Source organism: Acinetobacter sp. Li1LvA2, assembly GCF_056156705.1.
In genome coordinates this window covers 403,700-519,042 of the sequence record NZ_JBSICF010000002.1, presented here as the reverse complement: position 1 = coordinate 519,042, position 115,343 = coordinate 403,700, and the positions used below count along the sequence as shown (strand labels likewise).

Below are 115,343 nucleotides of genomic sequence, written 5' to 3'. Positions count from 1 at the left end.
GCGTGATGTAGAATATGTGTTTGTTGCTGTAGGTGGTGGTGGCCTAATTTCAGGCGTAGCCGCTTACCTTGGTGAAGTAGCACCCCATGTGAAAATTATTGGCGTTGAATATGAAGAGTCTGCATGTTTAAAAGCAGCTTTAGAAGCCAATGAGCGCGTAATCTTGCCGCATGTAGGCTTGTTTGCAGATGGTACAGCTGTTGCACAAATTGGTGCTTTACCATTTGACATTATTCGTCTGCGCAAATCTGATAACTCAGGCCCAATTGTTGATCCAGATATTGTGACGGTAAATACAGATGAAATCTGTGCTGCCATTAAAGATACGTTTGATGAAAACCGCAGCATTGTTGAGCCATCTGGTGCAATGGCCCTTGCTGGGATCAAGAAATATATTACCGAACATAAAATCAGCAATAAAAATATTGTATCGATTGTATGCGGCGCCAATATGAATTTTGACCGCCTACGTTATATTGCTGAGCGTACCGAGCTAGGTGAACAACGTGAAGCCATTTATGCAGTGACCCTACCTGAAGAAAAAGGTGCATTCTTAGGCTTCTGCCGTGCTTTACATGGACGCAATATTACTGAGTTTAACTACCGCGCAAACAATACAGATGAAGCGCAAGTATTCGTCGGTATTAGCCTAAAAGGTGGTGATGCAGAACGTCATGAAATTTTAGAACAATTAAAGCAACAAAATTATGTAGTAGATGACCTCTCTGATGATGAGGTTGCCAAACTACATATTCGTTATTTAATTGGTGGTCATGCAAATATAGATGATGAAAGATTGTTTCGTGTTGAGTTCCCAGAACGTCCAGGCGCCCTTTTAACCTTCTTAACTCGTTTAGGCCCAACCCATAATATTACGTTGTTCCACTACCGTAATCATGGCGCAGCAGAAGGACGTGTTTTAGTAGGTTTACAAGCAACCGATGCGAAACAGAACCCTGATGGTCTAATTGAAACTCTTGAGCAGATTAGTTATCCGTATGCAGAAATTACGAATAATATCGGCTACAAACGTTTCTTGAAATAATTTTCAATTTTGATGAATAAGCCGACAAATTTGTCGGCTTATTCATATAATTCTTTTAATATTCCTCTCATATTTACATTGCCTCTCTTTATCTCAAAGAAAATTTCCTTAAAAATAAACGTCTAATCAGGAAACAAGGATCAATATGGCACAGTTTGCAGTCATTGGCTTAGGAAGTTTCGGAGCAACTGTTGCTCAAGAGCTCACAAAATTAAATCATGATGTTATTGGCATTGATACGGTAAAAAAGAATGTTGAAAATCTTGCCGACGTTTTAACTCATGCCGTCATTGCCGATGCGACTGACGAACACGTGCTTGACGAACTTAACATTCAAAATTGTGATGCAGTTGTGGTCGCAATTGGTGAAGATATTGAAGCAAGTATTTTGTGTGTACTGAATTTAAAAAATTTAGGTATGGATAAGATTTGGGTAAAGGCAAAAACCAAAGCACATCACACCATTTTGTCTCACCTCAATATCAATAAAATTATTCACCCTGAAGAAGATATGGGTGTACGAGTTGCTCAAGCACTGAACTATCCAATGGTTAGTCGCTATATGTCTTTAGAAGACGATCACTACATTATAAAAATTGAAATACCTGAGAAACTTAATGGCATTAACTTATATGGCATTATGCAGCAAGCATCACAAGTTAAAACATTGCTCGTAAAAAGACAGCAGCAAATTTTGTTTGAGACCGAAGAAAATTTCACCTTGCAAACGAATGATATTCTTATTTTAGAAGGTCATTTACCGCAGTTAAAGAAACTTTCTAATTGCTTCATATAAGAGGCGAAATCTAGAATATGTCTATATATCCCAAGCCCCATAAAACATTAAATTTAAGCCCTCCTTCACTCTTGGCCCTGGGGTTTCTAGGCTTTATTATTTTTGGTACTTTACTGCTTAAATTGCCATTTGCGAATACAGGCAATGTCAGCTGGATGGATGCACTTTTTACAGCCACCTCAGCAGTTACAATTACTGGCCTATCTGTTTTAAATATTCATGAGTCTTTTACCCTCTTTGGGCAAACCATTATTTTATTGTTGATCCAGTCTGGCGGTTTGGGTTTTATGACCTTTGCCATCTTAGCTGCATTAAGTTTGTCACCCAAAGTTGGTCTTAAACAACAAATGATGGCTCAAGATAGTCTAGGTCAAACGAGCCTATCAAAAGTTACTTTTGTTGCTAAAGGAGTTGTCACTTACACCCTTATTTTTGAGCTTATTGGTGCAATTATTCTCACTACTGCTTTTACACCAACATATGGGTTTGCACGTGGTCTTTACTATGCAGTTTTCTATAGTATATCCTCGTTCAATAATGCTGGTTTTTCACTATTTTCCAATAGTTTAATAAGTTTCCAAAGCAATTATATGATTTGTATAACTGTTAGTGTACTTTACACTTTGGGTGGTCTTGGCTTTTTAGTTCTCATGGACATTAAGCAAAATAAAAAATGGAAAAAACTCACCCCGAATAGCAAGCTGATTCTTACAACCATTACAGTGATTAATCTAGTTGCCTTTATTTTAATATGGGCTTTAGAGGCTCAAAATCCTCATACACTAGGAATGCTCAGTGTAGGTGATCAAGCATTAAATGCTTGGTTTCAAGCCACTGTTCCGCGCTCATCAGGGTTTAATACTATTGATACAGGTGCAATGACCAATAGCAGTTCTTTACTCATGATGTTACTGATGTTTATTGGTGGCGGTTCACTGAGTACAGCAGGTGGAATCAAAGTTGGAACCTTTGTCATTTTAGTGCTGAGTGTAATTTCATTTTTACGCCGTACAGATGAAATTAGAATATTTAATTATTCAGTCGCACACGAAACGACTTACAAAGCATTAGCAGTGACTGCTATTACGAGCATACTCATCTTCATGGGCTTCTTTATTCTTTTACTTTTAGAGCCTAAAGCAGATTTTATGAATTTGCTTTTTGAAGTTGTTTCAGCAGCATGTACCGTGGGTCTCTCGCGCGGAATAACACCAGATTTACATAATGGTAGTTTATTTATTTTAAGCCTCCTCATGTTTGCTGGACGGCTTGGTCCTTTAACACTGGCTTATTTAATCGCTACTCCTAAAAAAAGTCGACTCAAACACCCTCAAGCCAACATTCAAATTGGATAATAAAAAAGCCGCTTCAAAAGCGGCTTTTTTATAGCTGTTTAGTACCAATTCAATAGTGATACACCCAAACCAGCATAAGTTGCTCGATGGTTATAATCAATTAAGCTTTCCCCATAACCATTAAACAATTGGAAGTGTCCACGTAGTTTGCCACTGATTGGAAAAGCCCAATCAAATTGAACAGCACCATGAGAGTCATCACCACCTTTCAATGAATGACGCAGCATTAAAGAGAAGTCATTTTCCTTCCACTTATAAAATGCTGTTAAATCACCACGTCCGATGTAATTTTCCATATCTGGATTATTATCATCTTTGCTGTCTTCTTCGAGACGAATCCATGGACGTAACATTAAAGCAAAGTTACCGCGCTCTAATCCGACATTAAAAATTACCCGGTTCCAGCTACGCGATAAAGGATCTGAACGCCCATTTGACTGGTGGTTTAAAGTAACCCCAAGCAAACGACCATCTAAACCAAACAATTCATAGTTCGTTCTAAACATTAAACTTGCTTCAGGCTCATAATTCGTTTCACGGAAAGGACGAGACTCTTCTGCATTGAATGTTTGCCAACGTGAAGATTGTGTATACCCTAGCCACAAATCGCCATTATTGCCAAAAATATTTTCCCAAGCTTTGGTTTTCAAAGAAATCTGAAATTTACTTTCTGTTGATTTCAGATTTTGATCTTCTGTCACCGTATTATTTGGGTTAGGACTATGTGGAAATTCATTTTTGTCACTGGTCCAGAATACAGGGAGCAAATAGACTGGCTGATAAGCACGAATGTTCCATACACCTAGTTTACTTTTTTCAGACAACTCCCAACGTTGATCTAACAAAGAAGTAGTAGGTTCAATTTTTGGTGCTTTACCAATGATTTTGATATTACTCACCGTATCTACCACCTTTTCTTTAAAGGTTTCAGGTGGCACAGCAGGTGTATCAATTTTTTTAGCAGGCTCAGTTACAGCCGCAGCTTGAATAACTGGTAAAGCTGACGGTTTAAATACAGAGTCATAACAAGCCAGACGATCGGCATTCGAAGCAAGAGCAACACATGCATCTACTGTCGCGGGGGTTACAGGTGCCAAGGTGTCAGCATATGTCACAGACGCACACAAACAGCTAAGCACGATTCCCATGCTTAGCTGTAAAGATGTGCGTTCAAATTGTCTGAACGCCATGTTCATCTCCAATTTTTATTTTAATTAACTTGTTGAATGGTAAAACCTAAATGCTGCAATTCATCACGTTTGGCAAAAGGTGCAACTACAGCTTTTACAGGAGTTTGCTCAACCAAATATTGACGAGCAACACGTTGTAAATCATCTAAAGTTACATGCAACAATCTCTCACGCAAGAGACGGCGGAAAGCTGGTGTTCTTGCATGCAACAAGGCATAACACGCAGTAATCGCCTCGCCCGCTGGTGAACCTGGCTTATCCATACTTGCAACTAACCCAAGAATCGCTTCTTCAAGCTGATGAGGCTGTTGTTCCACATTTAATAGCCATTGCACACTTGCTTCAAAGTCTTTAAAAGTTTCTGCTAAACGTGGGTCACGGTAACTATAGAAACGGAATGAACATGCATTCCCATCATAACTTGCTCCACCACCGTACGCACCGCCTTTCTCACGAATGGCGCTGTGTAAGAAGCCATTACGTAAATAAGCTGCCAATACCATTAACGGAGCTGCATCTGGATGGGACACATCCACCGCCTGATAGGCAGAAGCACAGAACTGAACATTTGCCTGAATTAACCATGCTTCATGATTATTATCATTTGTCTGTTCTACGTGAGTTAACTCTGTTGCGGTTGCATCAACGTTTAGTTTATCCCAAACATTCTGCACTTCTTCAACCAAACGTTCAGACTGATGTTCTTCACATACAAGCAAGAACTGTTTAGGTGCTTGCAATAATTTACGATGAATACGTTTTAATTCTGCAATCAAATCATCATATGCAGCAGAGTCTTGAGTAATCTTAGTAACAAGCTCGCTTAACCAGTTTAATGCACCTAAACCAGTGTTTTGATAGTCGCGTTGAGCCAATGCACTCATATTACGTGATGCGATTTGCATTGCGTAACTATGGCCCGCTCCAGATAAGCGAGATTGCCAACGTGTTTTACGTTGTTGCAATAACTCAATAATTCGCTCTTTCTCATCAAATCGAAGCTGTTCAAATGCTAATTTTAATAAATGAATTGCATCAAACTTCTGAGTTAACGATTTAGTCGTTAAGGTTAACCAAGCACTAATTTTATCTTTGTCGTCAACTTTACTACGCAATGAAGCGCCCATTCCTAAACCACCACTTACAGCTGTTTGTAAGTTTTGTAGTTCAAGATAGTCATATTCACCTGCACCTACTTCACCCATTAAGATAGAAAGCAAATTGAAATAAGGTGACTTCACAATATCATCAGGAATCTGAATGAGTACTTGTTGATAGTAAATACCGTTCGTACCAGCATGGTACAGATTCAACGGCGTATCCATACGATTACAAAGAATTTCACGTAACTGCCCCTGCACAATATGCAAGTCAGCAGGTACATCTTCCAAACCTACTTTTGGTAATAGTTCAAGGTTATCAGGCGTATCCTGACGTTCCTCTAGCGCCTTGGTATTAGCAACAATTTCAGCCTTATCAGCATCTGTTAACTTTTCACCAATAGCAGCTAAACGTGCTTTTTCTGCTTCTTGTTCCTTTACAGACTTAGTTGGGTCTGGAACTAGAGTCATTTGCACACGATGTGGGTTGTCAAGCAAATGTGTTTGAATCAGATTTGATAACCACATTGGGTCTTTCAACTCTTCTTTAACTTGTGCAATTGCGCTGTCAACATCCCAAATTTGAATTGGGTCGTTGTGGTGAATCGCACCACTTAAGCCATTTAAAATTAAACTTAAGCCATAAGGTGTACCGTCACCATTAATTTCACGCTGATGCAACTCGATCTGATGCAAGATTGCATCGACTAAATTACTATCAATTGGCTTTGCAGCAACATCACGCAGAATATTTAAGACACCCTCTCTAAAGCTTTGTGCATGTTCAGGATTTGAACCTTGAACACCACAGTAGAAAGTCATTTCAAAATTACTGTCGTCTACGCCCATTAATGGACCTGTTGATTGAGCATAACCACAAGTTTCTAAGTAATGACGCAGTGGTGAAGCTGAATTTTCTAACAAAATTCCTTCAACCAAACGCATTCCCAAACGCAATTTCACATCATTTGCTTCTGGTAATAACCAAGATAGAACATGATAAGTTTTATCTTTTAAATCATCACTATCAACACCATAGTTTTCTGTTACTTCAATTGGTGCTGCTAAACGTTTTTCCGGCTTAGAATATAGAGTTGTTCCAGCAGAAAATTTATGCAGAGCTAGTTTTTCAAATTGCTCTTGTAATTCATATGCTGTTTGATTACCAAAGGTCATGAAAACAGCATTACTTGGGTGGTAATGTACCTTATAAAAATCGACTAACTGCTCATACGTTAAATCAGGAATATCTTTCGGGTCGCCGCCTGAGTTGTAATGATAGGTCGTTTCAGGAAATAAATGATGAGCCAACTGATGATAAAGTTGGTCAGACGGTGCACTCATCGCACCTTTCATTTCATTAAAAACCACACCTTTATAAACAGGTTGTCCATTTTCTAGTTCAATACGAATACCTTCTTGAGCAAAATCAAGCGGATTCAAATTAGCAGCAAATGCCGCATCAAGATAAACAGAGAGTAAGTTTTGGAAATCTTTTTTGTTTTGAGTAGCAAATGGATACGCAGTCCAATCTGCTGCTGTAAAAGCGTTCATGAACGTATTTAAAGAACGGCGAATCATCAAAAAGAACGGATCACGTACCGGAAACTTTTCAGATCCACACAAAGCGGTATGTTCTAAAATATGTGCCGTGCCTTTAGAATCCATAGGCTGTGTTCTAAAAGCAACAAGAAATACATTTTCATCATAGTCAGTTGCCAAGTGATAATGCACCGCGCCTGTGACTTTATGCTTATATTCAGACACTAAAATATCTAATGCTTCTACATGGTGCTGACGTAGCAACTGAAACGCAGGGTGAACAGTTTGAGAAATGGTTTCAGTGACATCTACAGTCATGTGATCTCCTAACATATCGGATAAGTGAATAAGTCTCATTATAGCCTGAGTCAGCTTGAGATTGGCGAACAAAAGCCAAGTAAAATACTATGTTTTTGTTGAGTATTAGTTTTCATTGCCACGGCTTTGATATCAAGCACATAGCCATGAACGTTTTATCCTACCAGAACAAAAGGTTTTAATTCTATTTATACGATAGATATTAAATAAAAAGCTTATCAATTTTATATCAAGGACCTATCCTTTAATCCCACGAATATTCAAACAACAATATTTCTCCATTATTTTTTGAATTAACTGAATTTTATTCAACAAACTACAGCAAAACCAAGCAATGGTGTAAACTTAGCAACCTGATTTTTTTATTTGTGACAACACATATGGCAACTGTAGATCTTTTTGCAATTGGTAATGCATTAATCGACCAAGAATTTAAAGTGTCTGATGATTTTCTGAATCAACAAGGCTTGCAAAAAGGCACAATGCAGTTGTCCGATGGTGACACTCAAGCTGCTCTTTATGCAGAGTTAAAACAGCACCAAGACTACAAAGGTCAAGCAAGTGGTGGTTCTGCTGCGAATACTACTGTAGCCTTTAGTGCATTAGGTGGAACTGCTTTTTATGGTTGCCGTGTTGGTAACGATGATTTAGGTTCAATCTATCTGCAAGGTCTAAATGAAGCTGGCATTAAGACTACTCCAAAATCTATCAGTGAAGGTGTGACAGGTACTTGCATGGTACTCATTAGCCCTGACTCTGAACGTACAATGCACACCTATTTAGGTATCACTGCTGAACTCTCTCAAGATCAAATCGATTTTGAACCATTAAAAACAGCAAAATGGCTTTATATTGAAGGCTATCTTTCTACAAGTGAAACAGCGCGTAAAGCTGTAAAACAAGCAAGAGAAATTGCAAAAGCAAATGGTGTTAAAATTGCCCTATCTCTTTCAGATCCTGCAATGGTGCAATACGCTCGCGAAGGCTTGGAAGAACTTATGGATGATGGCGTAGATTTACTATTTTGTAATGAACAAGAAGCCTTAATGTATACAAATACAACATCTGTAGAAGATGCTCTTGCCCAATTACGTTTTAAAAATCATACAGTAGTCATTACACAAAGTGCTAAAGGTGCTTTAGTTTCTAACCCTACCCAACATTTCCATGTGGCAGGCCGTCATGTAGAAGCCGTTGATACAAATGGTGCAGGCGATGCATTTGCAGGCGCATTCCTTTATGCCCTCAACCATCATCAAGATTTAAATGCTGCTGCACAGTTAGCTGTCTTAATTTCGAGTGAAGTTGTTTCTCAATTTGGTCCACGTTTAGCAATTAATGATTATGCTAAACTTCTTGAAAATTTTCAGAAGGAATGTGCTTGAAATGGAAAGGATCTGTATGACGGAAGAAGTTCCTGAGCGTGAAGCTAGAGCTTTTGACACTTTACAAGGAACAACTATTTTCGTTACGCAACGTGACGGCGCATTCTATGCTTATCAGAATTTATGCCCTCATTTGCAAACTGAGCTTGAATATTTAGAAAATCAATTTCTTGATCAAGATCAAGAATACATCCAATGCTCTACTCATGGTGCTTTATTTACCGTGGAAACAGGTGAATGTATTTCTGGACCATGTTTAGGCGATTTTTTAAATAAAGTTGAGCTTAAAGTACATTCAGATGGCGGTATCTATATCGTAGACTGAAGCTATAAACATTAGAGTTTCTGCCATGGCTGATTTCTTTTTCAATTATTATCTTATGCCATTTCACTTAAGTGTAGTGGCTTTGATATTGCTCAGCGTGGTAGAAACCATTGGTATGTATATTGGACTCCGTCCAAGTCAATTACTCAAAAAAATTGCGCCCGATTGGCTTTCTAATTCGCCGCTACTTAATGTTAAATTTTCTAAAGCTCTAATTTTCGTTTTTTTACTCATCAATTTCAGTTATGCAGGCTACTTTTTACAACTCTCTTTCTTCGCAATACAGCATTATTTTATTTCCCCATTTTATTTAATCGTCCCAGCTCTTGTAATCGCAATATTTTTTACTGTGTTCATGATCCACTGCCTTGACCAAGTAATTAAGCCCAAGCTCACTCATACCAACTATAACCTTTTAGGGCGATTAGCGACGATTTCCAGTGGTAATGCCAGACCTGGATTTTCTGCCCAAGCCCGCGTGCGTGATGAATTTGGTCAACTCCACTACGTTCAAGTAGAACCAGAATACGGCGAACTCGAATTATACTCCCAAGTTATTCTTGTCAGAGTACATAAAAGCCATTATGTAGCTAAGAAAATTTCTGTATCCAACGATCTTTTTGCACCCGATTAACTCTTAATTATTCTCGTAGTTTCCTATCACTTTTTGCGGGCTTCATTACGCCCTGATTTTATTATTCTCTTTTTAATTAATCATTTATTATTCCGACTAATTTAATTAGTGATAAGATTACTAAATATTATACTCAACCATTTTAGTTGGTATTTAATTAAAACAAACTATTTTAATAAACTTTACAATTTTATTTACAAGTGTTTTAGTAGGAATTAATAATCAATTCAAACTATTTTAGTATGTTATTTATTTTAAATTAATAAGTACTTGTTTTATAAGGGTTAATAATTTAAATATTCATTTTAAATATATTTAATGTTTATTTTTATTATATTTTGATTAATAATAAAATTAATATCAAATGAGGTTTAATTAATGAGCCTTAATTTTCAAAATCTTAATAGTCGCTTAATTAAAGAAATCACTATTATTCTAATAATAAAAATAGTGCTTCTTTTAACGATTAAACATATTTGGTTTGATGCTCCCACCATCCCCAAAAATTTCGACAATCAGGTCGCCGAGCATATTGCTGGCGATAACATTTCCAACATTAAGGAGACACGTTGATGATTTCTGAAAGCGTGGTTGATCTTTCGCGGTTTCAATTTGCAATGACCGCAATGTATCACTTTCTTTTCGTCCCTTTAACTTTAGGTTTGGCATTTATCCTTGCCATCATGGAAACCACCTATGTCATTTCTGGTAAAGAAATTTATAAAGATATGACTAAATTTTGGGGAAAATTATTTGGTATTAACTTTGCTTTAGGGGTTACGACTGGCTTAACAATGGAGTTCCAGTTTGGAACAAACTGGGCTTATTACTCACACTATGTAGGTGATATTTTCGGTGCACCATTAGCAATTGAAGGCCTTATGGCGTTCTTCCTTGAGTCGACATTTATTGGTCTATTTTTCTTTGGATGGGACCGGTTAACTAAAGTTCAGCATCTAGGCGTAACATGGTTAGTCGCTCTAGGTTCCAACATGTCAGCGCTCTGGATTTTAGTGGCGAATGGTTGGATGCAAAACCCAGTAGGTGCCGCATTTAACTTTGAAACGATGCGTATGGAATTAGTTGATTTCGGCGCGCTTATCTTTAACCCTGTAGCTCAGGTTAAATTCGTCCACACTGTATCTGCGGGTTATGTAACTGGTGCAATTTTTGTACTTGCTATCTCAAGTTACTACTTGCTTAAAAAACGTGATCTACCTTTCGCACGTCGTTCATTTGCAATAGCTGCGATTTTTGGTCTTGCATCTACACTTTCAGTAATTTTGTTAGGCGATGAATCTGGTTATGAGTTAGGGGATGTTCAAAAAACTAAACTCGCTGCGATAGAAGCCGAATGGGATACTCACCCTGCTCCTGCTCCGTTTACCTTGTTTGGCGTACCAAATCATGAAGAGATGCGGACAGATTATGCAGTTAAAATTCCATATGCCTTAGGTTTAATTGCAACTCGCTCAACAACTAAAGAAGTTACTGGTCTTAAAGACCTTATGCAACAGCATGAAGTTCGTATTCGTAACGGTATGCTTGCCTATGCTGAACTTGAAAAATTACGTGCAGGCAATCGCTCACCTGAGTTATTAGCGTCATTTGAGAAAAATCAAAAAGATCTAGGTTATGGCCTACTTCTTAAGAAATATGCACCAAATGTAGTTGATGCAAGCGAGCAAAATATTAAAGCTGCTGTAAAAGATACTGTTCCAAATGTTACAGCGCTATTTTTCTCTTTCCGCGCAATGGTTGCCTCTGGCTTCTTAATGCTATTACTTTTCATTTTAGCGACTTGGGCTGTAGCAAAAAGAAATGCTGAAAATAAACCTTGGTTACTTAAATACGCATTGTTTGCGCTGCCGCTTCCTTGGATTGCTGCACAAACTGGTTGGTATGTAGCTGAAGGCGGTCGTCAACCATGGTCTATTGGTGAAATCTTACCAACCCATCTGTCTACTTCTAGTTTAAGTACTGGTGATGTATGGGGTTCAATTCTTGCGTTAGCAGCGTTCTATACAGCTCTTTTAATTATTGAAATGTATTTAATGATCAAGTTTGCTCGTTTAGGGCCAAGTTCTCTGCACACTGGCAAATATCATTTTGAAAAGCAAGAACCAAAAGCAGCTGTTAATGGGGAGGCCTTATCATGATTGAATATGAATTATTAAAAATCATTTGGTGGGTGTTAGTTGGCGTACTTCTGATCGGCTTCGCTCTGACTGATGGCTTTGATATGGGTTCTATGGCTCTCATGCCTTTCGTTGGAAAAACCGATAGCGAACGCCGTGCTGCAATCAACACGATTGCGCCACACTGGGATGGGAACCAGGTCTGGTTTATTACGGCGGGCGGTGCACTATTTGCTGCTTGGCCAATGGTCTATTCAGTTGCCTTTTCTGGCATGTACTGGGCACTATTGTTAGTTTTATTCGCACTCTTCCTAAGACCGGTCGGTTTCGATTATCGCTCTAAACTAGATAATACAAAATGGCGTAATTCTTGGGATTGGGGCCTTTGCATTGGCGGTGCCGTTCCAGCACTTGTATTTGGTGTGGCATTTGGCAATTTATTCTTAGGCATTCCTTTTAGTTTAGATGACACATTACGCTCTGAATATTCAGGTAGCTTTTTTGCCCTTCTCAATCCATTTGCTCTAGTTTGCGGTGTTGTGAGTCTATCTATGCTTTGTGCGCATGGTGGTGCATGGCTCATGTTGCGCACAGATGAAGCTTTAAAACAACGCTCTGCCAAAGCTACTCAAATTATGGCAATTGTATTTTTAATTTGCTTCCTTGTGATTGGAGCATGGCTCTATTTCGGACAAGTGCCAGGTTATAGCTATGCTGTTGCCATAGATCCAAATGCTGCACTTAATCCTTTAGCTAAAGAAGTGGTGACTAATAGCAATCCAGGTTGGATGAATAATTACCGCACTTATCCAATTACTAAAGTTGCCCCAGTTCTGGCAATCTTAGGTGCAATCATTGCAATTTTCTCATCTTCAAAAGCAAAAGCGGGCTTAAGTTTTACTGGCACAAGTTTAATGATTGTAGGGGCAATTTTAACTGCTGGTTTTGCCCTATTCCCGTTCTTACTTCCATCTAGTATCAATCCTAACTCTAGTTTGACGATGTGGGATGCTGTATCAAGTCACCTTACTTTAGGCGTTATGACTGTCGCAGCCTGCATATTTGTTCCTCTTATTTTGATCTATACCAGTTGGTCTTATTACAAAATGTGGGGAGTCATCACTAACAAACATATCGAGTCAAACTCGCATAGCTTGTATTAAGGAGAAGTCAATGTGGTATTTCGCATGGATCCTAGGCATTTTGATGGCATGTTTTGCGGGCGTACTCAGCGCGCTTTATATTGAACATCATCAAGATTTAGATGAGGAATAAATGATGGCAAAAGCAATGACAGCATCAAATCATCGAAAAGCTCAAGCACTTGCAATGGCCCTTTCTTTTCTGTTGGCATTGCCTCTTGCTGCAATTTTGTTGGTTTACCCTTCACTCATGCTAGATGCTAACGGACACTACAATCATAGCCAACTTATGCTGGTAATGATTGGTATTTCTGGTGGCTTCATTTATGGAGTGGGTTTCGTACCCAACTTCTGGTTATGGAAATGGCTATTTAGCCCATGGGTGGCTTGGCCTCTCATGCTTTTAGGCTATTACATCTGGTTTCTAACCTAAATCAAAAAGACCTCAAATGAGGTCTTTTTTCATTTCAACCAGCTTAATAGGCACCCTTGGCACGCCTACATTTGCCTCAACTGGATATGGCTGTTCATTACCCGTTTTCACATATCCACGTCTTTCATAATAAGCGATCAATTCAGAACGGACATCTAGTACATGCATTACGGCGTTAGTCAGATGTGGATCTTCTTTCAATGCATATTGCTCTGCATATTCTAAAACAGACCGACCCATTCTCCTATTTTGAACGTGAGGATCCGTACAGAATGTTCCAATCTCAACCTGACTATTTTCAAATGTAAGCCCTACACACGCAATAATTTTAGAAAATTCAGTTTCCGCTACCAATAATTTTGAATTCCTAAGTTGCAGTTGTTCTTCTAATTGATGCTCTGTAATACGTAGTCCTTTTACCCACTCGAGCTCTGTTGTCCAACTTCGACCCAGCTGTTCCCGATAAGACTTATTAATTAAATCTACAAGTTGTGGAATATCGGCAAATGAAGATAAACGAAATTTTAAATTATTCATAAAATATACTTAGGCTATTTATAAAAATTCTAAAAATAAAGCCGATATTAAATCGGCTTTATTTTAAATAGCGACTAATTAATTTGATTGTTCAGCTAACCATGCCATGAATTTTTGACGCTCAGCTTTAGAAGCCTTCTGCCAAGTTTCCACTAGACGTTGATCATTCGTTTGTGCTCCACCTGTTACTGCCATAGATGTTGCAGTTGGCACAACAACTTGAGCGGAAGTAGGTTTAGCCGATGCATACACTGCTTCAGGCTGTGGTTTAGTTGATTTAGTTGTAAAGTCGGTTACTTTACCCAACAAGCCACTTGCAAACCATGGTTTTGCTTCATTGTTTGCACCAGTTTGTTTTACGATTAATTCATTATTTGTACTATACAAAGCCACTGTTGGCTGCTCCGCATATTTCTTAGCTTGTTCAAATTGTTTTGGTGCATCTACCATTGCGAGCTTATAAGTTTGCCCATCTTGGAGTGCTGGAGTTTGAATCGTAACTACTCCAGATTTAATAATGTCATGTTCACCATTTAAATGCTCAAAGTATTCTTGATAGCGCACACTTAAGCTCGTTTCCCCTGCATCAACTTTATAATTATTTTTAGATGAACGAAATAACCCAGAATTGACTTCTTGACCATTCACCGCAAGGATTACAATTTCCTCTGGCGCTGTAATTGTAACTGCTGAAAATACCGAACTACTGAGTAATAAACTTATTGCAGCAACACCTAATCTTAAAGTCATCTGTCTCTTTCTCTATATTTGATAAGCTATGAAATCATGAGCAATATGCAATATGATTGTGACTATTTTATGACAGTGCAGTGACTCGCTAATTTTTCGATTTATTATTATTAAATATACATTTGAATTTTATCAATTTCCGTTGGTTTAACCTTTTTATTAATTCAAAAAACACATAAAAAAAAGAGTACCTAAGTAGGTACTCTTTTTTAACTTTCAATTAGTTGAAAGTTTTGAAACGATCAGCATCATTAATAAATGCTTTTTCGCCTGCTGGCGCTTCCACTGAACCAAATACCAATTGAGCACGTAATTTCCAATTTGCTGGCACATCAAATGCTTCAGCAGCATCAGCATCAACAATCGGGTTATAGTGCTGTAAAGAAGCACCTAAACCAAGCTCTGAAAGTGCTGTCCAAGTCGCAAACTGTGCAATTGCAGTTGAATGCTCAGACCAAACTGGGAAGTTGTCTGCATATAATTCAAATTGCTCTTGTAAGCTTTTAATAACAGCTTGGTCTTCATAAAATAAAACCGTACCAACGCCAGCAACAAAGCTATCAATTTTTGCATTTGTACCAGCAAAAGAGTCTGCAGGAACAATTTTACGTAATGCTTCACGAACTAAATTCCAGAATTTAGCATGTGATTCACCGTATAGTGTCACCACACGTGAAGATTGTGAGTTGAATGATGATGGACTATGTTTAACCGCTTCACGAATTGTTTCTTCAATTTTAGTGCGATCTAATGCAACATTTTTACCAATTGCATAAATAGTACGACGATTTTTAATTTTATCTAAAAAAGTAGACATTTTGTTATTTCCTACCTATTGATTGACCAAGGACCGTTGTTTGGGAATGAATACAGTGTATTAAAGTCATTTTTCATAATCAGCATTAAAAATATGACAGTTCGTTTTATTTTCGCAACAATAAAAAAAGATATAGATATAAAAAAAGCTTCACGTTTTAGTGAAGCTTTTGAATGCTAACAACCGTTTTACTTATCAGTTTCAAACAGTGCAGCAACAAATGATTTCGCCGAGAATGGTCTTAAATCATCAATTTTTTCACCTACACCAATAAAACGAATTGGCACATGAGTACGACTTGCAATATTAAAGAGCACGCCACCTTTCGCAGTCCCATCCAGCTTGGTAATTGTGATACCAGTTAAACCCACAGCTTGGTCAAACTCTTGCACTTGGTTAATCGCGTTTTGCCCTGTGCCAGCATCTACTACCAACATAATTTCATGAGGTGCAGTTGCATCAATTTTTTGCATCACACGTTTAACTTTTTTGAGTTCTTCCATCAAGTTACTCTTATTATGTAAACGACCTGCCGTATCTGCGATTAATACGTCAATTCCTTTAGCACGAGCACTTTCAAAAGCATCAAAAATAACAGAAGCACTATCAGCTCCGTGACCTTGAGCTACCACAGAGATATCGTTACGTTCACCCCAGATCTGTAATTGTTCCGTCGCTGCAGCACGGAACGTATCCCCAGCAGCCAACATCACTTTTTTACCTTCACCTTGCAAACGTTTCGCTAATTTACCAATAGTTGTGGTTTTACCAACACCATTTACCCCAACTATTAAAATCACATAAGGCGATTTGTTAGGATCAATATGCAAAGGTTTAACACGCGGGGCCAACAAAGCAACCAACTCTTCTTGCAACGCTTTATATAGAGAGTGCGAATAGATCAAATCACCACGAGCTGTACGCTCTGTTAAATTGGTAATGATCGTTTTAGTCGCTTCAACACCAATATCTGCAACTAATAATTGCTCTTCGACTTCTTCGAGTAACTCATCGTCAATTTCTTTTCCGCCAATCAAGATATTGACCATACCATCAGCGAAATTACGACGAGTTTTGGTTAACCCCTCTTTCATTCGGCCAAAAAAACCAGTTTTTGGTTGTTCAACCGCAGTTTCTGTAGAAGCTAATTCAACTTTGGCTGCTTCAATATTTTCTTGCGATTTAACAGGAGATTCAACGATGGGAACATCGATAGCAGGTAAATTAGGTAATGTGACATCGTCATCACCGATCTCAGCATCTATCAAGAATTTATTTTGCATATTCGATTGTTGCTCCATGCGGATTCCTTGAAAAGCAGCGCGTTTAAAAAGATAAAGTTTAGCATAAATTCAAAATTTTGCCTGCCACAATAGTGCTCAAAAAGCTTTGGAAACCAAGATTTAGCCTGATTAATCCAATTACTGGGTATCTTCCTGAGCGAGTGCTGGATATTGCTTAATATGAGCACCCTCAAATTGGTAAGCATGCATTAACTTTAAATAATCTGCCCGATGAATTTCTGACTGAGCTATAAGCAACTCAGCCATGTCTTGAGTTCTTGGATAAGTAGCCTGATGAGAAAGTTGTATAATTCGTTGATATTGATCCGGACTAATAGGCCGAAGTAATGCTAAATATGACAGCACAAAAATACAGCCAATGACAATAACCACAAACAGGTTAAAACATTGATCAACTTTTAACTCAGACTTTAATTTAAGAAAATTTTGTTTGAATATGAGCATGACCTACCTCGAATTAGTGTAGTGTAGGGTTCAATACTCATAAGTACAAGATCAAACATCCAGTAAGGTTAATAATCATACCTTACTGGATAGTATGAGTATGCTTAACTTATTAGTGAACGAATGACGGAAAAGTATAAAATTGCCGCAATAATCACCAAGACTAAAAACATAGCAAAAATACTTAACCCTTCTTCTGCATCTGCTGGATGCAATTCGTCTTCATCAGCAATTTTTCGAAGCTCCCCATCATAAACTTGATAAAACCAGTTTTTTTGGGCGGGTTCCAAATGACCAGCAAAATCAAACACCCTTTTACGCTGTGCTAGACAGTAATCCCCTAAATGGATTTCCTCATGAAAGATAGCTTCATCTAATAATTTACGGTGATAATGGGCCAGTTCTATGATTTGTTCCTCTTTAGGAGGCGTGTCAAAAACAAAGCCGTCGATTGTATTTGTCATATTTTATTCTCCTTGTCTTTTATTCTCATATTGATTTTAATCAAAATTATTTGTGAATAATGTTTAATCATGTATCCTAATAGTGAACTAAGCAAGATAGACAATAGTTGACAAATCCATCAATTTGTAATATTAGTTTAATAATTCTAAGTTAAATTAATTTAAAGGCATCCGCCTTTAGAAAAAAGTAATCATAATTACAATAAGGAGTTTTCTATGATTCAACGTATCTCTCATCATGATTTAGAACATGTATATGCAACTGCAGTAAACACAATTCACTCTCAAATGAATTTCCAAGATGCAGTTGCACAGTTAGAAGAAGTTGCTCGCGCTGGGCACGGTAAAGCCGCTCTATTCTTAGCAGAATTGTATTATCAAGGTTTCCGTGTTGAACGTGACTCACTTAAAGCACAATATTGGCAAAAGTTAGCCACAATGCAAGCATAAAGAGACGTCACTTAGGTGGCGTTTTTTGTACCCGTAAAAACATTTTATAAATATAATTTGCTAGGCACTTCGTTTGTTTAACGCTAATGTCAACGCCTTAATCATATTGACGTACTCAAGTGGCATTTTTATAGCTGGGAATATTTGTTTACGATTTGATACCTGTTTAAACTGAAATGTCATCTGATTTTTCTATAATAAGCAAGATAAGTTAAGAACCATTAAATTGACAATGAATAGTTTAAGCAATCTGCAACCGGTTTCAAAAGACTTGATGATTAAAATTTATATTTTAAGAACGATGATGTATTGCGGAGTTCTCTGGGGATTATTTCATCAGGGCTGGGCAATTAAATCAGATCAAGAAGACTTTATTTTTCCCTTCTGGCTCAATGGATTGCAAGCTCATCGCTACGCTAAAGAACATTGGCCACATTACAAACCAAGAAGAATTACTCCTAAAGATTTTCACGAGTCTTTATTACCAACCTTAACTCGACTCAACGTTACACCAGCTTTGTTTAATTCTTCTCATCGCAAGTTGAAATTATCTACCCAACAAATGCAACATTTCTTTTTTAAACATCCGCACTGGCAAGGAGCCTAAAGTTTCTTTAGGTTCTTAACCTCTATTAGAATGCTTTTTGAACGCTTGAGTGTAAAACTTGTATTTGAATGACTACCAAGTCTTTGCATTTTTATAAAATCAGGCTAATTTAAAACAAAATGATAAAACACAGGACAGAAGAAATGACAATCGTTGCACAAGTAATCAAAAACAAATCAGAGCAAGATATTTTTACAATTTCTCCTGAAGCTACTGTCCTTGAAGCGATTAAGATCATGGCTGATAAAGGAATTGGTGCGTTAGTGGTAGCCGAAGGTGAAAAAGTTGTCGGAATTTTATCTGAACGTGACTACACGCGAAAAGTGACACTGATGGAACGTTCTTCATATAGCACTACAGTTGCTGAAATTATGACATCTAAGGTACTTACAGTAAGTCTAAACAACACAGTTGAAGAGTGTTTACAGCTTATGACAGATCGCCACTTACGTCACTTACCTGTATTGGACAATGAAAAATTAGTTGGTTTTATCTCTATTGGTGACTTGGTAAAAGCAGCAATGGAAGACCAGAAAAATTTAATTGAACAGTTAAAGCAGTATATTTCTGGTTAATCATTTGAAATAAAAAATGGGCATATAGATGCCCATTTTTAATACTGAAACTTAAAGATAATTATTAATCAAAGCGACTAAACGCTCTAATAAGTCATCAGCCTGTGCCTGAGTCATATTAATAGGCGGTAAAAGACGAACCACCGAACCTGCTGTAACGTTGATAATAAGCTTGTGCTGATCACGAGCAATGGCAACGAGTTCAGCACAGTCTTTAGGTAATTGAATACCAATCATCATACCAAAACCACGCACCTGAACATTTTTGTCAGCTAACTGTGTGCGAAGTTGATCAACAATATAACGTCCTACTACTGCCGCATTTTCTACAGCATTTTCTTTTTGAATTGTGTCAATTACTGTATAAACCACACGAGAACCTAATACAGTACCGCCATAGGTAGAACCATGACTACCAGGTCCTAATAAACCAACAGCTTTGCCTTGTGTCATTACTGCTCCAACTGGAAAACCATTTCCAAGTCCTTTCGCAGTCGTCAAAACATCAGGCACGATATTGGTATGCTGATATGCAAAATATTTACCAGTACGGCCATTACCTGTTTGAATTTCATCTAACATCATTAGCCAGTTGTGCTGATTACAAATATTACGGACTTCTTCAAGATAGCTAAAGCCTTGAGGAGCAGTATTAATACCACCCTCACCTTGAATTGGTTCGATCAAAATTGCAACAATATCTGGGTGCTGCAATGCAGCTTCTTGAATTGCCTCTACATCACCAAATGGCACACGAATAAAATCATTGGTTAAAGGAGCAAAACCATCTTGTACTTTCTTATTACCAGTTGCTGAAAGTGTTGCTAAAGTACGACCATGAAAAGATTGTTCTGCCACAATAATCTTTGGTAAACGCACGCCTTGTTGAGTACCAAATTTACGAGCAATCTTAATCGCACCTTCATTTGACTCAGCACCACTATTTGAAAAGAAGATTTCTTCCATACCAGAAACCTCTGCAAGCTTCTGAGCAGCAGCAGTTTGCCAAGGAATTTCAAATAGATTACTTGTGTGCACAAGTGTTGCTGCTTGTTCTGCAATTGCTTCTGCAATAACTGGGTGAGCATGACCTAAACCACATACAGCAATACCCGTTAAAGCATCTAGATATTCTGTACCATCTTCAGTATATAGATATGCCCCTCGGCCTCGTACAAAACTGATCGCTTGGCGACCATAAGTAGCCATTAAGTGTGACGGTTGATCAGGTTGTATTGGAGCTAGGGTAATATCAGTCATAACGAACTCTGTCTGTATGAGGTTTTTAGAAGGGTTTATATAAACAAAAACTGGCTCTGATGGAAAGTATCATCAATCATTTATCTAAAATTTCGTCCGCTTTTCGCTATCACTTCGGTTTATACAATAAAATATTGAATATTCAATGCAACTTTAAGCATTAAGGTGGTTTGCAAAGCAACATAAACACCCCCTATAATGCTGCTAGATTAGTTGAGGATCTATTTATGACTGAACAAGCACGTGATACTGAAGCGTTAATCCGCGATCAAATTGCGAAGCATCCCGTTTTACTTTACATGAAAGGCACTCCACAGTTTCCACAATGTGGTTTCTCTGCACGTGCTGTAGAAGCGCTCAGTCAAATTGGTCGTCCATTTGCATATGTAAATATTCTGGAAAATCCTGATATTCGTGCAATGTTACCAGCAATTGCGAATTGGCCTACATTCCCGCAACTTTGGGTAAATGGCGAACTTATTGGCGGTAGCGATATTATGCTAGAAATGTTCCAAAATGGTGAATTAAAACCATTAGTTGAACAATATAGCGCTGCACCAGAAGCGTAAATAATAAAAAAGCCAATCAATAGATTGGCTTTTTTATGCTCTTAATTTTAAAGATCGCTTAACCCAACATAGCGGAATAAACCTTCTACACCTAAATCAGATTTTAAAACAATCAAATTTTCATAAGATGTTGTAGTCAAAGCTTCAAAAATATTCATATTTGGATCTTCGTGTAAGTCATCCACGCTCTGGTTCATGCACTCTTCAAATCGATCTGCAACAAATTCAAAGCCCAAATCCATGGCAATAAATAAAGTATGTTCACATGGTTGAACATATTGCTCTTGTGCCCAGTCAATTATCGCTTGTTTGCAAAATGGACATTCAATATTTGTAGAGGCATCGTTAAGTTCTATCAATTGATAAGGCATTAGATTTGAAAAGTAGAAAAAAATATAGTGTAGAAGAGATTGATAAATAGTTCTATAGATAACCTATAAATCCTTTTTTATACACATATTAAACACACAACGTAATTACAATATAATTTCAAAAAATATTTCTATGAATTAGCAATGAATTTCCCCCCACTTACAAAAAATTTAGTATAAGAATTATCGTTGCAAAAATAATAATGTAAAATCATGGTTGTTGCAGAAATAGGATATTTTAATGCTCACCGATCTTGATGATTTTTATTGTTTTGCTCTTGTTGTTGAGCATGGTGGCTTTAGTGCTGCTGAGCGTGTAACGGATATTCCAAAATCAAAATTAAGTCGTCGCGTTTACAGCTTAGAAGAAAACTTAGGGGTTCGCTTAATCCAGCGCAGTTCTCGTCATTTTGCTGTTACAGATATTGGGATGGATATTTACAGACATGCTCAAGTCATGATGAATGCTGCTCAAGCTGCCCATGACTTAGTTGATCACTTAAGTATTCAACCTAGAGGTGTTGTTAAAGTTAGTGTTCCTGTTGATGTTGCTCAAAATCAACTTCCAAAAATCCTACCTGCTTTCTTAAAAAAATATCCAGAAATTCGTTTGCAACTGATGGTTAGTAACCGTCGAGTAGATGTGATTAATGAAGGGATTGATATCGCATTACGAGTTCGCTCAAAACTAGATGATGACCCGAGTTTAGTACTTAGACAATTTGCTGTTATAGAACAGAGCCTATTTGCAAGTCAGGCTTATTTAAATGAGTTTGGTGATATAAAAACTCCTGAACAGCTAAGCGAACATCGTATTTTAAGCCTTTCTGAAGAGCACCTTGATCAGCAATTCCTTTTGCATGGACCAGACAATGAGCAGAAGAAAATCAAAGTTAGCCCTATTGTGATGGGTACGAACATACATATGTTGGCGCAATTGGCGAGTCAAAATTGTGGTATCGCTTTACTACCAGAGAGTGCAGCAGAAGATTTTCTGAAGTCTGGACAACTTTTACAAATCTTACCTGAATGGAAAGCTCCTCATGGAATATTACATGCCGTATATCCATCACGCCGAGGTTTGCTACCCGCTGTTCGAGTATTCATTGATTACTTAGTTGAACATCTTTCTGAGCGTTAAAATAAAAAAGTTCGATAATTTATCGAACTTTTTTTATATTTTTCAAATTGCAGGATAGTGCCCCACACCTTCAGGCCATGGGGTCAATAGTTCAAAACCAGTATCTGTTACTGCAACCATATGTTCCCATTGAGCAGATAATGAATGATCTTGAGTAATGACGGTCCACCCATCATTTAACTCTTTCACTTGCGGTCTACCTGCATTTACCATTGGCTCAATGGTAAAAACCATTCCTTTCTTTAAGACCAAACCTTGCCCGCGCTGCCCATAGTGCAAAACATTAGGTTGTTCATGATAGATCTTACCAATCCCATGTCCACAATATTCTCGAACAATACTATAGCCTTCTCGATGAGCAACCGACTGAATAGCATAACCAATATCACCTAATGTAGCTCCTGGCTTAACAGTGTGAATACCAGCAACCATCGCTTCATAAGTTGTATCAACTAATTTTTTTGCTTGTGGATTTACATTACCCACAAAATACATGCGGCTCGTATCACCAAAATAACCATCTTTAATAATTGCAACATCAATATTAATAATATCGCCATCTTTTAAAATTTTATTCGGCGATGGTATGCCATGGCAAACAACTTCATTGACTGAAGTACATATCGTTTTTGTAAAACCGTGATATCCCACATTAGCAGGAATAACTTTTAAATTATTTACAATATAGTCATTACAGAGGTTATCTAAATACTCAGTAGATACGCCTGGTTTAATATAGGCCTCTATCATTTCTAAAACTTGTGCAGCCAAGCGTCCAGAAACTCTTAACTTTTCCAGATCTTGTTCAGTTTTAATGGTAACAGTAGAAGCTCTCATTCAATTCTATCCTCGCAGACAAGAAACATGCCCTTCCCTACAAAAACCTAAGGTAATTCAAAATATTTTAGGATGAATATAAGTCAGACCAAAAGCCTAAAATGCTTAAATATTCGGCATTCACAATAAAAATTTATGTTTTTATTCTTACATATTTTTTATAAAAAGTCAGAATTTAAAAAGAAGTTCTTTTCTCCTTTTTATGGGTTTTCAAGTACATACTTTAACCAAACAAACGCTTATAACACTATATATAGTTTTAACCACCTGAAAAAAAGCTTTTTCACATAAATTAGCGCTTGATCATGATTACTTTTGCTCTAAAATTCCTTCTTTTTTTATTATCTTTAATTTATGCAACATCTTCGTACTGGAGATATTATTGCCTTAGGTTTTATGACCTTTGCCCTTTTTATTGGGGCTGGCAATATTATCTTTCCTCCCATCGTTGCTCAACAAGCTGGTGAGCACGTATGGTTAGCTGCTCTAGGCTTTTTAATTACGGCTGTCGGCTTACCTGTAATTACCATCATGGCACTCTCTCGTATGCAGGGTTCCATTGAAATTATTAGCTCTCCCTTAGGTCGAGTAGCAAGTCTGATTTTAACTGTTGTTTGTTATTTATCAGTCGGCCCTCTATTTGCTACCCCACGTACAGCTACTGTTTCTTATGAAATTGGTTTTTCCTCTTATTTTGGAACCTCAAGTAGTAGTCTTTTAATCTATAGCGCAATTTATTTTTCATTTGTAACTGTAGTTTCACTTTATCCAAACAAGTTATTGGATACTGTAGGACATGTACTTGCCCCACTAAAAATTATTGCTTTAGCAATTTTAGGTATTGCAGCAGTGATGATTCCTGCGGGTTACGTACCAGCTCCGATCAACCATTACGTCACATCTCCGGTTTCAGAGGGCTTCGTAAACGGTTATCTCACTATGGATACGTTAGGTGCACTAGTATTTGGTATCGTTATTATTCAAGCGATTTACTCACGCGGCGTTACTGATAAAAAGTTAGTCACCAAATATGCAATTATTGCCAGTCTCATTTCAGGTGTTGGCCTTACTTTAGTTTATTTAAGCTTATTCAAATTAGGTTTAGGTAGCCATGAAGTAGCACCAAATGCAGCAAATGGCGCAGTAATTTTACATGCATATGTACAACATGCTTTTGGAAATATGGGTTCATTATTCTTAACTGGACTAATCTTTTTAGCATGTATGGTTACAGCAATTGGCTTAACTTGTGCGTGTGGTGAGTACTTTGCTCAGTTAACGAAATTACCATATAAGCTTTTAGTATTTATTTTAGTTGGTTTCTCTTTCGTTATTTCGAATCTTGGTCTAACTAAACTGATTGCTATTTCAGTACCTGTCTTAAGTGCAATCTACCCACCAGCAATTGTGGTGATTATGCTGAGCTTCTTCTGGAAATTTTGGCATAAACCTTCTTTCATTGTCGGTTCAGTAACAAGTATTGCTTTAATTTTCGGTATTATCGATGGCCTTAAAGTTGCAGGCTTCAGCAATTATTTACCTGAATTCCTTCAGCATTTACCATTAAATGAACAAAACTTAGCTTGGTTGATCCCATCTTTAGTTGTTCTTGCAGTTACCGTAATTATCGACAAAGTTAAATTCAAAAGCATTTAATCTAGTGACTTTTTTGAAATCGAGTTTTATCCAAACATGATTTTATATATTGAATAAAATGCTGTGTTTACCCAACCAGCATTTTATTTCCCCACTAGTTTTTAATGACAAATCAACTATAGATATAATTAATTTTTACTGTAAAATTACACTAAAATAATTTTTAGCTACTCAGGAAAGAAGAGCAACAATGAAAACTAAATATTACCTAACATTAGCAGATGCAGAGTTTTTAATGGAAGAAGCTCAAAAATATGCAATTGAACACAACTTTAAAGTCAGCATTGCAATTGTTGACGAAACAAGCTCTCTATTATTCATGAAACGATTAGATGGTGCTTCTCCTCTAACTACACATCTATGCCTAGAAAAAGCAAAATGCGCTTCAATATCAGGTAGACCGTCAAAATTTTACGAAGAACTTCTAAAAAGTGGGCGTCTTGGTTTCTTAAGTATGCCTAGTGCTCAAGGGATGTTAGAAGGTGGAATACCGATTATTTATGAAGGTGAAATTTTAGGTGCTATTGGTGTATCGGGTGTTCAATCTTTTGAAGATGCAGAAATTGCTCAACATGCGATCGATAGTTTTTTTAAAAAAATATAATAGCTAAAGCAAAATCCCAGGAAAGAGAAATTAATGCACTTTTCATTTAAATAATTTCTCTTTTCTAAAAGAATAAGTATTTCATACAAAAATATTAAACATTTACTTTTTTGATACGTTAAACCTTTATAAATATAGAGGTTTTTATAAAACTGCTCAAAAAATTTTCTATTTGCTATTGAACTGAATCAAAAATAGCAGTACAACATTAAACTTAAAACTTATTCTTGACTAAAACATTAGGTTTTAGCGCAACCACAAGGAGGGATGGAGATGTTATCATTACATTTCAACAAACAAGTCTTCATTAACACTCTGAACAGCAAAGATTCAGTTGTTTATGGAGTAACACCGCTTGCTCTTATGCTGACTTTACTGTTTCAAGGTATGATTAAAGGAAATCTGAAACCCGAATACTTTATGTATGCGATGGTCGTTTCTTTCATATTTTGTGTGTGGGCCTTTGTCGATCATAAGATGCGAAAACTAGCTAAAAGACGTCTTAGTCAACAAAATTTGAATTCTTAAAAAATGGATGAGCAATCATCCATTTTTATACACCTACAAATAAAAAAATTGTTCCAATAACTAAAATAGCTGTAGCCAATAGTTCAGTCACAATTAATCCCACCATCATAAAAGACATCATCCACGAAGGTAAATTAAATCTGCCCAAACGATGGGGAGTTTTAAATTGATTTGTCGTGTCCTGTAAACATCCATGTATGATATAAACCAATATTGAAAAGCTAAAAAAGAAAATATTAGCTAACACACACCACAAAGCAACATTTTCATTTAAAACAGTAAAATAGCTCAATACAGCAAGAATGAGACTAGCAGCCGCATACAGCAAACTACTTCGATGAGCAATATCAACATAATAGTGGGCACGATGTAACTCTGAACGCCGTATTTGCCAATACTTCCACACCCCAGTGAACATTCCTACCCATAAAAATATGCCACTAAACACAATTGCTAACTGTACAGCTTTCGGTAAATCCATCTTTTTTCCAATTATTCGTTTTATTAAAATTTAATGAGCTGTATAGCACAAATCTTGACTTTATAGTCACATTTTAATCAAGTATCGTTTTGGAACTCATGTAAATTAAAGTCATTAATAAGCTAATCATTACGTAATATTATGGATAACACTTTTGAATCATTTTGGATGACCTGCGAAGATGGTTATCAACTTGCTGCACAATTTTATCCAACTCAATCAAAGAAATCGGTACATCCTGTTTTGATTTGTCCGGCAACAGGTATTACAAAAAACTTTTACCATTCTTTTGCTACATGGTTAAGTCAGCAAGGCTATGATGTATTAAGCTTTGATTTCCGTGGAATTGGAGATTCATTGCATGGGCCATTAAAGCAAAGTACAGCGAGTATTAATGATTGGGGAACGCTTGATATCCCTTGTGCAATTGAAACTTTATTAGAAAAAACTCAAGCAGAAAAAGTTACTCTTCTTGGCCATAGTGCGGGTGGGCAACTGCTAGGGATTGTGCCAAATTTTCATAAAGTAGCAAAAGTTGTTGCAGTAGCAGGTTCTACAGGCCATGTAAAAGGACTAAAAGGTAAAACAAAATTTCTAGCCCCTGTCATGTTTAACGTTATCTTTCCAATTTCAAGTAGTTTAAAAGGCTATGGTGCTACTCAATTTATTGGAATGGGTGAAAACTTGCCTAAAAAAGTCGCACAACAGTGGCGAGAGTTTTGTAGTCACCCGGGCTATGTGAAAAATGCTATTGGTAAAACTATCTTTCATGACTTTCATACTGAAATTATTTGCCCTATTACTTCAATTTGGGCAAGTGATGATGAAATTGCTACTCAACACAACGTTGCAGATTTATTAAGTTTATATCCGAATGCGTCTACTAAAATGCTAGAACTGAACCCAACAAAACTCGGCTATAAATCAATTGGGCACATGTTAATGTTTAAAAAATCACATCAAAAGCTATGGTCAGTCTTAGAGCAAGAAATTCAATAGTAATTTAAATTCTATCATTTAGTTTTTGCCTCTATGCCCGTAATCCGGTGTAGAGGTTTTTTTATTATTAGCAGTCCCCCATTTTATAAAATAACTTTATTAAATTTATAGTTACCATAAAAAACTAAAATATATTAAGTCATGATTCCTTTGTATTTTTAATAAGCATTATTTACGTAAATACGTCGATATAAACTTAAAGTTCTGCTATGGTAATTTGTCTGAAGCTGTTGTTTAAAAACAGGTAAACCAACCTATTTTAATACAAACAGCTTCTTTTTTTCTGTTTTAGTTAAAACCTAAGAAATTGTTCAAGGATAAGTATGCTAGCACTCGAGCCTCGACATATTCATATGAATCAACATGCTGTTGATAAAAAGCATGCATTACAGTGTCTAGTAGATATATTAGTAAAAGATGGGTTAGTTACACCTGAATATATAACAGGACTCATCAATCGTGAACAACAAAGCGCTACCTATTTAGGCCAAGGTATTGCTATTCCACATGGTACGCCACAATCTCGTGAATTTATTTTAGAAACAGGTATTCGATTAGCTCACTTCCCTGAAGGAATAATATGGGATGGGGAAAACACGATTTATCTGGCTGTAGTTATTGCGGCAAAATCTGATGAACATTTACAAGTACTACAAATATTAACTAGAGCATTAATGCAGGATGTAAGTGAACAAGTAAAAAATGCGACGCAACCTGAGCAAATTATTGAACTATTACAAGCTCAACCCCTATCCTTAACTCTGCACGAAAATTTAATTCAAACTGAAATTGAATCTCAAGATATCGAAGACTTATTGTGGTCAGCCTCTCAAATTCTCAAAAAACATAATTTCGTAAAATGTGGTTTTTTAAGCTCACTTGAGCCAGATCAAGTTATCCAGTTACAAGACCAGATCTGGTCTATTTCAAGTAGTAAGTTTGTTCAACAGCCAGCAATCAGTATTGTAAAGTCACGCCATGCTTTAGATGTAAATGGACAAAAACTGAATACACTCGTATGTATTGCTGCCAATGAGCAGTTAGATAGCCAAAGATTCAACCGACTGATTGATATTTTATTTAATCCAGAACAAGTCGCACAGCTAGATCAAACACAAGCACCAAATGAGATTGCTAAAATTATTGGTGCTGATGTTATTCCAGATTGGCCTCATCGTTCAGTTGTATTAGCCAATGCCCATGGCTTACATGCTCGACCAGCGACTCATTTGGTGAACTTAACTAAAAGTTTTCAAGGTGATATTCAAGTCGCAGTAGACGATGGTAATTTTGTTTCGGCCAAAAGTTTGACGCGCCTCTTAGCTTTAGGGTGTAAACGTGGCCAGACTTTACGTTTTATTGCTGAACCGGAAACAGATGCTGTAGACGCTTTAGATAAAGTTATTCAGGCCGTGCAACAAGGCTTAGGAGAAGAGGTTGAACCAATTCAATCTTCAGATAGCCAAGAAGCTCAATCGCCTCAAACAGTAAAATCATTGCCGAAAACATTGAGTACAAATACAGGTATTCCAGCTTCTAGTGGTCTAGCTTTTGGCCCCGTACATGTCATCAAACCTAACGTTTATCAATATGAACGTATGGGTTTAAGCGTTAAAGCAGAAAAAGAGAAACTTGATATTGCTCTTCATGCAGTTAAAAACAATATTCACCAAGTTATTGCAAAATCTGAAGTAGCTGAAATTAAGCAAATTTTCCAAGCACATTTGGAAATGCTAGACGACCCAGATCTTATTAATGGTGTTTATCAAAAGATTAACTTAAACCTTTCTGCTCCTGCTGCTTGGCACGAACATATTGAAGCAGCAGCTAAAGAGCAAGCAGCTTTACCAGACCGCTTATTGGCTGAGCGTGCTACAGACTTACGTGATATTGGCGATCGGGTTTTAGCACAGCTCTGTGGTGAAGTTATTATCGAGGAACCTAAAGAGCCTTATATTTTGATCATGTATGATGTGGGCCCTAGTGATGTGGCTCGCCTTAATAAAGATCGAGTAGCAGGTATTTTGACAGCTGTAGGCGGTGCAAGTGCACATAGCGCTATTGTTGCTCGTGCTTTAGGTATTCCTGCAATTGTTGGTGCTGGTGATCAAGTACTAGATATTGAACAAAAAAGTTCTCTTTTAATTAATGGAGATACAGGGACTTTTGTATTAAACCCGAACACTCAGCAAATCGAACAAGCAAAACAAGAACGAGAGCTTCAACAAAAAATTCGTGAAGAGGCTGAACGTCACAGCCAAGAACCTGCGATTACCCAAGATCAACATCAAATCGAAGTTGCTGCTAATTTAGGAAAAGTTCAAGCTACAGCACACGCAGTTGAATGTGGCGCAGAAGCAATTGGCTTACTTAGAACAGAGCTTGTTTTTATGGCTCATAGCAGTGCTCCAAGTGAAGCTACTCAAGAAGCAGATTACCGTGTTGTGCTAGATGCTCTGGCTGGTCGCCCACTTGTAGTACGTACTCTTGATGTAGGTGGTGACAAACCACTTCCTTACCTTCCAATTGCTGAAGAAGAAAATCCATTTTTAGGCCTAAGAGGTATCCGTTTGACATTAAGACAGCCAGAGCTGTTACGTCAACAACTTATCGCTTTGCTTAAAGCCGCAGATGATCGTCCTTTACGAATCATGTTTCCAATGATTGGCCGTGTGGAAGAATGGCGTGCTGCCAAAGCTATTCTTGATGAAGTTAAAACTGTACATCCATGCGCCAACTTACAAGTTGGTATTATGATAGAAGTTCCTTCTGCTGCCTTACTTGCGCCTATTCTTGCTCAAGAAGTGGACTTTTTCAGTATAGGAACAAATGACTTAACCCAATATACTTTAGCTATTGACCGTGGTCACCCTATCCTCTCGGCTGAAGCAGATGGCCTTCACCCAAGTATTTTGCAATTGATTGATCACACTGTAAAAGCTGCGCACAAACATGGCAAATGGGTGGGTATATGCGGAGAACTCGCAGCTGATCCAAAAGCTGTACCGATTCTTATGGGATTAGGCGTAGATGAGCTCAGCATGTCTCCAAATAGTATTCCTTTAGTAAAAGCCCAAATTCGTACACTTAACTACAGCCAAGCTCAAGCGCTTGCAAAAAGCGCACTAGAATGTGAGAGCGCTACTGCTGTACGTCAGTTATCCGAACAAGAAATCTAAAGATTAGGAACAGTAATGGCTAAAGTTTTAACAATTACTTTAAATCCTGCAATTGATGTAACGATACAACTCAATGAGTTACAGATTGGCATGGTAAATCGCCAAGAATCTGTAGAAATACATGCAGCAGGCAAAGGATTAAATATTGCACAAGTTTTAAAAGATTTGGGGCATGAAGTTATTGTTTCTGGCTTTCTAGGAACAACGAACAGACAAATTTTTGATGACCATTTTAAAGAAGCTCAATTCCAATCTGAGTTTATTTATATTGAAGGTGAGACTCGTCAAAATATAAAAATTGCTGAACATTCTGGGCGTATGACCGATTTAAATGGAAAAGGTTTCTTGGTTTCTGAAATAGATAAAAAGAACCTCTTTCAAAAAATCGAAATGATTTTGCCACAAGTAGATGTAGTTGCCATTGCCGGGAGCCTTCCACAAGGTTTTAGTATTGATGAATTACAGCAACTTATTAAGCTCATTCAACAGCAAGGGAAAAAAGTTGCACTTGATACAAGTGGTAAAGCATTGGTCGCTGCAATTGAATGTCAACCATGGATGATTAAACCAAATACAGATGAGTTAGTAGAAAGTTATCAGCTTCCTGCTAGGACTTATTCTGAACAAAAAAAGCTTTTTGAAAACTTAGCTAAAATTGAGCATGTCGTTATTTCGATGGGCGAAGACGGTGTAAACTGGCTACACGACACTCACCCACTTCATGCAAAAGCCCCTAAAGTGATCGTTAAAAGTACCGTTGGTGCAGGTGACTCTCTTTTAGCAGGCATGATTCATGGCTTAATAAATGGCTTCTCTGATGAAGAAACATTAAAAACTGCTACCGCAATCGCAAGCCATGCCGTCACACAAATTGGCTTTCGAATTCCCAATGCCGAAACGCTAAACCAGTTAAAAGCCCAAACTACAATCAATTCATTGAGTGAATCTGATGCTAACTGCTAAACATTTATTATTTGTCATTAATAGTCCGCAACAGCAAGTCAATGCTTTGATTTTAGCTCGGAAACTTGCACAAGTCGCATCCCAACAGGGTTATTCAAATAATATTATTTCGCTTGATGAATTCGAAATAAGTGAAAATTTTGATCAAGTCATTGTTGTTGGACAACGCCCGAAAAATCTTAATAGTTTTGGTACACATCCATTATCTTTTATTAGCATTGAAGAGATAAAAAATGATGCTCACACAGCTTTCCAAACTGCCTTAGATCATTTTAAGCCAGCTCAAGATTGGCTAAGTGATAATAGCTTAGCAGTAACTACTACTAAAAAGTTTGTAGCAATCACTGCGTGTCCTACGGGTGTTGCTCACACTTTTATGGCTGCCGAAGCTTTACAACAAGGTGCAGAAAAGCTTGGGTATGAGATTCAAGTAGAAACACAAGGTTCTGTTGGTGCAAAAAATATTTTATCAGCTCAAGCTATTGCTGAAGCGGACATTGTGATACTTGCGACTGACATTGAAGTTAACACAGACCGTTTCGTAGGTAAGCGTGTTTATCGGTGTGGTACTGGCTTTGCTCTAAAGCAAACAGATAAAGCCTTTGCTGAAGCAGTCAGCAATGCGCAAGTTTTAGAACAAGGTAAGCAACAAGCATCGACAGAAAATAAAGATAAAACCGAAAAAGTTGGCGTATATAAACATCTCTTAACTGGTGTTTCTTTTATGTTGCCTATGGTGGTCGCTGGAGGTCTGTTAATTGCTCTCTCTTTATGCTTTGGTCTAAATGCTGCTGAGCAAGCTGGAAGTTTACCAGCCATATTAAAACAAATTGGTGCTGCCGCATTTATGCTCATGGTTCCGATGTTATCGGGTTATATTGCCTACTCAATTGCTGATCGCCCTGGTCTTGCACCTGGTTTAATTGGAGGCTTACTCGCCTCTCAGCTACAAGCAGGTTTTTTAGGCGGTATTGTTTCAGGTTTTCTTGCGGGTTATATCGCACTATTTATCGCTAAAAAACTTAAACTTCCCACAAGTTTAGAGGCGCTTAAACCGATTTTAATTATTCCTTTATTAGGTACATTATTTGTTGGTCTGATTATGTTCTACGTGGTTGGACAACCTGTAGCACATATTTTCGAGCTAATGAAAGACTTCTTAAATAACATGGGTACAACAAATGCTGTGTTAATGGGAATTATATTAGCAAGCATGATGTGTATCGATTTAGGCGGTCCAATCAATAAGGCAGCCTACGCTTTTACTGTGGGATTATTGACAACAAATACCTATATGCCAATGGCAGCAACAATGGCGGGTGGTATGGTCCCTGCTATTGGTATGGCTATTGCGACTTTCATTGCTAAAAATAAATTTAGTACCGGAGAGAAAGATGCAGGTAAGGCTGCTTTCGTATTAGGTTTATGTTTTATTTCCGAGGGTGCTATTCCCTTTGCAGCTAAAGACCCAATGCGTGTTATTCCAACTTGCATTTTAGGTGGTGGTGTAACTGGAGCACTTGTTGCATTATTCCATTGCGAATTAGTTACTCCTCACGGCGGCGTATTTGTTCTTTTAATTCCAAATGCAATTAACCATGCTTGGCTATATCTCGCTGCCATTGCAGCAGGTAGTATCGTTACAGGCATAAGCTATGCGATTGTTAAGAAAAAAATAGAAGAAAAAATTGTGAACACTGCATAATTTAAAAAGGGAGAATATAAATTCTCCCTTTTTTTATATTTCATATGTTTCAACAAATAAAACTCTTCAATTATCCGCTTTACGCTACTCGCATAATTTAATCTGAATAACTGTTGCTATAAGCTGTGCTAGCACTTCCTCTTCCAACTTTATTGTTAAAGTGAACCTATCTGTGATTTAGAAGATGAGTAGCATGAGCAAAAACTCTTAAAAATATAATTTATAGACAAAAAAGCTAAATATACAAGGTTAACCACTCCATTAGATATTTAATTTTATATATAATAATCAATGAGTTAATAAATAAATCAAATTTATTTCACTAAATAATAGATGATTCATGTTAAATGTATGGTAAATTTCACAACCCACAAAATTAAACAAATAATTGATATTTATAAATATTTATTATTTAAATGTCTTAATTTTTCATAATTATGACTTTAGAGACAAAAACTATCTCGTTCAATGCCACGTTCAAATCATCATTTTTTTTCTACGATGCGCTTGTAAGCCAACATCGTTCAATTAACGATCAAGCAAGCCTAGATGCAATCTTGTATATCTGTTCAAAGATTTTAAGGAATTAATGGCTATGACTTATCAAGTCACATTAACTTTCAACAAACTTTGACCATAGTAGAAGAGTATTTTTAGTTTATGCAAAGTATAGAGAAACTTATCAAGACAAGGTCCTTTAAACCATGTCATTGTTAAATTTAGCTATATAAATTTTGCTCACCAAGTAAAGTCCTGATATAACTTGCTTGATGAAACTATATTTTTCAACTATTAAAGATAGTTCACCAGAAATGCGATCCACCAAGGTATGGGGAAAAGTCAATGACAAAGAAGTATGCGCGTTTTTTACCTACAACAGAATCTTTTACTCTTGAAGATTTTCCATATTATTGGATTACTCAAGTACATGCTCAGTATGTACAAAATATTGATAATGCTTTAAAAAAATATGGTTTAGATAACTCACGTCGACGCATTATGTTGGCTTTAAGTAGTAAGCCCCATGCGAGTGTTTCTGAACTTTCAGATATGATTATTTCAAAAATGTCGACGACTACCAAGATTGTTTATCGTTTAAAAGATGAAGGTTTGGTGGAAACCTATTCTTGCCAGACCGATGGTCGAATCACCCGTGTAGTACTTACAGACAAAGGTACTGAAATGATCAATAAGATTAATGATCTAACCAGCGTAGTACTCGAACAATCTTTCGAAGGTATCACCCCTTTGCAATTAGAAAAAATGATGGAAAGTTTAAAATTACTTTTAAAGAATCTTTCTCGTTAAAAATAAGATAGACATCTTATTAAGCTCTCTTAGGAGGGCTTTTCTATTTTAATGCCTTGTCTAACTATTGATAGAAACAACACTTCACATAAAATAAGCAAATAACTTCTCATCTGTTGACTTGAGTCCTTAACTCCAGTAGAAATTCTCTTTCAACAACTGCATAGCAAATTTTTGAAAATGGCTAAAAGAAAATACAAAAGTGACAAGTTTCAAGTGCGTCGTATTAACCGTCAATGGTGGGTACTTGAAAAAGACCTTGAATCAAACTGTTATTTAAAACATGAACGAGTGGCAACAAAAACCTTAGCAAACAACTATGCTGATGATTATATTGAACAATATTATATGAATCTTTATATTCAACAAGAGTTGAAAAAACCTGAAACTGTATAAAAAAAGCCATTTGGCTTTTTTTATTTTTAATATTTAAAGATTATAAAGTCAAAAATTAAGGATAAAAAAAACCTACATCTTGGGGAAAATGTAGGCTATAAAATGCACAAAAAGGAAATATATATCCTTCTTGATGGAAAGAATTTTACGATAATATAACCCTTTATTTTATATTACTTTTGTAAACTTAATGGTGGTTATTGTATTTTTTAGACTTTTTAAAATCTCCGCTCTTATATATATTATGGTTAAATTTTGTTTTATTAAAATTTTATCCATCACAATTTACTTCATGTCTTTTTTATAATTTATTTCTACAGGTTTTATTAAGACAGTGCTGTAAAGACGAATATAAGTTTCTGTTTTAATAAGTTTTTTACAAAAATAAGCATAAATCTTTTTTTAACTTAAGAAAGATAAAAATCAATAAATAACAAAAACATAAATTAAATATTAAGTATATAATTTATTTAAGATCTAAATTTTAGTTCAAAAAAAAGACAATTGAAATTTATTTATTACTGTTTTGATTACTACAGAAAGATTACAATAACGACTAATAATTAGATTACCCGCCCATACAATCTTTCTAGGCATGTTATGACTTCAATGTCGAACAACACCCAAAAGCATTTTATTGTTGAGCAGATTCCACTACCGACTTGGGTCAGTGATGAAAATGGCTTGATATTATATTGCAATGTAGAGTGTACAGAATATTGGCAGGATACTTTTTCTCCATTACCTCAGCAATGGTTAGATTTTATATCTCCTGCCGATTTAGACGAAGTCAAAAATAGATGGCTCGAAGCAATTCGCCTGCAAAAAAGAATAGAATTAAAATGCCGACTTTTACAAAGTGGCAATCAATATAGATGGTGCAAACTTTCCATTCAAGCATCTAAATATCGCGGCTCTTCTTTAGCCAGCGAATGGTATGTCAGCTTTTTAGATATTGATCACGATATTCAAGAGCAACAAAACCTACAAAAGAATATTGAAATACAAAATCAAATGTTAGACATCAGTGTAGATTGCATTAAAGTATTAAATGTAGACGGCACAGTTTCTCATATGAATAAATCAGGATGCCTCGCTCTAGGTGTCCCTGTCGATGAAACAAAATTTGGGATGAAATGGCTTGAGCTTTTGCCACCTCATATTCGTAAACGTGGACGAGTCGCTTTAAAAAAAGCCCTTCAAGGCAAAGTTGCCAGATTCGCTGGAATGAGCTGTTTACCAGATCAGGACCCCGAATATTGGGATAACATGCTAACCCCGATTCATCGAGAAAATGGTGAAATCATACAAATACTGTGTGTATCCCGTAACGTTACTCAACAGCATCTGACAGAAAATCAACTTAGAAATATGAGTGAAAGAGATGAGCTGACCGGATTATGTAATCGGCGTTCATTTAAATTTCAGCTTAAACGGACCCTAGCATATTCAAAAGACAGCCAAACAAGTGTGGGTTTACTATTAATTGACCTTGATCATTTTAAGCATATTAATGACACATTAGGGCATAGCGCAGGCGACCATCTTTTAAAAGTTTTATCCAAACGGTTTAGTCATTGTGTTGATGATGAAAGATGCTTTGTCGCAAGACTGGGTGGAGATGAATTTGCTGTTATTATTAATAACCTTAAATCTGAAAGTGATGTGCGTGACCTAGCTGCAATCTTACTTCAACAGCTAAATCAACCTATTACCTATTTAGGCAATGTTCTAAATGGTGGTATGAGTATTGGTTGTGCGATTTATCCTCAAGATGCCGTCGACCAATCAGGTTTACTCAGTTGTGCAGATATGGCATTGCATGATTTAAAAGCACGTGGTCGTGGTGGTATTCGCATGTATGACCCATGCATGATGCAAATGACCGAAACAGTCGCTTCTCAGCTTAATTTAGCACGTCAGCTTATTCGTCATCATACCATCCAGCCCTACTATCAACCTAAAGTCGATTTAAAAACTCATCGTGTTGTAGGTTTTGAAGCTTTATTGCGATGGCATACAACTTCCGCTCAAAGAGGCTATCCTTCTCAAATTGCAGAGGCTTTTAAAGATTATAATTTAGCGAGTAAAATCGGTGAAACGATGCAACATCAAGTTTTACGTGACATCGCAAAATGGATAGATCTTGGTATTAAACCCCTTCCTGTTTCACTCAATGCTGCTCCAGTTGAGTTTCTAAGAGACAACTATGCTGAACGGCTTTTGAAAAAAATCAATCAATTTCAAATTCCAACACATTATATTGAAGTAGAAGTCACTGAACATATGTTGGGCGATCGAGGTTCAGAGTATGTGATCCGTGCACTTAATAAATTAAAACAACATGGCGTACATATTGCTTTAGATGACTTTGGTACAGGTTTTTCATCGCTCACCCATATCCGTGACTATCCAATTGACAGTTTAAAAGTAGACTGTAGTTTTATACAAAAGATGCAACATGACCCATCAATTTATGCGATTGTTCAAGCAATTGGATTACTCGCTCCAAATTTATCACTGGGGCTCATTGCAGAAGGAATTGAAACCCCTGAACAAGAAGAACTACTTCGACAATTTGGATATAGTATAGGCCAAGGATTTTTGTTTGAATCTGCTATAGATGCCAATCAAGTCATTTCAATACTTAAACAGAATCAACCTTACTTAGAAAGTCACTATCACGCTTTAAGATAAAATTTATAATAAAATCTCTCACTTTTCTTCATACTAAAAATAAACAATAATCTTTCAAAAATTGTTCATAATATAAGCATAAAGATAATAAATCGGTGTTTTGGCACCATACATTGTCACAGGACAATAAGGAGCAATATATGAGTTATCACCATATCTTGGTTCCAGTCGATGGTTCTCCTACTTCACTCATAGCTGTCAATCATGCAGCAACACTTGCTAAGGCCTTTGGTAGTAAAGTGACTCTAGTATATGCGCTTACTATAGATCCTTTTATTTCTGTAGAATTCATTGATAGTACAGAATTAGCACAGGATTACTTTAATAAAGCTAGAGCATCTATTCAGGGTATTTTAGACCAAGCGAAAGAACAATTTAGCCAACACGGAATTTCTGTTGAAACAAAAATTGTTGAGGGTCAAACAATTCATACAGAAATTATTAAAGCCGCTACTGAACTAAAAGCAGACCTATTAGTGATTGGTTCTCATGGTCGAAAAGGGTTTAAAAAGTTCTTCTTAGGAAGTGTGACTCAAGCTCTTTTAGGAGAAATTCATTTACCGGTATTAGTCGTAACTGAGTAATTTTTCTTAAGCTAAAAAAACCGATCTTATGTAGATCGGTTTTTTAATGGCCTGTGTTACTGAGCTTTATATGTAAATTTAATTAGAGATCCTGGGTTTTCTAATGTATTCGTTACAGAACCATCATCTTTTTGGACATTTCCAGCAGTATCAGTCAACACGTATAAAACATTCCCATCTGGACTTGCAATCACGTCACGATAGCGGTTGTTGCTTTTAAACATCGGCACAGCGTCATCATAAGTAGCACTGTAAGTTGGATCTAACCTAATACGGAAAATAACTCCGCGTTTTAAAGATGGAACTAATAATGTATTTTCCCAACCCGCAATTGCTTTTTTGCCGCCCTTATAGACATAAGCAGATGACGGTGCAACGGTTGGCCAGCAAATGTAGGTCATATCCCCACACGTTGGGTCATTATAGTTATAGGTATCCTGCACGGTATATAAAGTTTTTAACGGCGGTACAAAGTTTTTACCAGTCCATTCAGACTCTTTCGTCACAGGTACACCTGCTGCTACTTTTAAACCATTTTGCCCTAAATCTTTAATTTGTGCTTTATTGGTTGCTGCTGAATAATTTGCATAGGCATAACCACTGTCATCTTTATAACCTGCTACATTTGGCCAACCATAGTTCCCCCCTTTAACAATGAGATTAATTTCATCGTCAGAGTTTGGGCCCTGTTCAGATTGCAATAGTTTTCCATTCGGAGTAAATGCTAAGCCCTGTGGATTACGGTGTCCGAGCGTATAAATATGGCTAACGACTCCGTTAAAACTTGGGTTATCTTTTGGAATACTTCCATCAAGATTTAAGCGTAGTACTTTACCCATATAGGTATGATAGTCTTTGCTACTCACTTCTTGTCGAGTCGGCGTATGTTGTGCTTGATTTGGCAAGAATAAATAAGCAAGCTGGTTACGTCCTTGATCACCAATCGTATAGTAAATCTTTTGGTCTGGACCAATGACAAGACGACCGGATTGATGGTCTTTCGATGAAGGTAATCCTGCTAATAAATCGATTGGCTTCTCAAGCGTATCAGTTGACTTGTTATAAGTATATCGACGAATAATCGTTTGATTCGGTAGTTCTTTATCTGTAGATTTCGGATTTTTAAATGTACCTGAAATATAGATATAAGGATTATTTTTAAAATCAGGATGGAAAGCAAAGCCTAACAAACCATTTTGTCCATCAGCATCATTTACAATCTCAGGCACCTGAAAAACTGTTTTTACGCTACCTGTCTCTGGATTCACTCTTAGAATCTTGCCTGTTGCCCGCTCTGTTAACCAAATTTGATTATCAGGTCCCCACAACAAAGCATGTGGTTTATTTAAATTGGATAGAATAACTTTCTTGTCAAAGTTTTCCGATTTCGCTTTAGCAAATTGAGAGGGAGTTAGAGGAACATCAGCAAATGCTGAGATTGTAACGAGCTGAACAGCGCCTAATAAAGCAATTTTAGCCAATAAATGTTTATTCATGTGTCCACCTTATAAATTGTCAAAATTTTCCGAGAATTTTTTAAACCTCTGATAAAGGGTTTGTAGGAGTTCTCTATATGATTTGTATTATGATGAATAACAAAACTATTAAAATCTAAATTTCTGAAAGGCTCTGTTGCATAAAAGTAGCTATTAAAAATCAACAAACTCTCTTTAAGATAAGCAACTTAACTATACGATTTATCTATTCTATTAATTTTATCTTTGAATTTTTTTGAAATAGCTATTTGTGAAATAAATATTTATTAACGAAGTAATGGATAGCTAAAAATTAATACTCAAAGAGACAATTCTATTTATAAATATATACATCACTAAAGACTAAAAGTTAGAAGCTGTAATTGAGAACTATTTTTATAACTAAGGTGTCTTATGTGTGCAAACTTTAAACCTATTAAGAAAACACATGCTAATCAATTAAAGTTATTTGAACCCACTTTTGAATATAAGATGGATATTTTCCCAAGTGATGATTGTCCCCTCCTTTTATTGAATCAAAATGAGCTTATGTGGCGAAAAGCTAAATTTGGAATGCTCCCTCCCTATGCCAAAGAAATCGCATTCAAATACGCAACTTATAATGCCAGAACAGAAACTGTAGAACAAAAGCGCACCTTTAAACATGCATGGTTAAATAACCAATTTGCGCTTGTCCCTGTCGAAGCTATTTATGAACCTAAATATATCAATGGAAAAGCACATTGGTATGGTATTTTCCGGCAAGATGGACAACCTTTTACACTTGCTGCGATCTTTGAGGAAACACTTATTGATGAACAGAAAGTGAGATCCATGTCGCTATTAACAATCAATGCTGATCATCACCCTTTTATGAAACAATTTCATAAACCGGATGATGAAAAACGTTCGGTTATTGTGATACCGGATCATCTCAGAAATGATTGGCTCAACTGCACTCATTCTGAAGCAAAAGACTTTTTCTTAGATATGCCTTCGAATGAGTTTACTTCAATGCCGAAAGCTGAAATGAAAAATTATGATTAAGTCAGTTTAGTCGACTTAGGTTAGTCAACCTTAAAAACTTATGCTATTCTTCGGGCACTTTTAAATGCCTCAAACTCTCTATACCTATGACACTTACGCCACCTTAAGTTTATTTACGCTTATCTCCTGTAAATAACTCATCACTGTTTAGTGATGTGGTGTAGTCGCTTGTGTTGGTATATCACATCACTAGCCTTTCAAAATTTAGAACTTAGGCTATTTCTCATGTTATCGAATGTCCGAGAACAATGGTTCTCTAATGTCCGCGCAGATATTCTTTCCGGTCTTGTTGTGGGTCTTGCTTTAATTCCAGAAGCAATTGCATTTTCAATTATTGCGGGTGTAGATCCCAAAGTCGGTTTATATGCATCCTTTTGTATTGCCGTTATTATTTCTTTCGTAGGTGGTCGTCCCGCTATGATTTCAGCGGCTACAGGCGCGATGGCTTTGGTTATGACCACGCTTGTAAAGGAACACGGGCTTCAATATTTATTTGCTGCCACGGTATTAACCGGTGTCATACAAATTTTGGCTGGATATTTTAAACTTGCCAAACTCATGCGTTTTGTTTCCAAGTCAGTTGTTATTGGATTCGTTAATGCCCTAGCCATACTCATCTTTATGGCTCAATTACCAGAATTGGTAAGTGTGACATGGCATGTCTACCTACTAGTAGCCATTGGTTTAGGAATTATTTATCTATTTCCCTATATTCCAAAAATTGGAAAGTTCTTTCCCTCGCCTCTTATTTGTATTGTGGTGGTCACATTACTCGCTATTTTTTTAGGTCTTGACGTTCGATCGGTTGGCGATATGGGGTCATTACCAGATACGTTACCTATATTTCTAATTCCGAATATTCCGTTAAATTTAGAAACCCTTCTTATTATTCTTCCATATTCTTTGGCCCTTGCCGCGGTTGGCTTACTTGAATCAATGATGACTGCAACAATCGTTGATGAAATGACCGATACATCTAGTGATAAATTTCAAGAATGTAAAGGTCAAGGTATAGCAAATATTGCTTCAGGTTTTATGGGCGGCATGGCTGGTTGCGCCATGATTGGTCAATCAATGATTAATGTAAAATCGGGTGGTCGTACACGTTTATCCACTTTTTGTGCAGGTATATTCTTACTTATTTTAGTTGTATTTTTAAGTGATTGGTTAAAGGTTATTCCTATGGCCGCTCTGGTTGCCGTTATGATTATGGTATCGATTAGCACTTTTGAGTGGAGCTCACTGACTCAATTTAAAAATAATCCTAAAAGTAGTAATATCGTTATGATCGCTACAGTTATTGTAGTGGTTGCTACCCATAACTTAGCATTAGGTGTATTAACTGGGGTATTACTTTCAGCACTTTTCTTAGCAAATAAACTTGAAAATGATATTCGTATAGAAACTTCATTCGAGAATCAAGCTCGTCTATATGAATTAAGAGGTCAAATATTTTTTAGTTCATCTGAAAAATTTATGCAAAGTTTTAACTTTAAAGAAGAAGTTAAAGAAGTCATTATTGATCTTACGCACTCACATATTTGGGACGTGACTTCAGTTGCCATGCTAGATTCAGTAGTAAATAAATTTCAGAAGAACGGTATTAAGGTAACGGTTCGCGGCTTAAATGAAGCCAGTTCAATTATGATTGATAAATACGGTACTCATGCAAAAATCTAAAAAAGGTCCTTCGGGACCTTTTCCAATTTTAAAATTCCTTTATTAAGGTGATTTATATAACAGCCGATTTGGGCTACCAGAAGGATTTTTTACCACATTACTACTTGCTTGATTTAAAAGATTGGTCGAGATGGTCTGAGGTGTTGCTGTAGGTGTACTTTGCAACATTTCAGCTACGACACCAACAACATGTGGAGTAGCCATTGAAGTTCCATTTAAAACTTTAGTTGCTGTATTACTTCCAATCCATGAAGAATTAATTTGGCTTCCCGGCGCAAAAATATCAACGCAGCTTCCATAGTTAGAATAACTCGCTCGAGTATCAGTATCATCTGTAGCAGCGACAGTAATTGCTTTACTCACTCTTGCTGGAGAAGAACTACATGCATCTGCATTAGAATTTCCTGCAGCGACAACCATCACATAACCGTTATTAAATAAGTTTTCTACCGCGCTATCTAAGGATGTGTTCGCATCACCGCCTAAAGACATATTCACCACAGCTGGCTTTTTACCATTTTTTAATATCCAATCTAATCCTGCAATCACGTTACTCGAAGCACCAGACCCATCACATCCTAAAATTCGTATTGGTACTAAACTTACATTTTTAGCAACACCATACGTACTCCCACCAACTGTTCCTGCTACATGAGTACCATGTCCATTACAATCTGTTGTACCATTTCCGTCAGATATCGCGGTATAGCCACTTAATACCCGCCCAGAGAACTGTTGATGTGTAGATAATATTCCGGTATCAACAATATAAGCTGTTATGCCCGAACCTGTTTGTAAATATGAATAAGCTGAATCTAAAGGTAAAGTTTTCTGATCAATACGGTCTAAGCCCCAATCTGGATTGCTTTGTGTAGTTGCATCAATTTTCATGACTGTGTCATTTTCTACTGAAAGAACTTTGGGATTTTTTTTCATGGCTTCAACAAAAGCAGTACCCGCAACATCGGGTAAATAAATTGCAAATCCCTTAAGTACAGTATCGTAAGTCTGTAATATCTTTCCCCCATGTTCTTTAGCAATACTTTGTGCAAAATCATTAGAAGGGCCAACATCCTTATCGAGAATAACAATATATTGGTTTTTAATAATTCCTTTTGCTTCAGAGGAACTTAATACAGAATTTGTTGTAGCAGGTGCTGCATGGACTAGATTGACGGCGGCCACTGTTAAGAAAGCAGCCGATATTTGGCAAAATTTCATAAAAAATCTCCATATTTTTTACTTCAGACATCGTTGTTATGATCAATACAGTCTTTATATTTAGAGGTTAAAATTTTTTAGAAAGAAATTTTTATTATATTCTCCATGTATTATAACCAAGTTATATTTTCATAAAACTTGGGTCTATACAATACTCTTATCTTTTTCTATTAAAAGTGAGAACCAGTTCAAATAAATTAAAAAATCGAAGATTATTTTAGTCTATTGATAATTTAGATTAATTGGGATGTATAATGTAAAAATATATAATCATTAAAAATAATATAAATGTAGAAATAATGAGATATGTTCCAATGGTGTTAAAACTTCTTAAAAATTTCCAGATATCCATAAATAAAATATAAAACAGTGAATTATATAAATTTTTGCAAATTTCAATCCTAGCTTCAACCAAAATAAATTTACAATTTCTTTAACTATACGTATTTAGTATTAAACATGTAAAGATATATTAAAAAAGTCTTTATTACTTACCGATTATAAAAATTTTAAATGATCTTAAATATATAATACAAATACCAAAATTAATAAAACCTATAATTTTTTAATTTTAGTTCTGGCAACTCAACCGTATATCCTGCTAAATGATGTCTACAGTTAACACTATATTCAATAAAACCACCTTTAATAAAGTAATTACAATGCCCATACATAATTATGAGCTGATCAAAAGTTGGTTTTTCCAAATCATGATTAAAAGTCCACTGGTTACCATTAGAAAAAGGATAATGTACAGGAATATAGTGAAGATACCTGCAACCTGGACACATATGTTTATACAGGCCACCTTCAAAATATTGTACTTTCATAAAGGCTCCTTTATAAATAAAAAAACCAACTCATGAGAACCGACTAAATTAATTACTTTCAAATGCTATATCTATTATTTAATTATTTTTATAACTTTTATTTTCTTATATTTTATCGAGCCTATATGACAAACTCATGAATGATTAGTCAGCTTATATTTTAATTAATCTATTTATTAAATGATAATTCAAGTTAAATCATGAAAAGAAAATCCTAATTTATTTCTTATTTATCACAGGTCTATCTTATTCATTCATATTAATCTTTGGATAGATATTATAGCTACATAACCCTTTATCTTATTGTTTTTAAAAGTCAAATAAAAAAGTCCGCATCTTGGGAAGCTACGGACTTAAAAACTCAACTAAACAACAGCTAAACAATTTATTGTCTAGTGAGAAAGCACTATCTTTTTAATCTAATTAAGTTCCACTGTTAGGTCAACAACAATAAATAATTTCTATAAAAAAACAGGTTAAGATGTGATTCACCTCACACTTTATCTTTCTATTTTATAAAATTAATTAATCATACAATCACATTGCATATATTGTAATTCGACTGCTTAAACTAATATCGACTTAAAATAGTGCTCTAAAATAGAATAATGATTAATTTTAGGAATAAGCTTAAAAGAAACAAAATCCTTATCTTGCTCTTTTTTAATTTCAAAATAATTTTGGCTTTGCCATTTCAATTCTTCGAGCTCAAGATCACCACAGAAAATTGAACATGGGATAGTAATTCGATCACTGTGATGAATAGGACTATATTTTAAGATATCTTCGCTTGAAAGATTGAGAGCATGGTTTAAATGAGTGCTCTGTATAGGCCTTAAGTCATAAATCCCACTTAACAACACCATCTCAGATATGAGTGGATGGCCTAATGACGAAGCAGCCAGATGCGCCCCTGCCGAATGCCCAACCAAAATCACCTCGTCGGTTCGCCAGTCTTGCTCTCGAATAAAATCGAGAGCTTGATTAACTTGAGAAACAATATCTAAAATTTTGCTCTGTGGTGCCAGATCATATTCTAAAAGAACACACTGGGCTCCTTTTGCTAGAACATACGGTACGATGAATGCAAAATCTGACTTATCACACCATTGCCAATAGCCGCCATGAATAAAAATAACCGTCTTTTTAGCTTGCTCTAAAGGAAAGAAATCTAAAGTTGATCTTGAGTGCGGACCATATTGAATATCTGCAATATGAATAAACTCTTGGTAGCTCAGTAAACTTGTCCGTTGAAATTCTGCCAATATCTCATGTTCATTAGCCACGGTTCTAGCATTGTCATAGGGTCTCATAGGTCTCTCACTTCAACGATTCTTTATGAGCATTTAAGGCAAGCTTGGCTGACGAGCGTTTTAAATAGTAGAAAACCGTAAGTACAACAACTAATGGGACTCCAAATTGTAAAGTTGACTTGAATTCATTGGTAAACCATGTTGTGACTGTGATACTTAAAATTGCGATTACCCCCAACAGTGAAATTAACTGGCTCGCTGGAACCTTAAACTTTAACTGCTGGCCTTGTTGTGCCATTTTCCGTCTAAAAAACATATGCGTAACAAAAATACTGCCCCAAGTGAACAACGCGCCAAACATAGATAAAGCAATCATGATTGGGAAAGCAGTAGCTGGATTAATCGTATAAACAATACTTGCAATACCAATACCCACTGCTGACAATAGCAATGCATTAATTGGTACGCCATTATGACTAATGCGACCAAATAATTTCGGTGCATCACCTGCGCGTGACAAGCTAAATAGCATACGTGTCGAGATATACAACATACTATTCATGGCGGATAAGGCCGCGACAATTACAATAAAATTTAAAATACTGTCCGCATATGGAATACCTACAATTTTCATTACCATCACAAAAGGGCTGGTCGCATCGGCTCCAATTAAAGTTGTCCAAGGAACAAGTGCCACAATGAGAAATAAAGACAGTAGATAAAATAGGATTAAGCGAATTGCAGTACTTTTAAACGCTTTCTTAACGGCTCTTTCCGGATCTTTAGCCTCACCAGCCGCAACAGCGATCATTTCAATACTTAAATAACTAAATATTGAAATAATTACTCCGATCCAAACTCCACTAAAACCATGAGGAAAAAAGCCACCATGCTCGGTTAAATTAGAGAGAACCTGTTCTGTTCCTCCATGACTTTGAGTCAAAATACCAATTGCTAAAAGAATAAATACAATAATTGCAAAGACTTTTATTGTCGAAAACCAATATTCAACCAATCCAAAAGCTTTAACGCTATATGCATTAACCACAAGCAAAGTCAGCGAGAAAAAAGCGATCCAGACCCAAGAGCCTACATCTGGAAACCATAATTTCATATAGTCAGCAACTGCTGTAATTTCTGTACCGACCGCTAATACTATACATGCCCAATAACAATAACGAACTAAAAACCCAGCAAGAGGACTTACATAATGCTCAGCATATGCTCCAAACGAGCCTGACGTAGGATGCTGAACTGTCATCTCAGCTAAACAAGCCATAATAGCAAATGCAATTAAGCCGCCAATGGCATAACTCACGATGACAGCTGGTCCAGCAAAGCTAATTGCAAACTTGCTTCCCATGAACAGCCCTGTACCAATCGCTCCACCAATTGCAATCATTCCCATCTGTTTTGCGGATAATTTCTTATGTAGACCCGCTTCTCGATTTTGTATTTCATCAAAACTGCTCATAGGCCCTCCTAGCCATTCTTCCGATATTAACCTTTAACGATTAGGTCACTTCGCTACGCACCAGATAACGCTCATTTTTCCATTCACTATTCAACATAATCTGCTTAAGTTGCTGTACGGCATTCCAAATATCTTCGAAACCTAAATATAGAGGTGTAATTCCAAAACGTAATACTTCCGGCTCTCGATAATCCCCAATCACACCACGAGCAATAAGCGCCTGAATAATTTCATAACCAAACTCATGTCTATAACTGACATGACTCCCACGATATTTATGGTTTAAAGGTGTAATCAATTCAAAACCAAACTGAGGACATTCTTGTTGAACAAGTTGAATAAACAAATCAGTTAATTTAAGTGATTTCTCGCGTATTTGTTGCATATCAGCTTGTAAGAAAATATCGGTACCACATTCGATTAAGCTCATCGAAATGATAGGTTGAGTCCCACACAAATAACGACGAATACTGTTAGCTGGTTCATAGTGCTGAGCCATATCAAATGGTTTTTTGTGCCCCCACCAGCCCGAGAGAGGTTGCCAGAACTGATCACGATGCTTTCGATTTACCCATAACAACGCAGGTGAACCCGGACCACCGTTTAAGTATTTGTAAGTACAACCAATCGCAAAATCACTATTACTCTGATTAAGATCCATAGGCACGGCACCAACCGAGTGACACAAATCCCAAATAATCAAAGCATCTTTAGCGTGGATCTGTTGATTAATAGACTCCATATCATAGAAATATCCAGTCCGATAATTCACATGAGAAAGAACAACTATAGCCACATCTTTTGCCAAAACACGAGACAAATCATCGGCCCCATCAATTAACTCAACTTGATAACCTTGATTAATCAAGTCTATAAAGCCTTCAATAATATAAATATCGGTTGGGAAAGCATCTTTTTCCGCAACAATAATTTTACGTTCCGGAAATTTTTCGGCTTGAATTTTTACCGCTGCTGATAAAACTTTAAATAAATTTAGAGTAGTTGAGTCTGAAATAACCACTTCCCCTTTTTCGGCACCGATAAGCTGCGCAACTTTATCTCCGAGTCTAGTCGGTAGCCCCCACCAATCTGCTTTATTCCAACTATTAATGAGGTCCTCGCCCCACTCTTTTGAAATAATGTGCTGAGCAACCTCTAATGATTTCTTTGGTCTTGCACCTAAAGAATTACCATCTAAATAAATGACATTTTCTGGCAGTGCAAATTCATCTTTAAACTTTTTGAGTTCATCTTCCTGATCCCAATAGAGGCATTGTTCGCGAGTAATCATTTGTTATTTCACCTATTTTCAACATTTCCTTTGTATTTGAATTTTATCACGCCAATTCTTTCGATTTATTCGATAATATTTGATTAAAATTTGCTATTTTCGTATAAAATTCGAATTAAAATTAAAAAACATGGATGAAATTCGAAAATGAATGTAGATGCAATCGACCTAAAAATTCTGAAGTATTTACAAGATAATGCTCGGTTAAGTAACCAAGAATTGGCCGATCTCGTTAACCTTTCGGCTTCAGCTTGTCATCGGCGTGTTAAAATTTTAGAAAGCAATGGTGTAATTGAAAAATATCAAGCGAAAGTTAATTATGAAAAACTAGGCATAAAAATTGAGGCAATTGTCGAAATAAAACTTGCCCAGCTAACAGAAAATGATCATAACTTCTTTTTAAGTCAGATCAAAAATTTTGATGAAGTCATTAATGCATATATTATTACTGGCGAATCTAATTATGTTTTACACGTGGCGACCAAAGATTTGAGTTCCTTTTCTCATTTCGTCATTAACACCTTAAATAAAATAAAAGGTGTAGTGAGCATCAATTCCAAGATCATTTTACAGAAGATTGTGCAAAAACCACTTTGACCCCTCATTTTTAATTAAAGAGTCATCTCATGATCGAAACAAAGCGTTTAATTTTAAGACAGTGGAAAGAAAGTGATTTTGAGCCATTTATAACAATGGGCTTAGATCAAGATGTTATGCAATTTTTCCCAAATCTTTTAACACCCCAAGAAAGTCTTAATTTAATCCAAAAAATTTCATCTCTCATCCAAGAAAAAGGTTGGGGCTTTTGGGCAGTAGAATTAAAAGAAACCCATCAATTTATCGGGTTCATTGGTCTACACAGCCAACCTGAACAATTTGACTTTTCTCCATGTGTGGAAATTGGGTGGCGGCTTGCAAAAGAATTTTGGAAACGAGGTTATGCAACAGAAGGTGCAAAAGCAGTTTTAGATTATGGTTTTAATATACTGAATTTAGATAAAATCGTTTCATTCACCGCTACGATTAATACCCCCTCTCAAGCTGTCATGAAAAGACTTGGAATGCACAAAGTTAAAAACTTCGAACATCCTAAAGTTCCTCTTCATCACGAATTAAGAGGACATGTGCTATATGAAATCACGAATACTTATTCATCAAAATCATAGCCGACAGAGGTTGAACATTCCCAATATTCATTAAGTTTATCTGCTATTTCTTCTTTTTCCATGGTGGTAAGTACGTAAAAAAGTTTAGCCTCTTTATTCTTTCTTAGAATTAATAAATTGTAATAATCATACTCAGGCCCATTCAGCCCTAAGGTAAGTTGTGACTCACAATGTTTTTCTGCTTTGTAGTGCCACTCAAGTTTATAAGTATCAAGGCCATCGGCAGCATTGATTACGATACCGTCATTGGTTCCACCAATAAATCCAATTTTCATTGCTTTCTCTAAGTTCTTATAGGAATAATTTTAAATATAACTTTAAATAAGTATCCTTCAATTTATAAAATGTTTGTCAATACGTATCCTATGTAAGCAAATTTAATCTTAGGAGCTAAAAACCTTAAATAAATTTTAAATATTTTTAATTTAAGGGAGGAATTTTCTACCAAAACTGTCTCATTATTATTTTTTGTTTTACCAAATTCCGCGTTATAATTTCAAACCATTTATCTCTCCTATCCATCCTATGAAGCTATGTAAATTTTAGAAAATCATGGGATGTAGCTTTAAATTAGTTTGAGTATTTATAAGTTTATTTAATTTATGATTTTAAAAGGATATATGGTAAATGTGTCTTAAAAATTTTGCTATAAATGATTTTGGAGATATTTAAAAAAATGTCTAAAATCATAATGTTTGACATGGACGGAACACTCTTAGATCTCGCTTTTGATGATTTCATATGGAATGAATGTCTTCCTGAACGACATGCAAAAACACATCAACTTTCTCTCTCCAAGAGCAAAGAAAAGCTATATCAATTTTATCAATCACATCGCCATACGCTTGTTTGGTATTCATCAACCTATTGGACTAAAACTGTAGGCGTTGATGTACTCAAATTACAACAAGAATTTCAATCTAAGATTCAAGCTCGTTCTGGCTGCATTGAGCTTTTGCAACAACTTAAAGAGCAAGGATACATGTGTTGGCTCGTGACTAATGCAGACCGCGCGAGCTTACGCTTAAAACTCGATAATATTGCGATTGAACATTTCTTTGATGTCATCATATCAAGTGAACAAGTAGGTTATGCCAAAGAAGACGTCAATTTTTGGCAAGAACTCCAAAGATTACATCCATTCAATCCAGATGAAACGATTTTTATTGACGATACGGCTCCCGTATTAAAAACGGCAGAAAAATTTGGTATTCAACACTTGTTTACTATCTCACAGCCCTCAAGTCTAAAGGATATAAAACAGCATCAAGATTTAGAATTTAAAGCACTAGATCGGCTTACAGAATTGCTGTCTATATTGAATGAAATTGATAGAAAGGATAATGATGTCAAAATTGCCTGAAAACGATGCTGTAGAGACCATGCGTGTTGACAAATGGTTATGGGTTGCTCGTTTTTTTAAAACTCGTTCAATTGCTAAAGCCGCGATTGAAGGAGGTAAAGTACATCACAATAATGAGCGTGTAAAAGTTTCCAAAGAAATTCGAGTTGGAATGGAACTTATTATTCAGCAAGGGTTTGATAAAAAAACTGTTGTGATAAAAGGCCTTTCGAACACACGTGGTCCAGCTCCAGTCGCACAGCAACTATATGAAGAAACCGAAGTGAGTATTGCTAGACGGGAGTTGATTGCATCACAACGAAAATTGCATAATCTAGCTCGACCGGACCATAGACCGAGTAAAAAAGATCGTCGACAAATTAGTCGGTTTAAACAGGAGAATGATCAACATTGGTCATACGGTGATGAATAAAAACGTCGAGTTGTGTCGCACACACACATACAACACATAGAAGCTATAGAAAAAATCTGTCACTATTAACCTAGTGAAACAAGTTGAGATTCAATGCATCCACTTGGGTTAAACGTGATGAACATAGAGTATTGAGGTTTTTGAGATGGATGAGAATAAAAGCAAAGCATTACAAGCCGCGCTAAGTCAAATTGAGAAACAATTTGGCAAAAATACGGTGATGCGTCTCGGTGACAACACTGTTCAAGCTGTTGAAGCCGTATCTACAGGCTCTTTGACTTTAGATATTGCATTGGGGATTGGCGGTTTACCAAAGGGTCGTATTGTCGAGATTTATGGTCCAGAATCTTCTGGTAAAACCACAATGACTCTACAAGCGATTGCCCAATGTCAAAAAGCTGGTGGTACTTGTGCATTTATCGATGCAGAGCATGCATTAGATCCACAATATGCACGTAAACTTGGTGTGGACATTGACAACCTGCTTGTATCACAGCCTGATAACGGTGAACAAGCGCTCGAAATTGCAGATATGCTCGTTCGCTCTGGCGCAATTGATATGATTGTTGTCGACTCAGTCGCTGCGCTTACTCCTAAAGCAGAAATTGAAGGCGAAATGGGTGACTCTCATATGGGCTTGCAAGCTCGTCTAATGAGTCAGGCACTTCGTAAGATTACGGGTAATGCTAAACGCTCAAACTGTATGGTTATTTTCATTAACCAGATCCGTATGAAGATTGGGGTAATGTTTGGTAGTCCAGAAACTACAACTGGTGGTAACGCATTGAAGTTCTACGCTTCTGTACGTTTAGATATCCGTCGTATTGGTCAAGTAAAAGAAGGCGATGAGATCGTCGGCTCTGAAACCCGAGTTAAAGTGGTTAAAAACAAAATGGCTCCTCCTTTCAGAGAGGCTATTTTCCAAATCCTATATGGTAAAGGCACAAACCAGCTAGGCGAACTTGTAGATTTAGCTGTACAACAAGATATCGTACAAAAAGCAGGTGCTTGGTATTCATACCAAGGTAATAAAATTGGTCAAGGTAAGAACAATGTTATTCGCCACTTTGAAGAAAATCCTCAAATGGCTGGAGAGATTGAACGTAATATCCGTGAACAGTTGTTAACAACAGGTACTAATACTGCTCAAGTTGAAGATGAAGAAGAAGCTGATCTTCTACTAGAATCTTAATTATTCATGAGCCTTAAAACGCCCTTCGGGGCGTTTTTTTACAAGGGAATCCCAATACCATGTTCAAAAGAACTGAAGAACAGTCTCAACAAAGAGCTTTGCTTACAGGTCAACGTTTACGCTCTTATGCTTTTGCTTTATTGACTCGTCGAGATTACTCCAAAGCAGAGCTTACTGAAAAATTAACTCGTTATGCACAAAACCCTGAAGAGGTTAAGCGACTTGTTGAAGAATTATCTGAACAAAACTATCAAAGTGATCAACGCGTTGCCGAATTAACATTAGCTAGCCAGATTCGTAAAGGCAAAGGTCCAAAACGTATTAAACAAGCTTTAAAAACAAAACAAATCGAAAATGATTTAATTGCGGATGAAATTCATAATATTGATTGGGTAGAACAGGCTTATCAACTGAAAGTGAAGAAATTTGGTGAAGAAGTAGAAAAAGATCCTAAACTTAAAGCAAAACAGATGAGGTTCTTACAATATAGAGGATTTGATTTAGATGTAATTATGAAGGCAATCCAACGGAGAGTGGATTAAAAGAATGGTGGCAGCCCCACTAGCAAAACTTCGGCACATCATAGATCTGCTACCGTTGCTACCTTCCGGTCCTGGCGGGGTTCACAGAGTACAATTGCGAAGCCACCAGCGGGGCTACCATTGCAAAACAGAGTATAGAGATTTTTAAAATAGTTGCAAGCCTTCTTCGCAGTTTTAAGCAAGTTTATGTTTCAATTGATTAATTCATCAGCAAAAAGCCTTAACTTTCTATACTTCTCTCCCCTATATTCTTTCTTGTATCTAATTTTGAATAAAATATGCTTGAAGATTGTAAACTATTCTTGCATTTATATTGTTAGCTGTTTTAATTGCATTGACCAATTAAAATCTTAGTTAGATAGTTAAGTGAATAGTTTATATATTCCTTTTTTAAGTTGGCTTTTACATAAAATTATGGACCTATACTCATGCGATTGATGAAGCATTCTTTCTTATTTATTGCCTTAATGAGCACTACCTCTCTCTATGCCAACATTCCAATTGAGTCTCGCGGTTTAAGTCAAAGCGGTGGTAGCGCAACTAATACTTCTTCTAATAATGTTTCGGTACCTAGTAATTTAAACTGGGAATTAATGCAAAAAAATCAACAATTAGAAAATGATATACGCACCCTACGTGGGCAGTTAGAAGAACAATCAAATGATATTGAACAATTGAAAAAAGATCTATCTAATCGCTACACAGACCTAGATCAACGCTTAGAACTCCTTAATCAGAAAGTTGATCCTGAAAGTGCACAATCAGATAATCCAACGAACAGTGATACTCCTGCTACGGCAGCAAGCACAGAAACTCCTACTGTTGAAAATAAAGTAATGAATGCTGCTCCAACCAGCACCCCTTCCTCTACTCCTCCACCCCAACTGGAAGTCTCACAACCACCTTCACAAAACCAATCAAACCCTATAGAGCTTGAAAAGGCAGCTTACACTGTCGCTTTAGATGCCTATAAACAAGGTGGTGCAAAAAAAGCGATTGCTCCTATGCAGAACTTTATCAAAAATCATCCTAATAGCGCCTATACAGGGAATGCTTACTTTTGGTTAGCTGAGTTTAATTTAGCAACTGATCCAGTGAATTATAATGAAGCTAAAAAGAACTACAGTGTAGTAGCAACTCGATATCCAAATTCGAGTAAAGCTCCACGCGCCCTTTATCAACTCTATAGCATTGCTAAAGATGTCGATAAAAATACAGCTTCAGCAAACCAATATAAAACTAAAATTTTAAGTCAGTATCCAAAATCTGAAGAAGCCAAATTTTTTAATAAATAATAATTTTAAGAAAAAAAAAGACACTGCAAAATGCAGTGTCTTTTTTTAATATATTTTCTTAACGCACAATACCACGTTCGGACTGTTCAACAGAGTCAATTAATAATTGAGCTTCAGGAACATTCGGAAGAATATCATTTTTAATCTGCTCAACAGCTTGAACAGAAGTAAGACCTGATTTAAAAATTAATTTATAAGCCTCTCTGAGACCTTGAATTGTATTCTTAGACCAACCCTTTCTACGCATTCCTTCGATATTAATACCGAATGCATGAGCTGGGTTACCAGAAGCCATAACGTAAGCTGGCACATCTTTTAAAATTAGTGATGCTCCACCGACCATACTGTAAGAATCGATTTTACAGAATTGATGAATCCCTGAATTACCACCAATAATGATGTGATCACCTATGTGTACGTGTCCAGCAACACCAACGTTATTCGCGAAGATATTGTGATCACCAACAATACAATCATGTGCAATATGTGTATTAACCATCAATAGGTTATGACTTCCTATTTTAGTTAAAGCATTATCTTGCACAGTTCCTCTATGTAAACTGCAATGTTCACGAATTAAATTATGATCACCAATCTCTAACCAGGTTTCTTCACCTTGATATTTCAAATCTTGGCAAACCTCACCAACACTTGCGAACTGGAAAATCTCATTATTTTGACCAATTTTGGTAAAACCACCCACCACTACATGAGAATGAAGTTTAGTACCCGCACCAATCGTCACATTTGGACCGATAACGCAATAAGGTCCTATCTGGACATCTGGAGCAATCACTGCAGATGGATCAATAATGGCCGTAGAATGAATTAAGTCGTGATTGCTCATGCCTGCTCTGTTTTTTGGTGTGAAATCATAATTTCAGCGGTTGTTGCTACAATACCGTCCACGGTAGCCGTACAATTATATTTGTAGATACCGCGTTTTTGCATTACTAATTCAGATTTTAATACAAGTTGGTCACCAGCAACTACTTGTTTTTTAAATCTAACTCTTTCCGCACCAGCAAAAAGAAATAAAGAACCAGGTTTTGGCGTTTCGTTGTTCATAATAAACCCTAAAACACCTGAAACTTGAGCTAATGCTTCAACAATTAAAACACCAGGCATAATTGGATATTCTGGGAAATGTCCCTGTAGGAACTCTTCATTGATAGAAACATTTTTATAACCAACAATACTATTGTCAGTAACTTCAGTCACACGATCAACCAATAAGAAAGGATAACGATGCGGCAAATATTGACGAATCGTTTGAATCTGCATTGGTAATTCAGGGATGGCAAATTTAGGTGTAGTTGACTCGGTCATAATATTCTATTTACGCAAATTAAAGGTTGATTCAAGAGACTCTATTTGAGCTTGTATATGATCAAGTCGTTTAGTGATTTGGGTCAATGGCACATCTGCTAATTGTCGCAAGCGTACAATTGTCTTTTTCCAATGGCTATTTTCAAATAATCCAATTCCCGAAGAGTAAGTACCAGGTTCAGAAATATTTTTTGTGACCATTGACATTCCGGTCAAAGTCACGTTATCGGTAATAGAAAGGTGCCCTGATACACCGCAAGCCCCTGCTAGAATACAGTTTTTGCCAATTTTAACGCTACCAGCAATTCCGCATTTAGCAGCGATAGCTGTATTTGAACCAATATGAACGTTATGCGCGATTTGCACAAGGTTATCAATAATTACCCCATCTTCCAAAATGGTGTTATCGAGTGCACCTCGGTCAATACTACAATTTGAACCAATGCGGACATCATTACCAACAATAACTGAACCTAATTGAGCAATGCGATGCCACTTTCCTTGATATGGCGCAAAACCAAAGCCTTCACTACCAATTACAGTACTTGCGTGAACTCGCACACGATCAAATAATTTAGATTCACCAGTAATTGTGACATGAGCATCAATAAAACAATCTTTTCCAATTTCCACATTATTATCCAATCGAGTATGAGACTGAATAATGGTGTTATCGCCTACCACACAATTTTCGCCAATTACGACGTAATGACCAATATATGCTGTTTCGGAAATGATCGCAGAAGGATGAATTTGAGCTGTACTTTCTATACCTACCGATGTGATTTTTTTATCAAACACATGAGTAAGTATGGCAAAAGCTAAATAAGGATTATCAACAATAATAAAATTTTGTTTGTCAGGAAGCTGTTCTTTAATAAGGCTCGTAACAATGTACGCACCCGCACGGCTAGCCTTTGCTTGATCAATATACTTTTCGCCATTCACGAAAGCAATTTGATGAGTTTCAGCATTTTCTAAACTTGCTAAGTTTATAAATTGAAGACTACCCGTACCTACTAGCTCACCATTTACTAGGTGAGCTAGTTCATCTAAACGATAATGTTGCACTTTCATTAATTTATTTCATTGAATTAACCTTTTGTATCATTTTATCAGTTAAATCATATTTAGCGTCATAGGCAACGGTTGAATTTTTATTCAAAATGAAATCAAGATTATTTTCTTTTCGTAATTGTTCAGCTGCTTGCTTCACACGAGTCTCAAAATTTGAGTTCATTCCTTGCAGACTAGTTTGAACTTTAGACTGCAAACCTTGTTGAGTAGAATTAAATTCATTGAGTTTTGTCTGATATTGTGCCTGAAGCTTTTTAATATCATCTTCTTTCATTTTTTGCCCTTGAGTTTGGGCTTGACGCTGAAGGCCTTCCAACTCTTTACCCAACTGCTCAAGACGAGTTGTTGTTGGCTTAACTGATTGATTTAAACTTGCGTTTTGTTGTTTCAAATAAGAACTGCTTTCAACAACTTTAGCAAGATCAATAACACCATAACCAGCAGCATTAGTCATTGCAGAAACTGTCAGACCTAATCCTAACATTAATATATTTAATTTTTTCATTTAAATTTGTGTCCTTATTTCATGTTTAGTCAAGTCGTACTTAGAAAGTACGACCGATTTCAAACTGGATCTCTTTAGTTTCATCACCAGGCTTATCATTTAGAGGGAATGCATAGCTAAGAGATAATGGTCCGATCATGGTGATCCATGTGAAGCCAACACCTACGCTATAACGCATATTACCTAAGTCGAAGCCATAGTTATCTTCACAGTATTTTTTAGCATCTGCAATTTGCTGACCATTCATAATCATAGAATAAGAACCAACATCACACTTGGTATCGAATACCTGACCACCTTCAGCAAAAAGAACTGGTCGTACTTGACGAGTCCAATCTCCCTTGAATGGTAATGGCAAAGCGAGCTCTGTACCAAACTGCACTAGAGCATTACCACCTACTTCTTCTGGAGAACCGTCATTTTGCTTGGTTTCTTGTAAATTTACACTTGAATATTTTGGACCCAAGGTACTGTTATCGTATCCACGAACAGAACCATAACCACCTGCATAGAAGTTTTTATAGAATGGTAAATCATTACCATAACCAAGTTTACCGTAACCACGCAGCACGAAACCTGTGTCTTTAATTGGCCAGAATGCCTGTGCATCATAAGTTGCTTTTTGATAATCAACATCACTACCTGGTAAACCTATTTCCAGACCTACACGATGTGACATACCTGAAGTAGGGAAAATTGGTCTATTTAAAGTGTTATATGACCAGCCTAAATTTAAGTTATATGTAAAGAATTCACCTTCAAATGCATTATTATATGGAGTTGGTGTAACAAGGCATTTACCAGTATATGTAACCGCTCCTGTAACTGGATCTGTAGTTGTTTCTAACTGATCTGATGGGCAGTAAGTATCTTGACCTGTCGCCTTACCCCCATTCGCTAATAAATAATCACGAACATAGGTAGACACATATGGACCTGTGGTTACTTTAGTATTATCAACACCTAATGACGCACTTAAACTCTGATTTTCATCAATTGGGTAACCAAAACTTAAACTACCACCAAAACTATCGGTAACGTAGTTATTTACGTTATAGTCCTGATTAAGTTTCGTTTTACGATAGTAAACGTTATAACCACGGCTTACCCCATCAATTGTAAAGTAAGGGTCGGTAACACTTAAGTTATAGTAATCTTGAGTTTCAGAACGAGATAAATCGATCGCAACACGGTTACCCGTTCCCATAAAGTTAGTTTGGCTCAAACCTGCTTGGAATGTGATACCACCACTTTGTGAGTAACCTACCGCTAATGTTGTAGTTCCCGAGTGTTGCTCTTCAACATTTACGTTTAAATCCACCTGATCTGGTGAGTTTGGAATACGAGCTGGTTTAATATCAACAGTTTTGAAAAATCCTGTACGCTCTAAACGAACCTTAGACAAATCAATTTTTTCATTACTTGCTAAAGCGCCTTCCATTTGACGCATTTCACGACGCAATACTTCATCGGCAGTTTTACTGTTACCTGTAAAATTAATACGACGCACAGTAACTTGCTGACCTGGATTCACATAGTAATTTAAGTCGACAACACCTGTATCATTATTAATTTGTGGAACAATATTTACATCTGCAAAGTAATAACCAGCATTACCATATTTACGCAATAATAATTGCTTAACGGCATTTACTTTTTCTTGAGAATAGGTATCGCCATCTTTATAGATTTTTAAAGCTTGTAACTCTTCTGGCTTATAAAGTGCATCACCTAAAAATTTGGTTTGTCCAAATTTAAATTGACTACCTTCCTCTACAGCAACTTCAATAAAGATGTTCTTCTTATCTTCACTAATATTGAGCTGTGAGTTATTGATATGAAAATTGATATAACCTTTATTCAGATACATCGCACGCAAAGCTTCAAGGCTCGCTGCCATTTTCTCTCTAGCATAACGGTCATTACGAGTTACAACTGAAGCCCAACCGCTTTCTTTAACTGCAAAAGCTTGTTTAATTTCACTGTCTTTAAAAACAGTATTACCAATAATATTGATATTAAAAACTTTAGCCGCCGTACCTTCATTAAAATTTAATTTAAGTTCAACACGGTTATTTGGACGAGCTATCGTATCAACAGTTACATCAGCATCATAACGGCCTTGCTGGGTATATTGCTGCTCTAATTCAGTTTCAATTGTTTGTAAAGCTGACTTCTTAAAAACTTCGCCTTCAGCAATACCCATTTTTTTGAGGCCTTGTTCTAAAGCCTCTTTAGGAATAAGTTTGTTACCCTTAAATTCAAGCTTTGAAATAATTGGGCGCTCTACGACATTAAAAACTAAAGTATCGTTGTCTCTTGATGCTTTAATATCGTCAAAAAGTCCAGTGGCATACAATGTTCGAATTGCTTCTGCGATCATCGGTTCATTAACGCGATCGCCACTGTTGATTGGCAACATGGTAGAAACATTTGCAGGAGTAAGACGGACCAAACCATCTACACGAATATCTCGAACGACGAAATCATCAGCTGCATATGCTTGTTGTACCGCTGCCATAGCGCTAACAAGTGCCAAAGGCATTAAAAAATGTGTGTGCCGCATGCCAGTTTTTCCAGTAAGTTATAAATCCATATACGTTTACAAACGCATAAAATCGTTAAATAAAGCTAAAAGCATCATACTACCGAGCAGTACCATACCAATTTTTAGACCAAACATTTGTATTTGTTCAGAAACAGGCTTACCACGAATAGCCTCAATAATGTAATAAACGAGATGTCCACCATCTAGCATTGGAATTGGCAATAAATTTAAAATTCCAAGACTTACACTCATTAAAGCCATAAATGAGATAAAAGTCTGCCATCCCATTTCTGCACTTTGTCCCGCTACTTTAGCGATTGTAATTGGTCCAGAAAGATTCTCTAGACCAATTAATCCCTTAACCATTTTTACTATTGAACTCAATATCATGCTAGAGATTTGACCAGTTTTCTCTAGTGACATCTCGAAAGCTTGTATTGGAGTATATTGAATTGTTTGCTTATATTCGTCAGGAATTGTAATTTTTCCTGCATCACTTTTCACACCCAAAACACCACTCACTTGCCCCATATTATCTCGTTTTCCTTGAGGCATGACTTGTAAATGGACTAATTGACTATTACGCAACACATCAATATTGAGTAATTTTTCTGGAGAATGTTGTACGACCTCGACAACATCAAACCAGTCTTTCATTGCCTGACCATTAATTGAAACAATACGATCACCTACTTTCATTCCTTGACGAATTGCAGCTCCATCTTGAGTCAATTCAGTAACAACAGCAGGAATAACAGGACGATATGGTAAAAAACCTAACACATCTAAGGCTGATTCATTCTGATTTTTTAAGAAGTCTTTAATTGGTAAAACAATATTTTTTTCAGTACCTGCCCGGTCTACATCAACATTTACAGTGCCAGTTTCACCTACACGATCAATTAAAGCAAAGTTAAGTTTTTCCCAAGTTTGCGTTTCTTTTCCATCAACAGCAATAATCTTGTCACCGACTTGCATTTGTGCAGTTGCTGCTGGTGAGTTTGGTATAACTTTACCGACTCTAGTGTTCAGTTGCTCTTGGGCAGGTAAAAATAAGATCCAGAAAAGTAAGACAGCAAAAATCAGATTAATTAATGGACCAGCTGCAACAATTGCTATACGTTTCCATGGCTTTTGGCGGTTAAATGCATAAGGTAAATCTTGCTCTGCAACATTACCTTCACGCTCATCAAGCATTTTTACATAGCCGCCCAATGGTAAAGCTGAAAGTTGATATTTGATGCCAGATTTTTTTGATGTCCACTTGAGTAATGTAGGTCCAAAACCAATGGAATACACTAAAACTTTAACGCCTAGTTTTCGTGCCACCCAGTAATGACCGAACTCATGAATTGCAATTAAAGGACCAAGTAAAAGAGCCGCTGCTGCAATCATAAATAATGCACTCATTTCAGCCTCCTATACTTGATATATATTGCTGCGCTACATGTCGTGCTATTTCATCTTTAGCTAAAATACACTCAATATTTTCAGCAACTGAATTTTCCAATTTTTGCAAAGTATGCTCTACCACTTGTGGGATATTTGTAAATCCAATCTGTTTCTTTAAAAATGCAGCAACAGCAACTTCATTTGCAGCATTTAAAATAGTAGGCGCCAAACCTCCCGCACGCATTGCCTGACGAGCTAAATCAAGTGCTGGGAATTTTTGAATATCTGGTGCTTGGAAATTAAGTTGAGAATATTCAAACAAATCTAAAGCAGGAACACTCGTCTGTAAACGCTCAGGCCATGCTAAAGCATGTGCAATTGGCGTACACATATCTGGATTACCCATTTGTGCCAATGTTGAACCATCCACATATTGCACCATAGAATGAATAATACTTTGTGGATGAACAACAACTGTAACAAAATGTTCAGATATTGAAAACAAATGACATGCCTCGATCAACTCTAACCCTTTATTCATAAGAGTAGCTGAGTCAACTGAGATTTTCTGTCCCATAGACCAGTTGGGATGCTTACAAGCCTGTGCAGGCGTAACTTTTTCTAATTGTTCTAACGAATGGTTTAAAAATGGTCCACCTGAAGCGGTCAATAAGATTCTTGATACACCCTGTTGCGGTTGTCCATTTCTTTCGGCTTCTAAATAATTATGAGGCAAGGACTGAAAAATAGCGTTGTGTTCTGAATCAACTGGCAATAACAACGCCTGATGATCACGTGCTGCTTGCATCATGATTTCACCAGACATGACCAAAGCTTCTTTATTAGCAAGCAATACGCGTTTACCAGCTTTCACAGCAGCTAGAGTTGGCAACAAACCTGCAGCACCAACTATTGCAGCCATAACAATATCAACATCTGGATGAGATGCGATACTTACTAACCCTTCCTGATTAGTCAAAATCTCAATATTTTGTAATTCATTTTCTACAAATAAAGCTGCTAATTCATCAACTTTTTGCTTTGGAACAACTACAACTTTTGGTTGGAATTGTTTGCAAATTTCAACCAACTCAGAAATTCGACTATGAGCTGAAACCGCAAACACTGAATACTTATCAGAATGTTGATTTAAAATTTTTAAGGTACTTTGACCAATGGAACCGGTTACACCTAATATGCAAACAGATTGTGTCATCTATAAATCTACACCAATAAGTTTTAATATATACATTCCCGTTGCAAAGATCGGGGCTGCAGCAAGTAAAGAATCAATACGATCTAACACACCACCATGACCTGGTAAAACACGACCAGAATCTTTAATACCGGCACGACGTTTAATCATTGATTCAAATAAGTCACCTAAAACTGAACCAAATACCGTAATTAACGACAATATAAGAAACAGAATTTGCTGAATTAAAGTTAAATTTAGATAATGATATTGCACAACCACCATTATTACTACGGTTGTAATAATACCACCATACAAACCTTCTACTGATTTATTAGGACTTACAGTCGGAGCTAGTTTTCTTTTTCCAAATTTACGACCAACAAAGTAAGCACCACTATCTGCGCCCCATACGAGCAAGAACAGATACATTAACCACCATGGTGAACTTTGCCATACTACAAAAATTGATGTTACCGCAGCACAAACTAAAATTATGCCAATCACATACAAGGTTGCATTATACCAACCATCAAATTCAGGAAATGACTTAACCCAATATACACTGACAATCCAAGTCAAAATTGAAGCAGACCACAAAAGTAATGCAATATCATGGAAAAATAGGGCGACACCTGAAACAAATGCAACAAGCAGACCGTAACACCAAGCTTTAGGTTTTACAGCATTTGCAGTTTCGCGAGGCATTAATTTATACCACTCATACCCAGCTACCCCTGCTGCAACAATCATAAGAACCAACATTGGATAATGTGATTGCGTAGCAAACATACAGCCTAAAACAACTGCAACAAGTACCAATGCGGTAACAATCCGCTCTAACATTATAAATTCTCTATTTTCTCTTGCTGAATTTGTTCAGATGTTTTGCCAAAACGACGTTCACGCCCTGAAAAAACATTCAATGCATGATCGAACTCTTTTACTGTAAATTCTGGCCATAACGCTTCGGTAAAATACAGTTCCGCATAAGCTGCTTGCCACAACAAGAAATTAGATATGCGATAATCTCCGCCTGTGCGGATTAATAAGTCCACAGCTGGCAGATCGTTTAGACTGACATATTTTTCGAACAAATCAACATTTATTTGATCAGCACTAAATTCACCACGGGAGACGGCCTCTGCAACCTGTTTTGCTGCATTAGCAATGTCCCACATCCCACCATAGCTTATTGCAATGGTTAAGGTCATAGTGTCATGGTGTGCTGTTTGTTGCTCTGCATCTTCCATTAAGGCAACTAAGTGTGAGGATAATCGAGAACGATCACCGATAAAACGCAAAGCAATATTAAATTTCTTCATGCGAGGTATTTGCTCATGAATACTTTCTTCCAGAAGCTTCATAAGCAGATCGACTTCATACTGCGGTCGATTCCAATTTTCACTTGAAAATGCAAAAACAGTTAAAGCACGAATACCAGTTTTTTTACAATGTTCAACGATAGGATCAAGAACATTTTTACCTTCCCGATGCCCATCACCTTTTTGCATTTGATTTTTTTTTGCAAAGCGGTTGTTGCCATCCATAATGATGGCAACATGCTTGGGAAGATGATACTCTTCAGAATCGGTCATAAAAATTAGACCTTCATCAATTCTGCTTCTTTCGCTGCAAGACGCTTGTCTACTTCTGCAACATATTTGTCAGTAATTTTCTGAATATCATCACCTGCACGGCGCTCATCATCTTCAGAAATCTCTTTTTCTTTCAACAATGCTTTGATATCACCTAATACATCACGACGAATATTGCGAATCGCAACTTTTGCATTTTCAGCTTCGTTACGTGCAACTTTTTGCATATCACGACGTGTTTCTTCAGTTAATGCTGGTAAAGGTACACGAATTGCATCTGCTGTAATCGGGTTTAAACCAAGATCACTTTCGCGGATTGCCTTATCAATAGCTGAAACCATTGTACGCTCAAATGGCTGAACAATAAGTGTACGAGAGTCTTCAATACCCACGTTTGCTACTTGATTTAATGGCACATCAGAACCGTAGTAAGGAACCATCACACCATTTAAGATTGATGGGTGTGCACGGCCGGTACGAACTTTAGCAAACCCGAGTTCTAAAGACTCTAGAGTTTTTAACATACGCTGTTCGCTGTCTTTTTTCAGATCGTTAATCATATGATCTACCTTACTTATTTATTCAAAGATATATTTAACAAATTTAATTTAGCGCTAGTATAAAGAGCTTTCGGCAACACGTACATTACTTAGTAACGCGCGTTCCTTCTTTTTCACCCATTACTACTGACAATAACGCACCTGATTTATTCATATCAAAAACTTGCAAAGGCACATTATGGTCTCGACACAAACAAATAGCAGTCAAATCCATAACACCAAGCTTTTCATCTAACACTTGATCAAAAGTTAAATGATCGTATTTAACAGCATCATCATATTTACTTGGATCTTTATTATAAACGCCATCAACTTTAGTCGCTTTTAAAATCAAATTCGCTTCAATTTCAATACCGCGTAAACATGCTGCTGTATCCGTCGTGAAAAATGGATTTCCTGTACCCGCAACGAAAACACAAACTTCACCTTGACTCAAATGACGAATCGCATCACGACTTGAATAAGACTCTACCACTGTACCAATTGGCAATGCAGACATAAGACGAGTTCTGATATTACGACGAACTAGAGCATCACGCATAGCTAAGCCATTCATCACAGTTGCAAGCATACCCATTTGATCGCCTGTTACACGACCAACTAGACCATCTTTTTGCAACTGACTTCCACGGTACAAATTACCGCCACCCACAACGATACCCACTTGCACACCCAAACCAACCAAGTGTGCAATTGAAAGTGACATATGATCTAAAACTTGGGCATCAATACCCATATCTTTATTACCTGACAATGCCTCACCAGATAATTTTAATAGAATACGTGAATAACGTGGGCTAATTGTTTCCGCCATGACTTTGCTCCAAAACCTCTTAAACTGAATGCTCTTTAAATATATTTCGATTAAACGGATTTAATTTTAATTAACTTTGCAAATAAATCGTATTCATCTGCATCGGTAATTTCGACTTCCAATATATCGCCCGGTTGAATAGTGCTCTTATCGATATCTTCTACAAACACATTACCGTCAATTTCCGGAGCATCGGCATAAGAACGTGCAACGGCAACAGGATATTCGTCTTCTAAACCATCGACTAATACAGTCATCGTTTGACCAATACGTTTTTGTAATTTGGCAGCAGATATTTGCTGCTGCACTTGCATAAAGCGCTCGTAACGCTCTTGCTTAATTTCTTCTGGCACATGATCGGGTAAATCATTTGCCGTAGCGCCTTCTACTGGTGAATAGGTAAAGCAGCCTACGCGATCAAGTTGAGCTTCAACTAACCAATCTAACAAAATCTGGAAGTCTTCTTCAGTTTCGCCTGGGAAACCAACCACAAAAGTAGAACGGATCACAAGGTCAGGACATTTTTCACGCCATAATTTAATTTTTTCTAGCGTGTTTTCACTGTGAGCCGGACGCTTCATTAATTTAAGAACGCGTGGGCTTGCATGTTGGAAAGGAATATCAAGATAGGGCAAGATTTTACCTTGAGCCATTAAATCAATTACCGCATCCACATGTGGATATGGGTATACATAGTGTAGACGCACCCAGATGCCCAATTGGCCTAGTGCTTCACACATATCGAAGAATTTTGTCTTAACAGGCTGACCATTCCAGAAGTCAAGTTTGTACTTGGTGTCTACGCCATAAGCTGATGTATCTTGAGAAATAACTAAGATTTCTTTAACACCCGCTCTTTTAAGTGCCGCAGCTTCTTCCAATACACTACCAACTGGACGAGAAACCAAGTCACCACGCATACTTGGGATAATACAGAAGGTACAACGATGGTTACATCCTTCAGATATTTTTAAGTAGGCATAATGCTTTGGTGTTAAGCGAATTCCTTGTTCAGGAACCAAATCAATAAACGGATTATGTTTAGGTGGTGCTGGTACATATTCATGTACAGCTTCCATCACATCTTGATAAGCTGCCGCACCAGTAACCTTTAAAACGTTCGGATGCATTTGACGAATTTTATCTTCGTCTTTACCTAAGCATCCTGTAACGATTACTCGACCATTTTCACTCATGGCCTCGCCAATTGCATCTAGCGACTCTTGTACCGCAGATTCAATAAAACCACAGGTATTAACAACTACTAAATCAGCACCATCATAATCTGATGCAACTTGATAACCTTCAGTCTTTAACTGAGTTAAAATTCGTTCAGAATCTACCAATGCCTTAGGACAACCTAAAGAAACAAAACCGACTTTGGGGGTCTTCATGAATCTGCGCTCCACTTGAATGCGCGTATTGTATGTCTTTTCTTGTCTCAAGCATAGGTGGAAAGGCTACTCTTTGTGTAATGCACCAAAATACAACCAACATTTGCACCAAAACTCACCTTTGCACCAATTTAGATCATGTTATTATCTAGACTAAAGCTATTTGTCTTGATCAAAAGATATAAAGAACGATTTCAGCGCGTTTTTAAGCACCTTAAAACTTTAAAATAACCCATAAACAAAGTTGGCGTATATTTTGCATCGTTCATGTTCTATAACGGTGAAAATCCGATAACCAATGAAGATGCCATTGCGCTATTTTAAGACAGGAACGATTCGCTAATGGATCAACACAACCCTATCGACTATCGCCTATTGGTAGACAATTTAACTACTGCGATTTTATTAATCGATAGTAACTTGAATATTTTTTATTTAAATTCAGCCTGCGAAGCACTATTTGACATTAGTTTGCTTCGTGCTTCAGGACAGCCTGTTTTAAATTTACTTCATGCGCCAGATGATACTTTTAATACACATGAAGCTTTATTAAACACCATAAAAACCGGACAGCCTTATACGCGTCGAGAAGCTGTCATTAATGTTAACTTTAAAGACCTACATGTTGATTACACAGTTTCTCAATTAAATGCAGGTAAAAGCTATCATCCATTATTGTTGATTGAGCTCAACCCAATTGACCGTATGTTAAAGATTTCAAAGGAAGAAAATCTTGTTCAACAACATCAGGTCGCTAGACAGCTTGTCCGTGGCGTTGCTCATGAAATTAAAAACCCACTTGCAGGTATTCGGGGAGCAACCCAGCTACTCGCTCGCAGTTTAAATGATAAGAGTTATTCGGAATTTACAGATGTCATCATTAATGAAGTGGATCGTTTAACCAACTTGGCTGACACCATGTTGGGCTCTAGACAATTACCAAGCTATGAAAATGTTAACGTACACGAACCTTTAGAACGAGTACGCTCTCTTATTGCGAACCAGACAAAGAAAAAAATTAAAATTATACGTGACTATGATTTGTCTTTACCTGATGTGAATGCCGATCGTGATCAGTTAATTCAAGTTATGCTCAACATTAGTGTAAATGCAATTCAGGCCATAACAGAGAATAAAGCATTCTTTATCGATCATGAACCAGAGCTAATTCTACGTACTCGCATACAACGACTTGTCACAATTAATGGTGTGCTGAATCGATCTACAGTGCGGATTGATATTGAAGACAATGGGCCAGGTATACCTGAGAGTATTTTAGAGTCCGTATTTTACCCATTGGTTACTGGACGAGCAAAAGGTACTGGGCTTGGCCTGAGTATTGCACAGAATATTATGCATCAACATAACGGAATGATTGAATGCCAATCTGTTCCTGGAAAAACTATTTTTAGCTTATATTTACCTTGGGAGTCAGACCGTGTCGCGAAATAAAATATGGGTTATTGATGATGATCGCGCCATGCGATGGGTATTGGAAAAGACTTTTAAAGAAGAAGGCTTTGACGTTACCAATTTTGAAGAAGCTCAAACTGCGCTTGAACGTTTGCATCATGATGCTCCCGATGTCATCTTAACTGACATTCGAATGCCTGGAATTGATGGTTTAACTTTTTTATCTAAAGTCAAAAACACTCATCCGGATTTACCTGTCATTATCATGACAGCACATTCTGACTTAGAGTCTGCTGTATCAAGTTATCAAACAGGTGCATTTGAGTATTTGCCAAAACCTTTTGATATTGATGAGGCTTTAGCTTTAGTCAATCGTGCAATTCTGCATATCAATAAACTACAACAACAAGAAGCTACAAAAACAGCTTCACCACTTCAATCAACAGAAATTATTGGTGAATCTCCTGCCATGCAAGAGGTTTTCCGCGCTATTGGTCGTTTATCTCAATCCCATATTACCGTTTTAATTAATGGCGAATCTGGTACAGGTAAAGAATTAGTTGCGCATGCTTTACACAAGCACTCACCACGCCGTGCGAAGCCTTTTATTGCATTAAATATGGCAGCAATTCCAAAAGACTTGATTGAAACCGAGTTATTTGGTCATGAGAAAGGTGCATTTACAGGTGCAAACACTCAACATCAAGGTCGCTTTGAGCAAGCAAATGGTGGAACACTATTCCTTGATGAAATTGGCGACATGCCATTTGAAACACAGACTCGACTACTACGTGTGCTCGCCGACGGTGAATTTTATCGTGTAGGCGGACATATTCCAGTTAAAGTTGATGTTCGAATTGTGGCAGCAACGCATCAGGACTTAGAAAAACTGGTGAATGAAGGCCGATTCCGTGAAGACTTATATCACCGTTTAAATGTAATTCGTATTCACATTCCTAAACTTGCTCATCGTAGCGAAGATATACCAATGCTGGCTCAGCATTTTCTTGCACGTGCCGGTAAAGAACTTGGCGTGAGTCCAAAAATCTTACGTACTGAAACAACCGACTATATGCAACAGTTACCATGGCCCGGTAATGTTCGACAACTTGAAAACACGTGTCGCTGGTTAACTGTGATGATCACTGGACGTGAAGTTTATCCAGAAGATTTACCTTCTGAACTTAAACAAGTTCCACTGCAAAAGAATAGTGATTCTGGGCAACCTGCCCCTTCATTTGAACGCATTTCTCTACACCATTGGGATGAGTTACTAAATCAATGGGCAATTCAAAAGCTTAAGAATGGTGAAATGAAGATTTTGGATATTGCTACACCAATGTTTGAACGCACCTTAATTAACGCTGCTTTACAACAAACACGTGGACGCAAACGTCACGCAGCAGAATTATTAGGTTGGGGCCGCAACACCTTAACTCGCAAGTTAAAAGAACTTGGAATGGATTCTGCAGACGATGATGAAGAAGATGAACATAAAGTTAGCCAAACCGAGGCCTAAAAAACTTAGTGCCTAAATTAAAAGCGGCTAAGACATTCTTAGCCGCTTTATTTTTTATTAAATTCAAAATTGAACATCAGGTTACATCATTAGATCATTTCAAAATTCACTCTAAGTTTATATTTTCTATTCTTTTATTTTTTTAAATTTCTACTTACTGTTCAGCAGATGATCTAAAAAAATAGCGATGACCATCCTTAAAGATAGTTTTGCTATACTAAACAAGCAAAGTTAACTGTTGTTATGAAATTTTATGCATGATTCCGTCCTTGAGTCACATCATTCAGTATGTGAGAAGCCCCAAACACGCAGAGGTATAGAACGTCGCCTAGCTCTTTTGCTAAGCGCAACCGAGCTGTTTCTGGATAAAGGATATGAAGCCGTTTCTCTTGATGACATTGTTAATCATGCCGGTGGTTCAAAAGCGTCTATCTATAAATATTTTGGCAATAAAGATGGTTTATTTACCGCAATTTGCGATTATCGCCGTGAAATGTTTTTTAAAGATATTTGTGTACCATTTCAACCTTCCCAAACATCTTTACGCAACTATTTAATTCAAACACTCATTCGCTTTTATACTCATATTATTCAACCCGAACATATCGCTTTTTTACGTTTGGTTATCGAACAAACACAATGCAATGCAACTTTGAGCAAATACTTATATGAAAAATGTGCTCAAGATGTGCAAAACACAATTGCTCAGGCACTTCTAATTTCCCATCAAACTGAAGAAATTCTTTGCACATCTCCAGATTATTCCTCACTCATGTATTTTGGAATTTTACGTGACATAGAATGGCGCATGATTATGGGAATGCCCCTACCACCCACTGAGGAAGAAGTAATTGATTATATTAACTATTGTGTTGATATTTTCTTAAAGGGTCATCATAAAGTCTAATTCTTTTGCATTTTAAAATGCTTATAGTATAGTAGACTTCTTTTTTCCCACATCCACCCAGCCAACAACAGATAATTGTTGTTTTTCATAACAATTATTATGGAGTAGCTACATGGCTCTAAGACATTTCCTGACTTTACGTGATCTATCCACTCTAGAACTTAATCGCATTTTAGAACGCGCAAGCGAACTTAAAAAAATGCAGCATGACAATCAGGTCTACCAACCTTTTGTCGGTAAAGTATTGGGAATGATTTTTGAGAAATCAAGCACGCGTACACGTATCTCTTTTGAAGCAGGCATTAATCAATTTGGTGGTAGCGCGATTTTCCTATCACCTCGCGACACACAATTAGGCCGCGGCGAACCAATTGAAGATTCAGCACGTGTAATTTCTAGTATGCTTGATATTGTGATGATTCGTACTTTCGGTCATGACATTGTTGAACGTTTTGCATCGTATTCAAAAGTTCCTGTGATTAACGGTTTAACAGATGACCATCATCCTTGCCAGTTACTTGCAGATTTACAGACTTATAATGAACACCGCGGTAGCATTAAAGGTAAAACCGTTGCTTGGATTGGTGATGGCAATAATATGTGTAACTCATATATTGAAGCTGCACACATGATGGGCTTTAAACTTAAAATTGCATCACCAAAAGGATATGAGCCTAAACCTGAATTTTTAGCAGAGTTTGGTCATTGTGTTGAAGTTTTTGACAACGCAGAAGATGCTGCTGTAAATGCTGACCTCATTGTGACAGATGTATGGGCAAGCATGGGACAAGAAGAAGAACAGAAGCTTCGTGAAAGAGCTTTTGCTGCTTTTCAAGTCAATGAAAAATTAATGGGACTTGCTCATCCTGAATGTTTATTTATGCACTGCTTACCTGCTCATCGTGGCGAAGAAATTTCTGAAACTATGCTTGATCATAAAAATGCAGTGGTATGGGATGAAGCAGAAAATCGTCTTCATGCTCAGAAAGCTTTAGTAGAATTTTTATTGAATGAAAATCTAAAACCATAATTATTTAGACAAAAAAACAGCATCTTTATGATGCTGTTTTTTTATTTTATAAAACTTGTACTTTTCCAGTTAATTATTTTTAAAGTTTTGATAACATTGTCGAATATATAAGCAGGCTGTATTTCAACTATTCCCTAGAATCGTGTATAACATTCTACACAATAAGCTAAGCCTACTCTCGTAGAGTGCGATCATGACTACCCTTGAACAATCATTATCTCAAATTCCCGCATTTTCAATTATTCATGAACATTTATTTAGTTCAGCACAGCCTTCTGCTGAACAACTGAAACTAATTAAAGAATATGGTTGTAGTACAGTCATTAATCTCGCTTTAAGTAACGCACCAAATCATATTGAAAATGAAGATCGTATTTGTTTAGACCTCGGTTTAAATTACATCCATATTCCAATTGACTGGGAAACTCCATCGGCCGAGCAATGTTTATTGGTACTCGACCTTATTGATCATTTAGTCCAGAATGAAATTGTCTGGATTCACTGTTCTAAAAACGATCGCTCTAGTTGCCTAATGTATGTCTATAGACAGTTTTATATGAATATGGACATGCCTACTTCTCAAGATTTACTTCATGAAATTTGGGAACCCAATGAAACTTGGACAGGACTTATTCATAGTATTACCTTACAGCTACAAGGCCGTAAGGCAACTCTTGAGCTTCAGCAGTCTTTGCAACAAGCCGATCACTTGGTGTGATGAGAGACTAAAACAGTTGCTGTAGCTAAAATCCCTTCTTGACGACCGGTAAACCCAAGTTTTTCGGTTGTCGTTGCTTTAATACTGATTTGATTAACATCTACATTTAAAACATCAGCAATACTTTGACGCATTTCCAAATTATGTTTAGCTAATTTTGGACGCTCACAAGCCACCGTAATATCAGCATTATTTAACTGATAACCGCGATCTAAGATTAACTGGTAAACATGTTTTAATAGTACTCGACTGTCAGCACCCTTAAATTCTGGGTCAGTGTCAGGAAAATGTTGCCCTATATCTCCAAGTGCCAAAGTACCTAACAAAGCATCACATAAAGCATGGAGTACAACATCACCATCAGAGTGTGCTTTCAAGCCATGCGTATGTGGAATTTGAATGCCAGCCAATGTAACGAAGTTCCCCTCTTCAAAGGCATGCACATCCATTCCTTGTCCAATACGAATTTGAGCAACCATATAACTATTACCTTCCATAAAAACTTAAGAAATCTTGTATTCAGCCTTTCTGTTTCGCTATAGTACACCTAGCAAAGTAGACTGAAAGTATAAGCGATCATGCTGTCTAATACTGATATGAATCAATTGAAAAGATTAAGTTTTGCCGTGACACTGAGTTGTTTATGTTCATCTCATGTTTTTGCAGAACCAATAGACTGTTCCAATCGTGGAGCTGAGCTTAAAATTTGTTCAAAAACATTTAGTGAATCGAGAAAGCAACTCAATAATAAATATCTTTCTGCATATTTAGTTACTGATGCTCCCTTACAGCTTTTGCAGGATACACAAAAGTTATGGTCTAAACATACTCAGCAATGCAAGAGTAATTCATGTTTTCAACAACAGTTTGATTTACGAACTGACGACCTAAATTTTTATGCATCACTTAAGCAAACGCTTACCCAACATTATCTTAAGTTTGAGAATGGACATCTAGCAGCACAGCCTGTTCACATTCAGGTCCATCAGCTCGCAAAGGATAAAATCAAAATTGAAGGAATAGCATACCGAAATCCAAATAACCGTAAAGAAACTCAAACAATTTCTTTGATGGCCTATAGTTCACCTGAACAAAAAAATGAAATTTTAGACAATGAGCACAACTGCAAATATCAGTTTAATTTTCAAAAAGCTTTACTGAATGTGAAAACCCAGCAAAAAGGCTGTGAGCGTTTTAGCGGAATCTACCGATTATATGATTAGTGCGTTAAATAAAAGCCAGTGTTTAAACACTGGCTTTTTACTTTCTAGATCGGATATTTTTGAGCAATATCCTGACCAACTAAAACAGCAGTTACCGCAGACAAAGTCCACCCTAAGTGCCCATGTCCTGTATTATAAAAAATACGAGGCTGTCTAGATTGCTTCACCACCGGCAGCATATTAGGCATCATGGGTCTTAACCCAGCCCAAGGTACGACATGCTCAGTTGAAATATCAAAGTTACGGTTTACCCAATTTACCAAAGGTTGAATACGATCAGCCCGTATATCGCGGTTGTAACCATTAAATTCAGCTGTTCCCGCCACGCGCAACCGATCTTTACCTAAACGAGAAGTCACAATTTTAGCACTCTCATCTAGTAAACTAACCCACGGTGCATTCTTTACACTTTGCTCATCTTTTAATTGCACGGTAATTGAATACCCTTTTACTGGGTAGACATTTACTCGCTCCCCAATCATATCGGCGAGTTGATAACTTCCTACCCCACCGCAAACTACAAGCACATCCCCCTCGATCTGAATACTATCGGATTCAACAAGATAAGGATGCTCTGCACTTGGCTGACAACTTACGATCACTTTGTCTGGATGACACTTAATATCTGTAACTTCCAGACCGAATTTATACTCAACACCGTATTGTTTAGTCTTTTCAGCCAAAGAGGTTGAATATTTATGAATATCCCCCGTTGCATCACTTGGTGTGTAATAACCACCAAAATATTCACCTGTTAATGATGGTTCTATGGTTTTCATCTCATCAGGTGAAACTGAATAGCGCTCTAATGTACCTTTATTCAATACATTGTTTACTTGTTTAGCAATCTCGTAGTCAGCCTTACTATGATACATATGGAGAATTCCACGTTTCTCCAAATCAAACTCGAGCTGCTCTTTTTCAGCAACCTCAAATAAACGCTTACGAGCAAGTAATGCCAAACGGACCGTCTCAATCGTGTTTGCTTCATAGTTTTTAATATGGGATAAAAACTCAACTAGCCAGCTATATTTATGCAAACTAAATGAAGGATTCAGCAGTAGCGGTGCGTCTTTTTGTCTCATCCACTTAAAGCCTTTAACTACAGTGGCTTTTTGGTTCCATACTTCGGCATTACAAGCCGATAATTGCCCTCCATTGGCAAATGATGTTTCCATTGCAGGATATAGATGTCGATCAATCACTGTGACTTGATAACCCAGTTGCGATAATTCATAAGCAGAGGTAACCCCTGTGATTCCCGCACCTATCACAATAACATGTGGCATAACAGACTCCTCAGAAATGCAAAACATTTCATCAGTACAGCCCATCTGTCATTGGTACCTGAGAGTTTCGACCCCAACGTTACCTTTTAACGTTTAGATCTTCCCCTTCGGTGAGTTTATAATTTATAAGTTATTATTTTCAATTCTTATAAATCTAAGCTTCTCTCCAGATTTTTTAATTATTACAGTCCTTCTGCCTGAGAGTTTCCGGGCTTGTTGCTCCTTCGGCGGGTTCTTTCGAACCTCTCTCCCGCAATAATTTTGTATTTATATAAGCAATGTATCTGCCACTTTAGAAAAAACGCATTCTTTTCTTGTAAACTTTTGTACCAGCAATTATCAAGTTATAAGCCATTAATTTAATTATAAAAATAAAAAAGGTGAATTTTTATAAATTCACCTTTTGTGTTTAATTAGAATTTTCCATTGAGCACTGGGTCTGAAACTGTACCCTTCCATTGCTCACGCAAGGTTGGTAAATAAAATTTCTCACCAATAGTGACCAATTCTGCATCAATTAATGCGTGAACTTCGTGCATAAAAATATAATCAAGAGCAACCAAAGAGAGCTGATGATTTTTTTGTGCTGTTTTCTTACGTTTCGCTTGAGCTTGTTTCACTAACTCATTCGCAAAGTTTTTATCTTTATAAGCCGTAATTGCATTTAAACGGAGTTCAATAACACCCCATCCAGCCAATAGCTTTTTAAAGACATCAAAATCTTCTGAAGTTGATTCCCATGTTACATTTTCTAAATCATTATCGTCAGGTAAAACTGGCAATAACAGGTCACCTGTACTTGGGAAAATCTTTTTAAGATTTAACAGAAACTTAACAGGCTGATCACCGGGATAATCATTAAATTGCACATGTTGTTGAGTATCTGTCAAATAAATAGAGAGCATTCAAAAATCCTTAGCTAAGCTTCTGTTTTCAATCACTTTATCTTCAGTTTTGCAAAATAAATGCAAAACAAAAACAATATAAAAACAGGACAAGGTGGGCATTTTAACAATTATGACAGCTTATTCAACGCTAATTCGCCATTAATTAGTGAAACTTATACCCTCTTGATAAAAAGCCCTCCGAAAAGAGCTCTTTGTTGATACAAGTTCAATTCTTGCTATCACTAAAAACCGACCAACCTCTAGTCATCAAAAGATTTTCTTATACTTTATTGATACAGCTAATAAGACTTTTTGAATAAAGTTGTCGGTTCATTTCTAAATTAAATTTGAGAAATGAGCTCTTCCGTCGTTTTTAACTTAGCAAAAGCATTACTTAAAATTTGGTTATGATGATCAATTGCTTGCTGAGCATTTAAAGCTGCTGAATCAGTTGTGGTGTGGCCATCTGAAATTAATATCAATTTATATCCGTACTCAGAAGCAGCCCTAACAGTAGTATCAATGCAATACTCAGTTTTCATGCCAGTAATGATGAGTTCATCAACACCCAGTTTCTCTAACACTTCTTTTAAAACAGTATTTTTAAAACCACTCGGGTACATTTTTTCAATGACTATATCTTTATGTGGATTAAAAGCTAACTCTGTGATTAGCTGAGTGTTCGGTCCACTTGGATCTAATGGTGTGCCTATCTCACCAACATGCCGAATAAAGATAATTGGTCTATCATTTAAGCGGTAATATTCAATAAGACTAAGAATATTTGAAAGTACGAGTTGAGCATTATATGGCTTAGACTGGCCGCTGAATAAGCCATTTTGCATATCAATGACCAGTAAAGCCGATTTTGAATTGCTATTGAGTTTTTCCATCATTTCTCTCTGTAAGAACCAATAATGAACAGAGAAAAATTAACCCAGCCATTATTGGCCGGGTTTAGTCATCTTATTAAGTCACTTTAATAAAAATCACACACAGCCTTCTTTAGAGGTCGTGGTGGTGGTGATTTTATTCAATAAACAGTTCATTTGTTTTAACTGCCCAAAATTAAAGCTTAAATAACCATACCATAGCTTTTTCAATAAAAACAAAACTTTTTAGCTTTTATTGTATGAAATATCTTTTAAGCATACCTAGTTCTTAAAGAAATAATTCATCATAAAAACTAATTTATTTAACTGAAAGTAAGTATTCGTATGCTGTTTTTTCATTACTCTCTAATTTAATGACTGCATCAGTTTCATCATTCAAAGTAAGGTTAAATACCTTCTCACCATCATAAGAAATTTGATGACCCATACGAAATTCTGAATCAATTGACTCAAGAATAATAAAATTTCCTTCTATATTCGAAGCGATATAGTAAGTGTTGTTCCGATGAACATATCTAATTGTGTACATCAATATTTAAATTCCATCTAAAAAATTATGTTTTTTCTTAATTAATAAAAAAGGCTGCTTCCTTTTTTCACCCAAAAATAAGCCTAACTAAAAAGTTGCTTAAAACTAAAATTGGAAAGATACATACAGTCATTTTCCAATTTGATAACACCTAAACTCCATCAATATAAATCGAATTAAAAATAAAATAATTCAAATATTTAAAACCAAAAAACATATAAATTTATGCTGATTTGAAAAGATCTACCCCTTCTTTTGATTTCTAACACCAATCATTTAGCGCTAAATTTATATACAGATATTACAGAAATACTTAATAATAAAAAACCCCGCCATTAGTCGATAGTTAGTGGGTTTTCTTGTACTGCCATATGTCTAACAAAATTAACTCTCGAATGGAGTTAACTACTATTTAAATTAATCTTTACACTTAACTTTCAAAACAGCTGCTTTGGTATTCACTGGAATAAGCATTCCTGAATTATAAACAGTATGATGATTTACGATTTTGTTATTGCTATCCAACTCATCAAAACCCTTATCTTTGCATATTTCTTCTGCTTTACTGATTAACTTTGCCCTCAAGGCTTCTCTCGAACCAAATGCATTACTTTGAGCCTGAAGTTGATAAACCCCAGGATTTACCTCAGCGACAGTAGGTGGAAACATTTGTAGACAACCCGACAAGGTACAAGTTATTACTGCTAAAACCACTATTGATTTAGTCTTTTTCATTTATTTATTTAAACTTAAAATAAAATAACGTAGCAAAAATAAAGTCTAGATATGACATTTATATTTCAAGGTATAAAAAAAGCCTACTTTTTCAAGTAGGCCTTCCCCTTATGATTTTTTGCGCTGATCATTCAGGACTTTTGTTGTACTTAGCAACTCGCGGATATTACAGAAGTATTTAAGAATAAAAAAGCCCATTCGGAGAGATTATTTACTATTTGGTGAAACCATTTTTTCAGGCTTAACCACTTCATCAAATTGCTCTGCTGTAACTAAACCAAGCTCAACAGCAACCTGCTTCAAAGTTTTATTTTCCTTATAGGCAGTCTTGGCAACTTTTGCAGAATTTTCATAACCAATCACGGGGTTTAAAGCAGTGACCAACATGAGAGAGTTATGTAAGAAGTGATCAATTTTATCCTGATTAGGCTCAATTCCTACCGCACAGTGGTCATTAAAACTATTACAAGCATCACCAAGCAATTGAATAGACTGCAATAAGTTATAAGCAATCACAGGCATAAATACGTTTAATTCAAAGTTACCTGAAGCACCAGCCACATTAATGGTCGTATCATTTCCAAGCACTTGTGCTACAACCATGGTCATTGCTTCGCTTTGTGTTGGGTTTACTTTACCCGGCATAATGCTTGAGCCAGGTTCATTTTCTGGAATACGGATTTCACCGAAACCACAACGTGGACCACTGGCCAACCAACGAATATCATTCGCAATTTTATTTAAACTAACTGCAAGCGTTTTTAATGCACCAGAAGCAAAAACAGCAGCATCACGTCCTGCAAGCGCTTCAAATTTGTTTGGAGCAGTCACAAATGGTAAACCTGTAAGCAAAGCAAGTTGAGCAGCTGCTTTCACTGCATAGTCAGGATGTGCATTTAGCCCTGTTCCTACCGCTGTACCACCCAATGGTAATTCATATAAACCTGTCAACGCCTGTTGTAAACGAACTAATCCATGCTCAAGCTGAGACACATACCCACTAAATTCTTGACCTAGTGTTAATGGAGTTGCGTCTTGTAAATGGGTACGGCCAATTTTAACAATAGACTGAAACTCATCTGATTTTTTTTGCAAAGTCGCTTTAAGCTGCTCTACGGCAGGAATGAGTAATTCATTAATTTGCAAACTTGCTGCTACGTGAATAGCGGTTGGAAATGAATCGTTCGTTGATTGAGCACGGTTGACATGGTCATTTGGGTGTACAGGTTTTTGTGCACCCAACGCTTGACCTAATTTTTGGTTGGCAATATTAGCAATCACTTCATTACAGTTCATGTTACTTTGCGTACCAGAACCCGTCTGCCAGACCACTAAAGGAAACTGTGAATCCCATTTACCATCGATGACTTCTTCAGCCGCACCCACAATATATTGGCTCAAATCTTGTGGTAACTGTTCAAGTTCAGCATTAGTTATTGCAGCAGCCTTTTTCACCAGCCCCATTGCTCGAATCATGGCACGGGGTAATCGTTCTTGCCCGATTTTAAAGTTCTGTAAGCTGCGTTGAGTCTGTGCCCCCCACAATGCTTCATTTGGAACTTCAATCTCACCCATAGTGTCATGTTCAATTCGTGTTTGCATAGAAACCTCAGTTGTCTGGTTAAAGAACTTACGGGCTGAAGCAATTATTTGCTCTGGCTAGTTAATTTTCAGTATCGTACTCAAGCATTTCATTATTGTAAATAAGAATCATTATCCTATCTTCCATTTAATGTATTTTGATAAAAGCGCCATTCATCTTCAATCATTTGTTTTAACGGACGTTTAGGTGTCCAATTCAATAATGTTTTTGCTTTGGATATGTCTGCCGCAACTTGGCTTAATTCAACATGTTTGTAAATCGCAGGTTGAGTCGGAATTTCAGATTGAGTTACCTGTGAAATTTCATCTAGTAATTGACGAATAGAATGAACTTGGTCATGGGCAATATTAAATGCTTCACAACAATGTGTTTGATCACGTAGCCAATGTAAGCTGGCAGTTACAGCTTCACACACATCTAAAACGTGTAGAAAACTGCGTTCAGTCGTATGATCTGATGTGTCAGCTTGATCTTGTAATTCAATCAAATCACGTTGCATTGCAGCAACTTGCATGGCAAGCGGTACAATATTTTTAGGGAGCTGCGCGACATACTCTCCGAGCACCCCATGTTCAAATGCACCTACGATATTAGATAAGCGCAAGATCGCAATTTTCCACTCATGATCAATTTTATAAGTATCACGGATAATTTCTTCAATCATCTGTTGAGACTTAATATAAGGGTTAGGATAAGCATAATTGAATTCGTCTGTTTCGCTTAATTGCAGACCAGATTTTCCATACGCTGCGAGGCTAGACAAATGAATAAAGTGACGAACACCTGTGCGTTGCATGGCACGTAATAAACTCATGATGCAACTGACATTATCATTATAATATTCAAGAGGTTTAAGATTAGATTCTTCAATTGATTTAAACCCAGCAGTATGAATAACCGCATCAATTGAATATTGCTCGAAGACCTTATTCAATGCTGGTGTATTACGTACATCAAGTTTAACAAATGGAACGTACATGCCAGAAATAAACTCTAGGCGTTCCAGCGTTTGCAAGGTTGAATTAGCCAAATTATCGACAATTACCACTTCTTGACCCTGAGCCATGAGACTCAACGCAATGTGTGAACCGATAAAGCCTAAACCACCTGTCACTAAAATCATTGTATACTTACCTTTCTCTTAATGCATCTACGCCCATTTAGACGTATGACCATAGTGAATTCTCAATGAGTACATTACTACTAATTACCTCTGCTCCTACTTCCATTCATGCTTGGCATGCTTTAGGACTTGCTCAGGCACTCAAAAGTAAAAATGAAGACTTTCGTGTATTCTTTTACCAAGATGGCGTGCAGGTTGCTAATGATTTTCAATGGGTTCCTGACGACCAGCGTAATTTAACGCATGAATGGCAAAAGCTTGCGATTCGACTTCCTGTATGTGTGAGTGCTGCCCTCGCTCGTGGTATTACCGATGCAGAAAATGCCAGTCGCCATCACCTTACTCATCACAACCTTGCCAAAGACTTTCAACTGGTCGGGTTAGGTGAACTTGCTGATGCGGTACAGTCAGCATCTCGTCTTATTCAATTTTAAGTTACTTTGTTTGCTTAGATTGTTGCTTTTAAAAGGTATATTGTGTGAAATCTGTACTCGTCATTTTAAGCCAAGCCAACTTAACCAGTCTTCAAATCAATGAAAGCCTTTCCGCTACTATGGTTTTAGCAACCTTTGGCTCACCAGTCAAAGTATTATTGAAAGATGCTGCGCTTAGTCTTTTACAAAATGACTTAAGCTTTAGCCAACTTCATCATGCTTTCAAAGTCGCATCAAATATGGTCGAAAGCTTTGAATTTTATGACTTAAGCCCAATTCTGATCGAAAGCAAAAATCAGCAAAATCCTTTTGTTCAACAAACAGAACAAGAACTCGAATTCATTCAGCTAAATAATGAGTTCATTCAGTCTTTTGACCATGTCTTATATTGGTAGATGAAGGTGTAATTTTAATGAATCCATCAACACTTTATCTCGTGCAATCTACTTATCACAATACACCGAATGTTATTGATGAATTAGGTAACCTTTATCAGGAAGGTGACCAGATTATTTTTATGGGTGATTCTGTTGCACGACTTTCGGCTGAAGAGATTCAACAGTTTGAAAGTGTTTCATGCTTAAGCATCGAAAAAGATTTAATCGATACGGATACTTTAACTCAGATAAATGTATTGGAATATGATCAATTTGCAGATCTTGTTTTAACATTTAATCGCTGTATTTCTTTTAAATAATATATTTAGGCTGGTTTCATGAATTTAGAATTAGACCAAGATGGTCATTTGGTTGATTATACAATCTGGAATCCTGAAGTTGCACAAGAGCTTGCCAAGTCACTTGATATTGAATTGACCGAGTGGCATTTCGAAGTTTTAGCTGCTGTGCGTCAGTTTTATCAACAGTTTGGGCACTCTCCTGCGACTCGCCCTCTCATTAAGTTTCTAATGAAAACGGTAAGTCCAGAGATTAATAATGCTGTTTTACAGCAACAATTTAATACTGGTTTAGTTGCCCGTCATTTAAGTCGTTTGGCAGGTGTTCCTAAACCAGCAAATTGTTTATAAAGTTAAGTAAACTTTTTAGCAGCAGCGACACATAAAATAGTTGCTGCTGTGACCACTAACATTGACCAGCTCACATGTTCGTGCAATAAAGCCGCTGCAATAGCTAGCCCCATTAAAGGCTGTAAAAGTTGTAGTTGGCTTATGGCAGCAATACCGCCTTGTGCCAGTCCTTTGTACCAAAAGAAAAAGCCAATGAGCATACTAAACAAAGACACATAAATAAGACCAACTAAAGCAGATGGAGACACACTTTGGAATGAAGCTGGCATATAGAAAATAGTAAGCAACAACATAAAAGGCAAAGACAAAATGAGCGCCCAACAAATGACCTGCCACCCACCTATTTTTCTTGAAAGTACACCGCCTTCTGCATAGCCAAAGCCACAGAAAATAATTGCCATTAACATATAAAAGTCCCCTATTCCAAGTGATGTATCACCAGAAAGGAAGAACATATAGGTGAAAACAACCGCACTCCCTAATACTGCAAATATCCAGAAAAGTTGATTAGGTTTTTCTCCGCCTCTGAGTACAGCAAATATTGCAGTTGCAAGCGGTAAAAGACTAACGAATACAATTGAATGGGCTGCATTCATGTGCTGTAGAGCAAGTGCTGTAAACAACGGAAAACCAATCACCACTCCTAAAGCAACAATGGCAAGAGGCCACCAATCTTGCTTGGCTGGTTTCTTTTGTTTTAAAACCAATATAAGAATAAGCCCTAAAACACCAGCAATTGCCGCGCGTGCTGCAGTTAGAAAGCCCGGTTCGAACCCCATTACTGCTACACGTGTAGCTGGCAGTGACCCCGCAAAGATAGCCACGCCAATAAACCCATTTACCCAGCCATTCATAAACCTATTCATAATTTTCTCCGTCACTATACGAAGAATTTAAGCTGTGCTAAGGTGATAAAACCAGATACAAAGCAGTACAATTTAAAAGAACTGTTATGTATTAACAACCAATACAGTTGGGATTTTAAGCGCGTGAACCAGAGCAAAACAAAAATTGAAATTGTCATTTCAGAGATTGAGCAACAAATAAAAAATCGATCTTTATTACCGGGAGCACGCTTGCCTTCTGTTCGTAAGTTAGCAAATGATCTGGGATTTTCAGTATCAACAGTTGTAGAAGCGTATGAAAGATTAATTGCTTTAGGCAAAATCGAATCAAGAACTGGATCTGGTTTTTATATTGTTGGTCCGCTCGCACCTTTAGCTTTAAGTGAATTAGGCCCTAAATTAGATCGTTCAGTTGATCCATTATGGATTTCACGTCAATCTTTGGAAGCGAAAGCAGATGTTTTTAAGCCTGGCTGCGGTTGGCTACCCAATGACTGGATGCCATTAGACAGTATTCGTAAAGCTTTAAGGAGCGCCGCGAAAAGTCCAGATGATTGTTTAATGGGTTATTCAACACCATTGGGATTACCAGCTTTACGTGACTTGCTGGCAAGGCGTGCTCAAGCAAAAGGGATAGAGGCGAATCTTAATCAGGTGCTTTTAACAGACTCAGGGACTCAAGCGATTGATTTAGTTTGCCGATTTTTACTAAAGCCCAATGATGTCGTACTTATTGATGATCCTTGTTATTTCAACTTTCATGCATTACTTAAAGTCCATCAAGTCAAAGTTATTGGTATTCCCTACACACCAACAGGTCCTGACTTAGAGGCATTTAAAGAAGCAATTGAGACTTACAACCCACGTCTTTATATCACCAACTCAGGAATTCACAATCCAACTGGAGCGACACTGTCTCTTTCTACAGCACATCAACTATTAAAACTGATTGAACAATCCAATTTGATTGTCGTTGAAGATGATATTTTTTCAGATTTTGAATATAACGCCGCTCCTCGGCTTGCGGCTTTGGATAATCTTTCACGTGTAATTTTTATTGGAAGTTTTTCTAAAACGTTATCAGCATCTATTCGCTGTGGTTATATCATTGCAAAACCAGAATGGATTGATCAGCTCACTGACCTGAAAATTGCCACAAGCTTTTCTCACAATGGCGTGTCTGCTGAAGTTTTATTAAGTGCTTTAACTGATGGATCTTATCGTAAACATATAGAATTATTAAAAGTTCGTTTAGCAAAAGCGATGCACGATACCATTATCAAACTAGAACCTTTGGGCATAAAGCCATGGATTAAGCCTCAAGCGGGAATTTTTGTTTGGTGTCATTTGCCAGAGGGTGTTGAAGCTTCAAAAATTGCAAAATATTGTATTAATCATCAAGTTATTCTTGCACCAGGAAATGCTTTTAGCCAAGCTCCCAATGCTGGTCAATTCATACGTTTTAATGTAACACAGTCAAATCATGACCACATTTATAAGACTCTAGCTGATGCGATTCAACAAGAGTCTTCATAATTTATAGATAGGTAAATTAAGCTTGTTTCTGTTTTTGTTCTATATATGCAAAATAGCCTGGCCCAGCTGAAACTTGCACTTGTTTTGCATGTAAAGGTTCATGGCAGACTGAACAAACCATAACTGGTTCGAACTTATGGCCACAAGTTTTATGACGATATTCTAGTGGCTTACCTAAACCTTGATCCATCCATTTATCTGCCCAATTCGCCATCGATAAAATAATTGGATAAAGTTCAAAACCCTTATCAGTGAGGCGATATTCAAAGCGTTCTTGACGATCGAAATAAGGAGCTTTGGCTAAAATTTCATATTCAACCAAACGCTTTAAACGATCTGAAAGGACATGACGAGTTACGCCTAATGATTTTTGAAAATCGTCAAAACGGCGTATTCCCATAAAAGCATTACGTAATATTAGCATCGTCCATCGATCGCCAATCACTGATAGCATACGAGCAACCGAACAAGGTTGATCACCGATGTCATCCCATTTCATCTTTATGCGTTCCTCGATATTTCCTAGCCTAACGGCCCTATTGTTTATACCCTAAACCACTTACCACGAGTTATGCAAGATTCATTATAAAAATAACTTCTTATCAACTTTATAAAAGAATTTTTATTATAAAAAAATAGAAAGCTATTATATAAATTTGCTTAATAAATATAACTCACCCAATTGTATAGTGAGTTATATCTATTATTACTCATCATTAATTTGAGATGAATACACCCTTCAAAATATGACCTGCTTCTAGTTTAACACTTGCTGGAATTCGCACCAGACAATTGGCCTGCATTAAATTACTGAGCATGTGTGATTGCTGTTTTGCCAGACTTTTAACTTTAAGTTGTCCATTGTCAAAATAAGCATGCATTCTTAGAAAACGTTCACGCGCATCTTCTTTTAAATCATGATCTAAAATTGCACTAAACCACTCCGGCCCTGCTTGATTTCCCTGCAAAGTATCAAGCAATGCTTTACCGTAAACTTGCATTGATACATAGACCGCAGCCGGATTACCCGGTAACCCCAGCAAATAACAACGGTGATCTTTTTCCGTGTGAGAATATTCAGCAAAAAAAAGTGGCTTGCCCGGCTTTTGTTTTACTTTCCAAAAAATCTGTTCAAAGCCAGTCTCAAAAGCGCATGGTCGAACAAAGTCATAATCACCTACTGACACTCCGCCTGTGGTTATGATGACATCATGACTATCTTTTAACTCGTTAAAGTAATGCGTGACTTGCACCGCCTCATCTGCCACATGAATGAGTTCAACCTCTAAGCCATAATCTTCAAACCAAGCTTTTAATAATGGACCATTTGCATCAAAGATTTTACCTTCTGCAAGATCTTCAGCTTTTTCGGCAACTTCATCACCCGTGACTAAAACAGCGACTTTCGGCGCACGGTAAACGTCAACCGTTTGTACACCCGCCATACTTAAGGCAGCCAAGCTTCCAATATTTAGAAACTGTCCAACTTGTGCAAGCAACTGTCCGTTTTTGATTTCTTCGCCCGTAAAACGGATATCAGCTTGAGGGCGAATATGTTCAGTTAGCGAAATTTCTTGTGTTGAAACGATCTCTACTATTTCCTGCCTCGCAACATGCGTTGTGCCTTCAGGGGTTTTACCACCAGTAAATATACGAATTGCCTGACCTTCACTCAGAATGTCATGACTTTCGCTTCCGGCGCGAATCTCGCCAGTAACTTGAAACTTTTGGTTATTTAAATCTTCTGCATGACTACAAAGCGCGTAACCATCTACAGCACTTTGAGAGAAACTTGGTAAATTAATTTCTGAATAAATTTCTTTAGCAAGATATCTACTTAGGCTATTTTGAAGAGTTTGCTGAATTGAGCCTAATTTTTTAGGTCGGTTACTAATCAGCTCAATTGCTTCATCTACGCTAATCAACCCACGTTCTGCACCACAACCTGACATTATTCATAGCCTCCCGGATGGGGTAAATCACGGCAAACATCAAAAATATGAACTAATGCGGGCAGGATAGCAGCCATTGATTCGCTTGCTCCACCACGGCTTCCCGGTAAAGTCACCACCAATGAACGGTCAATAAAACCAGCTACTCCACGTGACATTGCAGCATATGGCGTGCGTTTTTGTCCAAATGAACGCGCAGCTTCCATTAAGCCATCTAACTTACGCTCTAAAAGGGGTTCTAACATATCAACCGTAATATCACGCTTACCAATTCCAGTGCCACCAACGGTCATAATACAAGCATATGACTTGCTCAACTCAAGCACTAAGTTTTTTAAAGTATCTGCTTCATCTGGCAAAATTTGGTAATGAATTGGATCAAATCCTGCCTCAGTTAAAGTTTCAACCACAGATTTCCCGGCAGTATCTGGCTTTCTGCCCGCTGCTACGGTGTCAGACAATACAATAACCGCAGCTGAAACAGGCTGACGAAGAACTCGCTTAAAGTGTGATTTGCCACCTTTTTTCTTAAGCAATTTACATTGATCCATCCAGAGTTCTTCTGGTTCACAATGTGGTTTTAACATGTCGTAAATGGTTAAGCCTGCAAGACTTGCAGCCGTTAAGGCTTCCATTTCTACGCCAGTTGGACCAATGGTTTCGACCACGGTAATAATTTTTACAAAGTCATGTTCTAATTCATATTCAACATCTGCACGATAAATCGGCAGTGGATGACACAAAGGAATCAGCTCATCAGTTCGTTTTGCTGCCAAGATTCCTGCAACACGTGCAGTTTTTAATGCATCCCCTTTTTCAGTATTTCCTTGTCTTAATAATTCAATACAGTGCGGTGGTGCATATAAAATTGCTTGTGCTTCAGCAACACGATAACTTTCCGGCTTCATTCCTACGTTTTTCATTATTTATCCTAGTCTTGCTTATTTCAGTGTGAGTGTTCATGGCCGGCATGATGGTGATGTTTGTGTTTGTGTTCGTGCGGTGCATCCTTACGAATACAGCAGCCTTCTACATAGTGGCTTGTACCATCTGTAAAGAACTCCTCTTTGAACACAGGCACTTCATGCTTTACTCGCTCAACTGCTTCTTCACATGCTTGAAAAGCTTCACGGCGATGGGCTGCGTAAGCAATTGCAATAATGGCTGTTTCGCCAACATCTAAATATCCAATCCGATGAACCACTCGCACATAAGATACCTGATACTTTTTCTCAATTTCCAGTTCAATTTCACGTATCATTTTTTCAGAAAGCGGTTTATAAGAGGTATATTTCAGTGCTTTAACAGCTTTACCTTCATGATGATTACGAACCGTACCCATAAAAATATCAATTCCACCGCATTCAGGAAATGACTCAATCGGGTCAAAGGCATCAAGGCTTAAAGCCTGCTCTTGTATACGTGCAAAATCTCGCATGGCTCACCCTCCTGCAACTGGTGATAATAAAACCAAAGTACATGGCTGACTTAAGGCAGATTGTCTGGTTATAACGTTATCCTCTACCGCACATGCACATTTTTCCATGGCCTGTGTACATTCCGGATGTAAAGTCACAATTTGATCTAAGACATCTTTCACTAAAATATTGGTAGGACAAACGATCGAAAGATTTTGGGGAAGCAATTTTTCAATTGCACCAAATGATTCGATTTTAATTTGCATAGATTGCTGCATTTATCCCCCAAGCATATGCATACTGATTTTACGGGTTTGTTGATGTTGTAAGGCATGAAAGCCTTTGGCTTTATTCCAGATATACGGCATAACTTGATCTTTTAATTGCTGACTATGCAGCACATGATCGGTTGAGTTCTGTGCGCGTAATAATGCTTGAAGCTGCGGCTTAATATTTAAACCCTGCGGGGCAAAGAGACAGTTATATAGCTCACCTTGCGCCGTTAGTCGTATGCGGTCACATTGGTGGCAAAATGAATGAGTAATGGTAGAAATAATGCCGAGAGCATAGCTATTATTAAGCAAATATTGGCGCGCTGGCTCATGTTGTTGCTCGATGACGTGTACCGAATAATGCGGTTGCAACACTTGTAAAATTTCAGCTTCACTCACCACATCTTTATTTGACCAGAGTGCATCACCATCAAGCGGCATGAATTCAATGAAACGTAGTGGAATATGATTGGCTATAGACCATCTCACCATAGGTAAGATCTGATCATTATTTTTATTTTTCATTAACACACAGTTAATTTTAAAGGGTAGACCTGCATCTTTTGCAGCTTGAATACCCTCAAGAACTGGTTCTAATTTCTTCTTGGTGAGTTCTTTAAATTGGATCGGATCAAGACTATCTAAACTAATATTTAAGTCATCTAAACCAGCATCTTTTAACTGCTGAGCGTATTTAGCAAGATAATGTCCATTGGTTGTCATTGAAATACGTTTTAAACCTATCACTTTTAAGGCTTGTAAATCACGAACGAAATGAACAATGCCTTGACGCATTAATGGTTCACCGCCTGTAATACGGATGCTTTCAATACCTTGCTGCACCATAAAATGGCAAAACTCAAAAAGCGCTTCAAAACTCAGCAAATCTTGTTTATTTAACCATTCAGGATGTTCAGGCATGCAATATACACACTTAAAATTACAGCGATCGGTTACCGAAATACGTAACTTACGCTTGATGCGCCCATATTGATCTTGCAGAAGCATTGGCGCAGTTTCAGAGTAATATTGTTTCATCATTTGCACTCATGTCGAGAACAGTTCAAATATTGCTGGCACTTTTTATGGGCAATTAAAAGAAGAAATTGCTCTTCAATAGTGCTCTGATCTTTATGCAAAATTTGTTCCAATTCTATTTATCATCCATAACTTCTTAGGTTTTTCTAATAGACTTTTGGCTGCACCACTTAACTGTAATTTTAAAACTGTATAAAGTTAGTGCAGCATTAATCTCTTATTTGCCTTACATTATTTCTAGCACTTTTCTAAGCGAATGGGTACATATTTATGGTACGGCGTTTTAGATAATGGATCACAATGTTCAGCGGAAATCAGTCGATTTAATTGTGGTCCAATTGGTTCACTACCCTGAAAGCGCATGCCATAGCCATGTGGAAGTGAAACTACCCCTTTTCGCATTCCTTCATCAAAATCTACAGTAACCTGAATTTCTCCATGTTGAGAAATACATTTAAGCTGACCGCCTGCATCTACATTTAGGTGCTTTGCATCTTCAGGATGTATTCTCAAAGCCCCTTCAGCATCTACTTTTCGCCAAGCTGGATCACGGTAAATTTGATTGGCGTTATAGCTACGTCGCTCACCTGATAAAAGTATGAATGGAAATTCTTCTATATTAACATGATGATTTTTTAAATTTGCAAGCTCATTTAACATCTCTGGGATAGCAAGACGTATTTTCTTATCCTTATAAGCCACTAGTTTCCAGACTTCATCATATTCATGTTGTGACAACACCACACCTGAACGTTGCTTTAAAATTTGCTCGAATAAACGGACGCCTAAAGTTAAAGGATTACCGTTGTAACCTGCACGGCGTACCGCTTTGGTGTGTAAGACAGCATATTGAATTGACAGTGGCAATAAAAAAGCAACTGAACCAGCTGATTTTTCTAACTGTTTACCTAAAGTGCGATAGAAAATTGAGGCTGCAAAAGGAATGTATTTTTTATTTCGTGCAAAAGTAAGTCCCAATGCCGACAAGTAAGGTAAATAGGCTGTTTTTTTCGAGTCAACCGCAGCAATTTTTTCTAAAAGCGAAAAGCGTTTTGGAATCACCTGCATAGCTTCAAGTAATCGTGTATAAATTTCTGCCTCTGGCAAAGTATTCGCTTGAGCGGTCAATACTGGATGTCTTAGGTGAAAACCATTTTTAGGAAATTCCAAATTAAAACCAGTAAATTCCCATTTCTCAAACTGAGTATGTGCAGGCAAAATATAGTCAGCGAGTCTAGCAGTTTCTGTCATGGCCACATCGACCACAACCAACAAATCTAATGCTTTAAAGGCTTCCTCAAAAGCAGGTGTATCTGGATAAGTTAATAACGGGTTACAGCTATCTACAAAAACTGCACGAATTCGCTTTTCCCCTGCTTTTAAGATTTCATCGGGTAAAATGTTAGGTGGAAAAAACCCTGATATTGGGAACATTTTATGGTAAACGCTACGTCGATATTTTGGCTTTCTTTCATCCGTATCGCTTAAGATTGGAATAAACATGGTATGCAAATTATTAGTACCTTGTTTTCCAAAATTCCCTGTTAATAAATATAAAAGCTTTTCTAAATAACCATTTAATGTCGTATTTAAAGTATGTTGAATACCTAAATCAATCCTTACACAGCCTCTTTTTGCCTTAGCAAAATCTCGAACCACTTGGTAAATTAAATCGACCGGAACATCTGCTTTGGCAATATAGTCTTCAATCGACACTCTGCTAAAGGCTGCTTTCACCTCTTGAAACCCTTGTGTGTGCTGCTCAATAAACGCTGCATCATAAAGCTTTTCTTTAATAATGATTGCAATCATCGCCGACATTAAAAAAGCATCTGTTCCCGGTTTTAGCTGCACGTGGATATCTGCTTGTTTGGCTGTTTCGGTAACACGCGGATCAAATACCACCATGGTTCGGTTGGGATCTTTTTTAATATGTTTTAGCGTGTCTCGGGCGTTGGGAATGCCATGGGCTTGAAAAGGATTTGTCCCAATAAAAAGAACATAGTCGGCATACTCAACATCTTCTGTGGTATGGCAAGCCTGACTCCCGAACAAGCGTCCATTGAGCCAGAAATCACCTGTTTTCTCTTGAGCAAGAGAGTTGTAAGCATAATAACTTTTCATGGCTAGCAAAAGTTGGCGACCATATGCTGCACCGAGATGATTGCCTTGACCACCGCCACCAACCGAAGCAAAAGCAGTTCCACCAAACTTATCTTTAATCTGAACTAATCGATCAGCAATTTCTTGTATAGCAGCATCCCAACTCACTTCTTGAAATGAGCCATCTGGTTGGCGCTTTAAAGGTGCAGTCAAACGGTCTGCATGTTGCTGATAATGTCGTAATCTGGCAGCTTTTTGACAAATATAACCTTGAGAAAATGGATGGTCAGGATCACCTTTTATTTTGGAGAACTGATTATCTTCAATTTCTACGCTTAAACCGCAGTTTCTAGAACACAAAATACATGCGGTCACATCTGTTTTATTTTGCTTCAGCGCTTCACTCATGCCGTTTGACTCCCTTTATTTTTATACATTTGATTGGAATAAATAACAAGTTCCAAAATAGAACTTAAACAATAAATAGTCAACAGTACAAAGATTAAAAACGTGTTTCACTCGACCAATGTAAGTTTTAAAGCACTCATATACGAAGTTAATTTGCTGTAAAAATTTCTTTAAATGCTTTGATTTGTTTATATTGCTGAAGCTCATCCAATGAATTAATACTATGAAAAAACAGGTTTTGTTTTTGAAATATAGCCACTTGAGCATGTAAAAGCTTAAAGCACTCTTTCAAACTTAACCGCTGCTTTTCAATTTGCTCTGTTATGGTATTTAGGCTTTCACGTTTTAATAAGCAAAATGGGTATAAGGCATCTCCATTAATTGAAACATAAGCTGCCTGAGCCTGTTTATTTTTCCGAAGTGCACCGTGTAATTTGGCAACGACTTGTGTAGGTATATAGGTCACATCACAAGGGATAAATAAAACATAGTCCGCGCTTACATTTGACCATGCACTTTTCATTCCCATGAGTGGCCCGAAAAAGCCTGCTGCATCATCTTGATAACATTGAATGTCTGGCACAATACTTTGATAAATTGAATAATCGCGATGGCTATTCACCCAAATTTCAGAGACTGATGATCTTAATTTCTGATGAATCTTAATCAGTTGAGTTTCACCATCAAATTGCTGCAACAATTTGTTTAAACCATTCATACGGCGGGCTTGTCCACCCGCCAGAATGACCAAATCAGTTACGGGATACCCCTTATTCACACTTCCACCTCCTGTTGGCAAGCTTTAATCAAGCCACGGATTTCAGGTAAACATGAACCACAGTTACCACCTGCTTTTAAACAAGCTGTCACTTGTTTTTCATGAGTAATATTTTGAGTTTTGACTGCGTCTATAATTTTGTTCTTACCTACTTTAAAACAACTACAGACTAAAGGTCCGTCATTATTTGTAGCAGACATTGGCATGCCAGCCAGTAACGCTTTTCGATGTAACGCACTTAAACGTTCACGTTTAAACAGACTTGCGACCCAATCACGATCTGGTAATAAATCTGGTGGGGCGATATATAAGCTTGCGATCACCACGCCGTCTTTCAAAATAATGCTATGACTGAGTTGTGAAGAAATATCTTCGATACTCAACCATTCAAAAGTTTCATCGGCAAACGGTAAAAAGTTTTTTAGGTTTTTTTGAGTGTCATGAAAAGTTTGGCGGTCTGCGAGTTCGTAACGGTTGGTTTTCACCATTTTGACCTTAGTCCACCATGCACAGTGATGTAGCGATTCTTGAATATGTGAATCGTATCCTTCACGCACATAAAGTACGCCCTGCCAAGTGGTATAAAACGGTTGAATCGTGACAGGTGTATGTTTGAACTCAGGTTCGCCTGAAATAACATCGACTTCAGGGTTAACGACTTTACCAATACGAGCATCGGAAGCAACTTGTTCAGTCCAGTGAATTGGGGCAAAAATTTGCCCACGACGTACTCCCGATGAGAAGGTCACGCGTAGTACACAACTGCCCCATTTTGAACGGACTTCGACCAAGCCTTGATCACGTACACCAAACTTCAAGGCATCACTCGGATGAATCTCGCAAAATGGTTCGGCACGGTGACTGGTCAAATTTGGTGACAAACCTGTACGCGTCATGGTGTGCCATTGGTCTCGAATACGTCCAGTATTCAAAATGAGTGGATAGTCTTCTGAAACCGCATGAACTGGGTCAATTGCAACAGTTGGAATCAATTTCGCCTTGGCATTTTTATGACTAAACTGACCCTTGCCAAATAGCTGTTGAACGGCTTTAGTGTCTTGGTTTTTACTCCAGACTGGCCATTGAATGGGTTGCAATGCATCGTACTCAGCAGTACTCAGATTCATTAACCCTTTCAGGTTGAAATAACGAAAATTATTACTTTGTTCACGAGCATCGATGTCTGCATTGTCTTGTGCAGATAACGCTGCATGTTCATTAAAGATGTCACGTGCACTCGCAAAGTCAAAACCTTTAAAGCCCAATTTTTTCGCGACTTGGCTAACAGACCACCAGTCTGCATTTGCTTCACCCGGTGCAGGTAAGAATGCACGCTGACGTGAAATACGACGCTCAGAGTTAGTAACAGTTCCATCTTTTTCGCCCCAACCCAAAGCGGGAAGCAAAACATCAGCATAAGCAGTGGTATCCGTATCTGCGCAGATATCTGACACGACAACTAACTCGCACTTCTCTAATGCCCGTTTAACTTGATCGGCATCTGGCAAACTCACGACTGGATTTGTCGCCATAATCCAAATGGCTTTAATTTTTCCAGCTTCAACGGCACGGAACAAATCCACTGCTTTTAAACCAGCTTGAGTCGCAATAAATGGACTATCCCAAAAGGTTTGCACTACTTTTTGATGTAGTGGATTATCTAAGTCCATGTGCGCAGCCAGCATATTGGCCAAGCCACCCACTTCTCGACCACCCATCGCATTTGGCTGACCTGTCATTGAAAATGGTGCAGCGCCGAGCTTACCAATTTTTCCAGTTAGTAAATGACAGTTAATAATGCTATTAGCTTTATTTACACCCTGACTTGATTGATTCACTCCCATTGAAAATAGGGTGATTACTTTTTCAGTCTGTGCAAATTTCTCAAAGAATTGCTGCAATTTGTCTAAAGAAATGCCACTACGTTTTGCCACATATTCAACATCAGTTTCTGGCTGACTGCTTGCCAAAACTTCTTGCAAACCTTCGGTATAAGCATCTACAAAGGCCTGATCAGCATGACCATTTCCATATAAATATTGAAATAAGCCATTAAACAATGCGACATCTTGACCGGGCAAAATCGGTAAATGTAAATCCGCTTGTTCACAAGTACTGGTAAAACGTGGGTCAATCACGACCACAAACATATCCGGATTTTGGCTCTTAGCCTGCATGATCCGCTGATAAAGTACAGGATGACACCATGCGGTATTAGAACCGACTAAAACCACCATGTCGGTATGTTCAAAATCTTCATAGCTTGCAGGGACAATATCTTCACCAAAGCTGCGTTTATGCCCAGCAACCGCAGATGACATGCAAAGGCGCGAGTTGGTGTCGATATTTGCAGTACCCAAATAGCCTTTTACAAACTTGTTCACCACATAATAGTCTTCAGTCAAAAGCTGACCTGAAACATAAAATGCAATGCTGTCACGGCCATATTGGTCGATACAAGATTGGAATTTATCGGCAATTTTATTGATTGCCGCATCCCATGTCGTTACTACCCGATCAGCTTTTCGTCCCATCATCGGTTGTAAAACACGTGTTTCTAATCCCAAAGTATCCGCCAAGCGGCTACCTTTAATACATAAGCGTCCAAAGTTGGAAGGATGCTCAGCATCCCCCTCAACTTGTACCAGAGGTCCTTGAGGTTTTTGCTGGACGTTTACGCTAACACCGCAACCCACCCCACAATATGGACATGTTGTTTTGGTTATAGTTGTTGCAACATGGTCGGAGCTATCGATTTCAACGCTTGGAATACTATTCATAACTGCTCCTTTCCCTATTTAGCCTGCATTTTTTAATGCAAAATCTCGACCAAATAGCAGTTTATTTCTAAATGATGAGACTGGGGTTTGATCTGCAATTAACTCTGCATACCACATGCCATCTTCAGTATCGCCAAATAAAACTGCGCCAATCACTCTATCACCTTGAATAATAATGCGTTTATAGATGTGACGTTTTTCATCATTCAAAATAATGTCTTCATAATCATCTTTCGGCTCAAAGTTACCCGCCGAGAATACATCGACACCACTTACTTTTAACTGAGTCGGTACGGTCGGTGCTTTAAAAGTTAAACTGCCGTGCTCTGCCAAATGTGTCGCGCAAATAAATGCTTGGCCCCATAATGGTTCAACCAAACCAAAAGTTTGTCCACGGTGTTCAATACACTCACCCACCGCATAAATACTTGGGTCAAACGTTTGCATGGTGTCATTCACCAACACACCGCGGTTACAACGCAAACCGGCACTTTGCGCCAAGCTAATATTTGGTCGAATACCGACTGCAAATACCACAAGATCGGCTTCTAAAACCGTGCCATCTTTCAAACAGATTTGCTTCACATGACCGTCTTCATCACCAATTAACGCTTCAGTATTCGCTTCGGTAATAATGTGAATGCCTTTTTGCTCAATGCTATGACGCAGTAACTGACTCGCACGGCTGTCGAGTTGACGCTCCATAATGCGGTCCATTAAATGCAGCACAGTCACATTCATACCGCGTTGTTTTAAACCGTACGCTGCTTCTAAACCAAGTAAACCACCGCCAATCACCACTGCATTGGTTTTTGAACCGCAGTATTCAATCATGGTGTTAACGTCATAAATATCGCGGAAAGTTAACACGCCTTTTAAGTCAACACCTTGAACTGGCGGAATAAACGGAGCCGAACCTGTTGCCAAGATCAAACGGTCATAATCAACGGTTTGCCCTTTTTCGGTGTAAACCACTTTACGTGGACGATCAATTTTTACAGCCTTGTCACCCGCAATAAACTTGATGCCTTTATCGTCATACCACTTTGGTGGGTGCAGCATGATGTCTTCAATGGTTTTTTCGCCTGATAAAACCGGAGACAGCATAATGCGGTTATAGTTTCCCCATGGTTCTTCACCAATCACCGTGACTTCATAACGGTCTGGTGCCATATCCAGTAAATCTTCTAGGCAACGCATTCCTGCTAAACCATTACCAATCAAGACCAGTTTAAGTTTGTCTTGAGACACACCTGTATTAGTAATATAAGTTTTTTGCGGCACAGGGTGGATCAAAACACGACCATCAACAATTTTGCTCGGATAAACTGAGAGTTTTTGGTCTTTATCTTCTAAACAACGACCCGTTGCCAAACTAAAGTGTTGTTTATAGATTGGCGATGCAATGACCCGCTCACCTTGTAAATCGCCAATAATGCCGCGGCTCATGACGTTGGCTTGGCTAAACGGATCTTTATTGCTCAGCACGTAAACACGTTTTTCATGCCCCACACGGAAGATTGCAACCGCTTGACCGCCCACTAGCGCACCTGCGCCAGTATTTGGGGTTAAATCATCGAGTGCACATACATCAATCCATTGATCATCAGGAAGCATATTTTTGTCTTGTACAATATTCATAGAGATTCTCCTTGTTATGCTTCAACCATTGGAATGCGGTCTTCTGAACGTTCAGCATCAGTTAATGGGCGGATCTGACCACGTTCAGTCGTAAATTGAATGTGTGGATCGGCCTGTTCACTTACATCTGCATTGATATAGGTCTGGAAGCGTTTACGTACTTCAGGATTTTCTACCGCAGTACGCCATTCGTCTTGATATGTGCCAATAATGTGTTCCATACGGCGCTCAAGCTCGGCAGCCAAACCAAGAGAATCATCAACAACTACAGATTTAAGGTAGTCTAAGCCACCTTCCATGTTGTCGCGCCATACACTGGTACGTTGTAAACGGTCTGCGGTTTGGATGTAGAACATATAGAAACGGTCGATATAACGGATGAGCGTTGCTTTATCGAGGTCAGATGCGAGTAATTCAGCATGACGTGGTTTCATACCACCGTTACCACACACATAAAGGTTCCAACCTTTTTCAGTCGCGATAATACCGACATCTTTACCTTGTGCTTCCGCACATTCACGTGTACATCCAGACACAGCCATTTTTAATTTATGGGGTGAACGTAAACCTTTGTAGCGGTTTTCAAGTTCGATCGCTAAACCAACCGAGTTGTCTACACCGTAACGGCACCAAGTACTTCCCACACATGATTTCACGGTACGCAATGATTTACCGTAAGCATGACCAGACTCGAAACCAGCAGCATTTAACTCTTCCCAAATGAATGGAAGTTCGTGAACTTGCGCACCAAACATGTCTACACGTTGACCGCCAGTAATTTTGGTGTACAGGTTATATTTCTTCGCGATTTGACCAATGGCAATCAAACCATCTGGAGTTACTTCACCGCCTGCCATACGCGGCACAACCGAGTAAGAACCATCTTTTTGGATGTTACCCAAGTAATAGTCGTTACTGTCTTGCAAGCCTGCATGGCTTGGCTCAAGTACGAAATCATTCCAACAAGAAGCCAAAATATTTGCGGCAGTCGGTTTACAGATGTCACAACCCAAACCATGGCCATGTTGGTGAATCAAGTCATCAAAAGTTTTGATTTCATTAACACGTACCAAGTGATGTAGCTCTTGACGCGAGTACGGAAAGTGTTCACAGATATGGTTATTTACAGTCACACCTTGACGTTGTAACTCTGACTTTAAAACTTGCGTCACTAATGGTGCACAACCACCACATGCAGTTGCTGCTTTAGTGCATTTCTTTAATGCACCTAAAGAGGTCGAACCATCACTAATCGCTTGGCAGATGTCCGCTTTTGATACGTTGTTACACGAACAAATTGTTGCGCTGTCAGGTAACAAATCTACACCGCTACCACCAGATTTTCCTGCGGACTGCTCAAAGCCCGGCATGATCAAGCTTTCAGGCACTTCCGGTAAAGCCAGACCGTTTAACATCATTTGTAAAAGGTCGCTGTATTCTTTGGCGTCGCCTACCAAAACTGCGCCAAGCAATTTAGTTTTGTCCGCATTTACAACAATCTTTTTATAAACCAGTGCATGCTCATCTGCATAGAAATAGCTTAATGCACCCGGTGTCATGGCATGCGCATCACCTACAGAGGCAACGTCCACACCCATCAACTTCAACTTAGTGCTCATGTCTGCGCCAGCGAAGCAATGACACTCTTCATCTAAAATGTGTTTTGCTGCAATACGTGCCATGTCATAGCCCGGTGCAACTAAACCATAAATCTTGTTTTGCCAAAGTGCACATTCACCAATGGCATAAACATTGATATCTGAGGTTTGGCAGTAATCATTAATGACGATACCGCCACGCTCACCAATCGCGAGTCCACTATTACGTGCAAGCTCATCACGTGGACGGATCCCCGCAGAGAATAAAATGACATCGGCTTCAAGCTCACTACCATCTGCAAATTTCATTACATGCGTAGTGCTGTTGCCCGATTCAATAGATTGAGTCGCTTTTTGTGTATGAACTTTTACACCAAGATCTTCGATTTTGCGGCGTAAAACTTTACCGCCCAAGTCATCAATTTGAACTGCCATTAAACGTGGCGCAAACTCAACAACATGGGTTTCTAGATCTAAATCACGCAACGCTTTGGCTGCCTCAAGACCCAGTAAACCACCACCAATAACTACACCTGTTTTTGCATTAAGACTTGCTGCACGAATCGCGTCTAAGTCTTCAATCGTACGGTAAACAAAACAGTTTTCACGGTCATTACCCGGAATTGGTGGAACAAATGCATAAGAACCCGTAGCCAACACCAATTTGTCATAGCTAATCACATCGCCATGGTTGGTTGTAACTGTTTGCGCTGCTGTATCAATTGCCGTTGCTTTAGTGTTTAAACGTAAGTCAATGCCATGCGCATCGGCAAAGTCAAAACGAGCTAAAGATAAATCTTTTGCCGATTTCCCCGAAAAATATTCTGTCAAATGTACGCGGTCATACGCGATACGAGGCTCTTCCGCGAGAATCGTGATTTCCAGTTCATCATCTGCTTTTTCTAAAATGGCTTCGATGAATTTGTGGCCCACCATACCATGACCAATCATTACCAATTTCATAGTGTTTCTCCTCAAATCACGTTGCTTTTAAGCTGCGTTATTGCGATCTAAAATAGCTTGCTCAAATAGACGTTGTTCTTTTGCCTTGTGCTCTACCGAGAAGCGAATCAACATCACGAAGCATCCAGCGACAATGACAAATCCACCTAATGCCATCAGGCAAGATTGAATATCTGTCATACCTTTTAATAAAAAACCTGCAACGACCGCGCCTGCATTGCCTCCGGCACCGATAATGCCAGACACACCACCCAGTGCTTCACGGTCGATAAATGGAACCATGGCATAGGTCGCACCGCATGCCATGTTGATGAAAAGTGCAAAGACCACCATGCTCATGATGGCCAAGTGCGCGACATTCATTTGTGAAAATAAAATCAGGAATAGCCCTTCGCCCAAAATCATGACAAAGAGTAGTTTTGTACGGCCATCCAAGCCTTTTTTGATTGCTACTTTGTCAGAGAGAAAACCTCCCAAAGAGCGAGCGAAGATGGCAAGTAGGCCTAAAATTCCGGCAGTTAAGCCTGCCTCTTTTAAGCCAAAGTGAAATTTTTCGACGTAGTACATGGCCAAGATGTTGTGCATAAAAATCTCAACACCAAAACATGCGCCGTATGTACCAAATAAAATCCAGACACGGTAATTGCCAGCTGCTTGTTTCATTACAGCCCAGCCGCCTTTTTTACCGCTATCGGTTACAATGCCTTGAGCGCGCAGCTCATCGAAGTTGCCTTGTGGACAGTCTTGGGTAAATTTCCAATACATGAATGCCACTACAAGCATCATTATGCCGGGCATTAAAAGTGCAATACGCCAGCCCATAGATTGCTCAACGCCAAACATCACAATTGCAGAGAGAATCAAAGGCATGACGGCTTGTGTGGTACCACCGCCGGCATTACCCCAACCTACGGCAGTTGCATTGGCTGTGCCCACTACATTTGGAGCAAACATGACACTGGTGTGATATTGAGTGATGACAAAGCTTGCGCCAATGGCACCAATCAAAAAGCGGAAAAAGAGAAAGGATTCGTAACTTCTAACAGCAGTGATTCCAATGACCGGGATACTGCCAACAAGTAAAAGCGTGATGTATGCTTTACGTGGGCCATATTTGTCACATAAAGGCCCGACAACCAAACGTACGACAATCGTGACAGCAACGGCCGCAATACTAATGTTAGCAATTTGGTCTTTTGTTAAATGGAACTCACCTGCAATGACAGGCATGAGAGGCGCACAGGCAAACCACGCAAAAAAGCAAGCAAAAAAAGCGAGCCAACTCATGTGGAAAGCCCGCATCGCTGGAACTGTAAAATTAAACAGCTTAATAGATGTTGCTTTTGTGGCTGACAAATTCAAAGACATTGCCTTCACTCCGACTGAACGTAACTTCTTTGTGTACACCTAGGTATTCACAAACTCGATCAGAACGGACATCATTGGCCGTCTTTAAAACTCATGGTCGTCTTCGACCTGTTATTGAATAAGCATTTTGCATGCCAGCTTTTTTAAAAATTAAATTAATATTTTTTTATTATTATTTTTCATATAGATAAAATTTTTTAAAATATCAAAATGATCATTCTCACATCTTTAACTGCTTCAACCTTGCACCCTTATAGGGTTCAGGTAAAAATACGCTCTGCTACAAAATGAATCGCATTTTTGCACCAAGATTGATCATTAGCGCCATTAAGCATGCTAATTTAGCGATAAAGCTCGATTTTTTCTTTAGTTTGCTATGGCATTAATCTTGCTTAAATAATTGATAACAAAAACGCGTCGAATTGGCGCATTTTCTTAGCCTGATTTTCTGAACTTATGCCAAAACTCAAAATAGCCCTTATTGATGATGATCATGCGCGAGCCGACTATATAAGAAAAAGTTTGCTTGAAAATGATTTTGAAGTAGTCGCATGCCTTACTTTGGATCATTTGAATATCTTTCGTCTGGAACATTTGCAAGCTGATGTCATCTTGCTTGATATGGATCATCCCCATCGTGACATTATTGAAAGCTGTGTCAGTAGCTATGACCTGCCTACAGTTCTATTCACCAAAAATTCCGATAAAGACACCATTAAACAAGCCATCGATGCGGGAGTAACTGCGTATATTGTCGATGGCATCGACCCTTCCCGCTTACATACCATTTTAGAAATCTCAATTGAGCAATATAAAAAGCACAAAAAACTCGAAGGTGATTTAAAAGAGGCTCAAACCAAACTTGCCGATCGTAAGGATGTCGAAAAAGCCAAAGTACTACTGATGCAACTGCATGGCCTACCTGAAGAAACTGCATTTCAGCTTCTTAGAAAAAATGCGATGAGCCATCGGATTACAATTGGAGAAATGGCACGGCGTTTACTTGACGCTCAAAAATTACTTGGCAATCAACTAAAGGATGAATAAATGAGCAGATTAGAAAAGACTCAATTACAACTCGGCTATATTCCTTTGCTTGATTGTCTTGCATTGCTTTGGGCAAAACAAAGCGGTTTCTTTGAAGAAGTAGGTTTAGATGTTACTTTAGTTAAAGAAGCATCGTGGGCGAGTCTGCGCGACCGTCTTGCTTTTGGATTATTAGACGCGGCCCATTGCTTATCGGCAATGTTACCTGCGGCGGCTGTAGGCGCAGATCAAATTGGTACACCTCTACAAACGTCACTGGTTTTAAGTGAAAACCGTGCTTTCATTAGCTTAAGTCAAAAGCTTACTCATCAACTTGCAATTCAAGAAAATGACATCGCACAAGTAACGGCACAAAAAGTGGCGAGCTATCTTGAACAAGGTCACCCTCTTTCTTTAGCGCATGTGTTTAAGCATTCTATTCACCATTACTGTTTAAGAGAATGGCTGGCTTTATCAAACCCAAAACTTGCGCAGTCTATTCAGCTCAAAACATTACCACCACCTTATATGGTCGAAGCACTCGACAAACATGTGATTGATGGTTTCTGTGTAGGTGAACCTTGGAATACCCAAGGTGAGCTTCTTGGTTTAAGTAAAATGATTTGCTCAAGCCAAAACGTTATTCCTCCTGTCGCTGATAAGGTTTTAGCCGTAACGCAAGAATGGGCGGAGCAGCATCCACAAACGCTCGTCGCGCTCACCGCCGCAATCATGAAAGCCCAACAAGAGTTGAGTGAGTTACAAGACTTTGCGCCAATTTTAAAATTATTGGTTGAGTCTGGAATCGTTCGTTTTCATTGTTCTGAAGAAGTACATGTCGATAAATATTTCATGATTCAAGATATTGTCCGTCATTTAGTAAAAGAAAGTGCACTTCCAAAAGTAGAAGACTTTTATTGGCTGCTCGAACAAATGCAAAAATGGGATGAACTTCAAATCGAGCAAGCACAAATCACAAGTTTGGGAGCTCAATGCATTAATCTTGAGGCTTATGAACAAGCCAAACAGCGATATTCTTCATAAGTTATCTGGGTCAAATCAGCATAAAAAAAGCTGTCTTTTATAAAAAAGACAGCTTGAAAGACCCATAAGACAAAATGCGAAACACGCATTACTATATTTTTTGGACTCAACTGATCCATTGAAAATATAGCGCTTATGCAAATGATCATATCTATCTAAACATATCATTTTCAGACATTTTCATATCAATAACTGCCACATCATCAATTTCGTTAATCATTCTCAACCTTTTAAGAGAGTACTCAAATAGTCCTCTCTTTTTATGCATAAAACTTATCTATGATCTCTACAAAATAGTAATACACAAATTATGTGGGTCAGGTCATAAATTTTATTGCTTCAAAGTAATTTCAAACATCCGTCTTAATTAGATTATTTTTTTTAGCTAAAAAGTAATTTATTGCCTATCTAGTTATATTTAAAACATTTATTAATTTTTCTCTTTATAAAATATAAATATTACGATTCAAATAATTACACAAAAAAAATTAGTGAAAAATCCTATAAGTGCCCCCTATTTTGAGTTACAAACCGCAACAATCATGGCACAAATGGTAATAATAATTAAATTAATAATCATTATCATTCACAACACATAAAAACCTGAGAAGATCTACCATGATCCATGAAAATATTCTCGACTGCATAGGTAAAACGCCACTATTACAACTATCAAGGCTATTCACGCATCAATCAGTCTCAGTGATTGCGAAAATGGAATTGTTAAACCCAGGAGGAAGTATTAAAGACCGTCCAGCATTATTCATGCTACAGGAAGGCTTGAAATCGGGAGTGATTAATAAAGATAGTCATATTGTTGAAAGTTCTTCAGGAAACTTAGCGATTGCGCTTGCAATGGCATGCAAAATCTATGGATTAAAATTTACTGCCGTTATTGACCCAAAAATTGCCTCAGCAAACCTACAAATGCTGAAGCTCTACAAAGCCAATATCGAAATGGTCTCTGAAAAAGACCAAAACGGCGGTTACTTAAAAACCAGAATTGACACTGTAAAACGACTCTGCCAACAACTCCCAAATGCTGTCTGGATTAATCAGTATGCAAATCCAAACAACTGGAAAAGCCACTATTTTGGTGAAGCAGAAGAAATCCTCAATCAAATTGACCGCAAAATTGATTACCTCGTGATTGGAGCGAGCACCTCAGGCACGATTATGGGCGTATCTCGTCGCCTTAAAGAAAGATTTCCAGAATTAAAAGTGATCGCAGTCGATATCGTCGGCTCTGTGTTGTTCGGTGGCACATCTGGTCCACGCGAAATTCCTGGCATTGGTGCAAGTACTGTCCCACCGCTACTCTCCCCCGATGAAATTGATGATGTCATTTATGTAGATGACTATGAGTCAGCACTCGGTTGCAGAGAGCTTCTTGAACATGAAGGAATTTTTGCAGGCGGTTCGAGCGGCTCATCTATTTCAGCCATCAAAAAACTGATTCCAACTATTCCTGCTGGGTCATGCGTTTTAACACTGTTGCCTGATCGTGGCGACCGTTATCTCGATCTGGTTTATGAAGATGAATGGTTCGAAATGATCAAAAAGCGTCACTTCAATCGAAACATACGACGCCAAGAAAACCTTACTTTACAAAATGTTGTTTAACTTTCTCCTTAGGAAATATTCATGAGCAATTTGGCTACCCTTCGCTATTTAAGTCAATCAGATTTATTAAATCTTGGCGCAAATCATAGTAATTCATTTATTGAAGCGATTACTGAAGGTTTAACCCTGCATGCAAATAAACAGTTTGTACAACCCTTAAAACCTTATCTTCGCTGGCAAGGTGCCGACCATATTGCTGACCGTATTATTGCCATGCCTTGCTATTTAGGTGGCAATGACCCGATTGCCGGAATTAAATGGATTGGCTCAAGACAACATAACCCTAAAAAATTCAATATTCCACGTGCTAGCGCACTGATTGTTTTAAATGACTCAGAAACAAATTATCCAGTTGCAGTGATGGAAGGCAGCTTAATTAGTGCCATGCGAACTGCTGCAATTACCGGTGTTTCAATTAAATATCTAGCGAAAAAAGACTTTTCAGACATCACCGTGATTGGCTGTGGGCCAATTGCTCAAATGCAGATTAAAACTGTGCTTGAACAATATGCTCAAGTGAAAAAAGTACATTTATTTGATGTAAACCCTGAAGCAGCTGAAAAACTCAAAGCATTGTTCTTATCGGAATATCCGCAATTAGAAATTGAAATTCATGACAGCGCTAAGTCTGCAATTGAGCAAGCCGATGTCCTTATTACCTGTACCGTTTCAGATAAACCTTACATTCCGTTTGAGTGGCTTAAAAAAGGCTGCTTTATTTCAAATATTTCAATTATGGATATCGAGCCTGAAGTCTTCTTAAAAGTTGACAAAGTTATTGTGGATGACTGGGACCAATCAAACCGAGAAAAGAAAGTCATCAATGTGCTGGTTGAAGATGGCTTATTCAGCCGTGAAAAACTACATGCTGAACTTGGTGACATCATTATTGGTCATAAAAACGGTCGCGAACACGAAGATGAAATTATTTTGCTCAACCCAATGGGCATGGCGATTGATGACATTGTCTGCGCTAAGTGGTTCTTCAATGCCGCACAAGAACAAAATGTTGGCACGGTTCTACCGCTTTTATAAGAATAGGAATAACTAAAATGTTAGATCGGATTTACACAGCACAACTACAAAAAATGATAGATGCACTCTACATGGAGAATTATGGAGATTTTAAAGATCATATTTCCTATAAAAAGCCTTATTTGGCAATTACTCTCAATGATGAGTTGGAACTCTATTTAAACTGTTTAAAAGTAGATGGTGTAAATCCTTTCTATGTCACCCAACCCGAAGTTCTGCTTTATAACCTCTTAAACAATACGACATCTAAAATTTCTATTCCTGAAGTTTTTAACTATTTAACCCAAGCGTCTTGGTGGCCGTCACCACACCATCAAAAAGCAATTAATTATTGGCTCGACAACTTAGTAACGGCTGAAAAAATTCCTCAAATTTTACAGTCAGCCCTTTCATTTTCTTCGCCTTTAGTTACTAGTGAATTGCTCTCGCTAGTAGCTGATCGTCCATTTCATCCGTTCGCTCACTCAAAAGGTGAACTTGCACCACTCACAACTCAAAAAGAAATTGAGGTGTATTGGTGGGCTTTTAAGAAAGATGACGTGATCAATAATATGGAGTCGATTCCTCATAAAGAGCTTCTGTTATCCGAAGCTGAGGACAAGCATATTACTGAAAAAATAGCGAAGCTTTCAGATGATTACTTAGCCCTGCCTTTGTTAGAGACTCAACATCGCTATTTAAAGTTTGATGAAAATAAGTACGGCGCTATTGACCTAAACCATGTCACCACAATTGGTTTACCGACTTCTTCTTTAAGAACGCTTATTCACAACGCAAACCCTACTCTGCATTTAAAACTCTCAACCAATGCCAAAACATTAGGTGCAATCCGCTCTATGCCAGGTCGTTATTTAATGAATGGACATACGGCTTATGATTTTTTAAATGAAGTCATTAATGAAACTTCTTTATTAAAAAATCGCCTCTTTTTGAGTAATGAAACGCATTGGTGGGTACTCGGTAAACAAGAGCCGATTGTAAAAAATTTAGGTGTAATCGGTTGCCAAGTCAGACATTTACCCGATTTTTGCCAAGACAAAAACGTTACACCTATTACCATGTCAGCTTTAAGCTGTACTTATGTTGACCCTTGGGAAACATTAGGCATTGAAGGCGACAAATGGACATTATTAAAAGACTTAAGTGTTCATTTTATTCAAACATTCTTAACGCTTTGGGCAAAAGGAATCATGCCGGAATGCCACGGGCAAAACACGATGGTGTGTTATGAAAATAATAAGTTTAAATGCTTTATTTTACGTGACCACGATACCTTAAGAATATGTACCACAGCCATTGAAGAAAGCGGTTTTACACCTCCGATCTATACCATTGATACCAGTACACCGAACAATCTTATCTTTACTAAAAATGAGGACTTATTTAACTACTTCATTACCTTAGGGATTCAAATTAACCTCTACCCGATTGCTCTAGCTACTCTGAAATATACAGATCGTACAGAAAGCGATTTTTGGGAAATGGTTCAAGACATTATTCAAGATTTTGTAGAAACCCAACCGATTTCAGAGCAAATAAAATCGCAAATTCAAACTTATCTTTTTGACAATAAGACTTGGCCATTCAAACAGCTACTTACCCCTTTACTCGCGCAAGAAAGTGACTCAACAGGCATGCCAAGTAAAATCGGGACCACACCCAACCCTTATCAGAGCTTGTCTGTTTCTAGCTATGAGACCATGGATATTTAAATCATGCGCTCATCTCGCCTAGATCATTTCATTATTTTGCTCTGTCAGTTTTTTTCCACTTTCGGGCTCATGGTGCTGATTCCAATCATGCCGCTTTATATGGAAAAACTGACGGCGCATATGAGTGCTCCCACGATTTGGGCAGGTTTGGCACTCGCGGCTCCGGCTATTGGCAGTTTATTTACAGCACCGATTGTGGGTCATCTATCCGACACATTTGGCCATAAAAAAGCCTTGCTACTTTCTCTGGCTGGTTTCTGTATTTCAATATTACTTATGGCGAGTGCTCAGCATTTATACCTGTTTATTTTCGCGCGAATTTTACTCGGTTTTTGCGGTCTTTCCGTGATTTTAAATGCCTATGTTTCATATCTTTCCAATGAACAACAACGAGGTGCCGCTTTTGGGCAACTACAAAGTAGTGTTGCGCTCGCTTGCCTATGTGGTCCGGTTCTCGGTGGGATATTTATGGATCAATGGCGAGTTGAAGTATTACTCAACGCAACAGCATTTGTTGTGATGACCTTAATTTTGATTGCGTCAATTGTATTAACCAATCCCGTTAAAACCGAAGCGCCAAAAACCAAAGAGAAATCTAAGTTTCCAGCCTTCTTTGATAGAACGATTTTTTCATGGTTAAGCGCCGGTATTTTGGTTCAAGCGGGCGGCTTTGGTTTGGTGTCTTGCTTCGTTCTGTACATTAGCGAAATAAGCCAGAGCACTCATTCATCGTTATCTGCTGCAAGCTTAACAGGAACAATTCATGCACTCTCGTGGGGCGCGGCTTTTATTGCAGCAACCTATTGGGGAAAACGAAATGACCATAAAGGAGATTCTTTTAATAACTTCGTTTATGCATCTTTAATTTGTGGCATCACAATTTTTGCATTGATCTGGGTTTCTAATCTCTGGCTGATTCTTATATTACGACTCATACAAGGCTTCTGCTTTGCAGCTCTGATTCCTTCGATCTTACACACAATGTCTCTAAAAGCTGGTGCTCAAAGCCAAGGAAAAGTGATTGGTATTTCTAACAGTGCCTTTGTTTTAGGGCAACTTATTGGCCCAATCATCATCACCCTCACCTACTCATTTTTCAATATTACCGCTGCATTAATCTGCACTTCACTATTTTTTACCGCTGCGGGTTTAGTGGTGATTTTGAACAGATTCTTAATGGATACAATTTTAAAAGAGGCACAAGAATGAACTCAATTATTACAACAGATGCATGGTCTTATAAACTTTTCGAACAGTACCTGAATACTTTCTTTCGTGAACTTAAAGTGAATCTTGAAGAGCACATTATTCCAGCTCAAGATTCTCCTTTATTCACACTGTATACGGAGCACCCAGACACCCTATATTTTGCTTATACATTTAATGCATCTAACACAGTTGTTTATGGCGCAGTTCAACATCTATCCACCACTGGTTATCATAGATATCAACGTGGTTTTAGCCTACAAAACTTAAGCAACAATACATTTGACTCGCTTACCGACCCTAAAAATTTAGTGAAGCTGATTACAGATGAGCTGAATAGCTTATTTAAAGATAAAAATCAAAATAAGAACCTGTATTTTGATATTGCTAATAGTATCGAGAATACAAAATTCTTTTTAGAAAATAAGCCTTCCCAATCAGCAACTAAAGCGTTAAGCGGTTTTCAAGCAACTGAACAAGGCATGTTATATGGGCATCCTTTTCATGTGACTTCTAAAGCCAACTTAGGTTTTTCTAAAGAAGACATGAAAAAATATAGCCCTGAGCTAGGCGCCAGTTTCCAACTTCACTACTTCGCGGTTCATTCTTCTCTAATTCAAAAGCTGGTAAGTGAAGAACAGCCTTCTTACCATATTGAAGATGAAGTTTTAGAAACCGCAAAAGAGCGTTTGCAAGAAAACTTCGCAAACTATGAGCTTATGCCAACCCATCCTTGGCAAGCCAATTTCTTACTTCAACATCCATCGTTAAAGAAACATTTAGACAGCCAAGATGTAATCTATCTAGGTGCATTAGGCCAAACCGTATGGCCAACTTCATCCGTTCGTACAGTGTGGTTACCTCAATTGAACCTATTCTTAAAACTCTCTATTGATGTACGTATTACCAGTTTCATTCGTAATAACCCAATGGATGAGATGGAACGCGCGATTGATGCGAGCAAAATTATTATCAATCACAAGATTAATGAGCAATATCCAGACCTTGTGATTCTGCCAGAGTTAGAGGCGAAAACAGTCAAAATACCTGAGCTTGAAAGTTCATTTGGCATTATTTATAGAGCGGGACTTCCGCCAGAGGTATTAGAAAATACCCGAATGCTCGGCGGCTTGGTTGAAGAAAACGAAAACCATGAAATCCCACTTTTAAGCTTTATTCAGCAAGCGGCACCGAATCAAAATTTGCAATCGAACGATGCGAAAGACTTCATTACTTTTTGGTGGAAACAGTACGTTAAAGTTTCACTTATTCCATTAGTTGAGCTGTTTGCAAACAAAGGCATTAGCGTAGAAGCGCATATGCAAAACAGCTTAATGGAATTTAAAAATGGCTATCCACATCGCCTTATTCTTCGAGACATGGAAGGCATTAGCATTGTTCCAGAAATGATAGAAGACAACTCATCTATTTCTGAAGATAGTACCGTTTGGTTCTCTCAAAAAGATGCATGGACGTTTTTAAAATATTACCTCGTGATCAACCATATTGCTCATCTCATCAGCGCAATTGCACGAGTTACAGCCATTGAAGAAGCCGAACTTTGGCAAACCACCCGTTCTACGCTCACACAAGAAAACTTTAGCGCCAAAGGCCAGCAATACCGCGATTTATTAATTCATTCACTCACATTACCAATCAAGGCAAATATGTTAAATACGCTCTACCACAGTGGTGGCAATCCAATCTGGATTGAAGTTGAAAACCCTATTTATAAATATCGCGGCGCAGAAGACCTTTGCCCTCTTCAAGCGACACAACAAGCCAACTATAAGACCCTTGCAGAAAATCGAGTGATGGGCCAATTATTAGAAGCACTCATTTTTGAAAATACCTTTAAATACGAGTTTTCTAAAGGTCAAATCAAGTTTTATATTTCCGATACTATTTTTTATACCTGCGCGGCCAAACGACATTTTAGTTTTAAACGAATTAAGTTAGATCCTTCAAGCTTAGTCCGTTCTGATATTACTTTAGACACTGAAACTCGCCCTAACTTAAAAACGCTACTTGCCGATCTAAAAAATATTATTGAAGCAGACCCAGTTAAATGGCAAAACTTTAATGATGAACTCAATTTAACTTACGTTAAACATGCGCAAACTTTAAGCCAAGCGCCTGCTCAACCATTAAGAACTTTGCCTTACCTAGAACAAGAAGCGCGAATTACCAATGCGCATTTATATCACCCAAGTTTTAAGTCTCGTATTGGCTTCGATTTAAAAGAAAACCAGAAATATGCACCAGAGCTTTCTGAAGGTTTTACGGTTCAATGGGTCGCGACTCATAACAGTTTATGCAAACTGGTTTTAAGTGAAACCATTAATTTAGAGCAGCTTTATAAACAGCATTTTTCAGAAAAAGATCTACAGGCAATTAGTGACCAATTAAAAGATAACAATTTAGATTTTAAAGATTATATTCTTACCCCAATTCACCCGTGGCAGTGGGATAAAATTATTGAATTATATTATCAAGATGCAATCAGCAACCAACTGATCATTCCGTTAGATATTGAAGGTCCAACTTATTTACCACAGCAGTCAATTCGAACCTTATCAAATATTAGTGATATCTCGGCGCTTTCTCTTAAATTGGCAATGAACTTGGTTAATACATCGACCTCTCGTGTATTGGCACCGCATACCGTTCAAAATGCAGCAAAAATGAGTGACTGGCTTTATAACATTGTTGAGCAAGATCATATTTTAGAAAAACAGCGCAAACCTGTTATTTTAAGAGAGATTGGCGGTCTCTCAGTTAACCAGCCGATTGCCCTTCCTGTTCAATACGGCGCACTCGCCTGCATTTGGCGCGAAAGTATTTACAGCTACTTAAAAGAAGGTGAATCGGCAACACCAGTAACAGGGTTGATGCAAGTTGATACGGACCAAAAACCTCTCATTGATGAGTGGATTCAAGAGTATGGGATCGCGTTCTGGTTAGAAAAGTTACTTACCAATGCTTATCTGCCTATCATGCATATTTTATGGTGCCACGGCCTCGCTTTAGAGTCACATGCACAAAACATGGTACTTATTCATAAAAATGGCTTACCCGTTAAAGCTGCTTTGAAAGATTTCCACGATGGAATTCGCTTTAGTCGTCATCTTTTGCGCGAGCCCGACCTTTTACCCAACTTACAAGATGCGCCGAAAGAACATGCCAAAATTAATCCGAACTCTTTCTTGGAAACCCATTCTCCAAATGAGTTAAGAGACTTTACTCAAGATGCGCTGTGGTTTGTAAATTTGGCAGAGTTAGCGATTTTCTTAAATGAACATTATGACTTCGATGAAATCAAATTCTGGACTATGTTAAGAACCATCATCAATCAGCATAAAGAAGCTCACCCAGAATTTAGCGAACGATATGAATTATTTAACTTTACAGATGACACTATCGACATTGAACAGCTGGCAAGCCGCCGTTTCCTTCCAGAAATTCGCTTAAGAGTACAAACCACACCAAATCCGCTCAGTCTTATTAAGGAAATTGAATATGAATAAGCATTCGATTTCTTTTAAGAAACGAATAGCAAATGGCGAAACGCTTTACGGAATATTTTGTTCCGTAGCTTCTCCGATTAATGTTGAGCAACTGTCACTAGCGGGCTACGACTTTATTATTATCGACTTGGAACATACTTTATTTAGTACGTCTCAAGTCGAGACAATGATTTTAGCCGCTAGGGCTATGTCTATTGATTTGTTTGTAAGAGTGCCTCTAAACGCTAACCACCTCGTACTACCTCTGCTCGATGCAGGTGTAACAGGCATTGTGTTTCCGCGTATTGAAAATGCTCAGCAAGCACAAGAAGCTGTGAACTATTGCCACTATATGCCGCTTGGGCAAAGAGGATTGAATTCGACAAGGCTAAATCGATACGGTATTGATGATTTAGCGAGTTTTGTTCAACAGGCAGCAAACGAGACTGTTGTCATTGCTATGATTGAAAGCTTAGAAGGACTAGAACAACTTGATGAAATTTTAAAAGTTGAAGGCATCGATATTATTCTTGAAGGTGCTGCCGACCTCTCTCAATCGATGGGAATGCCATGGCAAACCAGCCATCCAAAACTGAAAGAAAAGATTCAAGAGATGTATATAAAGACTAAAAATAGTCAAAAGCATTTCTGTGCTATTCCCCGACAACCTGAAGATATTGCTGCATGGAAACAACAATCCGTTCAGCTTTTTGTACTCGGTGATGACCGCAGCATTATTCGCCGTGCCCATCAAAACCATCTAAATACATTTAAGGACAACTCATAACTGTTCACACCTTTTTAGGGGAATAAATTCCTATTCCCCTAATTCATTGAATAAATTTCAAATATATTATTTTAAAGCAATTAATAATATTGTTAATTACAATGATTCTCATTTATAATTCGCTCAATTTAAAATCACTCTCAGGGCGAGATAATGGGAAATAACATAAAAAGTAATAAACTTTTTACAAGAAAGTCTGAAGTTAAAAATATCATTCCACTTCTTTCACTTGGTGGAGCTATTTTCCTTTCAAACTCAGCATTTGCAGCTTCACCTGCTGAAACCACAGAAACAGAAAAGAAACCTGAAGCACTTCCTACAATTACAATCACTGCTTCACGGACAGATGAACTCTCTACCTCTGCCAAACAAGTCACCAAGTTAGATGAAAAACAAATTGAACTTTTAAGAAATGGTTCATCTGGAAGTATTGCGACTGTTTTAGCGAAAGCCGTACCAGGCCTATCGGACTCAAGCCGAACCATTACCGATTATGGTCAAACCTTACGTGGTCGTAATGCCCTGATCTTGGTGGATGGCGTGCCGATGAACCTTACACGCGATACATCACGTGGACTTTCAGCAATTGATCCTGAAAGTATTGCGAATATTGAAGTGATTCGCGGCAGTAATGCTATTTATGGCGGTGGTGCTGCGGGTGGAATTATTTCAATTACCACAAAAGCTGCCGGTGGTGAACCTACCGCAAAAACCGTCATTGGACTACAAACACCTTTAACGAATTTCCGTTCTGATGCTTTGGGTGGAGATATTCACCAATATTTCACAGGCAGCTTTAATGCATTTGATTATGCATTTGATTTTGGTTATCAACGTATTGGTAGCCCATACGATGCAAGTGGTGACCGTGTTGCACCGGAACCAAGTCAGGGCGATTTATATGATGCTGATGCTTACAGCGTAGGTGGTAAGCTTGGTTATCATATTGATGACAACCAATATCTACAATTCGCTGCAAACTACTACAATGCCGAGCAAGACTCAGATTATGCATCTGACCCAAGTGTGAAGAATGCTCCTGCTGGAACTGTACCAGCGAAAGCAATTAAAGGCTTAAAGCTCAAAGACCAAAATAAAAATGAAAACCAGATCTACAATTTGACCTATACAAACAAAGACCTGTTTGGGAATAAAGTTGATGCTCAAATTTATTACCGAGACTTCTTTACACGTTTCTCACCGTTTGATGCACGAAAAAATCCGAATCGGGGTGGTAACGTAGACCAGATCTATCAAGAAAATAATATACTTGGCAGCCGCTTAACTGTGACCACACCGCTTGAGTTTTTAGGTGACTCCTCACTGGTTTGGGGTGGTGACTTTAGCCGTGAAAAAAGCGAAATGCCTTTAGATACTTTCGATCCTGATATTTATGACCAATCTGGGGGTCTAGAGTTTGTAAAAACTGGCAAGCTCATTTATTTACCTGAACTTACAACGCAAAGTGTGGGTGGTTTTATACAGTTAAAACACCGCTTTAATGACCAATGGTCAGCAGAAGCTGGTACGCGTTATGAAGACAGCTATGCCCAAATTGATAGCTTTGTTCCATTATCCCAATTTGATCCTAACACACAATCATATAAGCCAAACCCTTATGTATATCAAGGTGGAAAAGTAAAAGCTGATGCATGGTTGTACAATGCTAATGTGACTTTCTCTCCAAATGACCAACACTCAATTTATGCATCATTTAACCAAGGTTTTCAATTACCTGATGTTGGTGTAATTATTCGTAATGCCAATAATACAGATAAGGAAAAAAATTATGAATTATCATCTTCATTTTTAGAACCTGTAAAAGTTGATAACTATGAATTAGGCTGGAAAGGAAACTTCAATAACTTCTCATCAAGCTTAGCCGTCTTCCACTCTACTTCTGATCTAGGCGCTGTGCAGTCTTTCAGCAATGGTCTGGCACTTAGCAGAACCAAAGAAAAAGTTACTGGTCTTGAAGCAACTTTTGACTATCTTGACGATGCTAATGTTTGGGGAACTGGTGGTAGTGTTACGTGGATGAAAGGTCGTGAAACACCTGAAAACGGTGCTGAACAAGACATGACGGGTTTCC

The 115,343-nt window shown here is 37.7% G+C and carries 109 protein-coding genes, 1 other RNA gene, 1 pseudogene and 1 riboswitch (2 of these 112 running past the window's edge); of the genes and pseudogenes, 56 read left to right on the top strand and 55 right to left on the bottom strand.

Annotated elements, in window-relative coordinates:
- The 3 genes from ilvA to ACS604_RS07055 form a co-directional block, all read left to right on the top strand.
- On the top strand, positions 1-1,045 hold the 3' portion of the coding sequence (gene ilvA, locus ACS604_RS07065) for a threonine ammonia-lyase, biosynthetic (protein WP_474770963.1). It extends 503 nt beyond the left edge of the window; the window shows 1,045 of its 1,548 coding nt (coding positions 504-1,548); the start codon falls outside the window, past its left edge; its stop codon occupies positions 1,043-1,045.
- A 145-nt stretch (positions 1,046-1,190) separates the two neighbouring features.
- Positions 1,191-1,841 carry a potassium channel family protein gene (locus ACS604_RS07060; RefSeq protein ID WP_004791972.1) on the top strand — a complete coding sequence of 217 codons (651 nt, stop codon included), beginning with the start codon at positions 1,191-1,193 and terminating at the stop codon, positions 1,839-1,841.
- A 17-nt stretch (positions 1,842-1,858) separates the two neighbouring features.
- Positions 1,859-3,196 (top strand): TrkH family potassium uptake protein, encoded by a 1,338-nt coding sequence (locus tag ACS604_RS07055; protein WP_004791970.1) that lies wholly within the window; start codon positions 1,859-1,861, stop codon positions 3,194-3,196.
- 38 nt (positions 3,197-3,234) lie between these two features.
- Here the strand turns inward: ACS604_RS07055 and ACS604_RS07050 are convergent, their stop codons facing one another.
- Positions 3,235-4,386 (bottom strand): phospholipase A, encoded by a 1,152-nt coding sequence (locus ACS604_RS07050; RefSeq protein ID WP_474770961.1) that lies wholly within the window; start codon positions 4,384-4,386, stop codon positions 3,235-3,237.
- A 20-nt stretch (positions 4,387-4,406) separates the two neighbouring features.
- Positions 4,407-7,346 (bottom strand): insulinase family protein, encoded by a 2,940-nt coding sequence (locus ACS604_RS07045; protein WP_474770959.1) that lies wholly within the window; start codon positions 7,344-7,346, stop codon positions 4,407-4,409.
- Between the two features lie 380 nt (positions 7,347-7,726).
- On the opposite strand from ACS604_RS07045, the gene ACS604_RS07040 reads away from it, so the two are divergent.
- The 8 genes from ACS604_RS07040 to ACS604_RS07005 all read left to right on the top strand — a co-directional run bounded on the left by ACS604_RS07040 (position 7,727) and on the right by ACS604_RS07005 (position 13,403).
- Positions 7,727-8,731 (top strand): adenosine kinase, encoded by a 1,005-nt coding sequence (locus ACS604_RS07040; protein ID WP_004791963.1) that lies wholly within the window; start codon positions 7,727-7,729, stop codon positions 8,729-8,731.
- Between the two features lie 16 nt (positions 8,732-8,747).
- On the top strand, positions 8,748-9,056 hold the full coding sequence (locus ACS604_RS07035) for a Rieske (2Fe-2S) protein (protein ID WP_003652095.1): 309 nt from the start codon (positions 8,748-8,750) through the stop codon (positions 9,054-9,056).
- A 25-nt stretch (positions 9,057-9,081) separates the two neighbouring features.
- Complete coding sequence (locus tag ACS604_RS07030) at positions 9,082-9,690, top strand: OB-fold-containig protein (RefSeq protein WP_005306154.1); 609 nt, start codon at positions 9,082-9,084, stop codon at positions 9,688-9,690.
- 378 nt (positions 9,691-10,068) lie between these two features.
- Positions 10,069-10,263 carry a cytochrome oxidase putative small subunit CydP gene (gene cydP, locus ACS604_RS07025; protein WP_003652097.1) on the top strand — a complete coding sequence of 65 codons (195 nt, stop codon included), beginning with the start codon at positions 10,069-10,071 and terminating at the stop codon, positions 10,261-10,263.
- Positions 10,263-11,849: a cytochrome ubiquinol oxidase subunit I gene (locus tag ACS604_RS07020; protein WP_151962989.1), complete on the top strand. Its 1,587-nt coding sequence runs from the start codon at positions 10,263-10,265 to the stop codon at positions 11,847-11,849. The genes cydP and ACS604_RS07020 overlap by 1 nt, the downstream gene beginning before the upstream one ends.
- On the top strand, positions 11,846-12,991 hold the full coding sequence (gene cydB, locus ACS604_RS07015; RefSeq protein ID WP_174741844.1) for a cytochrome d ubiquinol oxidase subunit II: 1,146 nt from the start codon (positions 11,846-11,848) through the stop codon (positions 12,989-12,991). Before ACS604_RS07020 ends, cydB begins: the two co-directional genes overlap by 4 nt.
- A gap of 10 nt (positions 12,992-13,001) precedes the next feature.
- Positions 13,002-13,103 (top strand): cytochrome bd-I oxidase subunit CydX, encoded by a 102-nt coding sequence (cydX, locus tag ACS604_RS07010; protein WP_002120988.1) that lies wholly within the window; start codon positions 13,002-13,004, stop codon positions 13,101-13,103.
- Positions 13,104-13,403, top strand: a complete 300-nt coding sequence (locus ACS604_RS07005) for a cyd operon YbgE family protein (RefSeq protein WP_174741842.1) — start codon at positions 13,104-13,106, stop codon at positions 13,401-13,403.
- Positions 13,404-13,415: 12 nt separating this feature from the next.
- Here ACS604_RS07005 and ACS604_RS07000 read toward each other — a convergent pair whose 3' ends face one another.
- From ACS604_RS07000 to ACS604_RS06975, 6 genes are all read right to left on the bottom strand, one after another.
- A complete protein-coding gene (locus ACS604_RS07000; protein ID WP_474770954.1) occupies positions 13,416-13,940 on the bottom strand; it encodes a GNAT family N-acetyltransferase in 525 nt (174 codons plus the stop codon).
- 78 nt (positions 13,941-14,018) lie between these two features.
- Positions 14,019-14,690, bottom strand: a complete 672-nt coding sequence (locus ACS604_RS06995) for a YccT family protein (protein ID WP_474770952.1) — start codon at positions 14,688-14,690, stop codon at positions 14,019-14,021.
- Positions 14,691-14,910: 220 nt separating this feature from the next.
- Positions 14,911-15,507: a nitroreductase family protein gene (locus tag ACS604_RS06990; protein WP_004791948.1), complete on the bottom strand. Its 597-nt coding sequence runs from the start codon at positions 15,505-15,507 to the stop codon at positions 14,911-14,913.
- Between the two features lie 188 nt (positions 15,508-15,695).
- The gene (ftsY, locus tag ACS604_RS06985; RefSeq protein ID WP_474770949.1) at positions 15,696-16,808 is read right to left on the bottom strand and encodes a signal recognition particle-docking protein FtsY; all 1,113 of its coding nucleotides are present in this window, start codon (positions 16,806-16,808) and stop codon (positions 15,696-15,698) included.
- A gap of 120 nt (positions 16,809-16,928) precedes the next feature.
- Positions 16,929-17,255, bottom strand: coding sequence for a hypothetical protein (locus tag ACS604_RS06980; protein ID WP_005306180.1), 327 nt, complete (start codon positions 17,253-17,255; stop codon positions 16,929-16,931).
- A 104-nt stretch (positions 17,256-17,359) separates the two neighbouring features.
- A complete protein-coding gene (locus ACS604_RS06975) occupies positions 17,360-17,719 on the bottom strand; it encodes a hypothetical protein (RefSeq protein ID WP_004791942.1) in 360 nt (119 codons plus the stop codon).
- A 216-nt stretch (positions 17,720-17,935) separates the two neighbouring features.
- Between ACS604_RS06975 and ACS604_RS06970 the strand changes: the two genes are divergently transcribed.
- The 3 genes from ACS604_RS06970 to ACS604_RS06960 all read left to right on the top strand — a co-directional run bounded on the left by ACS604_RS06970 (position 17,936) and on the right by ACS604_RS06960 (position 19,351).
- The gene (locus ACS604_RS06970) at positions 17,936-18,169 is read left to right on the top strand and encodes an SEL1-like repeat protein (RefSeq protein WP_002121063.1); all 234 of its coding nucleotides are present in this window, start codon (positions 17,936-17,938) and stop codon (positions 18,167-18,169) included.
- 232 nt (positions 18,170-18,401) lie between these two features.
- Positions 18,402-18,776 (top strand): DUF2750 domain-containing protein, encoded by a 375-nt coding sequence (locus tag ACS604_RS06965; RefSeq protein WP_004791939.1) that lies wholly within the window; start codon positions 18,402-18,404, stop codon positions 18,774-18,776.
- Between the two features lie 143 nt (positions 18,777-18,919).
- Positions 18,920-19,351: a CBS domain-containing protein gene (locus ACS604_RS06960; RefSeq protein ID WP_004791938.1), complete on the top strand. Its 432-nt coding sequence runs from the start codon at positions 18,920-18,922 to the stop codon at positions 19,349-19,351.
- A 51-nt stretch (positions 19,352-19,402) separates the two neighbouring features.
- Here the strand turns inward: ACS604_RS06960 and ACS604_RS06955 are convergent, their stop codons facing one another.
- Positions 19,403-20,611 (bottom strand): aspartate aminotransferase family protein, encoded by a 1,209-nt coding sequence (locus tag ACS604_RS06955; RefSeq protein ID WP_004791935.1) that lies wholly within the window; start codon positions 20,609-20,611, stop codon positions 19,403-19,405.
- A gap of 227 nt (positions 20,612-20,838) precedes the next feature.
- On the opposite strand from ACS604_RS06955, the gene grxD reads away from it, so the two are divergent.
- Positions 20,839-21,180 carry a Grx4 family monothiol glutaredoxin gene (gene grxD, locus ACS604_RS06950; RefSeq protein WP_004791933.1) on the top strand — a complete coding sequence of 114 codons (342 nt, stop codon included), beginning with the start codon at positions 20,839-20,841 and terminating at the stop codon, positions 21,178-21,180.
- Positions 21,181-21,227: 47 nt separating this feature from the next.
- Here the strand turns inward: grxD and ACS604_RS06945 are convergent, their stop codons facing one another.
- Positions 21,228-21,551, bottom strand: coding sequence for a hypothetical protein (locus tag ACS604_RS06945; RefSeq protein WP_474770944.1), 324 nt, complete (start codon positions 21,549-21,551; stop codon positions 21,228-21,230).
- A gap of 241 nt (positions 21,552-21,792) precedes the next feature.
- Here ACS604_RS06945 and ACS604_RS06940 point away from each other — a divergent pair, with 241 nt between their 5' ends.
- On the top strand, positions 21,793-22,692 hold the full coding sequence (locus ACS604_RS06940) for a LysR family transcriptional regulator (protein WP_004791928.1): 900 nt from the start codon (positions 21,793-21,795) through the stop codon (positions 22,690-22,692).
- Between the two features lie 42 nt (positions 22,693-22,734).
- Here ACS604_RS06940 and map read toward each other — a convergent pair whose 3' ends face one another.
- On the bottom strand, positions 22,735-23,529 hold the full coding sequence (gene map / locus ACS604_RS06935; RefSeq protein WP_474770943.1) for a type I methionyl aminopeptidase: 795 nt from the start codon (positions 23,527-23,529) through the stop codon (positions 22,735-22,737).
- Positions 23,530-23,883: 354 nt separating this feature from the next.
- Between map and brnQ the strand changes: the two genes are divergently transcribed.
- From brnQ to ACS604_RS06920, 3 genes are all read left to right on the top strand, one after another.
- Positions 23,884-25,185 carry a branched-chain amino acid transport system II carrier protein gene (brnQ, locus tag ACS604_RS06930; RefSeq protein WP_004791923.1) on the top strand — a complete coding sequence of 434 codons (1,302 nt, stop codon included), beginning with the start codon at positions 23,884-23,886 and terminating at the stop codon, positions 25,183-25,185.
- A 190-nt stretch (positions 25,186-25,375) separates the two neighbouring features.
- Positions 25,376-25,789 carry a GlcG/HbpS family heme-binding protein gene (locus ACS604_RS06925; protein ID WP_004791921.1) on the top strand — a complete coding sequence of 138 codons (414 nt, stop codon included), beginning with the start codon at positions 25,376-25,378 and terminating at the stop codon, positions 25,787-25,789.
- A 273-nt stretch (positions 25,790-26,062) separates the two neighbouring features.
- A complete protein-coding gene (locus tag ACS604_RS06920; protein ID WP_004791919.1) occupies positions 26,063-26,317 on the top strand; it encodes a hypothetical protein in 255 nt (84 codons plus the stop codon).
- Between the two features lie 25 nt (positions 26,318-26,342).
- Here the strand turns inward: ACS604_RS06920 and ACS604_RS06915 are convergent, their stop codons facing one another.
- Positions 26,343-26,798 carry a hypothetical protein gene (locus ACS604_RS06915; protein WP_004791917.1) on the bottom strand — a complete coding sequence of 152 codons (456 nt, stop codon included), beginning with the start codon at positions 26,796-26,798 and terminating at the stop codon, positions 26,343-26,345.
- 141 nt (positions 26,799-26,939) lie between these two features.
- Here ACS604_RS06915 and ACS604_RS06910 point away from each other — a divergent pair, with 141 nt between their 5' ends.
- From ACS604_RS06910 to ACS604_RS06875, 8 genes are all read left to right on the top strand, one after another.
- Entirely contained in the window at positions 26,940-27,797 is an 858-nt protein-coding gene (locus ACS604_RS06910) for an alpha/beta hydrolase family protein (protein ID WP_004791915.1), read from the top strand.
- 323 nt (positions 27,798-28,120) lie between these two features.
- Positions 28,121-30,976 (top strand): phosphoenolpyruvate--protein phosphotransferase, encoded by a 2,856-nt coding sequence (ptsP, locus tag ACS604_RS06905; protein ID WP_474770940.1) that lies wholly within the window; start codon positions 28,121-28,123, stop codon positions 30,974-30,976.
- Positions 30,977-30,991: 15 nt separating this feature from the next.
- Positions 30,992-31,939, top strand: a complete 948-nt coding sequence (gene pfkB / locus ACS604_RS06900; protein WP_312823890.1) for a 1-phosphofructokinase — start codon at positions 30,992-30,994, stop codon at positions 31,937-31,939.
- Positions 31,926-33,644, top strand: coding sequence for a fructose-specific PTS transporter subunit EIIC (locus ACS604_RS06895; protein ID WP_312823892.1), 1,719 nt, complete (start codon positions 31,926-31,928; stop codon positions 33,642-33,644). Before pfkB ends, ACS604_RS06895 begins: the two co-directional genes overlap by 14 nt.
- An 843-nt stretch (positions 33,645-34,487) precedes the next feature.
- On the top strand, positions 34,488-34,952 hold the full coding sequence (locus ACS604_RS06890; protein ID WP_004791909.1) for a MarR family winged helix-turn-helix transcriptional regulator: 465 nt from the start codon (positions 34,488-34,490) through the stop codon (positions 34,950-34,952).
- Between the two features lie 180 nt (positions 34,953-35,132).
- On the top strand, positions 35,133-35,348 hold the full coding sequence (locus ACS604_RS06885) for a hypothetical protein (protein WP_198307796.1): 216 nt from the start codon (positions 35,133-35,135) through the stop codon (positions 35,346-35,348).
- Positions 35,349-35,948: 600 nt separating this feature from the next.
- Positions 35,949-38,045, top strand: coding sequence for a sensor domain-containing protein (locus tag ACS604_RS06880; RefSeq protein ID WP_174741605.1), 2,097 nt, complete (start codon positions 35,949-35,951; stop codon positions 38,043-38,045).
- Positions 38,046-38,185: 140 nt separating this feature from the next.
- Positions 38,186-38,629 (top strand): universal stress protein, encoded by a 444-nt coding sequence (locus ACS604_RS06875; RefSeq protein ID WP_004791904.1) that lies wholly within the window; start codon positions 38,186-38,188, stop codon positions 38,627-38,629.
- A 56-nt stretch (positions 38,630-38,685) separates the two neighbouring features.
- Here ACS604_RS06875 and ACS604_RS06870 read toward each other — a convergent pair whose 3' ends face one another.
- Entirely contained in the window at positions 38,686-40,125 is a 1,440-nt protein-coding gene (locus ACS604_RS06870) for a glucose/sorbosone family PQQ-dependent dehydrogenase (protein ID WP_474770936.1), read from the bottom strand.
- A gap of 393 nt (positions 40,126-40,518) precedes the next feature.
- On the opposite strand from ACS604_RS06870, the gene ACS604_RS06865 reads away from it, so the two are divergent.
- Together ACS604_RS06865 and ACS604_RS06860 are read left to right on the top strand one after the other, a co-directional pair.
- On the top strand, positions 40,519-41,151 hold the full coding sequence (locus ACS604_RS06865; protein ID WP_474770934.1) for an SOS response-associated peptidase family protein: 633 nt from the start codon (positions 40,519-40,521) through the stop codon (positions 41,149-41,151).
- Positions 41,152-41,376: 225 nt separating this feature from the next.
- The gene (locus tag ACS604_RS06860; protein WP_474770932.1) at positions 41,377-42,831 is read left to right on the top strand and encodes a SulP family inorganic anion transporter; all 1,455 of its coding nucleotides are present in this window, start codon (positions 41,377-41,379) and stop codon (positions 42,829-42,831) included.
- 42 nt (positions 42,832-42,873) lie between these two features.
- On the opposite strand, the gene ACS604_RS06855 is transcribed toward ACS604_RS06860, so the two are convergent.
- From ACS604_RS06855 to kynU, 6 genes are all read right to left on the bottom strand, one after another.
- Positions 42,874-44,052, bottom strand: coding sequence for a S8 family peptidase (locus ACS604_RS06855; protein ID WP_151963006.1), 1,179 nt, complete (start codon positions 44,050-44,052; stop codon positions 42,874-42,876).
- Between the two features lie 238 nt (positions 44,053-44,290).
- Positions 44,291-44,404 carry a hypothetical protein gene (locus ACS604_RS06850; protein ID WP_228128898.1) on the bottom strand — a complete coding sequence of 38 codons (114 nt, stop codon included), beginning with the start codon at positions 44,402-44,404 and terminating at the stop codon, positions 44,291-44,293.
- Positions 44,405-44,597: 193 nt separating this feature from the next.
- Positions 44,598-44,882, bottom strand: coding sequence for a DUF6527 family protein (locus tag ACS604_RS06845; protein ID WP_474770930.1), 285 nt, complete (start codon positions 44,880-44,882; stop codon positions 44,598-44,600).
- A 566-nt stretch (positions 44,883-45,448) separates the two neighbouring features.
- The gene (locus tag ACS604_RS06840) at positions 45,449-46,195 is read right to left on the bottom strand and encodes an alpha/beta hydrolase (RefSeq protein ID WP_474770929.1); all 747 of its coding nucleotides are present in this window, start codon (positions 46,193-46,195) and stop codon (positions 45,449-45,451) included.
- Positions 46,196-46,202: 7 nt separating this feature from the next.
- A complete protein-coding gene (locus tag ACS604_RS06835) occupies positions 46,203-47,609 on the bottom strand; it encodes an amino acid permease (protein ID WP_474770927.1) in 1,407 nt (468 codons plus the stop codon).
- A gap of 40 nt (positions 47,610-47,649) precedes the next feature.
- On the bottom strand, positions 47,650-48,900 hold the full coding sequence (gene kynU, locus ACS604_RS06830) for a kynureninase (RefSeq protein WP_474770925.1): 1,251 nt from the start codon (positions 48,898-48,900) through the stop codon (positions 47,650-47,652).
- A 147-nt stretch (positions 48,901-49,047) separates the two neighbouring features.
- Here kynU and gigD point away from each other — a divergent pair, with 147 nt between their 5' ends.
- A complete protein-coding gene (gigD, locus tag ACS604_RS06825) occupies positions 49,048-49,497 on the top strand; it encodes an Lrp/AsnC family transcriptional regulator GigD (protein WP_004791887.1) in 450 nt (149 codons plus the stop codon).
- Between the two features lie 29 nt (positions 49,498-49,526).
- Complete coding sequence (locus ACS604_RS06820; protein WP_474770923.1) at positions 49,527-50,066, top strand: GNAT family N-acetyltransferase; 540 nt, start codon at positions 49,527-49,529, stop codon at positions 50,064-50,066.
- Here the strand turns inward: ACS604_RS06820 and ACS604_RS06815 are convergent.
- Entirely contained in the window at positions 50,048-50,341 is a 294-nt protein-coding gene (locus ACS604_RS06815; RefSeq protein ID WP_004791883.1) for a hypothetical protein, read from the bottom strand. The genes ACS604_RS06820 and ACS604_RS06815 overlap by 19 nt on opposite strands.
- A gap of 401 nt (positions 50,342-50,742) precedes the next feature.
- On the opposite strand from ACS604_RS06815, the gene ACS604_RS06810 reads away from it, so the two are divergent.
- The 4 genes from ACS604_RS06810 (at position 50,743) to ACS604_RS06795 (ending at position 53,575) form a co-directional block, all read left to right on the top strand.
- Positions 50,743-51,429, top strand: a complete 687-nt coding sequence (locus tag ACS604_RS06810; protein WP_443272968.1) for an HAD-IA family hydrolase — start codon at positions 50,743-50,745, stop codon at positions 51,427-51,429.
- A complete protein-coding gene (locus ACS604_RS06805; protein ID WP_151963318.1) occupies positions 51,413-51,841 on the top strand; it encodes an RNA-binding S4 domain-containing protein in 429 nt (142 codons plus the stop codon). The genes ACS604_RS06810 and ACS604_RS06805 overlap by 17 nt, the downstream gene beginning before the upstream one ends.
- A gap of 145 nt (positions 51,842-51,986) precedes the next feature.
- Complete coding sequence (gene recA / locus ACS604_RS06800; RefSeq protein ID WP_151963014.1) at positions 51,987-53,033, top strand: recombinase RecA; 1,047 nt, start codon at positions 51,987-51,989, stop codon at positions 53,031-53,033.
- Between the two features lie 59 nt (positions 53,034-53,092).
- Positions 53,093-53,575 carry a regulatory protein RecX gene (locus ACS604_RS06795; protein ID WP_005306262.1) on the top strand — a complete coding sequence of 161 codons (483 nt, stop codon included), beginning with the start codon at positions 53,093-53,095 and terminating at the stop codon, positions 53,573-53,575.
- A 14-nt stretch (positions 53,576-53,589) separates the two neighbouring features.
- Here the strand turns inward: ACS604_RS06795 and ffs are convergent.
- An RNA gene (gene ffs, locus ACS604_RS06790) (signal recognition particle sRNA small type) lies at positions 53,590-53,686 on the bottom strand.
- 317 nt (positions 53,687-54,003) lie between these two features.
- On the opposite strand from ffs, the gene ACS604_RS06785 reads away from it, so the two are divergent.
- Complete coding sequence (locus tag ACS604_RS06785) at positions 54,004-54,870, top strand: YbgF trimerization domain-containing protein (RefSeq protein WP_474770919.1); 867 nt, start codon at positions 54,004-54,006, stop codon at positions 54,868-54,870.
- Positions 54,871-54,928: 58 nt separating this feature from the next.
- Here the strand turns inward: ACS604_RS06785 and lpxA are convergent, their stop codons facing one another.
- The 12 genes from lpxA to rimO form a co-directional block, all read right to left on the bottom strand.
- Positions 54,929-55,717 carry an acyl-ACP--UDP-N-acetylglucosamine O-acyltransferase gene (gene lpxA, locus ACS604_RS06780; protein ID WP_003652175.1) on the bottom strand — a complete coding sequence of 263 codons (789 nt, stop codon included), beginning with the start codon at positions 55,715-55,717 and terminating at the stop codon, positions 54,929-54,931.
- Positions 55,714-56,199: a 3-hydroxyacyl-ACP dehydratase FabZ gene (gene fabZ / locus ACS604_RS06775; protein ID WP_003652176.1), complete on the bottom strand. Its 486-nt coding sequence runs from the start codon at positions 56,197-56,199 to the stop codon at positions 55,714-55,716. Before fabZ ends, lpxA begins: the two co-directional genes overlap by 4 nt.
- A 6-nt stretch (positions 56,200-56,205) precedes the next feature.
- On the bottom strand, positions 56,206-57,276 hold the full coding sequence (lpxD, locus tag ACS604_RS06770) for a UDP-3-O-(3-hydroxymyristoyl)glucosamine N-acyltransferase (RefSeq protein WP_004791867.1): 1,071 nt from the start codon (positions 57,274-57,276) through the stop codon (positions 56,206-56,208).
- A 4-nt stretch (positions 57,277-57,280) separates the two neighbouring features.
- Entirely contained in the window at positions 57,281-57,781 is a 501-nt protein-coding gene (locus ACS604_RS06765; RefSeq protein ID WP_312821790.1) for an OmpH family outer membrane protein, read from the bottom strand.
- Positions 57,782-57,821: 40 nt separating this feature from the next.
- Complete coding sequence (bamA, locus tag ACS604_RS06760) at positions 57,822-60,347, bottom strand: outer membrane protein assembly factor BamA (RefSeq protein ID WP_474770917.1); 2,526 nt, start codon at positions 60,345-60,347, stop codon at positions 57,822-57,824.
- 36 nt (positions 60,348-60,383) lie between these two features.
- The gene (rseP, locus tag ACS604_RS06755; RefSeq protein WP_474770915.1) at positions 60,384-61,739 is read right to left on the bottom strand and encodes an RIP metalloprotease RseP; all 1,356 of its coding nucleotides are present in this window, start codon (positions 61,737-61,739) and stop codon (positions 60,384-60,386) included.
- A gap of 1 nt (position 61,740) precedes the next feature.
- Positions 61,741-62,937, bottom strand: a complete 1,197-nt coding sequence (gene ispC, locus ACS604_RS06750; protein ID WP_474770914.1) for a 1-deoxy-D-xylulose-5-phosphate reductoisomerase — start codon at positions 62,935-62,937, stop codon at positions 61,741-61,743.
- Positions 62,938-63,762, bottom strand: a complete 825-nt coding sequence (locus ACS604_RS06745) for a phosphatidate cytidylyltransferase (protein ID WP_004791856.1) — start codon at positions 63,760-63,762, stop codon at positions 62,938-62,940. It lies immediately after the preceding gene.
- A complete protein-coding gene (gene uppS / locus ACS604_RS06740) occupies positions 63,762-64,514 on the bottom strand; it encodes a polyprenyl diphosphate synthase (RefSeq protein ID WP_004791854.1) in 753 nt (250 codons plus the stop codon). Before uppS ends, ACS604_RS06745 begins: the two co-directional genes overlap by 1 nt.
- A 5-nt stretch (positions 64,515-64,519) precedes the next feature.
- Positions 64,520-65,074 (bottom strand): ribosome recycling factor, encoded by a 555-nt coding sequence (gene frr, locus ACS604_RS06735; RefSeq protein ID WP_004791853.1) that lies wholly within the window; start codon positions 65,072-65,074, stop codon positions 64,520-64,522.
- Between the two features lie 85 nt (positions 65,075-65,159).
- On the bottom strand, positions 65,160-65,888 hold the full coding sequence (pyrH, locus tag ACS604_RS06730) for a UMP kinase (RefSeq protein WP_004791851.1): 729 nt from the start codon (positions 65,886-65,888) through the stop codon (positions 65,160-65,162).
- Between the two features lie 50 nt (positions 65,889-65,938).
- Positions 65,939-67,282: a 30S ribosomal protein S12 methylthiotransferase RimO gene (gene rimO, locus ACS604_RS06725; protein ID WP_004791849.1), complete on the bottom strand. Its 1,344-nt coding sequence runs from the start codon at positions 67,280-67,282 to the stop codon at positions 65,939-65,941.
- 342 nt (positions 67,283-67,624) lie between these two features.
- On the opposite strand from rimO, the gene glnL reads away from it, so the two are divergent.
- The 5 genes from glnL (at position 67,625) to ACS604_RS06700 (ending at position 72,869) form a co-directional block, all read left to right on the top strand.
- Complete coding sequence (gene glnL, locus ACS604_RS06720) at positions 67,625-68,734, top strand: nitrogen regulation protein NR(II) (protein ID WP_474770910.1); 1,110 nt, start codon at positions 67,625-67,627, stop codon at positions 68,732-68,734.
- Entirely contained in the window at positions 68,721-70,214 is a 1,494-nt protein-coding gene (gene glnG, locus ACS604_RS06715; RefSeq protein WP_004791845.1) for a nitrogen regulation protein NR(I), read from the top strand. The genes glnL and glnG overlap by 14 nt, the downstream gene beginning before the upstream one ends.
- 253 nt (positions 70,215-70,467) lie before the next feature.
- On the top strand, positions 70,468-71,121 hold the full coding sequence (locus tag ACS604_RS06710) for a TetR/AcrR family transcriptional regulator (RefSeq protein ID WP_174759896.1): 654 nt from the start codon (positions 70,468-70,470) through the stop codon (positions 71,119-71,121).
- Positions 71,122-71,233: 112 nt separating this feature from the next.
- Positions 71,234-72,151 (top strand): ornithine carbamoyltransferase, encoded by a 918-nt coding sequence (argF, locus tag ACS604_RS06705; RefSeq protein WP_151963021.1) that lies wholly within the window; start codon positions 71,234-71,236, stop codon positions 72,149-72,151.
- Positions 72,152-72,344: 193 nt separating this feature from the next.
- Positions 72,345-72,869 carry a protein tyrosine phosphatase family protein gene (locus ACS604_RS06700; protein ID WP_004791839.1) on the top strand — a complete coding sequence of 175 codons (525 nt, stop codon included), beginning with the start codon at positions 72,345-72,347 and terminating at the stop codon, positions 72,867-72,869.
- Here the strand turns inward: ACS604_RS06700 and ispF are convergent.
- The gene (gene ispF, locus ACS604_RS06695; protein WP_004791837.1) at positions 72,857-73,348 is read right to left on the bottom strand and encodes a 2-C-methyl-D-erythritol 2,4-cyclodiphosphate synthase; all 492 of its coding nucleotides are present in this window, start codon (positions 73,346-73,348) and stop codon (positions 72,857-72,859) included. The two genes, ACS604_RS06700 and ispF, sit on opposite strands and share 13 nt — an antisense overlap.
- 99 nt (positions 73,349-73,447) lie before the next feature.
- On the opposite strand from ispF, the gene ACS604_RS06690 reads away from it, so the two are divergent.
- The gene (locus ACS604_RS06690) at positions 73,448-74,092 is read left to right on the top strand and encodes an A1S_1983 family putative colistin resistance protein (protein ID WP_199944479.1); all 645 of its coding nucleotides are present in this window, start codon (positions 73,448-73,450) and stop codon (positions 74,090-74,092) included.
- Between the two features lie 44 nt (positions 74,093-74,136).
- Here ACS604_RS06690 and ACS604_RS06685 read toward each other — a convergent pair whose 3' ends face one another.
- The 7 genes from ACS604_RS06685 to galE form a co-directional block, all read right to left on the bottom strand.
- On the bottom strand, positions 74,137-75,381 hold the full coding sequence (locus tag ACS604_RS06685; RefSeq protein ID WP_474770908.1) for a D-amino acid dehydrogenase: 1,245 nt from the start codon (positions 75,379-75,381) through the stop codon (positions 74,137-74,139).
- A gap of 175 nt (positions 75,382-75,556) precedes the next feature.
- A riboswitch (glycine riboswitch) is annotated at positions 75,557-75,644 on the bottom strand.
- A 150-nt stretch (positions 75,645-75,794) separates the two neighbouring features.
- Positions 75,795-76,286 (bottom strand): hypothetical protein, encoded by a 492-nt coding sequence (locus tag ACS604_RS06680; RefSeq protein ID WP_004791829.1) that lies wholly within the window; start codon positions 76,284-76,286, stop codon positions 75,795-75,797.
- A 323-nt stretch (positions 76,287-76,609) separates the two neighbouring features.
- The gene (locus ACS604_RS06675) at positions 76,610-77,161 is read right to left on the bottom strand and encodes a cysteine hydrolase family protein (protein WP_474770906.1); all 552 of its coding nucleotides are present in this window, start codon (positions 77,159-77,161) and stop codon (positions 76,610-76,612) included.
- 298 nt (positions 77,162-77,459) lie between these two features.
- Positions 77,460-77,690 carry a hypothetical protein gene (locus ACS604_RS06670; protein ID WP_004791826.1) on the bottom strand — a complete coding sequence of 77 codons (231 nt, stop codon included), beginning with the start codon at positions 77,688-77,690 and terminating at the stop codon, positions 77,460-77,462.
- A 417-nt stretch (positions 77,691-78,107) separates the two neighbouring features.
- A complete protein-coding gene (locus ACS604_RS06665) occupies positions 78,108-78,425 on the bottom strand; it encodes a hypothetical protein (RefSeq protein ID WP_474770905.1) in 318 nt (105 codons plus the stop codon).
- Between the two features lie 207 nt (positions 78,426-78,632).
- Positions 78,633-80,027, bottom strand: a complete 1,395-nt coding sequence (gene fumC / locus ACS604_RS06660; RefSeq protein WP_004791824.1) for a class II fumarate hydratase — start codon at positions 80,025-80,027, stop codon at positions 78,633-78,635.
- Between the two features lie 116 nt (positions 80,028-80,143).
- Complete coding sequence (gene galE, locus ACS604_RS06655) at positions 80,144-81,151, bottom strand: UDP-glucose 4-epimerase GalE (protein WP_174759666.1); 1,008 nt, start codon at positions 81,149-81,151, stop codon at positions 80,144-80,146.
- Between the two features lie 65 nt (positions 81,152-81,216).
- Between galE and tusD the strand changes: the two genes are divergently transcribed.
- Genes tusD through ACS604_RS06635 form a run of 4 tightly spaced genes read left to right on the top strand, consistent with a single transcriptional unit; the run spans position 81,217 to position 82,612 of the window.
- Positions 81,217-81,585, top strand: a complete 369-nt coding sequence (gene tusD / locus ACS604_RS06650) for a sulfurtransferase complex subunit TusD (RefSeq protein WP_004791822.1) — start codon at positions 81,217-81,219, stop codon at positions 81,583-81,585.
- A gap of 44 nt (positions 81,586-81,629) precedes the next feature.
- Positions 81,630-81,980: a hypothetical protein gene (locus ACS604_RS06645; protein ID WP_016137867.1), complete on the top strand. Its 351-nt coding sequence runs from the start codon at positions 81,630-81,632 to the stop codon at positions 81,978-81,980.
- A 17-nt stretch (positions 81,981-81,997) separates the two neighbouring features.
- Entirely contained in the window at positions 81,998-82,282 is a 285-nt protein-coding gene (locus tag ACS604_RS06640) for a DsrH like protein (RefSeq protein WP_174759667.1), read from the top strand.
- Positions 82,283-82,300: 18 nt separating this feature from the next.
- Positions 82,301-82,612 carry a TusE/DsrC/DsvC family sulfur relay protein gene (locus ACS604_RS06635; protein WP_005306315.1) on the top strand — a complete coding sequence of 104 codons (312 nt, stop codon included), beginning with the start codon at positions 82,301-82,303 and terminating at the stop codon, positions 82,610-82,612.
- A 2-nt stretch (positions 82,613-82,614) separates the two neighbouring features.
- Here the strand turns inward: ACS604_RS06635 and ACS604_RS06630 are convergent, their stop codons facing one another.
- Positions 82,615-83,478 carry a DMT family transporter gene (locus tag ACS604_RS06630; protein ID WP_474770900.1) on the bottom strand — a complete coding sequence of 288 codons (864 nt, stop codon included), beginning with the start codon at positions 83,476-83,478 and terminating at the stop codon, positions 82,615-82,617.
- Between the two features lie 123 nt (positions 83,479-83,601).
- On the opposite strand from ACS604_RS06630, the gene ACS604_RS06625 reads away from it, so the two are divergent.
- On the top strand, positions 83,602-84,993 hold the full coding sequence (locus ACS604_RS06625; RefSeq protein ID WP_174759768.1) for an aminotransferase-like domain-containing protein: 1,392 nt from the start codon (positions 83,602-83,604) through the stop codon (positions 84,991-84,993).
- A 16-nt stretch (positions 84,994-85,009) separates the two neighbouring features.
- On the opposite strand, the gene ACS604_RS06620 is transcribed toward ACS604_RS06625, so the two are convergent.
- The 12 genes from ACS604_RS06620 to ACS604_RS06565 form a co-directional block, all read right to left on the bottom strand.
- Positions 85,010-85,492 (bottom strand): winged helix-turn-helix transcriptional regulator, encoded by a 483-nt coding sequence (locus ACS604_RS06620; RefSeq protein WP_004791810.1) that lies wholly within the window; start codon positions 85,490-85,492, stop codon positions 85,010-85,012.
- Between the two features lie 217 nt (positions 85,493-85,709).
- Positions 85,710-86,945: a molybdopterin molybdotransferase MoeA gene (locus ACS604_RS06615; protein WP_474770897.1), complete on the bottom strand. Its 1,236-nt coding sequence runs from the start codon at positions 86,943-86,945 to the stop codon at positions 85,710-85,712.
- Positions 86,945-87,868 (bottom strand): bifunctional molybdenum cofactor biosynthesis protein MoaC/MoaB, encoded by a 924-nt coding sequence (gene moaCB, locus ACS604_RS06610; RefSeq protein WP_474770895.1) that lies wholly within the window; start codon positions 87,866-87,868, stop codon positions 86,945-86,947. Before moaCB ends, ACS604_RS06615 begins: the two co-directional genes overlap by 1 nt.
- A gap of 23 nt (positions 87,869-87,891) precedes the next feature.
- Entirely contained in the window at positions 87,892-88,383 is a 492-nt protein-coding gene (locus ACS604_RS06605; protein WP_474770893.1) for a molybdenum cofactor biosynthesis protein MoaE, read from the bottom strand.
- A 3-nt stretch (positions 88,384-88,386) separates the two neighbouring features.
- Positions 88,387-88,641 (bottom strand): MoaD/ThiS family protein, encoded by a 255-nt coding sequence (locus tag ACS604_RS06600; RefSeq protein ID WP_474770890.1) that lies wholly within the window; start codon positions 88,639-88,641, stop codon positions 88,387-88,389.
- Entirely contained in the window at positions 88,642-89,682 is a 1,041-nt protein-coding gene (gene moaA, locus ACS604_RS06595) for a GTP 3',8-cyclase MoaA (RefSeq protein ID WP_474770887.1), read from the bottom strand.
- A 228-nt stretch (positions 89,683-89,910) separates the two neighbouring features.
- The gene (locus ACS604_RS06590) at positions 89,911-92,184 is read right to left on the bottom strand and encodes a molybdopterin-dependent oxidoreductase (protein WP_474770886.1); all 2,274 of its coding nucleotides are present in this window, start codon (positions 92,182-92,184) and stop codon (positions 89,911-89,913) included.
- Between the two features lie 148 nt (positions 92,185-92,332).
- A complete protein-coding gene (mobA, locus tag ACS604_RS06585) occupies positions 92,333-92,962 on the bottom strand; it encodes a molybdenum cofactor guanylyltransferase (protein ID WP_004791797.1) in 630 nt (209 codons plus the stop codon).
- A complete protein-coding gene (locus tag ACS604_RS06580; protein ID WP_474770882.1) occupies positions 92,959-95,742 on the bottom strand; it encodes a molybdopterin-dependent oxidoreductase in 2,784 nt (927 codons plus the stop codon). Before ACS604_RS06580 ends, mobA begins: the two co-directional genes overlap by 4 nt.
- Positions 95,743-95,760: 18 nt before the next feature.
- Entirely contained in the window at positions 95,761-97,383 is a 1,623-nt protein-coding gene (gene nirD, locus ACS604_RS06575) for a nitrite reductase small subunit NirD (RefSeq protein WP_474770879.1), read from the bottom strand.
- Between the two features lie 14 nt (positions 97,384-97,397).
- Positions 97,398-99,944 (bottom strand): nitrite reductase large subunit NirB, encoded by a 2,547-nt coding sequence (gene nirB / locus ACS604_RS06570; protein ID WP_474770877.1) that lies wholly within the window; start codon positions 99,942-99,944, stop codon positions 97,398-97,400.
- A gap of 27 nt (positions 99,945-99,971) precedes the next feature.
- Complete coding sequence (locus ACS604_RS06565; RefSeq protein WP_238611564.1) at positions 99,972-101,312, bottom strand: MFS transporter; 1,341 nt, start codon at positions 101,310-101,312, stop codon at positions 99,972-99,974.
- Between the two features lie 456 nt (positions 101,313-101,768).
- Here ACS604_RS06565 and ACS604_RS06560 point away from each other — a divergent pair, with 456 nt between their 5' ends.
- Positions 101,769-102,359 (top strand): ANTAR domain-containing response regulator, encoded by a 591-nt coding sequence (locus tag ACS604_RS06560; protein ID WP_016140698.1) that lies wholly within the window; start codon positions 101,769-101,771, stop codon positions 102,357-102,359.
- A complete protein-coding gene (locus ACS604_RS06555; RefSeq protein WP_474770872.1) occupies positions 102,360-103,382 on the top strand; it encodes an ABC transporter substrate-binding protein in 1,023 nt (340 codons plus the stop codon).
- 23 nt (positions 103,383-103,405) lie between these two features.
- Here ACS604_RS06555 and ACS604_RS06550 read toward each other — a convergent pair.
- Positions 103,406-103,501, bottom strand: a pseudogene (locus tag ACS604_RS06550) (hypothetical protein); the annotation flags it as partial.
- 499 nt (positions 103,502-104,000) lie between these two features.
- Here ACS604_RS06550 and sbnA point away from each other — a divergent pair.
- The 7 genes from sbnA to ACS604_RS06515 form a co-directional block, all read left to right on the top strand.
- Complete coding sequence (sbnA, locus tag ACS604_RS06545; RefSeq protein WP_474770869.1) at positions 104,001-105,005, top strand: 2,3-diaminopropionate biosynthesis protein SbnA; 1,005 nt, start codon at positions 104,001-104,003, stop codon at positions 105,003-105,005.
- Between the two features lie 21 nt (positions 105,006-105,026).
- Entirely contained in the window at positions 105,027-106,040 is a 1,014-nt protein-coding gene (gene sbnB / locus ACS604_RS06540) for a 2,3-diaminopropionate biosynthesis protein SbnB (RefSeq protein ID WP_474770867.1), read from the top strand.
- Between the two features lie 71 nt (positions 106,041-106,111).
- Positions 106,112-107,752, top strand: coding sequence for an IucA/IucC family protein (locus ACS604_RS06535; protein WP_474770992.1), 1,641 nt, complete (start codon positions 106,112-106,114; stop codon positions 107,750-107,752).
- Between the two features lie 3 nt (positions 107,753-107,755).
- Positions 107,756-108,961, top strand: coding sequence for an MFS transporter (locus ACS604_RS06530; RefSeq protein WP_474770865.1), 1,206 nt, complete (start codon positions 107,756-107,758; stop codon positions 108,959-108,961).
- Positions 108,958-112,485 (top strand): IucA/IucC family protein, encoded by a 3,528-nt coding sequence (locus ACS604_RS06525; RefSeq protein WP_474770862.1) that lies wholly within the window; start codon positions 108,958-108,960, stop codon positions 112,483-112,485. The genes ACS604_RS06530 and ACS604_RS06525 overlap by 4 nt, the downstream gene beginning before the upstream one ends.
- Entirely contained in the window at positions 112,478-113,251 is a 774-nt protein-coding gene (locus tag ACS604_RS06520; protein WP_004791774.1) for an HpcH/HpaI aldolase family protein, read from the top strand. Before ACS604_RS06525 ends, ACS604_RS06520 begins: the two co-directional genes overlap by 8 nt.
- 153 nt (positions 113,252-113,404) lie before the next feature.
- A protein-coding gene (locus ACS604_RS06515; protein WP_474770859.1) for a TonB-dependent receptor crosses the window boundary here: on the top strand, positions 113,405-115,343 show its 5' portion. 332 nt of this gene lie beyond the right edge of the window; 1,939 of the gene's 2,271 nt are visible here — the first part of the coding sequence; its start codon is at positions 113,405-113,407; its stop codon lies beyond the right edge, outside the window.

Excerpts from the sequence above, each read along its gene's own strand:
- ACS604_RS07060 (WP_004791972.1), top strand. The coding sequence starts at position 1,191 with ATGGCACAGTTTGCAGTCATTGGCTTAGGAAGTTTCGGAGCAACTGTT.
- ACS604_RS07055 (WP_004791970.1), top strand. The coding sequence starts at position 1,859 with ATGTCTATATATCCCAAGCCCCATAAAACATTAAATTTAAGCCCTCCT.
- ACS604_RS07050 (WP_474770961.1), bottom strand. The coding sequence starts at position 4,386 with ATGGCGTTCAGACAATTTGAACGCACATCTTTACAGCTAAGCATGGGA.
- ACS604_RS07045 (WP_474770959.1), bottom strand. The coding sequence starts at position 7,346 with ATGACTGTAGATGTCACTGAAACCATTTCTCAAACTGTTCACCCTGCG.
- ACS604_RS07040 (WP_004791963.1), top strand. The coding sequence starts at position 7,727 with ATGGCAACTGTAGATCTTTTTGCAATTGGTAATGCATTAATCGACCAA.
- ACS604_RS07035 (WP_003652095.1), top strand. The coding sequence starts at position 8,748 with ATGACGGAAGAAGTTCCTGAGCGTGAAGCTAGAGCTTTTGACACTTTA.
- ACS604_RS07030 (WP_005306154.1), top strand. The coding sequence starts at position 9,082 with ATGGCTGATTTCTTTTTCAATTATTATCTTATGCCATTTCACTTAAGT.
- cydP (WP_003652097.1), top strand. The coding sequence starts at position 10,069 with ATGAGCCTTAATTTTCAAAATCTTAATAGTCGCTTAATTAAAGAAATC.
- ACS604_RS07020 (WP_151962989.1), top strand. The coding sequence starts at position 10,263 with ATGATTTCTGAAAGCGTGGTTGATCTTTCGCGGTTTCAATTTGCAATG.
- cydB (WP_174741844.1), top strand. The coding sequence starts at position 11,846 with ATGATTGAATATGAATTATTAAAAATCATTTGGTGGGTGTTAGTTGGC.
- cydX (WP_002120988.1), top strand. The coding sequence starts at position 13,002 with ATGTGGTATTTCGCATGGATCCTAGGCATTTTGATGGCATGTTTTGCG.
- ACS604_RS07005 (WP_174741842.1), top strand. The coding sequence starts at position 13,104 with ATGATGGCAAAAGCAATGACAGCATCAAATCATCGAAAAGCTCAAGCA.
- ACS604_RS07000 (WP_474770954.1), bottom strand. The coding sequence starts at position 13,940 with ATGAATAATTTAAAATTTCGTTTATCTTCATTTGCCGATATTCCACAA.
- ACS604_RS06995 (WP_474770952.1), bottom strand. The coding sequence starts at position 14,690 with ATGACTTTAAGATTAGGTGTTGCTGCAATAAGTTTATTACTCAGTAGT.
- ACS604_RS06990 (WP_004791948.1), bottom strand. The coding sequence starts at position 15,507 with ATGTCTACTTTTTTAGATAAAATTAAAAATCGTCGTACTATTTATGCA.
- ftsY (WP_474770949.1), bottom strand. The coding sequence starts at position 16,808 with ATGGAGCAACAATCGAATATGCAAAATAAATTCTTGATAGATGCTGAG.
- ACS604_RS06980 (WP_005306180.1), bottom strand. The coding sequence starts at position 17,255 with ATGCTCATATTCAAACAAAATTTTCTTAAATTAAAGTCTGAGTTAAAA.
- ACS604_RS06975 (WP_004791942.1), bottom strand. The coding sequence starts at position 17,719 with ATGACAAATACAATCGACGGCTTTGTTTTTGACACGCCTCCTAAAGAG.
- ACS604_RS06970 (WP_002121063.1), top strand. The coding sequence starts at position 17,936 with ATGATTCAACGTATCTCTCATCATGATTTAGAACATGTATATGCAACT.
- ACS604_RS06965 (WP_004791939.1), top strand. The coding sequence starts at position 18,402 with ATGAATAGTTTAAGCAATCTGCAACCGGTTTCAAAAGACTTGATGATT.
- ACS604_RS06960 (WP_004791938.1), top strand. The coding sequence starts at position 18,920 with ATGACAATCGTTGCACAAGTAATCAAAAACAAATCAGAGCAAGATATT.
- ACS604_RS06955 (WP_004791935.1), bottom strand. The coding sequence starts at position 20,611 with ATGACTGATATTACCCTAGCTCCAATACAACCTGATCAACCGTCACAC.
- grxD (WP_004791933.1), top strand. The coding sequence starts at position 20,839 with ATGACTGAACAAGCACGTGATACTGAAGCGTTAATCCGCGATCAAATT.
- ACS604_RS06945 (WP_474770944.1), bottom strand. The coding sequence starts at position 21,551 with ATGCCTTATCAATTGATAGAACTTAACGATGCCTCTACAAATATTGAA.
- ACS604_RS06940 (WP_004791928.1), top strand. The coding sequence starts at position 21,793 with ATGCTCACCGATCTTGATGATTTTTATTGTTTTGCTCTTGTTGTTGAG.
- map (WP_474770943.1), bottom strand. The coding sequence starts at position 23,529 with ATGAGAGCTTCTACTGTTACCATTAAAACTGAACAAGATCTGGAAAAG.
- brnQ (WP_004791923.1), top strand. The coding sequence starts at position 23,884 with ATGCAACATCTTCGTACTGGAGATATTATTGCCTTAGGTTTTATGACC.
- ACS604_RS06925 (WP_004791921.1), top strand. The coding sequence starts at position 25,376 with ATGAAAACTAAATATTACCTAACATTAGCAGATGCAGAGTTTTTAATG.
- ACS604_RS06920 (WP_004791919.1), top strand. The coding sequence starts at position 26,063 with ATGTTATCATTACATTTCAACAAACAAGTCTTCATTAACACTCTGAAC.
- ACS604_RS06915 (WP_004791917.1), bottom strand. The coding sequence starts at position 26,798 with ATGGATTTACCGAAAGCTGTACAGTTAGCAATTGTGTTTAGTGGCATA.
- ACS604_RS06910 (WP_004791915.1), top strand. The coding sequence starts at position 26,940 with ATGGATAACACTTTTGAATCATTTTGGATGACCTGCGAAGATGGTTAT.
- ptsP (WP_474770940.1), top strand. The coding sequence starts at position 28,121 with ATGCTAGCACTCGAGCCTCGACATATTCATATGAATCAACATGCTGTT.
- pfkB (WP_312823890.1), top strand. The coding sequence starts at position 30,992 with ATGGCTAAAGTTTTAACAATTACTTTAAATCCTGCAATTGATGTAACG.
- ACS604_RS06895 (WP_312823892.1), top strand. The coding sequence starts at position 31,926 with ATGCTAACTGCTAAACATTTATTATTTGTCATTAATAGTCCGCAACAG.
- ACS604_RS06890 (WP_004791909.1), top strand. The coding sequence starts at position 34,488 with ATGACAAAGAAGTATGCGCGTTTTTTACCTACAACAGAATCTTTTACT.
- ACS604_RS06885 (WP_198307796.1), top strand. The coding sequence starts at position 35,133 with ATGGCTAAAAGAAAATACAAAAGTGACAAGTTTCAAGTGCGTCGTATT.
- ACS604_RS06880 (WP_174741605.1), top strand. The coding sequence starts at position 35,949 with ATGACTTCAATGTCGAACAACACCCAAAAGCATTTTATTGTTGAGCAG.
- ACS604_RS06875 (WP_004791904.1), top strand. The coding sequence starts at position 38,186 with ATGAGTTATCACCATATCTTGGTTCCAGTCGATGGTTCTCCTACTTCA.
- ACS604_RS06870 (WP_474770936.1), bottom strand. The coding sequence starts at position 40,125 with ATGAATAAACATTTATTGGCTAAAATTGCTTTATTAGGCGCTGTTCAG.
- ACS604_RS06865 (WP_474770934.1), top strand. The coding sequence starts at position 40,519 with ATGTGTGCAAACTTTAAACCTATTAAGAAAACACATGCTAATCAATTA.
- ACS604_RS06860 (WP_474770932.1), top strand. The coding sequence starts at position 41,377 with ATGTTATCGAATGTCCGAGAACAATGGTTCTCTAATGTCCGCGCAGAT.
- ACS604_RS06855 (WP_151963006.1), bottom strand. The coding sequence starts at position 44,052 with ATGAAATTTTGCCAAATATCGGCTGCTTTCTTAACAGTGGCCGCCGTC.
- ACS604_RS06850 (WP_228128898.1), bottom strand. The coding sequence starts at position 44,404 with ATGGATATCTGGAAATTTTTAAGAAGTTTTAACACCATTGGAACATAT.
- ACS604_RS06845 (WP_474770930.1), bottom strand. The coding sequence starts at position 44,882 with ATGAAAGTACAATATTTTGAAGGTGGCCTGTATAAACATATGTGTCCA.
- ACS604_RS06840 (WP_474770929.1), bottom strand. The coding sequence starts at position 46,195 with ATGAGACCCTATGACAATGCTAGAACCGTGGCTAATGAACATGAGATA.
- ACS604_RS06835 (WP_474770927.1), bottom strand. The coding sequence starts at position 47,609 with ATGAGCAGTTTTGATGAAATACAAAATCGAGAAGCGGGTCTACATAAG.
- kynU (WP_474770925.1), bottom strand. The coding sequence starts at position 48,900 with ATGATTACTCGCGAACAATGCCTCTATTGGGATCAGGAAGATGAACTC.
- gigD (WP_004791887.1), top strand. The coding sequence starts at position 49,048 with ATGAATGTAGATGCAATCGACCTAAAAATTCTGAAGTATTTACAAGAT.
- ACS604_RS06820 (WP_474770923.1), top strand. The coding sequence starts at position 49,527 with ATGATCGAAACAAAGCGTTTAATTTTAAGACAGTGGAAAGAAAGTGAT.
- ACS604_RS06815 (WP_004791883.1), bottom strand. The coding sequence starts at position 50,341 with ATGAAAATTGGATTTATTGGTGGAACCAATGACGGTATCGTAATCAAT.
- ACS604_RS06810 (WP_443272968.1), top strand. The coding sequence starts at position 50,743 with ATGTCTAAAATCATAATGTTTGACATGGACGGAACACTCTTAGATCTC.
- ACS604_RS06805 (WP_151963318.1), top strand. The coding sequence starts at position 51,413 with ATGTCAAAATTGCCTGAAAACGATGCTGTAGAGACCATGCGTGTTGAC.
- recA (WP_151963014.1), top strand. The coding sequence starts at position 51,987 with ATGGATGAGAATAAAAGCAAAGCATTACAAGCCGCGCTAAGTCAAATT.
- ACS604_RS06795 (WP_005306262.1), top strand. The coding sequence starts at position 53,093 with ATGTTCAAAAGAACTGAAGAACAGTCTCAACAAAGAGCTTTGCTTACA.
- ACS604_RS06785 (WP_474770919.1), top strand. The coding sequence starts at position 54,004 with ATGCGATTGATGAAGCATTCTTTCTTATTTATTGCCTTAATGAGCACT.
- lpxA (WP_003652175.1), bottom strand. The coding sequence starts at position 55,717 with ATGAGCAATCACGACTTAATTCATTCTACGGCCATTATTGATCCATCT.
- fabZ (WP_003652176.1), bottom strand. The coding sequence starts at position 56,199 with ATGACCGAGTCAACTACACCTAAATTTGCCATCCCTGAATTACCAATG.
- lpxD (WP_004791867.1), bottom strand. The coding sequence starts at position 57,276 with ATGAAAGTGCAACATTATCGTTTAGATGAACTAGCTCACCTAGTAAAT.
- ACS604_RS06765 (WP_312821790.1), bottom strand. The coding sequence starts at position 57,781 with ATGAAAAAATTAAATATATTAATGTTAGGATTAGGTCTGACAGTTTCT.
- bamA (WP_474770917.1), bottom strand. The coding sequence starts at position 60,347 with ATGCGGCACACACATTTTTTAATGCCTTTGGCACTTGTTAGCGCTATG.
- rseP (WP_474770915.1), bottom strand. The coding sequence starts at position 61,739 with ATGAGTGCATTATTTATGATTGCAGCAGCGGCTCTTTTACTTGGTCCT.
- ispC (WP_474770914.1), bottom strand. The coding sequence starts at position 62,937 with ATGACACAATCTGTTTGCATATTAGGTGTAACCGGTTCCATTGGTCAA.
- ACS604_RS06745 (WP_004791856.1), bottom strand. The coding sequence starts at position 63,762 with ATGTTAGAGCGGATTGTTACCGCATTGGTACTTGTTGCAGTTGTTTTA.
- uppS (WP_004791854.1), bottom strand. The coding sequence starts at position 64,514 with ATGACCGATTCTGAAGAGTATCATCTTCCCAAGCATGTTGCCATCATT.
- frr (WP_004791853.1), bottom strand. The coding sequence starts at position 65,074 with ATGATTAACGATCTGAAAAAAGACAGCGAACAGCGTATGTTAAAAACT.
- pyrH (WP_004791851.1), bottom strand. The coding sequence starts at position 65,888 with ATGGCGGAAACAATTAGCCCACGTTATTCACGTATTCTATTAAAATTA.
- rimO (WP_004791849.1), bottom strand. The coding sequence starts at position 67,282 with ATGAAGACCCCCAAAGTCGGTTTTGTTTCTTTAGGTTGTCCTAAGGCA.
- glnL (WP_474770910.1), top strand. The coding sequence starts at position 67,625 with ATGGATCAACACAACCCTATCGACTATCGCCTATTGGTAGACAATTTA.
- ACS604_RS06710 (WP_174759896.1), top strand. The coding sequence starts at position 70,468 with ATGCATGATTCCGTCCTTGAGTCACATCATTCAGTATGTGAGAAGCCC.
- argF (WP_151963021.1), top strand. The coding sequence starts at position 71,234 with ATGGCTCTAAGACATTTCCTGACTTTACGTGATCTATCCACTCTAGAA.
- ACS604_RS06700 (WP_004791839.1), top strand. The coding sequence starts at position 72,345 with ATGACTACCCTTGAACAATCATTATCTCAAATTCCCGCATTTTCAATT.
- ispF (WP_004791837.1), bottom strand. The coding sequence starts at position 73,348 with ATGGTTGCTCAAATTCGTATTGGACAAGGAATGGATGTGCATGCCTTT.
- ACS604_RS06690 (WP_199944479.1), top strand. The coding sequence starts at position 73,448 with ATGCTGTCTAATACTGATATGAATCAATTGAAAAGATTAAGTTTTGCC.
- ACS604_RS06685 (WP_474770908.1), bottom strand. The coding sequence starts at position 75,381 with ATGCCACATGTTATTGTGATAGGTGCGGGAATCACAGGGGTTACCTCT.
- ACS604_RS06680 (WP_004791829.1), bottom strand. The coding sequence starts at position 76,286 with ATGCTCTCTATTTATTTGACAGATACTCAACAACATGTGCAATTTAAT.
- ACS604_RS06675 (WP_474770906.1), bottom strand. The coding sequence starts at position 77,161 with ATGGAAAAACTCAATAGCAATTCAAAATCGGCTTTACTGGTCATTGAT.
- ACS604_RS06670 (WP_004791826.1), bottom strand. The coding sequence starts at position 77,690 with ATGTACACAATTAGATATGTTCATCGGAACAACACTTACTATATCGCT.
- ACS604_RS06665 (WP_474770905.1), bottom strand. The coding sequence starts at position 78,425 with ATGAAAAAGACTAAATCAATAGTGGTTTTAGCAGTAATAACTTGTACC.
- fumC (WP_004791824.1), bottom strand. The coding sequence starts at position 80,027 with ATGCAAACACGAATTGAACATGACACTATGGGTGAGATTGAAGTTCCA.
- galE (WP_174759666.1), bottom strand. The coding sequence starts at position 81,151 with ATGATTTTAGTGACAGGTGGTTTAGGCTTTATCGGTTCACACATTGCG.
- tusD (WP_004791822.1), top strand. The coding sequence starts at position 81,217 with ATGAGTACATTACTACTAATTACCTCTGCTCCTACTTCCATTCATGCT.
- ACS604_RS06640 (WP_174759667.1), top strand. The coding sequence starts at position 81,998 with ATGAATCCATCAACACTTTATCTCGTGCAATCTACTTATCACAATACA.
- ACS604_RS06635 (WP_005306315.1), top strand. The coding sequence starts at position 82,301 with ATGAATTTAGAATTAGACCAAGATGGTCATTTGGTTGATTATACAATC.
- ACS604_RS06630 (WP_474770900.1), bottom strand. The coding sequence starts at position 83,478 with ATGAATAGGTTTATGAATGGCTGGGTAAATGGGTTTATTGGCGTGGCT.
- ACS604_RS06620 (WP_004791810.1), bottom strand. The coding sequence starts at position 85,492 with ATGAAATGGGATGACATCGGTGATCAACCTTGTTCGGTTGCTCGTATG.
- ACS604_RS06615 (WP_474770897.1), bottom strand. The coding sequence starts at position 86,945 with ATGTCAGGTTGTGGTGCAGAACGTGGGTTGATTAGCGTAGATGAAGCA.
- moaCB (WP_474770895.1), bottom strand. The coding sequence starts at position 87,868 with ATGAAAAACGTAGGAATGAAGCCGGAAAGTTATCGTGTTGCTGAAGCA.
- ACS604_RS06605 (WP_474770893.1), bottom strand. The coding sequence starts at position 88,383 with ATGCGAGATTTTGCACGTATACAAGAGCAGGCTTTAAGCCTTGATGCC.
- ACS604_RS06600 (WP_474770890.1), bottom strand. The coding sequence starts at position 88,641 with ATGCAGCAATCTATGCAAATTAAAATCGAATCATTTGGTGCAATTGAA.
- ACS604_RS06590 (WP_474770886.1), bottom strand. The coding sequence starts at position 92,184 with ATGAGTGAAGCGCTGAAGCAAAATAAAACAGATGTGACCGCATGTATT.
- ACS604_RS06580 (WP_474770882.1), bottom strand. The coding sequence starts at position 95,742 with ATGAATAGTATTCCAAGCGTTGAAATCGATAGCTCCGACCATGTTGCA.
- nirD (WP_474770879.1), bottom strand. The coding sequence starts at position 97,383 with ATGAATATTGTACAAGACAAAAATATGCTTCCTGATGATCAATGGATT.
- nirB (WP_474770877.1), bottom strand. The coding sequence starts at position 99,944 with ATGAAATTGGTAATGATTGGTCATGGTATGGTGGGCCACAAATTCATC.
- ACS604_RS06565 (WP_238611564.1), bottom strand. The coding sequence starts at position 101,312 with ATGTCTTTGAATTTGTCAGCCACAAAAGCAACATCTATTAAGCTGTTT.
- ACS604_RS06560 (WP_016140698.1), top strand. The coding sequence starts at position 101,769 with ATGCCAAAACTCAAAATAGCCCTTATTGATGATGATCATGCGCGAGCC.
- ACS604_RS06555 (WP_474770872.1), top strand. The coding sequence starts at position 102,360 with ATGAGCAGATTAGAAAAGACTCAATTACAACTCGGCTATATTCCTTTG.
- sbnA (WP_474770869.1), top strand. The coding sequence starts at position 104,001 with ATGATCCATGAAAATATTCTCGACTGCATAGGTAAAACGCCACTATTA.
- sbnB (WP_474770867.1), top strand. The coding sequence starts at position 105,027 with ATGAGCAATTTGGCTACCCTTCGCTATTTAAGTCAATCAGATTTATTA.
- ACS604_RS06535 (WP_474770992.1), top strand. The coding sequence starts at position 106,112 with ATGGAGAATTATGGAGATTTTAAAGATCATATTTCCTATAAAAAGCCT.
- ACS604_RS06530 (WP_474770865.1), top strand. The coding sequence starts at position 107,756 with ATGCGCTCATCTCGCCTAGATCATTTCATTATTTTGCTCTGTCAGTTT.
- ACS604_RS06525 (WP_474770862.1), top strand. The coding sequence starts at position 108,958 with ATGAACTCAATTATTACAACAGATGCATGGTCTTATAAACTTTTCGAA.
- ACS604_RS06520 (WP_004791774.1), top strand. The coding sequence starts at position 112,478 with ATGAATAAGCATTCGATTTCTTTTAAGAAACGAATAGCAAATGGCGAA.